Annotated in this window: 120 protein-coding genes, 1 other RNA gene, 1 pseudogene and 1 other annotated feature (2 of these 123 only partly in view); of the genes and pseudogenes, 104 read left to right on the plus strand and 18 right to left on the minus strand. The window is 33.7% G+C overall.

The features are described from left to right. The 3 genes in view from dnaX to recR are tightly spaced (at most 17 nt apart) and all read left to right on the plus strand, a layout consistent with a single transcriptional unit that may run on beyond the window. On the plus strand, positions 1-1212 hold the 3' portion of the coding sequence (gene dnaX, locus LK443_RS04620; RefSeq protein ID WP_227932393.1) for a DNA polymerase III subunit gamma/tau. It extends 507 nt beyond the left edge of the window; 1212 of the gene's 1719 nt are visible here — the last part of the coding sequence; its start codon lies beyond the left edge, outside the window; it ends in the stop codon at positions 1210-1212. A gap of 12 nt (positions 1213-1224) precedes the next feature. Further along, the gene (locus LK443_RS04625; protein WP_006703354.1) at positions 1225-1542 is read left to right on the plus strand and encodes a YbaB/EbfC family nucleoid-associated protein; all 318 of its coding nucleotides are present in this window, start codon (positions 1225-1227) and stop codon (positions 1540-1542) included. A 17-nt stretch (positions 1543-1559) separates the two neighbouring features. After that, on the plus strand, positions 1560-2156 hold the full coding sequence (recR, locus tag LK443_RS04630; RefSeq protein ID WP_006703355.1) for a recombination mediator RecR: 597 nt from the start codon (positions 1560-1562) through the stop codon (positions 2154-2156). Between the two features lie 170 nt (positions 2157-2326). Here the strand turns inward: recR and LK443_RS04635 are convergent, their stop codons facing one another. Continuing rightward, positions 2327-3646 carry an ISL3 family transposase gene (locus tag LK443_RS04635; RefSeq protein ID WP_227932394.1) on the minus strand — a complete coding sequence of 440 codons (1320 nt, stop codon included), beginning with the start codon at positions 3644-3646 and terminating at the stop codon, positions 2327-2329. Between the two features lie 408 nt (positions 3647-4054). Continuing rightward, positions 4055-4807, minus strand: a complete 753-nt coding sequence (locus LK443_RS04640; RefSeq protein ID WP_227932395.1) for a DeoR/GlpR family DNA-binding transcription regulator — start codon at positions 4805-4807, stop codon at positions 4055-4057. Between the two features lie 326 nt (positions 4808-5133). Between LK443_RS04640 and LK443_RS04645 the strand changes: the two genes are divergently transcribed. The 14 genes from LK443_RS04645 (at position 5134) to LK443_RS04710 (ending at position 19104) form a co-directional block, all read left to right on the plus strand. Continuing rightward, positions 5134-6900: an L-fucose isomerase gene (locus tag LK443_RS04645; protein WP_227932396.1), complete on the plus strand. Its 1767-nt coding sequence runs from the start codon at positions 5134-5136 to the stop codon at positions 6898-6900. A 14-nt stretch (positions 6901-6914) separates the two neighbouring features. After that, on the plus strand, positions 6915-7211 hold the full coding sequence (locus tag LK443_RS04650; protein WP_227932397.1) for a PTS sugar transporter subunit IIB: 297 nt from the start codon (positions 6915-6917) through the stop codon (positions 7209-7211). Positions 7212-7215: 4 nt separating this feature from the next. Continuing rightward, on the plus strand, positions 7216-7587 hold the full coding sequence (locus LK443_RS04655) for a PTS lactose/cellobiose transporter subunit IIA (protein ID WP_227932398.1): 372 nt from the start codon (positions 7216-7218) through the stop codon (positions 7585-7587). Further along, positions 7580-9076, plus strand: a complete 1497-nt coding sequence (locus LK443_RS04660; RefSeq protein WP_227932399.1) for a sugar ABC transporter ATP-binding protein — start codon at positions 7580-7582, stop codon at positions 9074-9076. Before LK443_RS04655 ends, LK443_RS04660 begins: the two co-directional genes overlap by 8 nt. A gap of 18 nt (positions 9077-9094) precedes the next feature. Continuing rightward, entirely contained in the window at positions 9095-10078 is a 984-nt protein-coding gene (locus tag LK443_RS04665; RefSeq protein ID WP_227932400.1) for an ABC transporter permease, read from the plus strand. 73 nt (positions 10079-10151) lie between these two features. Further along, positions 10152-11231 carry an ABC transporter substrate-binding protein gene (locus LK443_RS04670; RefSeq protein WP_227932401.1) on the plus strand — a complete coding sequence of 360 codons (1080 nt, stop codon included), beginning with the start codon at positions 10152-10154 and terminating at the stop codon, positions 11229-11231. Positions 11232-11257: 26 nt separating this feature from the next. Further along, positions 11258-12748, plus strand: a complete 1491-nt coding sequence (locus tag LK443_RS04675; protein ID WP_227932402.1) for a rhamnulokinase — start codon at positions 11258-11260, stop codon at positions 12746-12748. After that, positions 12742-13164 carry an RbsD/FucU family protein gene (locus LK443_RS04680; protein ID WP_227932403.1) on the plus strand — a complete coding sequence of 141 codons (423 nt, stop codon included), beginning with the start codon at positions 12742-12744 and terminating at the stop codon, positions 13162-13164. The genes LK443_RS04675 and LK443_RS04680 overlap by 7 nt, the downstream gene beginning before the upstream one ends. 50 nt (positions 13165-13214) lie before the next feature. Then, positions 13215-14366, plus strand: a complete 1152-nt coding sequence (locus LK443_RS04685; RefSeq protein WP_227932404.1) for an iron-containing alcohol dehydrogenase — start codon at positions 13215-13217, stop codon at positions 14364-14366. A gap of 146 nt (positions 14367-14512) precedes the next feature. After that, a complete protein-coding gene (gene agaF / locus LK443_RS04690) occupies positions 14513-14950 on the plus strand; it encodes a PTS galactosamine/N-acetylgalactosamine transporter subunit IIA (protein ID WP_227932405.1) in 438 nt (145 codons plus the stop codon). Positions 14951-15207: 257 nt separating this feature from the next. Continuing rightward, positions 15208-16038 (plus strand): 5-dehydro-4-deoxy-D-glucuronate isomerase, encoded by an 831-nt coding sequence (gene kduI, locus LK443_RS04695; RefSeq protein ID WP_227932406.1) that lies wholly within the window; start codon positions 15208-15210, stop codon positions 16036-16038. 13 nt (positions 16039-16051) lie between these two features. Then, the gene (locus tag LK443_RS04700; protein WP_227932407.1) at positions 16052-16849 is read left to right on the plus strand and encodes a gluconate 5-dehydrogenase; all 798 of its coding nucleotides are present in this window, start codon (positions 16052-16054) and stop codon (positions 16847-16849) included. Positions 16850-16960: 111 nt separating this feature from the next. Next, positions 16961-17665 carry a GntR family transcriptional regulator gene (locus tag LK443_RS04705; protein ID WP_227932408.1) on the plus strand — a complete coding sequence of 235 codons (705 nt, stop codon included), beginning with the start codon at positions 16961-16963 and terminating at the stop codon, positions 17663-17665. Positions 17666-17740: 75 nt separating this feature from the next. Next, positions 17741-19104, plus strand: a protein-coding gene (locus LK443_RS04710) for an IS3 family transposase (protein WP_227931110.1) whose coding sequence is annotated in 2 segments (ribosomal slippage) — positions 17741-18182 and positions 18182-19104 — 1365 coding nt in all. Because the reading frame shifts where the segments join, the coding sequence is not laid out codon by codon here. Positions 19105-19291: 187 nt separating this feature from the next. Here the strand turns inward: LK443_RS04710 and cysK are convergent. Further along, positions 19292-20218 carry a cysteine synthase A gene (cysK, locus tag LK443_RS04715; RefSeq protein WP_227932409.1) on the minus strand — a complete coding sequence of 309 codons (927 nt, stop codon included), beginning with the start codon at positions 20216-20218 and terminating at the stop codon, positions 19292-19294. A 122-nt stretch (positions 20219-20340) separates the two neighbouring features. Between cysK and LK443_RS04720 the strand changes: the two genes are divergently transcribed. Continuing rightward, positions 20341-21354: a serine hydrolase domain-containing protein gene (locus LK443_RS04720; RefSeq protein WP_227932410.1), complete on the plus strand. Its 1014-nt coding sequence runs from the start codon at positions 20341-20343 to the stop codon at positions 21352-21354. A gap of 271 nt (positions 21355-21625) precedes the next feature. Next, complete coding sequence (locus LK443_RS04725) at positions 21626-22534, plus strand: tetratricopeptide repeat protein (protein ID WP_227932411.1); 909 nt, start codon at positions 21626-21628, stop codon at positions 22532-22534. 141 nt (positions 22535-22675) lie between these two features. On the opposite strand, the gene LK443_RS04730 is transcribed toward LK443_RS04725, so the two are convergent. Further along, the gene (locus tag LK443_RS04730) at positions 22676-23062 is read right to left on the minus strand and encodes a hypothetical protein (RefSeq protein WP_227932412.1); all 387 of its coding nucleotides are present in this window, start codon (positions 23060-23062) and stop codon (positions 22676-22678) included. A 199-nt stretch (positions 23063-23261) separates the two neighbouring features. Between LK443_RS04730 and LK443_RS04735 the strand changes: the two genes are divergently transcribed. From LK443_RS04735 to LK443_RS04770, 8 genes and pseudogenes are all read left to right on the plus strand, one after another. Further along, positions 23262-23465: a CPCC family cysteine-rich protein gene (locus LK443_RS04735; RefSeq protein WP_227932413.1), complete on the plus strand. Its 204-nt coding sequence runs from the start codon at positions 23262-23264 to the stop codon at positions 23463-23465. Between the two features lie 108 nt (positions 23466-23573). After that, positions 23574-23870 carry a rhodanese-like domain-containing protein gene (locus LK443_RS04740; RefSeq protein WP_227932414.1) on the plus strand — a complete coding sequence of 99 codons (297 nt, stop codon included), beginning with the start codon at positions 23574-23576 and terminating at the stop codon, positions 23868-23870. 120 nt (positions 23871-23990) lie between these two features. Continuing rightward, on the plus strand, positions 23991-24647 hold the full coding sequence (tmk, locus tag LK443_RS04745; protein ID WP_227932415.1) for a dTMP kinase: 657 nt from the start codon (positions 23991-23993) through the stop codon (positions 24645-24647). 1 nt (position 24648) lies between these two features. Then, positions 24649-24978 (plus strand): cyclic-di-AMP receptor, encoded by a 330-nt coding sequence (locus tag LK443_RS04750; RefSeq protein WP_227930835.1) that lies wholly within the window; start codon positions 24649-24651, stop codon positions 24976-24978. Between the two features lie 7 nt (positions 24979-24985). Next, complete coding sequence (holB, locus tag LK443_RS04755) at positions 24986-25936, plus strand: DNA polymerase III subunit delta' (protein WP_227930836.1); 951 nt, start codon at positions 24986-24988, stop codon at positions 25934-25936. Positions 25937-25954: 18 nt separating this feature from the next. Next, complete coding sequence (locus LK443_RS04760; RefSeq protein WP_227930837.1) at positions 25955-26311, plus strand: initiation control protein YabA; 357 nt, start codon at positions 25955-25957, stop codon at positions 26309-26311. Between the two features lie 140 nt (positions 26312-26451). Beyond that, a pseudogene (locus LK443_RS04765) lies at positions 26452-26586 on the plus strand (formylglycine-generating enzyme family protein); the annotation flags it as partial. Beyond that, entirely contained in the window at positions 26567-27346 is a 780-nt protein-coding gene (locus LK443_RS04770) for a sulfite exporter TauE/SafE family protein (RefSeq protein WP_227930838.1), read from the plus strand. The pseudogene LK443_RS04765 and the gene LK443_RS04770, both read left to right, overlap by 20 nt. A 221-nt stretch (positions 27347-27567) precedes the next feature. On the opposite strand, the gene rsmI is transcribed toward LK443_RS04770, so the two are convergent. Genes rsmI through LK443_RS04785 form a run of 3 tightly spaced genes read right to left on the minus strand, consistent with a single transcriptional unit; the run spans position 27568 to position 29514 of the window. Further along, positions 27568-28455 (minus strand): 16S rRNA (cytidine(1402)-2'-O)-methyltransferase, encoded by an 888-nt coding sequence (gene rsmI / locus LK443_RS04775; protein WP_227930839.1) that lies wholly within the window; start codon positions 28453-28455, stop codon positions 27568-27570. After that, positions 28452-28763 carry a GIY-YIG nuclease family protein gene (locus tag LK443_RS04780; protein WP_227930840.1) on the minus strand — a complete coding sequence of 104 codons (312 nt, stop codon included), beginning with the start codon at positions 28761-28763 and terminating at the stop codon, positions 28452-28454. Before LK443_RS04780 ends, rsmI begins: the two co-directional genes overlap by 4 nt. A gap of 4 nt (positions 28764-28767) precedes the next feature. Beyond that, entirely contained in the window at positions 28768-29514 is a 747-nt protein-coding gene (locus LK443_RS04785; RefSeq protein ID WP_227930841.1) for a tRNA1(Val) (adenine(37)-N6)-methyltransferase, read from the minus strand. Positions 29515-29683: 169 nt separating this feature from the next. On the opposite strand from LK443_RS04785, the gene LK443_RS04790 reads away from it, so the two are divergent. From LK443_RS04790 to ssrA, 16 genes are all read left to right on the plus strand, one after another. Continuing rightward, positions 29684-31159, plus strand: coding sequence for a DUF4097 family beta strand repeat-containing protein (locus tag LK443_RS04790; RefSeq protein WP_227930842.1), 1476 nt, complete (start codon positions 29684-29686; stop codon positions 31157-31159). Between the two features lie 27 nt (positions 31160-31186). Then, the gene (locus LK443_RS04795; protein ID WP_227930843.1) at positions 31187-31468 is read left to right on the plus strand and encodes a PspC domain-containing protein; all 282 of its coding nucleotides are present in this window, start codon (positions 31187-31189) and stop codon (positions 31466-31468) included. Positions 31469-31472: 4 nt separating this feature from the next. Next, a complete protein-coding gene (locus LK443_RS04800; protein WP_227930844.1) occupies positions 31473-31820 on the plus strand; it encodes a phage holin family protein in 348 nt (115 codons plus the stop codon). Between the two features lie 179 nt (positions 31821-31999). Then, entirely contained in the window at positions 32000-32932 is a 933-nt protein-coding gene (hprK, locus tag LK443_RS04805; RefSeq protein ID WP_227930845.1) for an HPr(Ser) kinase/phosphatase, read from the plus strand. 11 nt (positions 32933-32943) lie between these two features. Further along, complete coding sequence (gene lgt, locus LK443_RS04810; protein WP_227930846.1) at positions 32944-33792, plus strand: prolipoprotein diacylglyceryl transferase; 849 nt, start codon at positions 32944-32946, stop codon at positions 33790-33792. Positions 33793-33804: 12 nt separating this feature from the next. Beyond that, positions 33805-34848, plus strand: coding sequence for an NAD(P)H-dependent glycerol-3-phosphate dehydrogenase (locus LK443_RS04815; protein ID WP_227930847.1), 1044 nt, complete (start codon positions 33805-33807; stop codon positions 34846-34848). Next, positions 34845-35765, plus strand: a complete 921-nt coding sequence (gene galU, locus LK443_RS04820; protein WP_227930848.1) for a UTP--glucose-1-phosphate uridylyltransferase GalU — start codon at positions 34845-34847, stop codon at positions 35763-35765. Before LK443_RS04815 ends, galU begins: the two co-directional genes overlap by 4 nt. A 99-nt stretch (positions 35766-35864) precedes the next feature. After that, positions 35865-36809 carry a thioredoxin-disulfide reductase gene (gene trxB / locus LK443_RS04825; RefSeq protein WP_227930849.1) on the plus strand — a complete coding sequence of 315 codons (945 nt, stop codon included), beginning with the start codon at positions 35865-35867 and terminating at the stop codon, positions 36807-36809. 393 nt (positions 36810-37202) lie between these two features. After that, positions 37203-37355 (plus strand): 50S ribosomal protein L33, encoded by a 153-nt coding sequence (gene rpmG, locus LK443_RS04830; protein ID WP_005607156.1) that lies wholly within the window; start codon positions 37203-37205, stop codon positions 37353-37355. Between the two features lie 294 nt (positions 37356-37649). After that, positions 37650-39044 (plus strand): MATE family efflux transporter, encoded by a 1395-nt coding sequence (locus tag LK443_RS04835; protein ID WP_227930850.1) that lies wholly within the window; start codon positions 37650-37652, stop codon positions 39042-39044. 3 nt (positions 39045-39047) lie between these two features. Then, positions 39048-40760, plus strand: coding sequence for an ABC transporter ATP-binding protein (locus LK443_RS04840; protein ID WP_227930851.1), 1713 nt, complete (start codon positions 39048-39050; stop codon positions 40758-40760). A 129-nt stretch (positions 40761-40889) separates the two neighbouring features. After that, positions 40890-42437, plus strand: a complete 1548-nt coding sequence (abc-f, locus tag LK443_RS04845; protein WP_227930852.1) for a ribosomal protection-like ABC-F family protein — start codon at positions 40890-40892, stop codon at positions 42435-42437. A gap of 65 nt (positions 42438-42502) precedes the next feature. Continuing rightward, positions 42503-43228, plus strand: coding sequence for a histidine phosphatase family protein (locus LK443_RS04850; protein WP_227930853.1), 726 nt, complete (start codon positions 42503-42505; stop codon positions 43226-43228). 105 nt (positions 43229-43333) lie between these two features. After that, on the plus strand, positions 43334-43747 hold the full coding sequence (locus LK443_RS04855) for an EamA family transporter (protein WP_227932453.1): 414 nt from the start codon (positions 43334-43336) through the stop codon (positions 43745-43747). Positions 43748-43827: 80 nt separating this feature from the next. Beyond that, the gene (locus tag LK443_RS09380) at positions 43828-43962 is read left to right on the plus strand and encodes a hypothetical protein (RefSeq protein WP_265416412.1); all 135 of its coding nucleotides are present in this window, start codon (positions 43828-43830) and stop codon (positions 43960-43962) included. 68 nt (positions 43963-44030) lie between these two features. Continuing rightward, positions 44031-44398, plus strand: a transfer-messenger RNA (tmRNA) gene (gene ssrA / locus LK443_RS04860). An 89-nt stretch (positions 44399-44487) separates the two neighbouring features. Here the strand turns inward: ssrA and LK443_RS04865 are convergent. Beyond that, positions 44488-45636, minus strand: coding sequence for a site-specific integrase (locus LK443_RS04865; RefSeq protein WP_227930854.1), 1149 nt, complete (start codon positions 45634-45636; stop codon positions 44488-44490). Between the two features lie 168 nt (positions 45637-45804). Continuing rightward, on the minus strand, positions 45805-46500 hold the full coding sequence (locus tag LK443_RS04870; RefSeq protein WP_227930855.1) for a helix-turn-helix domain-containing protein: 696 nt from the start codon (positions 46498-46500) through the stop codon (positions 45805-45807). Between the two features lie 121 nt (positions 46501-46621). Between LK443_RS04870 and LK443_RS04875 the strand changes: the two genes are divergently transcribed. The 9 genes from LK443_RS04875 to LK443_RS04915 all read left to right on the plus strand — a co-directional run bounded on the left by LK443_RS04875 (position 46622) and on the right by LK443_RS04915 (position 54342). Continuing rightward, positions 46622-46888 carry a helix-turn-helix transcriptional regulator gene (locus LK443_RS04875; RefSeq protein ID WP_227930856.1) on the plus strand — a complete coding sequence of 89 codons (267 nt, stop codon included), beginning with the start codon at positions 46622-46624 and terminating at the stop codon, positions 46886-46888. A 170-nt stretch (positions 46889-47058) separates the two neighbouring features. Next, on the plus strand, positions 47059-47223 hold the full coding sequence (locus tag LK443_RS04880; protein WP_227930857.1) for a hypothetical protein: 165 nt from the start codon (positions 47059-47061) through the stop codon (positions 47221-47223). 125 nt (positions 47224-47348) lie between these two features. Then, positions 47349-47621, plus strand: a complete 273-nt coding sequence (locus LK443_RS04885; RefSeq protein ID WP_227930858.1) for a helix-turn-helix domain-containing protein — start codon at positions 47349-47351, stop codon at positions 47619-47621. Between the two features lie 47 nt (positions 47622-47668). Further along, a complete protein-coding gene (locus LK443_RS04890; protein ID WP_227930859.1) occupies positions 47669-47866 on the plus strand; it encodes a hypothetical protein in 198 nt (65 codons plus the stop codon). A gap of 317 nt (positions 47867-48183) precedes the next feature. Next, positions 48184-48411 (plus strand): hypothetical protein, encoded by a 228-nt coding sequence (locus LK443_RS04895; RefSeq protein ID WP_227930860.1) that lies wholly within the window; start codon positions 48184-48186, stop codon positions 48409-48411. Further along, positions 48411-50924 carry a DNA primase family protein gene (locus tag LK443_RS04900; protein ID WP_227930861.1) on the plus strand — a complete coding sequence of 838 codons (2514 nt, stop codon included), beginning with the start codon at positions 48411-48413 and terminating at the stop codon, positions 50922-50924. Before LK443_RS04895 ends, LK443_RS04900 begins: the two co-directional genes overlap by 1 nt. A gap of 593 nt (positions 50925-51517) precedes the next feature. Further along, positions 51518-52102 (plus strand): hypothetical protein, encoded by a 585-nt coding sequence (locus LK443_RS04905; protein WP_227930862.1) that lies wholly within the window; start codon positions 51518-51520, stop codon positions 52100-52102. A 1608-nt stretch (positions 52103-53710) separates the two neighbouring features. After that, complete coding sequence (locus tag LK443_RS04910) at positions 53711-53872, plus strand: hypothetical protein (RefSeq protein ID WP_227930863.1); 162 nt, start codon at positions 53711-53713, stop codon at positions 53870-53872. A 287-nt stretch (positions 53873-54159) separates the two neighbouring features. Next, a complete protein-coding gene (locus tag LK443_RS04915) occupies positions 54160-54342 on the plus strand; it encodes a hypothetical protein (RefSeq protein WP_227930864.1) in 183 nt (60 codons plus the stop codon). Between the two features lie 234 nt (positions 54343-54576). Here the strand turns inward: LK443_RS04915 and LK443_RS04920 are convergent, their stop codons facing one another. From LK443_RS04920 to LK443_RS04930, 3 genes are all read right to left on the minus strand, one after another. Continuing rightward, a complete protein-coding gene (locus tag LK443_RS04920; protein WP_227930865.1) occupies positions 54577-54972 on the minus strand; it encodes an Abi family protein in 396 nt (131 codons plus the stop codon). 89 nt (positions 54973-55061) lie between these two features. Further along, positions 55062-55721, minus strand: a complete 660-nt coding sequence (locus LK443_RS04925; protein WP_227930866.1) for a type 1 glutamine amidotransferase — start codon at positions 55719-55721, stop codon at positions 55062-55064. After that, positions 55718-57061: a Mur ligase family protein gene (locus tag LK443_RS04930; RefSeq protein WP_227930867.1), complete on the minus strand. Its 1344-nt coding sequence runs from the start codon at positions 57059-57061 to the stop codon at positions 55718-55720. Before LK443_RS04930 ends, LK443_RS04925 begins: the two co-directional genes overlap by 4 nt. A 218-nt stretch (positions 57062-57279) precedes the next feature. Here LK443_RS04930 and LK443_RS04935 point away from each other — a divergent pair, with 218 nt between their 5' ends. The 25 genes from LK443_RS04935 (at position 57280) to LK443_RS05055 (ending at position 80595) form a co-directional block, all read left to right on the plus strand. After that, positions 57280-57858, plus strand: coding sequence for a thymidine kinase (locus LK443_RS04935; RefSeq protein WP_227930868.1), 579 nt, complete (start codon positions 57280-57282; stop codon positions 57856-57858). A 10-nt stretch (positions 57859-57868) separates the two neighbouring features. Next, complete coding sequence (gene prfA, locus LK443_RS04940; RefSeq protein ID WP_227930869.1) at positions 57869-58948, plus strand: peptide chain release factor 1; 1080 nt, start codon at positions 57869-57871, stop codon at positions 58946-58948. Next, positions 58935-59810: a peptide chain release factor N(5)-glutamine methyltransferase gene (prmC, locus tag LK443_RS04945; protein WP_227930870.1), complete on the plus strand. Its 876-nt coding sequence runs from the start codon at positions 58935-58937 to the stop codon at positions 59808-59810. Before prfA ends, prmC begins: the two co-directional genes overlap by 14 nt. A gap of 1 nt (position 59811) precedes the next feature. Continuing rightward, positions 59812-60837, plus strand: coding sequence for an L-threonylcarbamoyladenylate synthase (locus LK443_RS04950; RefSeq protein ID WP_227930871.1), 1026 nt, complete (start codon positions 59812-59814; stop codon positions 60835-60837). Positions 60838-60937: 100 nt separating this feature from the next. Then, positions 60938-62170, plus strand: coding sequence for a serine hydroxymethyltransferase (glyA, locus tag LK443_RS04955; RefSeq protein WP_227930872.1), 1233 nt, complete (start codon positions 60938-60940; stop codon positions 62168-62170). A gap of 156 nt (positions 62171-62326) precedes the next feature. After that, positions 62327-62962: a uracil phosphoribosyltransferase gene (upp, locus tag LK443_RS04960; RefSeq protein WP_227930873.1), complete on the plus strand. Its 636-nt coding sequence runs from the start codon at positions 62327-62329 to the stop codon at positions 62960-62962. Between the two features lie 130 nt (positions 62963-63092). Further along, positions 63093-63806 (plus strand): F0F1 ATP synthase subunit A, encoded by a 714-nt coding sequence (atpB, locus tag LK443_RS04965; RefSeq protein ID WP_227930874.1) that lies wholly within the window; start codon positions 63093-63095, stop codon positions 63804-63806. A gap of 25 nt (positions 63807-63831) precedes the next feature. Further along, positions 63832-64047, plus strand: a complete 216-nt coding sequence (gene atpE, locus LK443_RS04970; protein WP_006703461.1) for a F0F1 ATP synthase subunit C — start codon at positions 63832-63834, stop codon at positions 64045-64047. A 41-nt stretch (positions 64048-64088) separates the two neighbouring features. After that, the gene (gene atpF / locus LK443_RS04975; RefSeq protein ID WP_227930875.1) at positions 64089-64589 is read left to right on the plus strand and encodes a F0F1 ATP synthase subunit B; all 501 of its coding nucleotides are present in this window, start codon (positions 64089-64091) and stop codon (positions 64587-64589) included. Continuing rightward, positions 64589-65131 (plus strand): ATP synthase F1 subunit delta, encoded by a 543-nt coding sequence (atpH, locus tag LK443_RS04980; RefSeq protein WP_227930876.1) that lies wholly within the window; start codon positions 64589-64591, stop codon positions 65129-65131. Before atpF ends, atpH begins: the two co-directional genes overlap by 1 nt. A 4-nt stretch (positions 65132-65135) precedes the next feature. After that, on the plus strand, positions 65136-66650 hold the full coding sequence (atpA, locus tag LK443_RS04985; protein ID WP_227930877.1) for a F0F1 ATP synthase subunit alpha: 1515 nt from the start codon (positions 65136-65138) through the stop codon (positions 66648-66650). Between the two features lie 28 nt (positions 66651-66678). Beyond that, a complete protein-coding gene (locus LK443_RS04990; protein ID WP_227930878.1) occupies positions 66679-67611 on the plus strand; it encodes a F0F1 ATP synthase subunit gamma in 933 nt (310 codons plus the stop codon). A 20-nt stretch (positions 67612-67631) separates the two neighbouring features. Next, positions 67632-69056, plus strand: a complete 1425-nt coding sequence (gene atpD, locus LK443_RS04995) for a F0F1 ATP synthase subunit beta (RefSeq protein WP_227930879.1) — start codon at positions 67632-67634, stop codon at positions 69054-69056. Between the two features lie 2 nt (positions 69057-69058). Continuing rightward, entirely contained in the window at positions 69059-69493 is a 435-nt protein-coding gene (locus LK443_RS05000) for a F0F1 ATP synthase subunit epsilon (protein WP_227930880.1), read from the plus strand. Positions 69494-69643: 150 nt separating this feature from the next. Then, positions 69644-69913 carry a 30S ribosomal protein S14 gene (gene rpsN / locus LK443_RS05005; RefSeq protein WP_227930881.1) on the plus strand — a complete coding sequence of 90 codons (270 nt, stop codon included), beginning with the start codon at positions 69644-69646 and terminating at the stop codon, positions 69911-69913. Between the two features lie 27 nt (positions 69914-69940). Continuing rightward, entirely contained in the window at positions 69941-70051 is a 111-nt protein-coding gene (locus LK443_RS05010) for a putative metal homeostasis protein (protein WP_227930882.1), read from the plus strand. 13 nt (positions 70052-70064) lie between these two features. Further along, entirely contained in the window at positions 70065-71585 is a 1521-nt protein-coding gene (locus LK443_RS05015) for a zinc ABC transporter substrate-binding protein AdcA (protein WP_227930883.1), read from the plus strand. 153 nt (positions 71586-71738) lie between these two features. Further along, positions 71739-73892 (plus strand): anaerobic ribonucleoside-triphosphate reductase, encoded by a 2154-nt coding sequence (nrdD, locus tag LK443_RS05020; protein ID WP_227932454.1) that lies wholly within the window; start codon positions 71739-71741, stop codon positions 73890-73892. A gap of 11 nt (positions 73893-73903) precedes the next feature. Continuing rightward, positions 73904-74464, plus strand: coding sequence for an anaerobic ribonucleoside-triphosphate reductase activating protein (nrdG, locus tag LK443_RS05025; RefSeq protein WP_227930884.1), 561 nt, complete (start codon positions 73904-73906; stop codon positions 74462-74464). 78 nt (positions 74465-74542) lie between these two features. Continuing rightward, complete coding sequence (locus tag LK443_RS05030; protein WP_227930885.1) at positions 74543-75688, plus strand: MFS transporter; 1146 nt, start codon at positions 74543-74545, stop codon at positions 75686-75688. 155 nt (positions 75689-75843) lie between these two features. Then, positions 75844-76734 carry a ribosome small subunit-dependent GTPase A gene (rsgA, locus tag LK443_RS05035; protein WP_227930886.1) on the plus strand — a complete coding sequence of 297 codons (891 nt, stop codon included), beginning with the start codon at positions 75844-75846 and terminating at the stop codon, positions 76732-76734. Between the two features lie 22 nt (positions 76735-76756). After that, complete coding sequence (gene rpe, locus LK443_RS05040; RefSeq protein ID WP_227930887.1) at positions 76757-77401, plus strand: ribulose-phosphate 3-epimerase; 645 nt, start codon at positions 76757-76759, stop codon at positions 77399-77401. Positions 77402-77415: 14 nt separating this feature from the next. Further along, on the plus strand, positions 77416-78090 hold the full coding sequence (locus LK443_RS05045; RefSeq protein WP_227930888.1) for a thiamine diphosphokinase: 675 nt from the start codon (positions 77416-77418) through the stop codon (positions 78088-78090). A gap of 166 nt (positions 78091-78256) precedes the next feature. Next, complete coding sequence (locus LK443_RS05050; RefSeq protein ID WP_227930889.1) at positions 78257-78538, plus strand: DUF6110 family protein; 282 nt, start codon at positions 78257-78259, stop codon at positions 78536-78538. Continuing rightward, positions 78538-80595, plus strand: coding sequence for a heavy metal translocating P-type ATPase (locus LK443_RS05055; protein ID WP_227930890.1), 2058 nt, complete (start codon positions 78538-78540; stop codon positions 80593-80595). Before LK443_RS05050 ends, LK443_RS05055 begins: the two co-directional genes overlap by 1 nt. A gap of 46 nt (positions 80596-80641) precedes the next feature. Here the strand turns inward: LK443_RS05055 and rpmB are convergent, their stop codons facing one another. Beyond that, entirely contained in the window at positions 80642-80830 is a 189-nt protein-coding gene (gene rpmB / locus LK443_RS05060; protein ID WP_227930891.1) for a 50S ribosomal protein L28, read from the minus strand. A 263-nt stretch (positions 80831-81093) separates the two neighbouring features. Between rpmB and LK443_RS05065 the strand changes: the two genes are divergently transcribed. The 4 genes from LK443_RS05065 (at position 81094) to plsX (ending at position 86583) form a co-directional block, all read left to right on the plus strand. Next, complete coding sequence (locus tag LK443_RS05065) at positions 81094-81456, plus strand: Asp23/Gls24 family envelope stress response protein (protein ID WP_227930892.1); 363 nt, start codon at positions 81094-81096, stop codon at positions 81454-81456. Between the two features lie 34 nt (positions 81457-81490). Further along, complete coding sequence (locus LK443_RS05070; RefSeq protein WP_227930893.1) at positions 81491-83170, plus strand: DAK2 domain-containing protein; 1680 nt, start codon at positions 81491-81493, stop codon at positions 83168-83170. 367 nt (positions 83171-83537) lie between these two features. Continuing rightward, entirely contained in the window at positions 83538-85589 is a 2052-nt protein-coding gene (gene recG, locus LK443_RS05075; protein WP_227930894.1) for an ATP-dependent DNA helicase RecG, read from the plus strand. Further along, complete coding sequence (gene plsX / locus LK443_RS05080; protein ID WP_227930895.1) at positions 85582-86583, plus strand: phosphate acyltransferase PlsX; 1002 nt, start codon at positions 85582-85584, stop codon at positions 86581-86583. The genes recG and plsX overlap by 8 nt, the downstream gene beginning before the upstream one ends. 138 nt (positions 86584-86721) lie before the next feature. On the opposite strand, the gene LK443_RS05085 is transcribed toward plsX, so the two are convergent. Further along, on the minus strand, positions 86722-86916 hold the full coding sequence (locus LK443_RS05085; protein WP_227930896.1) for a hypothetical protein: 195 nt from the start codon (positions 86914-86916) through the stop codon (positions 86722-86724). A gap of 161 nt (positions 86917-87077) precedes the next feature. Then, entirely contained in the window at positions 87078-87359 is a 282-nt protein-coding gene (locus LK443_RS05090) for a hypothetical protein (protein WP_227930897.1), read from the minus strand. Positions 87360-87518: 159 nt separating this feature from the next. Here LK443_RS05090 and LK443_RS05095 point away from each other — a divergent pair, with 159 nt between their 5' ends. From LK443_RS05095 to LK443_RS05110, 4 genes are all read left to right on the plus strand, one after another. Beyond that, positions 87519-87788 (plus strand): co-chaperone GroES, encoded by a 270-nt coding sequence (locus LK443_RS05095; RefSeq protein ID WP_006703485.1) that lies wholly within the window; start codon positions 87519-87521, stop codon positions 87786-87788. 19 nt (positions 87789-87807) lie between these two features. Next, on the plus strand, positions 87808-89427 hold the full coding sequence (gene groL, locus LK443_RS05100) for a chaperonin GroEL (RefSeq protein ID WP_227930898.1): 1620 nt from the start codon (positions 87808-87810) through the stop codon (positions 89425-89427). A gap of 171 nt (positions 89428-89598) precedes the next feature. Beyond that, a complete protein-coding gene (locus tag LK443_RS05105; RefSeq protein WP_227930899.1) occupies positions 89599-90129 on the plus strand; it encodes an ECF transporter S component in 531 nt (176 codons plus the stop codon). A gap of 2 nt (positions 90130-90131) precedes the next feature. Next, positions 90132-90653, plus strand: coding sequence for a transcription repressor NadR (locus LK443_RS05110; RefSeq protein WP_227930900.1), 522 nt, complete (start codon positions 90132-90134; stop codon positions 90651-90653). A 90-nt stretch (positions 90654-90743) separates the two neighbouring features. Here the strand turns inward: LK443_RS05110 and LK443_RS05115 are convergent, their stop codons facing one another. After that, positions 90744-91448, minus strand: coding sequence for an SMI1/KNR4 family protein (locus tag LK443_RS05115; RefSeq protein WP_227930901.1), 705 nt, complete (start codon positions 91446-91448; stop codon positions 90744-90746). Between the two features lie 142 nt (positions 91449-91590). On the opposite strand from LK443_RS05115, the gene LK443_RS05120 reads away from it, so the two are divergent. The 16 genes from LK443_RS05120 to LK443_RS05200 all read left to right on the plus strand — a co-directional run bounded on the left by LK443_RS05120 (position 91591) and on the right by LK443_RS05200 (position 111210). Continuing rightward, the gene (locus LK443_RS05120) at positions 91591-92148 is read left to right on the plus strand and encodes a LemA family protein (RefSeq protein ID WP_227930902.1); all 558 of its coding nucleotides are present in this window, start codon (positions 91591-91593) and stop codon (positions 92146-92148) included. A gap of 21 nt (positions 92149-92169) precedes the next feature. Further along, a complete protein-coding gene (gene htpX, locus LK443_RS05125; protein ID WP_227930903.1) occupies positions 92170-93066 on the plus strand; it encodes a zinc metalloprotease HtpX in 897 nt (298 codons plus the stop codon). A 166-nt stretch (positions 93067-93232) separates the two neighbouring features. Beyond that, entirely contained in the window at positions 93233-93994 is a 762-nt protein-coding gene (locus LK443_RS05130; RefSeq protein ID WP_227930904.1) for a hypothetical protein, read from the plus strand. 85 nt (positions 93995-94079) lie between these two features. Further along, on the plus strand, positions 94080-95102 hold the full coding sequence (locus tag LK443_RS05135) for a lipoate--protein ligase (protein WP_227930905.1): 1023 nt from the start codon (positions 94080-94082) through the stop codon (positions 95100-95102). 119 nt (positions 95103-95221) lie between these two features. Continuing rightward, on the plus strand, positions 95222-95884 hold the full coding sequence (locus LK443_RS05140) for an adaptor protein MecA (RefSeq protein ID WP_227930906.1): 663 nt from the start codon (positions 95222-95224) through the stop codon (positions 95882-95884). Between the two features lie 137 nt (positions 95885-96021). Continuing rightward, a complete protein-coding gene (locus tag LK443_RS05145; protein ID WP_227930907.1) occupies positions 96022-96333 on the plus strand; it encodes a hypothetical protein in 312 nt (103 codons plus the stop codon). Positions 96334-96563: 230 nt separating this feature from the next. Next, positions 96564-96774 (plus strand) — a binding site (T-box leader). 61 nt (positions 96775-96835) lie between these two features. Further along, positions 96836-98527 (plus strand): arginine--tRNA ligase, encoded by a 1692-nt coding sequence (gene argS, locus LK443_RS05150; RefSeq protein ID WP_227930908.1) that lies wholly within the window; start codon positions 96836-96838, stop codon positions 98525-98527. 305 nt (positions 98528-98832) lie between these two features. After that, complete coding sequence (locus LK443_RS05155) at positions 98833-100749, plus strand: YSIRK-type signal peptide-containing protein (protein WP_227930909.1); 1917 nt, start codon at positions 98833-98835, stop codon at positions 100747-100749. Between the two features lie 322 nt (positions 100750-101071). Continuing rightward, entirely contained in the window at positions 101072-103111 is a 2040-nt protein-coding gene (locus LK443_RS09460; RefSeq protein ID WP_322563549.1) for a C69 family dipeptidase, read from the plus strand. 372 nt (positions 103112-103483) lie between these two features. Further along, complete coding sequence (locus LK443_RS05170) at positions 103484-104176, plus strand: cytochrome c biogenesis CcdA family protein (protein WP_227930910.1); 693 nt, start codon at positions 103484-103486, stop codon at positions 104174-104176. Positions 104177-104193: 17 nt separating this feature from the next. Then, the gene (locus tag LK443_RS05175) at positions 104194-104745 is read left to right on the plus strand and encodes a TlpA family protein disulfide reductase (protein WP_227930911.1); all 552 of its coding nucleotides are present in this window, start codon (positions 104194-104196) and stop codon (positions 104743-104745) included. Between the two features lie 357 nt (positions 104746-105102). Continuing rightward, complete coding sequence (msrB, locus tag LK443_RS05180; RefSeq protein WP_227930912.1) at positions 105103-106218, plus strand: peptide-methionine (R)-S-oxide reductase MsrB; 1116 nt, start codon at positions 105103-105105, stop codon at positions 106216-106218. 239 nt (positions 106219-106457) lie between these two features. After that, positions 106458-107192 (plus strand): response regulator transcription factor, encoded by a 735-nt coding sequence (locus tag LK443_RS05185; RefSeq protein ID WP_227930913.1) that lies wholly within the window; start codon positions 106458-106460, stop codon positions 107190-107192. After that, complete coding sequence (locus LK443_RS05190) at positions 107189-108877, plus strand: sensor histidine kinase (RefSeq protein ID WP_227930914.1); 1689 nt, start codon at positions 107189-107191, stop codon at positions 108875-108877. Before LK443_RS05185 ends, LK443_RS05190 begins: the two co-directional genes overlap by 4 nt. A gap of 155 nt (positions 108878-109032) precedes the next feature. Then, positions 109033-110286, plus strand: a complete 1254-nt coding sequence (locus tag LK443_RS05195; RefSeq protein ID WP_227930915.1) for an NAD(P)/FAD-dependent oxidoreductase — start codon at positions 109033-109035, stop codon at positions 110284-110286. A 156-nt stretch (positions 110287-110442) separates the two neighbouring features. After that, on the plus strand, positions 110443-111210 hold the full coding sequence (locus LK443_RS05200; RefSeq protein WP_227930916.1) for a hypothetical protein: 768 nt from the start codon (positions 110443-110445) through the stop codon (positions 111208-111210). A gap of 46 nt (positions 111211-111256) precedes the next feature. Here the strand turns inward: LK443_RS05200 and LK443_RS05205 are convergent, their stop codons facing one another. After that, positions 111257-111940: a M15 family metallopeptidase gene (locus LK443_RS05205; RefSeq protein WP_227930917.1), complete on the minus strand. Its 684-nt coding sequence runs from the start codon at positions 111938-111940 to the stop codon at positions 111257-111259. Between the two features lie 209 nt (positions 111941-112149). On the opposite strand from LK443_RS05205, the gene guaB reads away from it, so the two are divergent. Together guaB and LK443_RS05215 are read left to right on the plus strand one after the other, a co-directional pair. Further along, complete coding sequence (gene guaB, locus LK443_RS05210; RefSeq protein WP_227930918.1) at positions 112150-113628, plus strand: IMP dehydrogenase; 1479 nt, start codon at positions 112150-112152, stop codon at positions 113626-113628. Positions 113629-113882: 254 nt separating this feature from the next. Beyond that, positions 113883-114344, plus strand: a complete 462-nt coding sequence (locus LK443_RS05215; protein ID WP_227930919.1) for a Dps family protein — start codon at positions 113883-113885, stop codon at positions 114342-114344. 50 nt (positions 114345-114394) lie between these two features. Here LK443_RS05215 and LK443_RS05220 read toward each other — a convergent pair whose 3' ends face one another. Then, positions 114395-114820, minus strand: a complete 426-nt coding sequence (locus tag LK443_RS05220; RefSeq protein ID WP_227930920.1) for a hypothetical protein — start codon at positions 114818-114820, stop codon at positions 114395-114397. A gap of 118 nt (positions 114821-114938) precedes the next feature. On the opposite strand from LK443_RS05220, the gene LK443_RS05225 reads away from it, so the two are divergent. Then, on the plus strand, positions 114939-115343 hold the start of the coding sequence (locus tag LK443_RS05225; protein ID WP_227930921.1) for an MATE family efflux transporter. 942 nt of this gene lie beyond the right edge of the window; only the first 405 of its 1347 coding nucleotides appear in the window; its start codon is at positions 114939-114941; its stop codon lies beyond the right edge, outside the window.

The following is a 115343-nucleotide window of genomic DNA, read 5'->3' on the forward strand; positions in this document are numbered from 1 at the left end:
ACACAGCGATTTGATTTTAGAAGAATTACGAATGATGAAATTATTCAACGACTTCGTTATATTTTAGAACAAGAAGAGATTGCTTATGAAGAAGAGGCGCTAAGTGTCATTGCTCGTTGTGCTAATGGTGGAATGCGTGATGCGTTGAGTTTATTAGATCAAGTCATTTCATTTAGTGATGATAAAGTGAGTTTTGAACAAGCCATTCAAGTTTCTGGAAGTTTAACAGATGAATTAATGATTGAATTTGTTCGCCTATTGACTCAGCAACAAGCGCAAGCAGCTTTATTACAATTGCAAGACTTATTATTGCTAGGAAAAGAAGCATCTCGTTTAATTGAAGAATGGTTAGAATTTTCTAGAGATTTATTAGTAGCTAAACAAACCGGAGATATGATTGGTAGAAGTGAAGATTTTGTGGAGTTTGCAAAAGAGGTCGAAGAAGCCTTTTTATATCGCTTTATGGATGCTTTAAATCAAACGCAACAAGAAATGCGATTTACAACAAAACCAACCATTAGTTTAGAAGTCTTTACGATTAAAATGGCTCAACCAGTAGTAGCAGTAGTTCAGCAAGCAGCCCCAGCAAATCAGGAATATGTCTCACAATTGGAACAACGGTTGCAAAGTTTACAGCAACAGATGTCTCAATTATTACAAGGACAAGGAATAGTAGCTCCTAAAAAAGCATCAACCCCACAAGCAAAAGCAAGTACGTATAAGCCAAATATTGGTGAAGTTTACAAAGTACTAGATGCTGCAACTCGTAAAGATTTAATTTTTATTCGAGAATTGTGGGGAGATTTATTACAAATGCTTTCGATCACTCAAAGAGCACTATTGAAAGCAAGCGAACCTGTAGCGGCCAGTCCAAATGGCTTTGTCTTAAAATTTGATTATGAAATTTTGTGTCAAAGAGCACAGGAAAGTGTAGAACTTCATGAAGATATTGCTCGTCATTGTCAAACGTTAGCGCAATACCCAGGAAATTTTGTCAGCGCAACAGGAGAACAATGGGTACAAATACGACAAGATTATTTAAGAGATAAGAAAGAAAAGCAAGAAGCAGAAGGTGTGACTCATGCAACAGAAATGGAAGAGCAACCGACTGATGAAGAAGAAAAAAATGAAGTGGAACAATTAGTTCAAAATACAATTGATTTGTTTGGAGAAGAAATTGTTCATATATCAGAAGAAACAGAAAACAATTAAGGAGGAATCAACATGCGTGGAATGGGAAATATGCAAGGCATGATGAAACAAATGCAAAAATTACAAAAACAAATGGCACAAGCTCAAGAGGAGTTAAACCAAACAGAATATGTAGGAAGCTCTCAAAGTGACTTAGTACAAGTAACAGTGAATGGAAAACGTCAAGTACTTTCTGTATCAATTAAACCAGAAGCTGTGGATGGAGATGATGTTGAATTATTACAAGATTTAGTATTAATGGCAACAAATCGTGCGTTAGAACAAGCTGAAAAAGCAAATGAACAAACAATGGGACAATTTACTAGAGGATTAAATATCCCTGGATTTTAATGAGTTGAGGTGAGAGGATGCAATATCCAGAACCAATTGCTCGATTAATGGATAGTTATATGAAACTGCCTGGAATCGGTGCAAAAACAGCAGCTCGTCTTGCTTTTTTCAGCATGGAAATGCCGGAAGAAGAAGTGATGAATTTTGCCAATGCACTTATTAGTTGTAAACGAGATTTAACGATGTGTTCTGTTTGTGGAAATATTACGCAAGAAGATCCTTGTGAGATTTGCCAAGATGCTTCTAGAGATAGAACGAAAATATTAGTCGTTGAAGATAGTCGAGATGTGATGAGTTTAGAGAGAATGAAGGAATATAAAGGGTTGTACCATGTTCTTCATGGTGTTCTTTCCCCAATGGAAGGGACGGGGCCTGATGATATAAATGTTGCCTCTCTAATTCAGCGCCTTCAAGATCCTACTGTAGAAGAAGTGATTATTGCCACTAATGCAACTGCAGAAGGTGAAGCAACTGCGATGTATTTATCTCGTTTAATTAAACCAGCTGGTATTAAAGTGACGCGTTTAGCGCATGGACTAGCTGTTGGTAGTGATATTGAATATGCAGATGAAATGACCTTATTCAAAGCAATTGAAGGACGAAGAGAGCTGTAATGAAAAATTAAACAGAATAATGTTGCTAAGATAAGTGAGGATGGAAACTCGCATTTCCTCGGACATCTTCATAGTAACAACAATAGCTGTACCGAGCTTCAAAGAGGGCGCTGGGAATAAATTCCGGCTCTTTGTCAAATAGGGTTGATGAAACAATTTTAGTGAAGGAATTAAGCAGCGTCAGGTTGCTTAATTCCTTTTTTAGTTGTTGGAGTAAATAGTTTAGACATTAGTAGAATTCTATTTCTAAAATGAGTAAAACTGCTGTAGCCATATGCATTTCTTTTAAGTACTTTTATCTTGTTGTTAATCCCTTCAATAGGTCCATTTGAAAGTGTTGGATACTCACAAGAATTTTGTAAATACGGTAAAAATTTCTTAAATGTTTGGAGAACACGATTTAATCCATCAGACAGAAGTTTTGGTTGTACACTCATCAATTCTTCTTTGAAATCATTGAAATTTCGCTCTTTAAAAACTTCTCTTAATTGATGTACTGTTTCATATTCTGGTTTAAGTGAAGGTACTTCTTGTAATAAATAATCTACAATTCCTTGAGAATGCGTTAACCAATCGAATAATCTGTAATAGCTGTAGTGATAGGATTGAAGGTCATCTCGATTTTTTAAGATTAGTTTCCAGTAACGTTTTAATTTATTATAAAGACGTCTATCTTTAAAGCGTACTTGATTCATTTTTCTTGTTCTTGTCTTGTTTAATTCTCTATTTAAAGCTTGAATAATATGAAATGGATCAATAATAATTTTAGCCTTAGGGAATAAATGTTTAATCACTTTAATGTATGGAGCATACATATCAATCGAAATTGTTTTAACATTTAAACGTGTTTGTAGAGGAAACTGGTTGAAATAACGAACTAAATTCTTCATTTTTCTATCTTGAATAACATCAACAAGTTGATGAGTAATAGCGTCACAATAAGCAAAACTCATACTAGCTTCAGCGGAGGCTACAGACTTAAATTCATCCCAACACATATGTTCAGGTAACTCATTTAAAGGCTTAATTCTAAGAGATTCAGCAGTTTCATTGACAACTCTGCGAACAGTATGAACGGAAACATTCATTTCATTAGCAATATGAGATTCAGAAACTGTTTCGCAAGCTTTAACTTTAATTTCATTTTTTACATTTTTAGAAATAAAAGCATTAAGGTCTACGATACTAGTTGTATCAGCAGTAAAACTATGAGAGCATTCACGGCAGAAGAAACGCTGTTTTCTTAATTTAAGAAAAGCAGGCAATCCAGAAACCGGATTAAGCGTAATTCTAGAAGTACGAGTACCGTTTTTAACAATAGAAAAATCACGATTTACACAACTACAGTTAGGGCAAGCGTCTGGGCAATAGGTATAGGTAGCGAAGAAAAACAAGCTTTTTTTCTTCTTAAAATACCCTTCTTCTACATTATCTTCCCATTTTACATTTTTATCTTTGATTTGTAGCACAACTTCTTGTATAGTAGTCATAGGGTTTCATCTCCTCTTAAATAGTTTAGACGCTTTTAATATAAGGGATGAAGCCCTTTTTGTATACACTAAAATAGGGTTGGTGGATTTTCTCCATCAACCCTATAAATTATAGAACCTAAATTCCTGGCGCCCTCTAATTCATATCGGTTACTTTTCGCTATTGTTGTTAATAGAATCCGAGGAGGTTCTTTTTCAATCGTGCATTGTCAATTTGTGTTATTTTTTCTTTTATGAAACGGAAAGAGTGCATTTTTATGGGATGCGGAGCAAGGGATGGGACTTTGTGCTTGAATGGATATGAATGAGCTAGTATGGGAAGTTTTTTTGTAACTAAAAAGACTTTTTTTGCATTGAAAAGATCAAATACAAAAAAGGTCTAAGAGTTTTAGAACTATTTATGAAATGTTACCAAAGAATCTCGCATTGTTTATTAACTGTATCTTGGAATGATTCTACAGGTGCTTCGTTTGTAATAATATAATCAATCACATTATAATTGGCTAATTTAAAATAGTGACTTGTATTAAATTTTGATGAATCTGCTAATAACACCGTCAAATCTGAATTAGCGATCATTTGCTGTTTTAGTAGAGCTTGATTATGGTTTGCTTCATAGGCGCCAAATCGATCGAGTCCTCTACAACTCATGAAACAAATATCTGCATGAAAATTATTGATAAAATGGTTGGCAAAATCTCCCAGTGCCGAATTTGTCCCGTAATCAATGTGACCACCGCAGAAAAATAAAGTAATATTGTCATAATTATTCAGTTGCCGTGCGATTTCTAGTCCGTTTGTAATTACACGTAAATTTTGTAAATTTGCTAAATATGGAACGAGCATCGCAGCTGTTGATGAACTATCAATAAAAATCGATTGATTATCTGTTAAAAATGTTGAAGCTGTTTCAGCGATAAGTTTTTTTTCAGAAGTTTCTTCTTGCTTACGACTCTCGTAAGTGTATTCAACATTGTTTGTTGTAACTAGTCTTACTTCTCCATGAGTACGAATAATTTTTCCATCTTTTTCTAATTGAATTAAGTCTCTTCTTAAGGTCGAAGTAGAACAATACATTAGAGTTTCTAATTGTACCGTAGATATCATTTTTCTTTTCGATAAAATATCTAAAATTTTGGTCATCCTTTCGTAAGAAACCATATTACCCCTCCTGGTATAATACACTTTGAATAATTTTGAACACTTTTGAAGAAATTATAGCACAAATTTTGAAGAAATTCCAATAGCGCTTCCATGTGTTGTATCCGCTTTCTGATATTGGTATGATGAAATCAAGAAACAGATGGTACTATTATGACATTTGATGATCATACTTTCATCTTAACGCCAACAAGTATCAATAAAAACAAGAAGGGGGAAACATTTAAAACAAAAGTTTTAAAAGATAGGAAGTAAAAAAATAGTCAGGAGTTCAAAATATGGATTGAATGATACTGACAAAAGGTAAAACAAGGAGGAAGGAAAAAATGATACAACATCCACGTATCGGGATTCGTCCTACGATCGATGGCCGTCGTCAAGGGGTTCGCGAATCTTTAGAAGTACAAACAATGAATATGGCCAAAAGTGTAGCAGCTTTGCTAGAATCAACATTGAAATATCCAGACGGACAACCTGTTGAATGTGTGATTTCACCATCAACAATTGGACGTGTACCAGAAGCTGCAGCTTCACATGAATTGTTCAAAAAGTCAAACGTTTGTGCAACAATCACAGTAACTCCATGTTGGTGTTATGGTAGTGAAACAATGGATATGTCGCCAGATATTCCACATGCTATTTGGGGATTCAATGGAACAGAAAGACCAGGAGCTGTATATTTAGCAGCCGTTCTTGCTTCTCATGCTCAAAAAGGAATTCCAGCATTTGGTATTTATGGTAAAGATGTTCAAGAAGCATCTACAACAGAAATTCCAGAAGATGTAAGAGAAAAACTTTTACGTTATGCACGAGCAGCACTTGCTACAGGATTAATGAGAGACACAGCTTACTTATCAATGGGTAGTGTTTCAATGGGTATTGGTGGTTCAATCGTAAATCCTGATTTCTTCCAAGAATATTTAGGAATGCGTAATGAATCAGTGGATATGACAGAATTTACTCGTCGTATCGACCGTGGTATTTATGACCATGAAGAATTTGAACGAGCTCTAGCTTGGGTAAAAGAAAATATTAAAGAAGGTTTTGACCGTAACCGTGAAGATTTAGTATTAAGTCGTGAAGAAAAAGATAAACAATGGGAATTTGTTATCAAAATGTTCATGATTGGTCGTGACTTAATGATTGGTAACCCACGCTTAGCTGAACTTGGTTTCGAAGAAGAAGCTGTTGGTCACTATGCTTTAGTTGGTGGATTCCAAGGCCAACGCCAATGGACAGACCACTTTCCTAATGGGGACTTTATGGAAACATTCTTAAACACTCAATTTGACTGGAATGGTATCCGTCGTCCTTACATTTTCGCTACAGAAAATGATGCATTAAATGGTGTATCAATGTTATTTAACTACTTATTAACGAATACACCACAAATTTTTGCAGACGTTCGTACTTACTGGAGTCCAGATGCAGTTGAACGTGTAACAGGACATAAATTAGAAGGCCATGCTGAAAATGGATTCTTACACTTAATTAACTCAGGTTCTTGTACTTTAGATGGAACAGGTCAAGCTACTCGTGATGGAGAAGCTGTTATGAAACCATTCTGGGAATTAACACAAGATGAAGTAGATGCAATGCTTGAAAATACTGATTTCCCAGCAGCAAACAGAGAATACTTCCGTGGTGGCGGTTACTCAACTCGCTTCTTAACAAAAGGAAATATGCCTGTAACAATGGTTCGCTTAAACTTATTAAAAGGTGTAGGACCAGTATTACAAATCGCTGAAGGTTACACATTAGAGTTACCAGAAGATGTTCATCATACATTAGACAATCGTACAGATCCAGGTTGGCCAACAACATGGTTTGCTCCTCGCTTAACAGGAAAAGGCGCGTTCAAGTCTGTATATGATGTAATGAACAACTGGGGTGCTAACCACGGTGCAATCACTTATGGACATATTGGAGCAGATTTAATTACATTAGCTTCTATGCTACGTATTCCAGTAAATATGCACAATATAGATGAAAAAGATATTTTCAGACCGAAAAATTGGTCATTATTTGGAACAGAAGATTTAGAATCAGCTGATTACCGTGCTTGTCAATTATTAGGTCCAATTCATAAATAAAAGAGGTAACTAGAATGACAAAGACAATTATTTTAGCCTGCGTTGGCGGATTAACAACAAGTATGTTAGTAGAGAGAATTCATGAAGTAATTTATCGTGATAAATTAGATTATTCATTCTACTCTGTAGGGATTACAGGTGTTGATAATTTAAAAAATGTAGATGTTCTACTATTATCACCTCAATTAGCTTATCTTGAAGAAAAAGCTAAAGCTAATCTTGATATTCCAGTTGCAGTTATTTCAGAGGAAGATTTTGAAAATATGCGCGGAGAAGAAGTTCTTAAACAAGGTATTGATTTATTAGGATAAGCTTATGAATGATACTAAAAAAGCAGAAACAGGACGATTGATGCAACTCATAGTAAAAAGTAGTAAAGTGACAACTTTAGCAATGCAATCCATGAAGAGTGCTCTTGCAGGTGATATATCATCTGCAAGAGAGTTACTCGATGAAGCGAAAGTTAAAGGAGTAGAAGCTCACAATATTCAAACAGAAATGATTCAACTAGAGATTAAAGGAGAAGCAAGTACTCCAACATTACTAGCTGTACATGCACAAGATCATTTTATGAATAGTCACTTACTCGTTGAGATGGTTGGTATTATCGTTGAACAACAAGTGCAAATGAAAGCGCTCCAAGAGCGCGTTATCAAACTGGAACAGGTAGGTGAAACGCATGAGTAATCCAGTTATTCTTGAAATGAAGGGAATCGTAAAAAGCTTTGGACCAGTAAAAGCCTTAAAAGGTGTAGATTTCGACTTAAGAACTGGTGAAGTACACGCCCTAATGGGTGAAAATGGTGCAGGAAAATCCACATTAATGAAAGTTTTAACAGGAATTTATAAACCGAATGAAGGAACGATTCACTATAACGGAAAACAAGTGGAATATTCAAAACCAAAAGAAGCAATGGATGATGGTATTGTTATTGTTCACCAAGAATTAAATATGATGAATGATTTAACAGTAGCACAAAATATTTTCATTGGTCGTGAAGAAATTAGTCAAGGTTTATTTATTGATGATAATACTGCGAATAAAAAGGCAAAAGAATTATTCAACTTGTTAAAACTGGATATTAATCCACAAGAAAAAGTGGGTCATTTAACAGTTGGAAAACAACAAATGGTTGAAATTGCAAAAGCGTTATCGATGGATGCTAAAGTTATCGTATTCGATGAACCAACTGCAGCTTTAACAGAATCAGAAATCAATGAATTGTTCGCGATTATTGATGATTTACGTCAAAAAGGTGTAGGAATCACTTATATTTCTCACCGTATGGATGAAATTGCTCGTATTACTGACCGAGTAACAGTTATGCGTGATGGTGAATATGTCGGTACAGTAAATACAAAAGATACAACTAAAGATGAAATTATTGCGATGATGGTAGGACGTGCAATTTATGAAGATCCAAAAGCAGCATCAGCTGTGCCAGAAGATGCACCAGTAGTCTTAGAAGTAGAACATTTAAATGCAGGAAGCACTGTAAAAGATGTAAGTTTTGTATTAAGAAAAGGCGAAATCTTAGGCTTCTCTGGTTTAATGGGGGCAGGTCGTACAGAAGTAGCTCGTTTACTATTCGGTGCGGATAAAAAAGACAGCGGTACTATTAAGATTAACGGAAAAGAAGTGGATATTAAATCACCTCAAGATGCTATTCGTGAAGGTATTGGATATTTGTCTGAAGACCGCAAACGTTATGGATGTATTGTGGATATGACAATTGCTAATAATACAGTAATGACAAACTTAGATAAGTATGTACATGGGGGGTTAATTAATGATGCAGAAATTGTTACAGCAAGTGATAAATTTGTTAAATCATTAAGAACAAAAACACCATCCTCAAAACAATTAGTTCGTAATTTGTCAGGTGGTAATCAACAAAAAGTTGTTATCGCGAAATGGTTAGAACAAGATAGTGATATCTTAATCTTTGATGAACCAACTCGAGGAATTGACGTTGGGGCAAAAAGTGAGATTTATACATTAATGAACGAGCTAGTTGCTCAAGGAAAATCAATCATTATGATTTCTTCAGAATTAACAGAAATACTACGTATGAGTGACCGTATTGTTGTTATGTGTGAAGGTCGTAAAACAGGAGAACTTGACATTAGTCAAGCAACACAAGAACGTATCTTAGCTTTAGCTACAGATCGATAATTGAAGAGGGGTATAAATATGGAAGAGAAAAACTCCATCTGGACTAAACTAGTAAAAACAGTTGGGCTACAAAAATTAATCGCAATAATCGCATTGATTGTTATTTTTGGATTTTTTGCAATCTCAAGTGAATCATTCCGTTCATTTGATACAGCAGTTAGCATCTTAGATGCATCTTATTACATTGGGTTTTTAGCTATTGGGGTAACATTCGTTATTATCACTGGTGGGATTGACTTATCTATCGGTACTGTAATGATGTGTGCTGCTATTACTGGTGGTGTGCTCCATACAAAAATGGGTTGGCCTTTATGGTTAGCGCTTTTAGCAATTTTAGTGATTGGAGGTGTATTCGGATTATTCAACGGAGTATTAATTGCGAGATTTGGTTTGCCACCATTCATTGCAACACTTGGTACAATGATGATTTCACGTGGTTTAAGTTCAATCATTTCTAATGTACAAAGTATTACATTCCCATTACGTGGAACAGGTGAAGGTTGGTATAAAGACCTATTCAGAACGCAAGATAACTTCCCGACAGGGTTGATTGTACTGATTGTTGTAGCATTGTTAGCAGCAGTTGTATTAAATAAAACAAAAGTTGGGCGTTACATTTTCGCAATTGGTTCTAATAAAGAAGCTACAAGACTTTCTGGGGTTAATGTTATCAAATGGGAAGGTACAGCGTATGTTATTAGTGGATTATTAGCTGGTTTAGCTGGTATCGCATATGCGGCAACTTACTCAACAATTCTTCCTGGTACTGGTAACGGTATGGAACTTGACGCAATCGCAGGGGTAGTAGTCGGTGGTACTTCATTAGCCGGTGGTGTTGGTTCAGTAATTGGTACAATTATTGGGGTATTCATTATGTCAGTATTGAAAATTGGTTTACCATATATCGACTTACAACCACACTATCAATTATTCATCACAGGATTTGTAGTAATTGTAGCGGTTTACTCTGATATTTTAATCCGTCAAAACAAGAAAAAATAAGTGTTAAAAAGCATTGAGTGTTTCAAAATTTTAGTATACATCCAAAAAGGATAAATAAAAGGAGAGAAATCTTATGAAAAAATCATTGAAATTTGCAATTGCCACTTTTGCTTGTGCTTCTGCTATCTTAGCAGGCTGTTCATCAAAATCAGGTGGTGGATCAGCATCAGGTTCAAAAGGTGGAGATTTTAAAGTAGAAGTAATTGCGAAAGGTTTCCAACATGACTTTTGGAAAGCAGTTAACAAAGGTGCTTCAAAAGCAGCAGATGAATTAGGTGCTAAAATTACATTCGTAGGACCACAAAATGAAACAGCGATTGCTGAACAATTAGAACAATTAAACAACGCAATCAACAAAAATCCAAAAGCTATTGCATTAGCAGCTTTAGATACAGAAGCTGAATTAGATGCAATTAAACAAGCTCAAAGCAAAAATATTCCAATTATCGGGTTTGACTCAGGGGTACCTGGTGCACCAGAAGGAGCTATTAAAGCAACAGCTTCAACTGACAACCACGCTGCTGGGGGAAATGCTGCAGAAAACTTATTCAAATTATTAGAAAGCAAAGTTGGAGATAAAAAAGCTCGTATAGGGGTTGTTTCTCAAGAAGTAAACTCTCTATCAATCACTCAAAGAACAAGTGGTTTTATTGATAAAATGGTTGAATTATTAGAGAAAAAAGGTATTAAAACAGCTGTAGTTGGACATGACAAATTCAAAAACAATGTTTCAGAAGCAGATGCAAAAGTTGTCATTGAAGTTCGTGTTCCTGCACAAGTAGACGATGCTGCTGGTAAAACAGAAGCTTCAACTGTATTAGAAAAAGAAGATACTATTGCAATTTATGGTTCAAATGAATTTGCTGCAAAAGCAATCATCAACGCAAACGGTGGTTTCAAAGAATCTAAATTAGGCAAAGATAAAATCTTAGCTGTTGGTTTTGACTCAGGTGCTTTACAACAAGACGCTATCCGTAAAGGTATCTTTGTAGGTTCAGTTACTCAAGACCCAGTTCAAATTGGTTACCAAGCTGTTAAATTAGCAATTGCTTCAGCTAAAGGTGAAACAGTTAAAGACGTAGATACAGGTTCTAAATGGTATGATGCTTCAAACATCGACAAAGAAGATATCAAAGCATTATTATATGAATAAAATTTAAAGAATTTGGAGGAAAAAGCATGAGCTTAATGAAAGTGTTAGCTATTGATTTAGGAGCAAGTTCAGGTCGTGTCATGCAAGCCGTTTATAATGGCAGCTCCCTCCAGTTATCAGAGGTTCATCGGTTCAAAAATGAGCCGGTGAATCTTAACGATGGATTGTATTGGAATTTGTTACACCTATTTGGTGAAATCAAACAAGGAATTAAAAAAGCTTCAAATGATTCTATTCCGATTCGTTCCATTTCTGTTGATACATGGGGAGTGGACTATGCATACTTAGATCACAATGGAGATTTGCTCTATCAACCGCATTGCTACAGAGATAATCGAATGGGGCGTTATGAGGAATCGTTCTATCAATTAATTTCAAAAAATGAATTATTTAAGAAAACAGGAGTTCAACCTGCAACGTTTAATACAATCTTGCAAATTTATTCAGATTTACAAGAAAAACCACAGCTAAAAGAAGTCGTACAAAGAGTTTTGTTTATCCCAGATTTAATTAATTACTTATTAGCGGGTGTTCTTGCAAACGAATATACAATCGCAAGTACAAGTGGGTTACTCGATGTATTCACACAAGATTTTTCAGAAGAAATTTTTGAAAAACTTGGAATTCCAACTAAATGGTTCTCATCACCAGTTAAAAATGGGGTAGTATTAAGAGATTTATCACCAAGAATTGTTCAAAAATTAAAAGTTGAACCGTTTAAAGTAATTGCAGGAGCTGGACATGATACAGCGGCAGCAGTTTTAGCAATTCCTTATGAAAATGAAAAAGGTACTGTATTTATTTCATGTGGTACTTGGTCTTTAGTAGGAATTGAATCTGATAAACCGGTGATTACGGATGAAGCATTTGAATCAGGTCTAACAAATGAAGGATGCTTCGATGGTAAATACAGATTACTTCAAAATACAACTGGCATGTGGATTATCCAAGAATTACAACGTGACTGGAGAAGTCAAGGTGAAGAAGTAAGCTTTGCTGAAATGGTACAATTAGCTGAAAAAGTAACGGATAATCAAACATGGATTTATCCAAACAATCCAGTATTTGCTTCACCAGGAGATATGGAAAGTAAAATTAAAGAGTTTTGTAAAGTAACAGGACAAGCTGTTCCTCAAACAAAAGGACATATTGTACGAATTGTAATTGAAAGTTTAGCATTAACTTATTTAGAAACAATTGAACAATTAGAAAACTTAACAAAACAAGAAATGACAACCGTACAAATGGTAGGTGGAGGAATCCAAAATAAATTATTGTGTCAAATTACTGCTAGCTTCACAAATCGTCTTGTTATTACAGGACCCGTGGAAGCAAGTGCATTAGGAAATATCCTTTCTCAATTATTGACACTAGAAGTGATTCATTCACGTCAAGAAGCAAAAAATCTAATTAAAGCTTCAGAAGATGTGACTCGTTATGAGCCTCAACCTGTTGAAGGATTTACAAATATTCAACAAAAATTCAAACAAATTAAGAAAGGAATTTCATCATGTTAAAACAAATTCCTAAAATTTTGAGTCCTGATTTAGTGGCATATTTAATGGAAATGGGTCATGGTGATGAGCTGGTAATCGCGGATGCGAATTTTCCAGCTCACCGCATTGGACAACGTGTTGTTCGTATGGACGGACATGGAGTTCCGGTAGCGTTAGAAGCAATTCTAAAATTATTACCATTAGACACTTATAGTTCTTATCAAGCAGGACTAATGCAAGTAGTGCCAGGAGATACAACAGTTCCAGTAATTTGGGATGAGTATAAAAAAATATTAGAAGAAAGTCATCCAGGTGCAGCGATTAAAGAATTTGAACGTTTTGAGTTTTATGATCAAGCCGAGAAAGCTTATCTAGTCATTCAAACGGGAGAAAGTGCCTTGTATGGCAATATTATTCTTAAAAAAGGCGTTTTATAAACACTAAAAAATACAAAAATTAATGAAACAAATTTAAGGGGAGAAATATTATGTCAACATTTTATGTACCAGCAATTAACTTAATCGGAAGAGGAGTAGTAAGTGAAATTGGTTCTTATGTAAAAGATTTAGGTTACAACAAGGCTTTATTAGTAACGGATAAATTTATCGAATCAAGTGAAATTCTTCCTAAAGTTACAAAACCTTTAGATGAAGCAGAAATTGATTATGTTGTATTCTCTGATGTAGAACCTAACCCAACTTGTAAAAACGTAACAGATGGTGTTAGCGCATTAAAAGAAAACAACTGTGACTTCATTATTAGTTTAGGTGGTGGATCTCCACAAGATGCTGCAAGCTGTATTTCAGTTATCGCAACAAATGGCGGAAAACCTCAAGATTATGAAGGATTACACAAATCAGCTAAAAAAGGTTTACCAGTAGTAGCTATCAATACTACAGCAGGTACTTCAGCAGAAATTACAATTAACTACGTTATTACTGACGAAGAACGTAAAGTTAAAATGGTAATGGTTGATAAAAATAGTTTAGCATTAATCTCAGTTAATGACCCAGAATTAATGGTTTCTAAACCAGCTCCATTAACTGCAGCAACAGGTATGGATGCTTTAACTCACGCTGTTGAAGCATTAGTAACACCAGGTGCTTATGGAGTAACTAAAAAATTATCAATTGGTGCAATTGAATTAATTAAAGAATACTTACCACGTGCTGTAAAAGACGGTCACGATATCGAAGCTCGTGAAGGAATGGTAAATGCTATCTTCTTAGGTGGTATGTCATTCAATAACGCAGGTTTAGGTTATGTACACTCAATGGCTCACCAATTAGGTGCTGTATACAAATTACCACACGGTGTATGCTGTGCAATGTTATTACCAGTTATTGAACGTGAAAATGCAAAACGTGTTCCAGCAGCATTCCGCGATGTAGCAAAAGCTTTAGGATTAGATCCAGCAGGTAAAACAGATGAAGAATGTGCGGCTTATGCAATTAAAGAAATTGAAACATTATCTGAAACAGTAGGTATTCCTAAAAAATTAACTGAATTAGGAATTGAAGAAAAAGATTTTGATTTCGAATATCTATCAAACAATGCATTAATTGATGCTTGTGCACCTGGTAACCCATTCATGCCAACATTAGAAGAAACAATTGCTTTCTATAAAGAATTATTCTAATGCATTGAAAATTTCAAATTGTAATGCCCCTTTTAAAGGGGCATTTTTTTAGTGCAAAGAAAAATTTGAAAACGTTTGAATTTCTACTTGTATTTTATTAAAACCTAGACTAGTATATAAGTATAATAGATTAAGGAGGCAATAGTATGATTGGATTAATTTTAACAGGACATGGGGAGTATGCAGTTGGTGTAGCTCATGCATTAGAAATGATTGCAGGGAAGCAAGAGGCATTTAAAGTAGTTCCATTTCGTGAAAGTGAACCGATGGAAACATTAGAACAAAATATGCGAACTGCAATAGAAGAATTACAAGAAACAACAGATGGAATTGTGGTTTATGCAGATTTATTAGGAGGAAGTCCTTTTAAAGCAGCTATGATGGCTTCAGTAGCGTTCGAAAATGTTGAAGTAGTAGTAGGGACTAATTTACCAATGTTAATTGAAATTGCAATGTTCCGTGAATTTGCGAGTGACGCAAAAGCGGTAGTAACACAAAGCTTAAGTGCTGGTAAAGAAGGAATTCAACATGTAGTATTACCAACAAAAGAAGAAAAAATTGAGAATGATGAGGAAGGAATTTAATTCTGATAAGTAGATAAACAATTTTAAAAATAAAGTAGTAATAATACCTATGTAAACATTTGAATGTGGTTATAATTTGTCTAATTATTTCTGGTTTACGAAGGTAATATTTTTTAAACTTAAAACTTAACGTGTTAACACTTTAATTTTTTCTTGAAACATAATTTATTTAGTGTTAGACTATATTAGAGAGCGTTACCAAAATCGGAATAGTTTTGGATGACAAATTGCTTTTATAAAAAATAAGGAGGATAACAATGGAAACAAGATATACACATAGTCCAGAGGATATCAGACATTATTCTACAGAACAATTGAGAAAGGAATTTTTAGTAGAAAAAGTTTTTGAACCAAATAAAGTGAAGTTAACATATACTCATAATGATCGTATGATTTTTGGTGGTATAATGCCGTTAGAAGAAAAATTAAGTATAGAATTATCTACTGAATTAGGGGGAGAGTATTTTCTTCAAAGACGTGAGATGGGTGTTATTAATATTGGAGGACCTGGTATTATAGAAATTGATGGAGTTTCTGAAAATATGGTAAAACAAGATGGATATTATATTGGAAAAGAAACAAAAGATATTACTTTTTCAAGTGTATCTTCAGAAAATCCAGCTAAATTTTATATTGTTTCAGTTCCGGCACATCATAAATACCCAAATAAAAAATTGAGTATTGAAAAGATTATTCCACTTTGTACGGGGGATTCCAGTACATTAAATCAAAGAAAGATTTATCAATATGTTCATCCTAATCAATGTGAAAGTTGTCAACTACAATTAGGATATACTGTACTTGAGCCAGGTAGTTCATGGAATACAATGCCATGCCATACACATGAACGTAGAATGGAAACATATCTTTATTTTGATATGGAACCTGATACAAGAGTGTTTCATTTTATGGGTACTCCACAAGAAACAAAACATTTAGTAATTGGGAACGAAGAGGCTTGTATTTCACCTAGTTGGTCAATTCACTCAGGAGTTGGTACTTCAAACTATACATTCATTTGGGGAATGGCGGGAGAAAATATTACCTATACGGATATGGATATGGTACCTATGCAAGAACTAAAATAGTGAGGTGTTAGATATGACAAATGAATTATTTTCATTAAAAGGGAAAGTTGCACTGGTAACTGGTGCAGTATATGGAATTGGATTTGCAATTGCAGAAGCCTTAGCAAGTGCAGGCGCAACTATAGTGTTTAATGACAGAAATAAAAGTGGCGTTGAAAAAGGTTTAGCTAACTATGCTGAAAAGGGAATCAAAGCATATGGATATGTTTGTGATGTTACTGATGAACCTGGCGTTCAAGAGATGGTTAGAAAAATCGAATCAGAAGTAGGTGTAATTGATATACTAGTTAATAATGCTGGTATTATCAAACGTATTCCAATGCATGAAATGTCAGCTGAGGATTTCCGACAAGTTATTGATGTAGATTTAAATGCTCCGTTTATTATGGCTAAAGCAGTGATTCCATCAATGATTCAAAATGGGGGAGGTAAGATTATCAATATCTGTTCGATGATGAGTGAGTTGGGACGTGAAACGGTTTCTGCGTATGCTGCTGCAAAAGGTGGGTTGAAGATGTTAACTCGTAATATTGCATCAGAATATGGTAGTTACAATATACAATGTAATGGGATTGGACCAGGATATATTGCAACACCTCAAACAGCCCCTCTTCGCGAAATTCAACCAGATGGAGAAAGACATCCATTTGATAAATTCATTATTGCAAAAACTCCGGCTGAACGATGGGGAGAAGCAGAGGATTTAAAAGGACCTGCAATCTTTTTAGCAAGTCATGCTAGCGATTTTGTAAATGGTCATATTTTGTATGTGGATGGTGGTATTTTAGCGTATATTGGAAAACAACCTTAATAATTCGATAAAAAACGAATTTCACAAGAACACCTCTTCGTAGTGTGGAGAGGTGTTTCGTTTTGTTTACTTCATAACATAAATTTGTTATGATTATCGTATCATAAAAAGATGGAAGTGTTAGTATTGTTGCCAAAATATGAAATTATAAAGCAAGATATTCTTAGGGAAATAGATGAAGGAAAATTCAAGCCGGGATCTAAGATTTATTCCGAAGGTGACTTAAAACGCATTTATAATGTTAGTAATACAACGGTTGTTAAAGCGTTAAACGATTTAGTAGCTGAAGGTTTCTTGATTCGTAAGCAAGGAGAAGGGACTTTTGTTCGTAAAAATATGTTACATCGGAAAGTAAGTTTTACTGAAAAATTAAAAAAGGTTTTGAATCCTAAGAAAAATTCTGAAAAATTTTGTACAGATATTCGTATTTGTAATGATTTAGATATTCGTACGAAATTTGATACTAGTGATCGCTTATACGAAATTATTCAAAAAGCGATGATTGATGAAATAATGTGGAAGATTCAAAAACGTTATGTACAAGCTTCAAATTTAAATGAAGCTTCCGTTAAAAGGATTGCACAAGGTGGAAGTGTTTCTAAGGAGCTTGCTCTAGAGAAAAATCTGGTAAATATGCCGATAACGATGACGATTGAATTTAAGGATATAGATGGTAGTGAAGCGGAGGAGCTTCAATCACGTTATGTTGTTCTCGTTAAAAAAACAATTTATTCAAGTTCAACGAAAGAACTCATTGAATATTCTGAAAGCTATATTCATCCAAGTTATTATGAAATAGAAATTACAGCTGAATAGATTAAAAAACTCTCAAAAATTGTACTGCACCCCAAAAGTTAGACATGAAAAATCTAACTTTTGGGGTGTTTTTTAATGAAATTAACTTATGAAGATAAAATAGAAATTTATCAACTAAGAAAACAAGGTGAAAGTTTAAAGAATCTTTCAAAGAAATACGATATTGCCGATTCTAATATTAAATACTTAGTTCGATTGATTGATCAATATGGAATAGAAATTGTTAAAAAAGAAAAAAATCGTTACTATTCACCAAAACTAAAGCAGGAAATAATGAATAAAGTTCTTTTAGAAGGTCGTTCACAAACAAGTGTGGCTATTGATTATGCACTTCCTAATCGTTCCCTACTTTCAAATTGGCTAGCACAATATAAGAAAAATGGGTATACTATTGTTGAGAAAACAAGAGGGAGACCAAATTCAATGGGACGTAAGCCAAAGAAAAAATTAGAAGAAATGACAGAATTAGAACATCTTGAATTAGAAAATCTATACTTAAAGGCGGAAATTGCTGTTCTAAAAAAGTTGAGGGAACTACGATTGAAGGAGGAAAAAGAGAAAGAAGAAAAACTGAAATTGTTCAAGAATTAATCAATGAATTTCCATTGGATATTCTTCTTAAAGTAATTAATTTAGCTCGTTCAACGTACTATTACCATTTAAAACAAATGAACCAACCGGATAAGGATCAACAGCTTAAAGATGAAATACAAGATATTTTTACAGAACATAAGGAAAACTATGGTTACCGTAGAATTCATTTAGAATTAAGAAATCGTGGCTTTAAAGTGAATCATAAGAAGGTACAACGCTTAATGAAAGCACTTGGTTTAATTGCCCGTATTCGTCGTAAACGCAAATATTATTCATACCAAGGAGATGTTGGAAAGAAATCAGATAATCTGATTCAACGTGATTTTGAAGGATCTAAACCAATGGAAAAATGTTACACAGATGTAACGGAGTTTGCCATTCCAAGTAGTGAACAGAAACTATATTTATCACCAGTCTTAGATGGATTTAACAGTGAAATTATTGCGTTCAATCTTTCTCGTTCACCTAACTTACATCAACTAAAGGCAATGTTAAACGAGGCATTTACAGATGAAAAATACAAAAATACTATTCTCCACAGTGACCAAGGTTGGCAATACCAGCATGATTCTTATCATCGATTTTTAGAAAGTAAAGATATAAAGCCGTCTATGTCACGTAAGGGGAACAGTGCAGATAATGGTATGATGGAATCTTTCTTTGGTATTTTGAAATCAGAAATGTTTTATGGATTTGAAAAAGAATTTAAGTCTCTTGAGGAATTAGAGAAAGCTATTATCGATTATATTGATTATTACAACAACAAACGTATAAAAATTAAACTGGATGGACTAAGTCCTGTAAATTACAGAATAACTCATTCAAACTCTGCTCGTATTGCTTAACTAGTAAATCTAATTGAAAGTTTAATAATATTTCCAAGAAAAAACGCGCCAAAAATTTTGGCGCGAACCCCCTAGGGGGTTATTCATACATTTTGTTTTATTAATCAAAAAGAGACGACTTAAGTCGTCTCAAAAAAGTCTAACTTTTTGGGGTCACTTCAGTGACAGGAGTTTTTGATTGTAAACATTATTCTTGATTGAAAATACCTGTTGATAGGTGACGTTCACCAGTATCTGGTAGAAGTGCAACAACAGTTTGACCTTTACCAAGTCTTTTAGCGACACGTAATGCAGCAGCAACTGCAGCACCCGATGAAATTCCTGTTAGAATTCCTTCGGTAGTAGCTAATTTCTTAGCTGTTTCAATGGCTAATTCACTTGTAATTAATTCGAAATCATCGATAATGTCTTTGTCTAAGATAGTTGGTAAGAATCCAGCGGAAATTCCTTGAATACGGTGTTTTCCTTTTTGTCCTTTTGAGATAAATGGAGCTTCTTCAGGTTCTACACCAATTATTTGAACTGCAGCATTTTTTTCTTTTAAGGCACGACCAACACCTGTAATAGTACCACCTGTTCCGATTCCGGCAACAAATGCGTCTGGTGTTTCACCATCAAAGGCTTGAATAATTTCTTGACCAGTTGTTTGATAGTGAATGCTTGGGTTAGCTGGGTTATCAAATTGTTTTGCCCAGAAATAACCAGGTTGTTGTGCTAATTCTTCTGCCTTTTGAACTGCAGCACCGAAACCTTCAGCAGCAGGTGTTAATAGTACTTCTGTACCATAGGCTGCCATTAATTGACGACGTTCGATAGACATTGAGTCCGGCATAATTGTAATCACTTTGTAGCCTTTAGCTGCTCCAACTAGGGATAAGCCGACACCAGTATTTCCAGAAGTTGCTTCGATAATGGTATCTCCTGGTTTTAGCTGACCTTCTTTTTCAGCAGTTTCAATAATATTAAGTGCGATACGGTCTTTTACAGAACCACCAGCGTTAAAAGCTTCCACTTTTACGTAAATATCTGCACTATCTGCATCTGTTAAACGATTTAGTTTAACAAGGGGTGTATGACCGATTAATTCGGTAATACGGTTTACTCTTTTTGACATAAGAATACCTCCAAAATATTTAATTGGGCAACTTTGAAGGGCTGCTTAAGGGGTATTTTAGACCTGTATTTTGACAAAAACAAGAGTTTTGCTTGAAAAAATTAAAAGAAAGGGGCGTTTTTATGAAAAAACATCCGAAAACGATAGGAAAGATTCGAGAATTCATGGAAAAGGGTATTTATCCAGGATTTAGTGTTGCTTTTATTGAAGGCGAAGAAGTAGAAAAGATAGTTGCAGGTACTCTTACAAAAGATTCGGACAGTAAACTGGTCGAAGATGGAATGTTTTATGACCTTGCGTCTGTTACAAAAGCATTTGTAACAAGTACTTTACTCGTGCAAATGGTAGAAAAGAAGGAAATGAATTTGGATGCACCTATCATTAAATGGTTCCCAAATGCTGATGAAAGAGTTACGCTTCGTCATTTAATGACTCATACTTCAGGGCTGTGGGGATATATTGAAAATCGTAATGAATTAGCACCGGAGGAGTTAATTGAAGCTTTATCGACATTACCAGTAACGGAAACTTTTCACCATACGGTAAAATATACAGATACAGGATTTGTGTTGGCAGGAATTATTTTGGAAAAAGAATTTGGGAAACCGATAGCAGATTTATTTGACGAAAGAATTGCACGTCCATTGAATCTCACAGCAACTTATGGACCACTGACTAGGGAATGTTGCGTGCCAACAGCTTTTGAAGAAAGACGTGGAAGATTATTGCAAGGAGAAGTACATGATCCAAAAGCGAGTATTTTACAAAGAAGATGTGGCAGTGCGGGACTGTTCGCAACATTGGATGATTGTATTACATTAGTGCAATTATATTTACATGATGGAAAGTTGGGAGACTTTGAATATTGTAGTGCAGAGATGATGCAAAGTTTACTGAGGGACTGGACACCTACAAGACAAGCAGGACGTTCTCTTGGATGGGATATGGATCAAGTGGGGGAACAAACCTGGTTAAGACATACTGGGTTTACAGGGACAACGGTGATGATGAATTTAACAAGAAAACAAGCGATGATAATGTTGACGAATCGTATCTATCAGTATGAAGATACGCCGTCTTATAATCGATTACGAGAAGAATTGATTCTGCTTTACGAACAGGAAAGCGATGCATAAAATGACTTCTTGATATGGTAGCAATGGACGTCAGCAGACTCGCTGTAGTGACCACACAAACTTTTTAATGAAATCTTCATTGTAATGTTTAATAAATCGTTCAATTTCATTTTTAAATTCCCGAATGTGTGCATTATTATAGCAGCATTTGTAGAGTTCCTCGATTATTTTGGGGGAGATTGTTTTTGATACGATTGGTGATTGGACGATTACGTGTATTTTGCTGATTTTTTTTGCTATAATTCAAATAGACAATTAAAGGAGGCACACTATGTCATTTGAAACAGAAAAAATTATAACATTACTATATAAATTCTTGGATGAACATGGAGATGAATTTCAAGATGAAGAGCAAGCCATTGCTGCTTTTCAGATGAAATATAATCTGAACATAGCGATGGGAGGAGAATTTATTGATGATACAGATGAAGATTTATTGTGGGATTTACTAGAAGAATTGCATTATGCAAGACTAGGATCTCCAAAACGTAAAAAGATTGCGAAACAAATTTTGGAAATAGAACCAGACAATATCGAAGCTAAGCAAGCTTTGTTTAGCTATCTACCTCGACCTGAAGAACTATACGAATTAGAAAAACTAGAAAGAGAAGAAGTTAAAAAGTTAGATTCAGAAGAGATGGGATGGGAGTATATCGAAAATCGTCCGTATCTTCGTTTAAAAGCTGATTTAGCAGGTAAATATGTTAGAAATGCTTTCTTCACAAAAGCAGAAAAGCAATATAAAGAATTGCTAGAAATGAATCCGAACGATTCACTTGGCGCTCGTTTTGAATTGATGAATGTGTATGCACACTTAGAAAAATACGATGAAGCAAAATCGTTTTTAGACGAATATGAAAAGGAATATCGATTGAATGATTTACTTTTAGTGCCAATGATTTTGGTTGCTCTTAAAGTTGGTGAAAACGAAGTAGCTGAGGATTATTATAGAAAACTATTAAAAGAAAATTCTGATGTAACGAAATTTTTACGTTTGCTAAAGAAGGAGGGAGCAGAAGGCGTAGAAATGATAGCAGATGAGCCAAACGATGGATATTATAGACCAAATAGTTTGGAGAGTTTAGTGTTATGCTTTGGTCGATTAGCTAAAACAATTGACTTAAATTATTTTGCTGAATGGTTAATAGTGACAAAGAAAACCTTAACGAAGAAGAAATAGTAATTGAAATGAAGAGGAGTTAGTTTCTAAATTTGAACTAATTCCTCTTCATTCGTTTCATTTAAAAATCAAATATTTAATAAGAAAAAAAGTAAGTATACCCAAAATAAAAATGATTAGTTTTTTCATCTGTAACATCTCCTAATGGCAACCAAATTGGGAATGAATAGGGTTTAAAGAACATCCATAATCACTTAAGTGAACTTCGCTAGCGTTAGGATGTTCAGATATATATTGCCATGATCTTGCAACCCATTCTCCGCCACTATGTCCGGTAGCATAAATTAATGTACCGTCAGCAATCCATCCTACCAATATTCTAGAAGTTATCGCTTCACGATTTTCAACTAGTTCTTGTTCTTTTAAAAGTACAATGTCGCCGTTACTATAAATGATAGAATTACTGTTTTTGTCGTAGGTTGAGCTTAACTCTACACTTTTAGCTTGAATTGTGGTTTGCTTAAAAAGTGCATTAATTGAATTGAATAGTACTAGCAGAATTGAACATCTAATAATAAATTTTTTCATTTCTTTCTCCCCCTTAATTTTATAATTGACGAATGAATATAACTAAACTACAGCCACCTTTCCTTATTTTTCTATTTTACCTATATTTTATCCTTAATTTTTCTTTAAAAACAGTCTTATTTTTAATATTTTTTCTGATATAATAGTAATTAAGGGCTTTCATTTTTAGAAGTAAGATGTGATGAAGAGGAGTATTACAATGGAAAATTCAGAAAAAACATGGGAAATTGATGGGTATCTATGGCTTCATTACCCAGTATGCGGACATGGAGTGATGGACTATGATTTTTGTGATGTATGTCATTGGCAGAATATGGGAATTATAAATATTGATGGTGGACCAAATAAAATGACACTAGCAGAGGCAAAAGAAGCATATGCTAAAGGGATACCGATTCGTTAAGTTGCACCTAGAATTTATCTAGGTGTTTTTTATAAGACTCAAAAGTAGGACAAGTATATGTAATATGTTAAAATCAAAGAAAATAGATGATCGAAAGGAGTTAGAAAAATGAAAAATATTACAGCAGCAGAATTTCAAGTAGTTAAACAATTAGAGGAAGTCGTTTTAATGGATGTTCGTGAAAAAGATGAATATCAATCTGGACATATTCCAGGAGCAGATCATTTTCCATTAAGTGAATTAGGCACAACTTATACTCAGTTAGATAAAAATCAACCTTATTATGTTGTTTGCCAAGTAGGTGGACGTTCAGGTAGAGCGTGCGAATTTTTGGAAGCGCAAGGTTTTGATGTGATTAATGTTACGGGTGGAATGAATGAGTGGCAAGGTGAAGTTGCTAAGTAGGGTAGCTTTTCTATGTAGCAGTTGATTCTCAGATTTTCGATTGAATGTTGAATTTTGAATTTAAGTTCATTGGAAAATGTGATAAAATGAAATAGAATTTGCGAAACTAGGAGGAGTATTGTGCCGGGATTATTTATTACGATGGAAGGCCCAGATGGATCAGGAAAAACAACTGTCATTGAAAAGCTTATTCCATTATTAGAAGAACGAACAAATGTGACCATTACTTCTACTCGAGAACCTGGAGGAAGTCGAATTGCAGAGGATATTCGACAAATTATTTTAGATGTTCAAAATGTAGAAATGGATGTTCGAACAGAAGCGATTTTATACGCAGCTGCGAGGAGACAACATTTAACGGATCGAATTTTACCGAATTTAAAAAAAGGTGGCATTGTATTTTGCGACCGATTTGTAGACAGTTCATTAGTTTACCAAGGGGTAGCTCGTGGTATTGGTGTCGAAGAGGTGTATCAATTAAATCAATTTGCAACAACGGGAAAAACACCAGATGTGACATTGTATTTAGATGTTCCAGCTGAAATTGGATTAGAAAGAATTCATTTAGCAAAAGGGAATCGTCAATTTGACCGCTTAGATCAAGAAGGATTACAATTCCACAAAATGGTTCGTCAAGGATATTTAGATATTATTCCAACAGATCCTGAACGGTTTATCCAAATTGATGCAACAAAAACAGTGGATGAAGTTGTTCAAGAATGTTTAACAGCTTTAGTAGACCGTTATCCAGAATATTTTACGAATGGAGAGAGATAATATGAAATTAATTATTGCGATTGTACAAGACAAAGATAGTCATTTATTAAGCGATGAATTTGCAAATGCAAATATTCGTGCCACTCGTTTATCTACAACAGGTGGATTTTTACGAGCAGGAAACACAACATTCTTAGTAGGGATTGAAGAAGAACGTGTGGAGGAAGTTTTATCGATTATTCGTGAAAACTGTGAATCAAGAGAACAATTAACAACTCCGCCAGTGCATTTAGATACAACGTTAGAAGCTGGAATGTCGATGCCCGTTCCAATTCGTGTAGGTGGTGCAACAGTATTTGTTGTTCCAGTAGATGCTTTCTATCGTTTCTAATATGAAGATGTTGAAGCAATCTTTTATTCATGCGGTTCAAAAAAAACGTTTAGGTCATGCGTATTTATTTGAAGGAATGCAAGGCGTTGGAAAAAGAGAGTTAGCACTCTTTCTTGCGAAATTAGTGTTTTGCCAAGAACGAGCTACTCATGAAGAACCTTGTTCCCAATGTGATTATTGCCGAAGAATTGATGAGGGAAATTTCCCTGATGTTATGGAGATTACTCCTGATGGGCAATCGTTAAAAGTGGATCAAATACGAGAGTTAAAACAACAACTATCCAAAACAGCGATGGAAGGGCATATGAAAGTGTGTATCATTCATGATGTGGATACCTTAACAACTGGTGCAGCCAATAGCCTGTTAAAATTTTTAGAAGAGCCGGAGTCTTCGATATTATTTTTATTATTAACAAGCCGACTCAGTAAGGTACTACCAACGATTCAATCTCGTTGTCAAATTGTTCATTTTGCTACTCCCGTTATGGAAATGTTGACGACTCAATTAGAAGAAGCAGGAGTAATTCCTTCTGTCTCTCGCTTATTAGTAACACTGACGAGTGATTTGGATGAAGCATTGGAATTAGCCAATAGTGAATCATTTCAACAATTACGTCAAGATAGTTGGCAATGGTTTACACGAGTGTTTCAAAATCGATCTATGGCATTTGTAACGATTCAGTCGCAAATGATGCCGTTACTAACTTCAAAAGCAGAAGGACAACGATTTTTAGAATTGTTATCCATTTATGTGAGAGATTCTCTTTATACGGCAATCGGTGCGAAAGAGCAATTGATTCAAAAAGACAAAGCAGCTACCTTGCAAACTATTGCAAATCAGTTGACGGTGCAAAAATGGATTGAATTTCATGAGAAGACAAGTAAAGTGTTAGAAAAAGTTCAAGCAAATGTTGGAATACAAGCTGCCCTGGAACAATGGGTATTAATGATTCCTTAGCAAGGAAGGAGAGATGGTATGACGAATCGTCAATTATATGACCGAGTAGAACAATTAAAAAGACAAGTTCATCAACAGTTACAATTGTTAGAAGAAATTAGTCAAGAATTACAAGTGGTCATTGAAGAAAATCATAATTTAACGATGGAAAATCTTCACTTAAAAGAACGATTAGATACCATCGACGAAACAGTTCCAACGGATCAATCTAATGAGCAGGTGGAACAAAAGAAAAAACGCAGTCAGTCATTAATTAATTTGGAAAATATTTATGATCAAGGATTCCATATTTGTAATTTTTATTATGGGAAACGTCGCGATAACGATGAAAACTGCATGTTTTGTACCGAAATTTTATTTAGTGAAAAGCAATAAATGTTAGAATAACAGACAAAAAAACACTTTTCTATTAGTAGCAAGGACGCCAGCAGCCAGCTTACGCTGTCTCATGGCTAAACTTCGAGCCTAGGTACTGCTACGTGAAAAGTTTTTTTAGTCTGTTATTCTGATTTTCTTTATGTCATTGTTCTTATTGTAATCGATATCGAGTAGCAGCTAGAAATAGCGACTTTGTAATGTCTACAACAAGTCATATGGGATTTCGTTGTGTCTGTTTTGAGGAGGAATCATATGTACGTAGCAATATATAGCATCATCGTCTGGATTGCGACCTTTATTGGTGCAATAACGGGATTAGGTGGAGGAATTATTATTAAACCGGCTTTTGATTTTGTTGGGTTAGATCAAGCAGCGATGATTAGTGTGTATTCGACAATTGCGGTATTTTCTATGTGTATTGTTTCGCTCTATAAAAGATGGGATGATGTAAAAAATAGTCAGCGAAAAATTGCATTAGGTCTTTCGATAGGTTCGATTGTAGGGGGATTATCTGGAGAACAAATTTTTCAGATGGCTTTACAAGTTTGGGGAAATCGATTGGTGAGTTTATCTCAATCGATTTTATTAGTTATCATTCTGGTGGGGATTATTGTGTATGCCTTTTTCCAAGAAAAAATTGCGACTCATTCCTTAAACCAATTATTTGGGATTATGGTTTTAGGTTGGGGTGTAGGTTTAGTATCTGTTTTCCTTGGAATTGGGGGAGGTCCATTGAATATTGTGCTGTTATTATATTTCTTTTCGATGAAATCAAAAGAAGCAGCATTTTATTCGATTCAAATGATTTTCTTCGCGCAGATTATGAAAATGGGTTCGATTGTGACGCATCTGCATCAGATTGAATGGAATGGGTTGTTAGTAATTTTGATGATTGTTTTTGCATTTTTAGGGGGATATTTTGGAACAAAAATTCAAAAGAAATTAACCCACCAACAAGTACTAATATGTTATCATTTACTGATGATATTATTATTATTTATCAATTTGTATAATGTGTATCAACGGTTGTGAATACAAATAAAAAAGTATTTAAGGTTACAAAATAAAAATTCTGTAATGATAGATATGGATTCGGAAATAGCGGAATTTTTCCTGTTTTTATGTAAAAGATGAATAAGAATCATAAAAACGAGAACAGACTTCCTTTAGTAGCAAAAATATCCATGAGACAGCATTAGATGGCTGCTGGCGACTTTGCAACTAAAGGAAGTCTGTTCTCAATTTATTTACGTCTATTCTTGGTGAATCAACTTATAAACGTCTTGTTTTTTTAGTTGGTTTTGTTTTGCGACCCATTTAATGGCATCTTTTTGAGAAAGTTGTTGGTGTTCCATTGCCCATTGGACTTGTTCTTCTAAACTTAAATGTTCGCAAGAATCAGCCTCTTCCGTTGCAATGCTAGTTGTTACCTCTTCCGGACGAGTTGTACCAATTAAAATACAACATTCGCCTTTTAATTCTTCTTCTCCACATAGTGTTTTCAATTCTACAGCAGTTCCACGAATAAATTCTTCATGCTTTTTCGTTAATTCTCGACATAAAACGACTTCTTTTTCTTCACCATAAACTTGAGCAATAAGATTAAAGCAATCGTCTAATCGATAAGGAGATTCATATAAAATCACTGTTTCACTATGACTCGATAAAGCTGTTAACTCAGCCACTCGATTTTTTTTCTTTCTAGGAAGAAATCCATAAAAATAAAATGGTTGAGGAACTAATCCTGATGCAATGAGTGCAGTAATTGCAGCATTAGCTCCAGGTAATGGAATAACCGTAATTCCTTCTTGAATGCAAGCTTGAACAAGTTCAAATCCTGGATCACTAATCGAAGGCGTTCCAGCATCACTGACTTGAGCAATATTTTTCCCTTCTTTTAACCATTCGATAACACTGGGAATCCGTTCCTGTGTGTTATGTTCATGGAAACTTTTTTGTGGAGTTTGGATTTCAAAATGATTTAATAATTTCTGAGTATGTCTTGTGTCTTCCGCAAGAATAAAATCGACTTCTTGTAATGTTTTAATGGAACGAAAAGTCATATCATCTAAATTTCCAATGGGAGTAGGGATTAAGTATAGTTTTCCATAAGGGGATTCTTCAAAACTTTTTTGTTTCATGACAGTTCCTCCTGTTGTAATAATTGAATGATAGGCTTGGCTGTTTTTCTTATGTTTACACCTTGCCTTGTTAGATAGTTTATTTTTTGGCTACGTGTTTGTTGTTTAAAAGCATATTCTGCTTTCAGTGCTTCGGATTTTGTAGCATATTCCTTAGCATATAATAGAGTAATAGGACGTCTTGTTTTTGTATATTTAGCTCCTGTTCCATTATTATGAGTCATAATTCTTTTTTCTACGTTTGTCGTATATCCTGTATAAAAAGTGTTATCCTTACATAAGGCAACATAGATAAAATGTGTTCCCATTTCATTAACCCCATAATACTTCTTTTAATTTGTCTGTGTATTGATTATTTTCATCAAAAATAGTAATAGGTGGTAAAATTCGAACGCCACCCGGTTGTCCATCTTTTATCAATTCAATAAGGACAATATTACTTTCTTTTCCTTTTTTTGGATGAATGAACTGAATCCGTTTTGGCTCTAGTCGATAGTGTCTTGCTATTGTGAAAATATCCGTGAGACGATCTGGTCGATGAACGATAAAGGCTTTTCCTTTCATCTTTAGTAAGCCGGATATATTTTGTAGCAATTCTTCTAATGGTAAATGAATTTCATGACGAGCAATCGTGAAAGCTTCTTTTTGATTGACGAGAGCTTGTTCTTGTAATTTAAAATAAGGAGGATTACACGTAATGTAATCGATGGAATCTTTTTTTAATATCGTTGTAATTTCTCGAACATCTGCTTGGAGTATTTCTACTTTTTCTTCTAATTGATTGAGTTGAATCGTTCGATTCGCCATATCGCATAACGCTTCTTGTAATTCAACACCCAGAATTTTATTGTTTGTTTTAGCGCTGAGTAAAAAGCTAACGACACCATTTCCTGTACATAAATCTACAATCGTTGCTTTTCTTTGACGTGGAATAGTGGCGAAATCACTTAATAATACTGCATCAATTGAAAAAGAGAACACTTCCGAACTTTGGATAATATTCATATTTTCTCGTTCTAATCTATCTAGTCTTTCATGTGGTTTTAACTCAATCGTCATAAAGTCTCCTTACATTCACTCAATATAGTAGGTTTATTTTAGCATAGAAGAGAAAACTCTGCACAAAAATATATTTTTAAGAATCAAACTTAAGACCTATGACATTAAAAAAGGAAAAAGGCATAATAGATTTGTAAATGATATTAGTAAACAAATGGAGGGATCCGATATGAATGAAAAAGAACGTATTTTAGATTTAGTAAAAAAAGGAGTCATTAGCTCTCAAGAAGCAATTTCCTTATTAGAAGAGCTAGGAAAAAATCAAGGAGAAGGTTCGAAGGTGAGTGAGCAAGAAAAAAAAGATGCATCTACTTATCAAAAAGAAGATGAAAAACGATTCGATACAGTTTTAGACAGTCTTGCTTCTGTTGTCACAAATTTTTCAAGTGAATTTGATGAAGAATTTGAAACATTAAACCAAGTGACTCAACAAGTGAAACAAAAAGAAGAACGAATCGAAGAACTTCATACAGCAAAAGTTCTTGATAAACTAACCGTAGAACAAGAAATGGAATTACAAAGACTGAATGAAGAATTAGAAGTTTTACGTTCTCAACAAAGAAGTTTAGAAGAAGAGAAAAAAGCAGTACAAGATGAAATGAAACGATTGAAAAAAGAAGAATTCGATGAAAAATTAAAAAAAGCCAAACAAAAAATCGAAGAAACAGATTGGCAACAAACAACAAGTGATTCTCTATCACAGTTAGGCGGAATTATTGGACGATTTGCAGGACAATTTGCTAAGGCCGCTGCTGAGACAGCTCGTAATGTCAGTGATACGATTAAAGATCATCCAAGTTTTTCAACGATGTCTCCATTTTTCTATAAAACAACTCATTCTTATGCCTTTGAAGAAGAGTTTGGAGAAATTGGCATTGTTGAAATCAAAGTGGCAAATGGGGATATTAAAATGAAAACTGCTCCTCAATCGACCGTAACGATTGAAGGAGAATTTCGATTAAATGAAGAATTTGAAACACAAGAAGAAATTGAAAACTATATAAATGAGCGAATGAATGTTAGTCTAGAGAACGATACGTTTAAATTCTTTATTCCAAGTAAAAAAGTTTATGCAGATGTTACATTTGTTTTTCCAGAAAAAGAGTATGATTATGTCAGTGTTAAAGGGTTGAATAGTGGGATTCGAATGAAAGATTTCACAGGAAAAGATTTTTATGCAGAATCACAAAATGGAGAAGTTTCTGTAAAAAATGTGAGTGGAACGATGTTAGAACTGACAAGTAAAAACGGAACGATTAAACAATTGGATGGACAATTCAAAGATTCCATTTTAGATGGGACAAATGGGAATATTATTTTTGATGCAGAAGCAGAAAGTGTTACACTGAAAACAGTCAATGGCTCTATTAAAGTAAAAAAAGTCTCACCAAATGCCAAACAAGTGATGGCTAAAACGGTTAATGGAAGTGTACAATTAGATGTACCAGAATCATTAGAAGTAGAAGCAACTTTAAGTACATCACTAGGAAAATTACATTATGATGATGCACAATATGAAGTCATTAAACATGAAAAAACAGTGACAAGTCATTCAGTTGTTTTAAGAAGACAAAAAGAAACGGTTCCTGTTAGAATTACAGGAAAAACAACGACTGGAAGTGTTACGTTAAATTCGGTACAATAGAGGTAAATGAGTAAAGAGGAGAAGAGTATGAAAAGAAAAAGATTAATGCGTTCAAAAGATAATCGCATATTAGCAGGGGTTATTGGTGGAGTTGCAGAATATTTAGACGTTGATGCAAGTATTTTAAGAGTCATTTTTGTATTTTTAACATGGTCAGGAATGCCAATCTTATTATATATTTTACTAGCGATTATTATTCCATCAGAAAAAAGACCAAGAAATCAAAACTATTATTATGATTCTTACAATCGACCAAGAAAAGAAGCTCGAAAAGTAGAAGAAGACGATTCGGATTGGAGTGACTTCTAAGGGAATGTTTTTAAGGAAAATCGCTATTAATACAGTTGGATTTATGGTCATTGCAGCACTGCTTCCTGAATTCGTTGTCACTAATTGGGGATCAGCTTTGTTTGCGGCAATTGTTTTATCGATTTTAAATGTTGTCGCAAGACCAATTTTAATGATTGCCTTTATTCCATTAATTGCGGCAAGTTTTGGTTTCTTCATGTTCATCATTAATGCATTAATACTTTGGTTAATGATGGGAATTGTTCCAGGGATTCACGTCACATCATTTTGGATGTTAATCGTTGTCAGTGTGTTATTAAATGTTTTTAGAAAATTTGTTGAAAATTTCTTCAAGGAAGAAGAATATTATTAGAATTAAAAATGGCTTTTCATGGGTAGTAATAAACAGCTACTATGGAGGGTCATTTTTTGTTTCAGTCATCTAATGTCAGGAAAGTATTAGAGAATCTATTAATTTTTGGTATAGAATTTACCCGAGAAGTCTAAAAATGTGGTATGATAGACTAGAATAAGTAGAAAATGAGGGATGATATGAAATCAATCGTAACCATAGAAAAACTTGCTGAAAAACTGCATTTAAAACCATTGCATGGATTAGAATATTTAGACCGAGAAATTACCACAAGTGAAATTTCAAGACCGGGACTAGAGTTAGCAGGATATTTTAATTTTTACCCAGCAGAAAGAATTCAATTGTTCGGTAGAACTGAATTATCTTTTGCTGAGCAATTATCACCACAAATAAGATTAGAAACAATGCGCAGGCTATGTACTCAAGAAACTCCCTGTTTTGTAGTTTCACGGAAATTATTACCACCAGAAGAATTAGTTCAAGCAGCAGAGGAAGCAAAAATTCCAATTTTACAAGCAAGCTCAAGAACGACTCATGTATCGAGTAGTGTAACGAATTATTTGGAAAGTCGATTAGCAGAACGGATGTCTATGCATGGCGTATTAGTAGACGTGTATGGAATGGGGATGCTTATTACTGGTGAAAGTGGTGTCGGTAAATCTGAAACAGCCTTAGAATTAGTTCAAAAGGGACACCGTTTAGTAGCTGACGACCGTGTAGAATTATACCAACATGATGAATTAACCCTTGTAGGGGAAGCACCTGAAATTTTAAATAATTTAATTGAAATTCGTGGGATTGGAATTGTCGATGTGATGACATTATTTGGTGCAGGAGCTATTTTGGATTCAAAACAAGTAGATTTATTAGTTCATTTAGAAAACTGGACACCAGATAAACAATATGACCGTTTAGGAAGAGCCGTTGAAACGACTGAAGTGATGGGAGTAAGCATTCCAAAAATGATAATTCCTGTGAAAACAGGTCGAAATGTTTCGATTATTTTAGAAGTTGCTGCGATGAACTTCCGTGCGAAAAAAATGGGATTTGATGCTACAAAAACATTTTCAGAACGTTTAAATCAGTTAATCGTTGAAAATAGTCAACGTTAGGAGGATGACGGATGAATGAATTTTTACTTCAAACGATTAATCCTATAGCGATTGAAATTGGTGGTTTGCAAGTTCGTTGGTATGGCATCATTATTGCTTCTGCCATTTATATTGCAGCTACTCTAGCAGATAGAGAAGCAACTAAAAAAGGATTTCGTAAAGATTTTGTAGTTGATTTAGTATTTTGGGCCATTCCATTAGCCTTTTTAGGAGCAAGATTTTATTATGTTTTGTTTGAATGGAAACATTATATTGCTAACCCAATCGATATTATTAAAATTTGGGAAGGCGGTATCGCCATTTATGGTGGATTAATTGGTGGAGCTTTAACAACGTATTGGTTTTGTAAGAAGGAAGAAGTTTCCTTTACTTTGTTACTAGATATTTTAGCGCCGGTTGTCTTATTAGCGCAGTCAATTGGACGTTGGGGAAATTTCACGAATCAGGAAGCTCATGGAGCAGAAGTTACGAGACAATTTCTAGAAAATCTTCATTTACCAAGTTTTATTATTGAGCAAATGAATATTAATGGTGTTTATTATCATCCGACTTTTTTATATGAATCTTTATGGTCAGCTTTAGGAGTTATTTTATTAGTCATTTTAAGAAAGAAAACTCCTATTAAAGTTGGGGAAATTGCAGCGACTTATCTGATTTGGTATGGATGTGGTCGTTTTGTAATTGAAGGAATGCGTACAGATAGTTTATGGCTATTTGGAGTGATTCGTATTTCTCAAGCATTATCTTTAGTCTTAGTGATTGGGGCAATTGTTTGGGTATGGATGCAACGAAAACATCATCCACAGAGACCTACTTATGTATCTGTGGATGATCCAAAGTCATCGGATTTATGGATTTAAAGGAGTCAGTTTATGAGACAAAAAATTACAATTTTAGGAGCAGGTTCTTGGGGAACAGCATTAGCTATGGTTTTACAAGATAATGGTCATGAAGTGTGTTTATGGGGCAATCATGCTTCTCAAATTGAAGAAATCAATACAAAGCATATGAATCATCAATATCTACCTGAAGTGGTTCTAAACGATGAAATTTATGCAACGACTGATTTAGCAAAAGCTCTATCAGGTGCAAATGCTGTTCTTTTTGTTCTTCCAACAAAAGTAATTCGATTAGTAGCAAAACAAGTGGCACCTTTATTAGAAGGGAATCCTGTCATTATTCATGCTAGTAAAGGATTAGAACAAGAAAGTTATTTGAGAATTTCTGAAATTTTAAAACAAGAATTACCAAAAGAAAAGTATGAAGATATTGTAGTTCTTTCTGGGCCAAGTCATGCGGAAGAAGTTGCTAAAAAGGATTTAACAACGATAACAGCTGCGTGCGAGGAATTATCTTCTGCAAAAGTTGTCCAACAATTATTTAGTAATTCTTATTTCAGAATCTATACAAACACGGATGTTATTGGTGTGGAATTAGGAGCAGCGTTGAAAAACGTTATTGCAGTAGGTGCGGGTGCTTTACATGGTTTAGGCTATGGCGATAATGCTAAGGCTGCTTTAATGACTCGTGGATTAGCAGAGATTAGTCGTTTAGGAATTGCGTTTGGAGCAGATCCTTTAACATTTATTGGATTAAGCGGAGTGGGTGATTTAATTGTAACTTGTACAAGTGTTCACTCGAGAAACTGGCGTGCAGGGGATCAATTAGGTCAAGGAAAATCATTAGAAGATGTCCTAGAAAATATGGGCATGGTTGTTGAAGGTGTTCAAACGTGTAAAGCAGCTTATGAATTAGCCCAGGAAAAAGGAATTGAAATGCCAATAACAAATGCTGTGTACAATATTTTATACAATGGGAAGAATATTAAAGCAGAAGTTTTACAATTGATGGAAAGAGAAAAAAAATCAGAAGTGTCTTTAAAATCACATCAAGAACAAATGGAGGGGTTACAATGAAAAAAGTAAAAAAAGCAGTTATTCCAGCGGCAGGATTAGGAACACGATTATTGCCTGCAACAAAAGCGATGGCAAAGGAAATGTTGCCAATCGTTGATAAACCAACGATTCAGTATATTGTAGAAGAAGCATTAGCTTCAGGAATCGAAGAAATTTTAATTGTTACGGGTAAAAGTAAACGTCCGATTGAAGACCATTTTGACTCTAATATTGAATTAGAATCGAATTTGGAAACAAAAGGAAAAACAGAGTTGCTAGAATTAGTCCAAGAAACAACAGGAATGAAATTATACTTTGTTCGTCAATCTTATCCTAAAGGACTTGGAGATGCGGTATTACAAGCAAAAGCCTTTGTTGGTGGAGAACCATTTATTGTAATGCTTGGGGATGATATTGTTAAAGCAGAAGTGCCATTAACCAGACAATTAATTGAAGGATATGAAAAAACTCATGCTTCAAATCTTGCGGTAATGGAAATTCCAATGGAAGATACAAATAAGTATGGAATTATTGAACCAGAAAGTAAAGTAGCTGATGATTTGTATAATGTTCGTCATTTTGTAGAAAAACCAAAACCAGAAGATGCACCAAGTAATTTAGCCATTATTGGTCGTTACTTATTAACTCCTGAAATTTTTGATATTTTAGAAAAACAAGAACCAGGAGCAGGTGGAGAAATTCAATTAACAGATGCGATTGATACATTAAACCAAACACAACGTGTATTTGCGAAGAAATTTGAAGGGACAAGATATGATGTTGGGAATAAACTAGGTTATATGACTACAAGTATCGAGTTCGGATTAGAGCATCCGGAAATTAAAGATGAACTAAAAGATTATATTATTGATTTAGCACATCGTTTAGAAGGGAAATCTTCAAGCAATAAAGTTGTTGAATCAACTGAAAAAGAATAAAATAGAATAGACATTAAAAGACTGAACAAACAAAAATTGCAAAGGGCAGTAGTTTTTGTTCAGTCTTCTTTTATAACTAAAGATAAAGGAGATGCAACCATGGAAGAAAGAACAATTTATGATGTGATCATTATCGGTTCAGGTCCTGGAGGAATGACAGCAGCATTGTATGCTTCACGTGCAAACTTAAAAACATTAATTTTAGAAAAAGGAGTTCCTGGAGGAGAGTTATTAAATACTTCTGATGTAGAAAATTATCCAGGATTTTCCAATATTAGTGGACCAGATTTAGCGGAAAATATGTATAAAGGGGCAATGCAATTTGGTGCAGAATATGCTTATGGCAATGTAAGTGGTATTGAAGTGGATGGAGATTTACGTATTGTCCATGCTGGTAAAAAATATTATGCCGCTTATGCAGTAGTCATTGCGACGGGTTCTTATCACCGTAAATTAGAAGTGCCTGGTGAAGAGGAATATGCTGGAAGAGGTGTTTCTTATTGTGCCGTTTGTGACGGAGCATTCTTCAAAGGTAGTGATTTATTAGTGATTGGTGGAGGAGATTCTGCCGTTGAAGAAGGGACGTATTTAACACAATTTGCGAATAAAGTCACGATTGTTCATCGTCGAGATGCGTTACGTGCGCAAAAGATTTTACAAGATCGTGCATTTGCAAATGAAAAAATGGAAATTTCATGGAATAAAGTAGTAGAAGAAATTTCAGGGGATGGGCAAAAAGTGACTCATGTTACACTAAGAGATACTCAAAATCAGGAACTTTCTCAAGTAGAAGCTGCAGGAGTATTCATTTATGTTGGGTTATTACCGTTGACAGAGCCATTTAAAGATTTGGGGATTACAAATGAAGAAGGCTGGATTGTCACAAATGAAAAAATGGAAACAAGCATTCCTGGTATTTATGCAGTAGGAGATGTGCGTCAAAAACATTTAAGACAAATTACAACAGCTGTTGGTGATGGTGGAATTGCTGGAAATGAAACATATCACTATGTAGAAAGTATTAAGGAAAAATTGGCGGAATAAGCGGTGAGAGTTAGGAAAGAAATTTGTATGGTTGAGACATGAGCTAGTTAAATTTGGGCAGGAATACTAAACATACATTCTTTTAAGTTTATTCTAAATTTTACTGATATTGTTATTAGAAGAAAGTACGCCTATATTTGGGTAAAACTAAATATAGGCGTACTTTTTAGTATTTCATAAAACTGTATTGTTCCGTTAACGGAAGGGATTCGTTTGTATGATAATGATTTACTATCAAAATGATATCTAAGACGAAACTTTACGGGAATGATTAAATTTTTGGAATTTGTAGTAGAGCCATTGACAAGTGTTTAGGATTTTGTTATTATAAACAGGCAAATCGTAAAAAATCGATGAGTTATTGAATCTATTTGGAAATGAGAGGTGTCATTCATGCGTATCAACATTTTATTAGAATGTGCTGAAACAGGTGAACGTTTATACTTAACAAGCAAAAACAAACGTAACAACCCAGAACGTTTAGAATTAAAAAAATATTCTCCAAAATTACGTAAACACGTTGTTTTCAAAGAAACTAAAAAGTAATTTCGAGAAAAGTAATTGGAAGGTCAAGCGAAGCTTGGCCTTTTTTTTGTAGAGAGCGAGAAATGGATTTTTCTGAGGTAGCAAAGGACGCAAGCAGCCTCGCAAAAGCGAGTCTCATTGCTAAACTTCGAGCCTAAGGTCTCGAAGTTTCCTAACATTAGTAGCCATTCCGATGGTTACTAATGCTCTTGCTACGGCGAAAAATCCATTTTTCATCCATATCTATATTTCATAGAATGACCATAACACTACCTTAATAGTTTAAAATCTTGTATACTGTTAAAGGTGATTAAAATGGAGAAACAGAATAAAAAAAATTTTATAACGAGTGGAAATATTAATCGAGTCATTTTAACGATTGCCACTCCTTTAATGATTAATAATTTAATTCGAACTTTATATAATTTAACGGATGGATTGTATGTAGCTCAATTGTCTGCTGAAGATTTTGCGGCGACTGCGTTTATTTGGCCGTTAAATTTTTTATTTATCTCAATTGGATTGGGAATTAGTGTTGGAGCTACGGCTCTCATTGCGCAATATTTTGGAGCAAATGATTTAAAATTAGCGAAGAAATACACTTGGAATGCGATGGCACTAACGTTTGTTTTTGGCTTTATCTTATCAACGATTGGCTATATTTTTGCTGGTCAATTTGTGGAATGGATGGGAGCTAGTGGCGTCTTTTATGAAAAGTCCACTTCGTATTTAAAAATTAATTTTATAGGCTTGTTTTTTGATTTTGCCTATTTTGGATATCAGGCTTTACTGAATGCGCAAGGTAGAACGAGAGTGATAACAGTGGTTAGTACAATATCTTCTATCACAAATGTCCTAGTAGATCCGATATTTATTTTTGCAACCATTCCTTTTACTCAAATACCTGGTTTAAATGCAGGGATTGAAGGAGCTGCTTGGTCAACGGTAATTGCGAAAATTTTATTATTGATTTTAGCGATTATGGCTACTAGAAGAGAATCCATTATTCATGTTCCATTGTATGAAGTGGATTATGATACATCTGTTATTCGTAAGATTTTACAAGTAGCATGGCCTTCTGCATTTGGATATGGGGGAGCTGCATTTGGTTTTACTGTATTAAATGGATTAATTCAGTCATATGGGACTTCTGTTCTTGCAGCGTATTCTATGATCAATCGTATTTCAGATATTTTAACACAACCGCAAATGGGAATTGGATCTGCTTTAACTGCCATCATTGGGCAAAATATGGGGGCGGGCTTGTTTGATCGAGCTCATGCGATTTTCAAACGTGCGTTGATTTGGGTGTTACTCATTTCTGCACTTGGAAGTGTCGCGATTTTTATGTGGCAAGATACTTTACTTCATATTTTTATTAAAGATGTATCTGATACAATTCTTTGGAATAGTGCAGTTGAATATTTACATTACACAGCATTCATTATTTTTTTTATGGGGATGTTTTCTGCGTATAGTGGATTTTTCCAAGGGTGTAGTGCAACAAAATATTCAATGAATATGTCGATTGGTCGTTTATGGATTGTTCGTTTGCCAATTATTTGGATATTGGGGAGCTTAACAGAATTAGGCGCTACAGGTATTTGGATTGCAATGTTACTTTCGAATGCTTTAACTGTTTTATATGGACATTTAGTTTATAAATGGAAAGACTGGAGTAGCATGCATTATGCAAAAGGAGAGAGTTAGTAGATGTTGAAAGAATTTATTAAATATTATAAACCGTATCGAAATTTATTTTTATTAGATTTTACTTGTGCAGTGATAGTGGCAATTTTAGAATTAGCCTTTCCTGTAATGGTTCATCGTGTCATTGATGAAGTGTTACCACAACAAAATGTTGGAATTATCCTAGTAGTAGGATTTAGTTTAGTGGCTCTATATGCGACGTCTACGATGTTAAATTATATTGTCGTAGCTTTCGGGCATTTATTAGGAATTAATATTGAAACGGATATGAGAAGAAATTTATTTGCTCATATTCAAAAACAATCTTTTTCATTTTTTGATAATATGAAAATTGGTGAATTATTAAGCCGTTTATCGAGTGATTTATTTGATATTAGTGAGTTAGCGCATCATGGGCCAGAAGAATTATTTATTGCTATTATGACGTTAATTGGTTCGTTTGTATTGATGTATCAAGTTCAACCGACGTTAGCTTTATGGACAGTTGTATTTGTTCCCTTCTTAGCGGTTGCTTTAGCGGTTTTCAATCGAAAGATGTCAGCAATCAATCGTCAAATTTATAAAGGATTAGCTCACTATTCTGCTGGTTTGGAAAATGTTTTAAGCGGCATGCGAGTGGTAAAAGCTTTTGCTAATGAAGAACATGAACAGCAATTGTTTGAAGGGTTAATTCAAGAATATCGTACCAATAAAATTCAGTTTTATAAAACAATGGGTTCAAGTAGTTCGTTTAATTATTTATTAATGCGTAGTATTAATTTATTTACGTTAATGCTTGGTTCGTATTTTACCGTTACAGGCAAACTTACTGCTGGAGAATTAGTTGGTTATATTTTACTAGCAAATGTATTTGTTCGACCTATTGATAAAATGAATTCGATGATTGAATTGTATCCAAAGGGAGTTGCCGGATTCCGTCGTTATCAAGAATTAATGGCTATCGAACCGGATATTCAAGATCGACCGGATGCAATTGAAGCGCATCATTTTGAAGGAAATATTTCTTATCGTAATGTCACCTTTGGATATGAAGAAAATAAAGCTGTCTTGGAACATGTTTCAATGGATGTGAAGAAGGGAGAAACCGTTGCATTTGTAGGTCCTTCTGGTGTAGGGAAAACAACATTGGTGAATTTATTACCTCGTTTTTATGAATTACAAGAGGGAGAAATTTTAATTGATGGGCAAGATATTCGAAACTTTACAATGCAATCGTTAAGACGTCAAATTGGAGTTGTTCAACAAGATGTATTTTTATTTAATGGAACAATTCGTGAAAATGTACTTTATGGACGATTAGATGCAACAGATGAAGAAGTAGAAGAAGCGATTGAGCGTTCTAAATTAAGAGAAGTCGTCGATGATTTAGAGTTCGGATTGGACACTCAAATCGGAGAACGTGGAGTCAAACTCTCAGGTGGACAAAAACAACGCTTATCAATCGCCCGTATTTTCTTGAAAAATCCTTCGATTTTAATTTTAGATGAAGCGACAAGTGCATTAGATACGCAAACGGAGAAATTTATCCAACAATCCTTTGATGAACTCGCAAAAGGAAGAACGACTTTTATTATTGCGCACCGATTAGCAACCATTCAACATGCAGACCGCATTATTGTAGTAACAGAAGATGGATTAGCAGAAGATGGTACGCATGAGGAATTATTGAAGAAAAATGGTATTTACGCTGATTTGTATCATGCGCAATTTGCGTAACATGATTGAAAAAGTACTTTGCTAAGACGGCAAAGTATTTTTTATTTTATCATAATTTTCCACCTATACTTTGATATTCCTCTTACAAATATGATACAATGACCCAGAGAAATTTGAAGGAGAAAATCAATGAGTATTTTAAATGTAGAAAAATTAACCCACGGTTTTGGGGAACGTGCCATTTTTAATGATGTCAGTTTTCGTTTATTAAAAGGGGAACATATTGGATTAGTCGGAGCTAACGGTGAAGGTAAATCAACTTTTATGAATATTGTAACAGGTAAACTTCAACCAGATGAAGGGAAAATTGAATGGTCTAAAAATGTGAAAGTTGGTTATTTAGATCAACATACCGTTTTAGAAAAAGGAATGACTGTTCGAGAAGTATTACGTAAAGCGTTTGATGATTTATTTGTGGCAGAAGCTCGTATGAATGAATTATATATGGCAATGGGCGATGCAGATGAAGCTTCTATGAATGCAATGTTAGAAGAAGTTGGAGAAATTCAAGAGCGTCTAGACAGTCATGATTTTTATATTTTAGATGCAAAAATCGATGAAGTGGCTCGTGCTTTGGGCGTTGTAGCATTTGGGATGGATAGTGATGTGAGTGAATTAAGTGGTGGACAACGTACGAAAATTTTACTTGCAAAATTATTATTAGAAAAACCAGATATTTTATTATTAGACGAACCAACGAACTATTTAGATGTAGAACATATTGAATGGTTAAAACGTTATTTACAAGAGTACGAAAATGCATTTATTTTAATTTCACATGATATTCCATTTTTAAACAGTGTTGTCAACTTAATTTACCATATGGATAATCAAGAATTAAGTCGTTATGTAGGAGACTATGATCAATTCCAAGAAGTGTATGCGATGAAGAAATCTCAATTAGAAGCGGCTTATAATCGTCAACAAAAAGAGATTGCAGATTTGAAAGATTTTGTGAATCGAAATAAAGCTCGTGTAGCTACTCGTAATATGGCAATGTCACGTCAGAAGAAATTAGATAAAATGGAAGTGATTGAGCTAGCAGGTGAAAAACCAAAACCTAAATTTGAGTTCAAAACTTCTCGTGCGCCGGGTCGTTATATTTTCCAAACAGAAGGATTAGTCATTGGATATGACCGTGCTTTAACGGGTTCATTGAATTTAGAAATGGAACGTGGACAAAAGATTGCGATTGTCGGAGCAAATGGTATCGGGAAAACCACTTTATTAAAGAGTTTATTAGGTATTATTAAGCCGTTAGAAGGAAAAGTTGTTCGAGGAGACTATATTGATTTAGGATATTTTGAACAAGAAACTCCTCAAGGAAATCGTAAAACAGCATTGGAAGAAATTTGGGATACATTCCCATCAATGACTCAACCAGAAGTTCGTGCGGCATTAGCTCGTTGTGGCTTAACAAGTAAACATATTGAAAGCCAAGTTCAAGTACTAAGCGGGGGAGAACAAGCAAAAGTTCGTTTCTGTAAATTAATGAATGATGAATCAAATGTATTAGTGTTAGACGAACCAACCAACCATTTAGATGTAGATGCAAAAGATGAATTGAAACGTGCCTTAAAAGAATATAAGGGTAGTATTTTAATGGTTTGCCACGAACCGGAATTTTATGAAGGTCTAGCAACCGATATTTGGGATTTTTCAAAACTTTCATCTTAAATATATGATTTTTTAAGAAAAATTGAGTACAATGGTAGTAGCAAATGATTTGAGGAGGAAACATAATGGCAGATAAAGGCGTTACATTATATTTCATGAGACATGGTGAGACAGTTTTTAATCGATACAATAAAATTCAAGGATGGGCAGATACACCATTAACAAAAGAAGGAAGATTAGATGCAATTCGTTCTGGATTAGGAATGAGAGATATTCCATTTCATGCAGTTTATACAAGTGATTTAAGAAGAACGATTGAAACAGCTCAATTAGTATTAAGAGATCACCCTTTAAGAGAACAATTAACAATTCAAATGATGCCAGAATTCCGTGAAGTTTGTTTTGGAAGTTTAGAAGGGCAAAATTCAACAGAAGTTTGGAAGGATTTGTATAAGACATTACAACGTACATTTAATCAAAATGATGGTAGAAATGTTATCGAAGAGATGAATCAAATTAAAGCAATGGATCCAGATCATATTGGAGAAAACTTTATGGAATTTTGGACTCGTGTCGAACAAGGGTTGATTAAACTTATCGATAAACATCGTGATACGAATCAGCATATTTTAATTGTGAGTCATGGAATGACGATTCGTAATATTTTACATGAATTAATTCCTGATTTTAAATTATCAGATATGATTGATAATTCTTCGTTAAATATTGTGGAATATTCAAATGGACAATATCATTTGAAAGCATTAAATCAAACAAGTCATTTTGCATTGAGAAAAGAAGCGGTAGAGCGTGAATTCTCATTATTACCAATGACATTATTTGAAAAATAAACAAGAAAAATGACTTTTCTAAAAGTAGTTAGGAATACCTGGAAATGTAGGACATTACTATTTGGAAAAGTCATTTCTATTTTGTAGAAGAAAGAAGGGATGAATATGTGGATGGTATTTGCCTTGTTATCGGCGTTTTTTGCAGCATTAACGTCAATTTTAGCGAAGATTGGAATTAATGGAGTGAATTCTAATTTGGCAACAGCAGTTCGAACAGTAGTGGTTGTTGCAATGTCATGGTTGATGGTATTTGTAACGAATCAACAATCTGGATTAAGTGAGATTAGTAAGAAGAGCTGGATTTTTTTAATCTTATCAGGATTAGCAACAGGAGCATCTTGGTTATGTTATTATCGAGCATTGCAATTAGGAAGTGTAGCAGAAGTAGCAGCGATTGATAAATTAAGTATTGTGATTACAGTATTTCTAGCAGTTATCTTTTTACAAGATACGCTAACGATTAAAACGTTGATTGGCTGTGGATTGATTACTGCAGGAACTGTTTTGATGGTATGGTAGTGTAGAAATTTGCTGTTTAGAAAGGGAGTATTCCTGTGAATCAATTTTTAAATGTAATCATGGGAATTTTTTCGCTAATAATGATGGTTGATTTTGTAGTAGTCGTGTATAAGGGGTTTCGAGCAGAAGATATTCGTGTGCCACTTTGGATTTTAGTTATTTCATTTGTAGGAGTTATCATTATTAATGAATTACTGTTTGTTTTTTTAAGATAAATTCATGATAGAGTGAATAGTTATCATTTGCGTGAAGGTTAAATTTTTGTTAGTATAAAAGAATATACGGGGTCGTTACGGATTCGACAGGTATAGGTTGAGCTTTCAATGCATTTCGTAGGTTACGGCTACGTAAAAACGTTACAGTTAAATATAACTGACAAACAACAAACAAACACTTTAGCTTTCGCAGCTTAATACCTGCAAGCTAAGATCTGTCCGGCATCGCCCATGTGCTCGGGTCCAGGTCTCATTATTAGTGGGATACGGTTCACTTTTCCGTCTGTCTAAGTGAAACAGAGATGATCAGGCTAGCTTAAGATGACGCTTGTTTATCAGCTAATCGGTAGCGAAACTTTAAATGGATAAACTATGAATGTAGATTTGATTGTGTCGATATATTTGGACGCGGGTTCGACTCCCGCCGGCTCCATTTTTTACGATGAATAAGGCTTAGAAACGTTGATTTTTCAATATTTCTAAGCCTTTGTTTTTTTAAAAAATCCAATGTCTTTAGAAATGTCTTTAGATGCCCATATAATTGGCAAATTTTTTAGCCGTTTTGTCCTTGTTTTTTTGCGTTACGTGAGTGTAAATATTTACTGTAGTTTGAATATCTGAATGCCCTAGCCGTTCTTTGACTATTTCCATAGTTACACCACTTTCAAATAGTAAACTAGCGTGTGTGTGTCTAAAACCGTGAATGTGTATCATTTTAAAATTATGACGACTACAAACGCTTTTTAATACAGCCCTAGGTTTACTTAAGGAATACATCTTATTCTTATCAAGCTTACAAAAAAGTAATTGGTTAGAGTTTAATGAATTATAACCAAAGACTAACAACTTCTTAGCTTGTTCTATTTTCCATTTTTTAAGCAATTGCAGTGTATTATCATCTAAACTAATTGTTCTATAGCTTTCTAGTGTTTTAGGTGTTTGTATTTTTTGCTTATAATTTTCGCCTGTGGCGATTGTTTTATTGATAGTTAGTGTTTGATTGGTAAAGTCAATATCTTTCCATGTAAGAGCTAAACATTCCCCTTTTCTAATACCTGTAAATGCAAGTAAGCGAAAGAATGAAATCCATTCAAGGCTAGTATCTTGCTCAAGATAGTTAAAAAATTCTAACAACTCCTCTTTAGTGTAATATTTTAAATTGTCATCTTTCTGTTCTTGAACCTTCTTAGGCATAATGAATTTATCTTTAGGATTAGCATATATATATCCCATTCTATAAGCATGATTAAAAACAGCAAAAGTGTAATTTATCATCTTTTTGTAGTTTTTAAAGCTTGAGTGCCATTCATTAGCTGTTTTTTGTAATAAAGCCGTACTGATTAAGTTTATTCTATAGTGACTAAAGATAGGCAATATATGCAGTTTAAACATGGTCATTGTTTTAAATAAGGTGCTTTCTTTAACCCCTTGCTTATATATTTCTAACCATTCCTCATATACATCTTGATATTTCAAAGTTTTAGAGTTTTTGATATACGAATTATCGTTTAGTGCTTGAATGGCAATACTTAAGTATAGCTTAGCCTCTTTCTTAGTTTCAAACCCTCTTTTCTCAATATTGACTTGTTTACCCGTGATAGGGTCTGTTCCTAGATAACCTTTCACTTTAAAAAATGTACCTTTAGTTGTTGTATATGTTGTAATCTTTGCCATTTGTATTTCACCTTTCATTACCACCCCCATGGTAAAAAGGAAAAAGGTGTGTATTTTTGGATTTTCCCTCGATAAATAAGTGTTAAATCATTTAAATGTATAAAAATAACTTCAAATAAAAAAGCAAAATTTGTTGTTTTAAATGAAGTACACAAGGTTATTAGTTGATTAATCTTCTTCACAATTTTTAGTGATTTCTTCTAGAGTTTCTTCTAAAACTAAAAGATACATTTTAGTAGATAGCGTGAATTTTTCATAAGCAAGTTTACTAGAATTATCTATAAAACAATTTTCCCCCTCAATAATTTTGAAAAATTTTTTCTTGATTTTTTCTTCCTTTTCTTTAATGTATAAAATTAAGTTTTTTATAATTACAGTATCAGAAAAGCTATTTGTATCCAAAAACATTTGGATAGCAATTATAAACACATCTTCACCTATGACTTCGAAAGTTTTTTTTTCATCAAAATTTAAATCACAAGCAAAATCAGAAAAAATCTCAAAAATTTTTTCTTTTTCTTGTTCTAAATATTCAAAATAATCTTCTTCTAAATCTTTAAATCTGTCATTAGAACGTAAAAAGTTATAGAATTTTGTACGTTCTTTTTTGATGTTTTTTTCCCAATAAATATTAAAATAATATCTACAACTATCGTTATTAAGAAGTTCTTCTACAGTTGTCTTACCAATCTTAGCAATATTTGAAAGTTTCTTCATATTGGGTTTGTTTCTTCCGTTTTCCCAATTACTTAAAGCGGAAACATTTGAACCTATAATCTTAGCAAATTCTTTCTGATTCATTTCAAGAGATATTCTAATTGTTTTTATTTTATTGCCAATTAAAACATCTTCCATTTTTTTCATACAATCACTCCTTTGAGGTAAATAATAACAAAAAATACAGAAAATTACAACTTTATTGTTGACGTTCCACAATAAACGTTTTATTATAGAATTACAGAAAAATACAGAAAGGAGCGTTCGTATGATTTTAGCATCAATGTACAGAAGAATGACCGGGAAAAGTCAAAAGTATTTTGCTAGTAAACTAGGTATTTCAGTTAATTCCTACGCAAATAAAGAGAAAGGAAAAACTCAGTTTACTCAAAAAGAAATGGAATTATTCTATCTTGAAATAAAAAAGTTTAATCAGGATATTTCAATAGTAGATATTTTTTTAAACAATAACTACAGAAAAATACAGAAATCAACTATATTTATTGGAGGTGTTTATTTGAAGGATAAAAAATAACAAAACAAGAAAAACAATTATTACGATTATTGAAGGTTGGAAGAAAGAACATCAAAACAACAAAGAAACTATTAAACGAGATGCAAATTCCTAACACTCAAAATGGAGAACGACATTTCAGAGAGTTGATTAGAAGTTTAAGGGTTAATCATAAAGTACCTATTTTAAGTATGAGAGAACATAGAACCAATGGTTACTTCATTGCAGAAAGTACGGATGAAATATTGAATTTTACAACATCTATTAAATCTCAACTTGAAGAAGGAAACCGTATGTTGAGTGCATTAATAACTAATGACCTCGAGAAATGGAAAGACTTATTAAAAGGAGCGTGAAAAAGAATGGGTGTAGCATTTATGCAAAATATGGAACTAATTCTAACCGTGGGCATATCGTTTGTAGTCGGTATTGCTTACGGTGTGTGGTTGGCAAATGATATTAGAAAAGGAGATGGAGAAATATGTTAACGCTAGAATTACCTAAAGAATTCTCAATAGAATTACATTCAATGCTAAAGGCAGTATATAAAGCTGCTGTAGCAGAGGGCAGACAGGAAGCAAGCCTTACAAAAGATTATTTAACGTCTAGAGAGGTAAACGAGGTATACGTTTCTGTATCTGCTCCTACTTTGAAGCAGTGGGAAAATTTAGGCTTACCAGTGTATCAAGTACAAGGTAAACAATACTATAAGAAATCAGATATTGATACGTTCTTACAACAATACAAAAAATAAAAAAATAAACCACCCCTATGGTAAAAGAGAAAAAGGAGTAAATAAACATGAAAATACCACGTTATGCCAAGATTGTAGAAACAGATGAATTATATATCGTTGCTACACTATTAAAGGATTGTACGGTAGAAAAAGCACTACAAATAGTCCAAAACAACAGACAGATGCCGTCTGATAAGCTATTAGAAGTGCAAATCAAAGAGATTGATAATAAGGTGTGTATTATCGAAACTTTTAGTAAATAAAAAAAGGCACTAGTCAAAAACTAGCACCTAGGCAAAAATTACATATATATAACTCAAATCAATATACTTTATTATAGCATTAGTTGATGAGTTATTCAATGTATTTTGCCTAATCTTAAATAGAAAAGGAGAGGGTGATAACCATAAACAATGAATACAAAAAACTACTAAAAATGCTATCAAAGCTAGCTAAAATTGAAACAAAAAACAGTACTCAAAAAGTAAGTAATGTAGTAACGTTGCTAACTAAAATACAATCTATAAACTTAAACAAGTTAGATATATTAGAAAGGCATCATAGAATGAAAGAGAAAGATATGATGCATAGGAAACAGTACTATAAACACTTAGCAATACAAGAAGAGTTAACGCAACAAATATTAGAATATGCACCACTACCACTAGTGGCTAGTTGGATTGAAAGCTACTTAGACTACAGCAGATACGAGGAACGTTATGCCCTAGAAAATGGACTAAATGCCCTATTTAAAGAAATACAGCTTCATTTAACCCTTTCAGATGCTACAAGAAAGGGGGGATACTAATGCCAATTTATATTGAAAAAGGCTGGTTTAATACAAAAATTCATGTAGAGAAAACAGAACTTAGCCCTATTGATTGGTTAAAGAACTATACCGCCAATAGAGTGCCTAAAGGTGCAATCATTTTAAACGGTGATATTAAACGAATGAAAGAAAAATACCCGTATGCTAATGATAAAATAGCTGAATATTATGCAAAAATGGAAGGTATAAAAAACAATCAGTATTACTTTATGACTGGGTATATAGAAAAAGATGAAGAAAAACAATTAAAACGTAATACAGATAGCATCATAAGAAGGAGCGTTATTACATTAGATTATGATGATAAGGACACGCCTTCACTAGATGAGTTGATACGCATCATAAAAGAGAAAAAGCCTAATGTTGAGTGTTACATATACCCAACTATTAAGTATACAGACGAGTTTCCACGTTGGCGTGTAGTATTTGAACCAGATAGACCACTATTAGAATACGAATACAAGCAAGTTGCTACAGACTTAGCCAAAACAATAGGGCTTGAATATGATAAAAGTGTTATAAACGATTGGCAAAAGTTTGCAGGGTTACCAGTAGTTACTTCTAAAAATTCCCATATTGAACCAGTATACATTGAGGGAGAAAAGCTAAAAACTCCTGATATCAAGGATATGAAGCCACCAATTAAGCAAACAGAGAAAATTACAGGAGAATACGCCTCTAAATTCAATGATAATGGTAATATACCGCATGATGATGCAATTGAAATCATGGAACATTATGTAGAAGTAAATGAAGCTGAATTAATGGATTATGATAAAGCATTGACAGATATGTTTGTTATTGCTAAAGCTATTAGTACTGATGAGATTGATTATGACACTGGGAAAGAATGTGTTGAAATCCTTGCTTTAGGGAATACAGACTGGATACATGGTACACAAAATAAGATAGGGAATTTAAGTAAACTCCATTTAATGCTACACCGTGGTATTTATAAAAATCCATGGAGCTTTTACTATTGGTTTAAAGTTAGAACCGATAGACAACTTAAGCCGTCTGAAACGTCTGAAGAAATAATAAAACGTATACGTGAAGATAGTGAACAATGGAAAATAGAACATGCAGAAATGAAAAGAGATGGAACGTTAAAAAAGCCTCGTCTACCAGTACGAGTTGCAGCAGATATTACGAAACGCCATTGTGATATGGGTAGGTTAGGTAGTTATGATGCTGATACGCGTCATTTAGGCATTTATAATCCCGATACAGGTATATATGATAGTAGTGATTATTATAGAAAAACACTTTTTAGAGCGGGTGAACGTTCTTTAACAAGAAATGAATGTAAAGAAGTATTAGATTTATTGTTAAATGAAGCTGAAAATAAGGAAAGAACGCTAGATTATAATTACATTATTTTTAAGAATGGAATTTATAATATAGACACTAAACAATTAGAACCATTTAGCCCTAATTATGTTTTTGAAAGTACAATTGGAGTGAATTATAATCCTGACGCTGTTGAACCTGTATTCCCTGATGGTTGGACTTTTAGTAAATGGATGGATATTTCTATGGGTGGAGATGAAGAAAAGAAAGAGCTTTTGTGGCAATTAATAGCCAGTACAATCCATACCAACAAGCCAAGTGGTCACGTTGCATTTCTATTCAGTAGGGTAGGGTCAAGTGGTAAAAGTACATTGCAACTACTACTAAAAAACTTAGTAAGTAAAGAAAGAAGTGTTGCTTTACGATTGAAAGATATTGAAAACCGTTTTGATATCTCGAGAGCAGTCGGGAAAGCACTAGTTATTGGTGATGATAATTCACCTAAAGATTATAACGCTGATAGTGCAAATCTAAAGAGTATGGTGACTGGTGAACCGTTAAAAGTTGAAGCTAAAGGAGAAAACGCACAAACTCATCATTTCAATTGTCAAGTAGTGCAATCAATGAATGGGTTACCTAACTTTGGTGATGTGACAGATGGACTTATTAGACGGTTACGTATTATTGAATTTAAAAAAGTTTTTAAAGGTAAAGAAAACAATCCAAACGTAAAAGAAAAATACATTAATGACCCGCGCTTATTAGAATGGATAGCTAAAGAGGCTTTGGAACATTTAGTATTAAGTGGGGAATGGATACAAACAGAGGAACACAAGCAATATGTTCAAGAAATCATCTCAGATAGTGACCCTGTTGCACGTTATTTCGAGGAACGTATACCACAATTTACAAGCACCCGTTTACCTATAAAATTCTTGTATGCAGATTTTAAAGCTGTGTATTTACTAGAAAATAATAGAAATACTAAAATCTCTCAACGTACATTTACTAAACAGCTTAAGCCATATATGGAAGCTAAAGGTTGGAAGTATGATAGAAATAATAAAAAGCCTTTAGAAGCATTTCATAAAGCAGATTGGCAATTATATGTAGATAAGGTAAAGGAATGGGATATAACCTATAATTACGAAAAAGAAAGCATTGCTTATCAACCTATGTTTGTTAAAGAAAACGATATTTAAAAGCCAACCAACCAACAAACCAACATTGAACCAACATTCCTTTAGTACAATGTTGGTCGAGTTATCGTTGATATGACAATGTTTTCAGTCGAAAACCAACAAACCAACATTATTTTCAACTTCTGGAAGAAAAAAATAAAAAAAAAACTTTAAGAGATAGAACATAAATAAATTTTAAAAATGAAATAATTATATAGGAAGTGGGTTTTTATGTTGGTTTGTTGGTCAATGCTTAGAAACGTTGATATGACAATGTTTTTCTGACCAACATTGCTAGGCATAATGTTGGTTTAATGTTGGTTTTTACGTAGTAATGTTGGTTTCGATAGGAATATTAAAGCTAATTCAATCAAAAACAAAGGGACGGTAAACAAAAACCGTCCTTTTTGCTGTATAAAAGGTGTATAACTATCATAAAGTTGTAGTATGTAGTAGAATATAGATGAGGGATGAAGGAACGAGAAATAGAAGATGCTGTATATATATTATGAAGATTGAATTAGAAGGACGAGAAGGACAGGTATTAATCTGTAAGCACTGTATGCAAAGGAGACCCTCAAAAAATTCAATCATTATAAAGGAGTAATAAATATATGCAACAACAAATAATTGCTTCTGCTAGCTCAACATTAGATTATGCTATCTATGGAGCAGTAGTACAGGCAAAATATTCTAGAATAAACAAACCAGTTTATACCACTAAAGAGTATGAAGATGGTATTGTTGATATTATCGTTGATGGTTACCAACTTGAAGAACCATGGTACGACAAGTATTATAACAGCCCGTATATAGATAAGGTTATAGTAACCAGCCGTGATGGTGCTATACTTAAGATTAAAGACTGTACTCTAGCAGTACAAGGTTACGTAATCCTAGATAATACAATAGATTGTGACACTATAGAAACAAGATATACTGTTAAATTATTATCTGAACCATTGCAAGGTATGAAGCTAATGCAATCCAATATCAAAGAAGAAGATTTATCAGGTGTAATACATGCATATTGGGCAATTCAAAAGATAGAAGATGACTTAAAGAATTTAAACGATACTGAAAATTATGAAGTAGTCGAGTTTGAAGGTGAATATATAACTCAATATCACCTAGTAGAAAAAACGTACCTAAAAGGTATAGTTAGAGCCTTTAAATCAGAACAATCAAGAGAGGGTTAACTCCCTCTTTTTTTGTACTCAAAAACAAAAAACAAGATGCTGAATGGGGTTGCTTAAAGAAGAAAGTAAACAGGAAAAGATGATGCTAGAATGGGCAAAAAAACGTGTGCTACAAGCTTGTGGCATCATATAATGTATTTATTCATTTCTAATCAATAAGGCTCAAATAGAGCAGAAAATAAGCTAATATGAACGAGTTAGAAAGTTATAAAGCTTTGCTGTCAGAAGCTAACTGACTGGTGCTATTCAATCGTCCTAGCTATCTATGATGCAAGCTTAGTAAGATAAAAGGTAAGAGGGAAAACATTATGGATAACAAAGGGCAGACCACAAAGGCAAGCTAGCTAGTGTGTAGGCAAAGAGTGTTAGAAATGGAATATTAAAGCGTGAGATGATGCATATAGAACAGCATCTGAATGTAGTTTGAATATAGAATATAATCTAATAAGCACAACTTTGCTGACAATCAACGTGTGAAAAGCACTGGAAGAACAAGAGGACTTTAAGAGAAAGAAGAAGATGAATAAACTTGCTGTGTGTTCTATTGAGTAAGAAGGAACAAAAGATGATGCTAGCGAGCAAGGAAGAAGATGCTAAAAGAGTTAAACAATCAACTAAACAAACAATCTTTCAAGAGTAAATGATATAATCATTAAGCAAGAGGACACTAATACAAGCCAAATAAACCTACTAGATGAAGGGATAGGGGGACAGTATAGGCATACCCCATAGGGAAATCACGAAAGGAAAAGGGTACAAAAGACCGCGCCCCCCATTTGTGTATACAAACTCCCCTTAATTTTTAGGCATACCTAATAATAAGCAAATAAAAAACACCTTACAAAGCAAGGTGCTATTTTTTCATCTTAACCATAGGGGTGTTATTTTTTTCTTAATAAATATCTTTAGAAATGTCTTTAGAGAACTCTTTAGATAAAATGGAATAAAATGCATAAAATCCGATGTTACAAAAGTCTAAAACGTTGATTTTAAGGCTTTTTCAATTAAATCTTAAATTGTAGAAGTTGCCCCGCCGGCTCCATTTTTTACGATGAATAAGGCTTAGAAACGTTGATTTTTCAATATTTCTAAGCCTTTGTTAATTTTTTGAAATAGTAAAAAAAAGGATTTATATCAATTTTAGTAGCAATCATTCTAAATGAGGAACCTTGTACAATACTTAATTAAATTTCAATACGATCAGATAGAGTTAAATGATTGTGTTTCATATTTCTGTCTCATCATTTGTCCCATACTTAATTTTACCGTAAAATGTAGTCTCATACTAACTTCTAGTTTTGATATTTAACTAGAAGTTACTTTGAAACTTTACGAAAAATAAGTGGTTTGTAGTAAAAGATGGTCTGATACTCATAAAAGTAGTATAATTCATACGAAAAAATAGATAATATATCAATTAGTATTAAAGTAAGAGGTACAGTTAGAGTTAAACAAGGAAGTACGATAACTAATGTTATTGATCGAAAAGATGTGAGAAGACAAATAGATGATATTCGTAGACTTACTACACAATTTAGGGCTAGAATTACATTGGTATTAGCATCCAGAAGTTGGGGAAGTAGAATTTAAAGTTAAGAGGTTTTTACAATGAAAGTAGTATATTTAGGGCCTTCAGAACCACATACTCTTGATAACGGAAAGGAATATGAAGTGATTTCTGAGGAATATGGATGGTATAGAATAATAGATAAATCAGGAGAAGATTATCTATATCCTAAAGAAGAATTTAAAATTGTAGAAGATATGTAATTTTTTAACAACTAGATGTTAAAAAACAGAAAGGACTAATGAATGGCAAGAAAGAAATATGGAAATCAATTTCCTACTCAAGAAGTCATTCTACCTTATTAGGCACTTAACAATCGTTAGGTACTTTTTTATGCTTAATAAATAAAAAATACGAAACTAAAAATTAGAATTTATGTGATAGAAGTTGTAGGTATTGTTGTTTTGGATGATAATAGTAAATTTTTGGAAAAGCAGAAGTGCATAAGTCAATATTCTGAAGTATAATTTGAGTTGAGAAGGTGGTTTGAATGAAAGTTAAATATAAAGGTGAATCAACATCGTATGGATTAGAAAATGATAAAATCTATGAAGTAATATCCATCGAAAAAATTTTTTACAGAATTATTGATAAATCAAATGAAGATTTTTTATATTCTCCAGATTATTTTGAAATAGTGGAGAAAGCACCGATTCCTTTAATAATTAAATAAATAGCTCAAAAGAAATATAGATTTATCTGAACTTCTTTATACATTTGAAAGAGATTTTATAATATTATTTATTTTACTAAGTGTTCTTTTGTATATAAAAAGGACACATAAAGAAAGCATTGGCTGCAGAGATAAGAATATTGAAAAACAATCACTTCTGCTGTCTCCAGATGCAGATACATTTTTATAAATAGGAACAATAAATGGGATGCTATCCCTTGTTTTAAAATCCCATTATTTATGATTATGAGCACAACAATTTCTCAAATCATTTATACAATGCAATACTATATCTACAGTATTAGCATCTAACTTTGTATAAGTTGAATCTTTTGTATTATTATACATATATTCATATAAACGTTTTGCTACATCGTTACGTACTTTAGCGTCAGAATGAATATACATATATTTCACAGTACCTAAATCCAATTCGTTTATAATAACCCATAAAGGAACAGTTTTATATTGATTGATGTGATGTTTAATGGAGTTATCATTTTTTGAATTTTTCATTTTCATAATTATTTGAGAAATAGAAGATAATGTTCGATGTATTTCTAGAGTGCTTTCTGAATTATACGATTCAGTTTTTAGATAATCATATTTATTTGGATATCTCTCTATCAAAAAAACGGTTTTTATACCGCTTTTATTTACCTGAAACCAACAAAAAGAAGCAAAGAAATATACTCAAACATTTCTTTGCTTCTTTATTCTTAATGTTGTTTCTTTAATTGTCGTTGTGCGGCTAATTCAATCATACGATCAGCGAGGTGTTGGTTTCGAACGAGCAGTGGTCCATGGAAGTATGAGCAGAAGACATTTCTGTAATGCACACCTTCTGTTTTATCTTCGTCATTATTTCCATTTCCGCTAGTGACGGTACCTAATGGTTTAAGTCCTTTGCAGAGATAGGTTCTTCCGATGTGGTTTTCGTAACCAACATATGTTTCTCCTGTTTCTTCATCGTAAATTGTAATATCTCCGATAAATCGGTGGTCAAATTGACCATTTGTATAGCAATCAATGGCTCCAATTCCATCTAATTTTTCACCGGCCGCATTGATGTAGTAACGTCCTAATAATTGGAAGCCACCGCAAATTCCTAAAAAAACGCCATCGTCTTCGATGAAGTGAATTAAGTCGTTTTTTTTAGATTGTAAGTCTTTGGCAACGATGGTTTGTTCATAGTCTTGTCCACCACCGAACATGACGATGTCAAAGTCTTCAGGATTAAATGGGTCTCCTAAACTAATCAATGTCGTTTCGACCTCATAGCCTAGCTTTTTGGCGCGATATTGGAGCATTAGTAGATTCCCATTATCTCCATAAGTATTCATTAAATTTCCGTATAAATGACAAATTCTGATTTTCATGAAGTCATTCCCTCTTTCAAGTAACCGTGTTTCGCTAAGTCTTTACGGAGTTGTAATAATGCCGTATACGTTGCTAAAATATTAATTTTTTTCGTTGGTACTGATTTTAATTTTTCAATTAAGGCATCATTGTTTTCTGTTTTTGTGAGAGTTGTAAATCCTGCAACTTCCATTCGAGTTTCTAAGTCATCAACTCGAAGTCCGCCAATGTATGTTTTTTTTGGAGTAAGTTTTGCGAGTTCTTCAAATTCACCATCCCAGATCCAACTAATATCTTGTCCATCTGCATAATTATCGTTTAATAAGACAGCCAGTGAAAAATCTTCTTTTTCATAGCCAAGTAGTTGGATAATTTGGTTAAATCCTACTGGATTTTTAATTAAATTAATCATGACTTCTTTGTCTTCAAATGTAAAGGTTTCTTGACGACCGAAGACTCTTTGCGCTTGTCCAAATCCTGCTTGGATTTCTTCAGGAGTTAAGCCAAAAAATCTAGCAGCAGCATAGGCACTTAGTGCATTATAAATATTATAAAGTCCTCCAATTGGAAGTGAAAAATCAAATCCATCAATTTTGAAAGAAGATTTTGTCAGAGATAATTCTGTTAATTCTGTGACCGCATAGTCTAATTCAGGGCGTTTGAAATCTCCGTTTGGGCAGTAGTATTTTCCTAAATTACTATATGTAATAAAATGATATTGTAAAATGGAATGGCAATGTGGACATAAAATACCGTCCGTATTGTAGTGTGCTTGATAGTGACCATCTTCTGCATGATCAAATCCAAAATACAGTCTTGGATTTGGAAGAGTATCACTATTGAAAATTGGTGCATCTCCATTTGATAGAATAGTAGCCTCAGGAGCAAAGCTTGCACCGTCTAACATATATTGGTAAGTTGTATAAATTTCGCCGAAACGATCCATTTGATCACGGAAAATATTTGTAAATACGAATAATTTTGGTTGAATAAATGGTGTAATATGTTTAATCGTTGCTTCGTCTACTTCTAATACAGCAATATTTTTTTCACCTTTAACAGGTGTATGATTTAAAAAAGTAGAAACAATTCCTTGTGTTAAATTTGCTCCTGTTGGATTTGTTAAAATATTGGGGTATTTTTGTTTTAATAATTGAACGATTAAAGAAGTCGTTAATGTCTTTCCATTTGTCCCACTAACAATAATGACTTCATAATGGTCTGATAAATGTTTTAAAATATGTGGATCAATAGCATGAGCTACTTTTCCTGGGAAGCTACTTCCACCATTTGTAAAAGTTTGAAGTGCCCAGCGAGTTAATTTCCCCGCTTCAATAGCAAATTTGGTACGTATATTCACGAAACGTGCATCCTTTCAAAAAATATTCGTCTTTATTGTAGCATAAAATGACTGAAAAGGAATACAATTCGCTTGTTTTCTAATTAAGAAATGAATAAGAATTTGTTTGGAATTATATGAAAAAGTTCATAGTGCTTTTTTATAGTTTTTCGTTGCACAACTTTCGATATTATCGTAAGATGTTAAGGGAATATGAAAAGTGTCAGGAGGTTAAAATTGTGGCACAATTATTTTTTAAATACGGTGCAATGAATAGTGGAAAGTCGATTGAAATTTTAAAAGTTGCTCATAATTATGAAGAACAAAATAAATCTGTATTATTATTTACCAGTGCAATCGATGATCGTGATGAAGTAGGATATGTTTCTAGTCGTATTGGAATTCGAAGACAAGCGATTCCGATTTATGATGCAACAGATATTATTTCCATTGTAAAAGAACAAGAGGTAAAACCTGCTTGTATTTTAATTGATGAGTCTCAATTTTTAAGTAGAGAACATATTTTAGATTTAGCACATATAGTAGATATTTTGGATATTCCAGTAATGGCTTTTGGCTTAAAAAATGATTTCCAAAATGAATTATTTACCGGCTCTAAATATTTATTATTATATGCTGATAAAATTGAGGAAATTAAAACGATTTGCTGGTACTGCCATAAAAAGGCAAGTATGAATATGCGTGTTGTAGATGGAAAACCTGTTTATACAGGTGAACAAATTCAAATTGGTGGGAATGAATCGTATTATCCCGTATGCCGTTATCATTATTCACACCCAGGTAAAGAAAGATCTTAAGGAGGAAATTATGTTTGATCAATTAGATAGTTTTATTATTCGCTATGATGAGTTATCTGAGTTATTAAGTGACCCAGATGTTATTAGCGACACAAAACGTTTCATGGAATTAACAAAAGAAGAGTCTAATTTGCGTCCGAAAGTTGAAACTTTTAAACGTTATCAGCAAGTAGTGGAAGAAATTGGCGATACAGAAGAAATGTTAGGAGAAGGCTTAGATAGTGAAATGGCTGAAATGGCTAAAGAAGAATTAGCTTCTCTTAAAAAAGAAAAAGTAGAATTAGAAGAAAAAATTAAATTCTTATTATTACCAGAAGATCCAAATGATGGTAAAAACATTATTATGGAAATTCGTGGGGCTGCTGGTGGAGATGAAGCAGCATTATTTGCGGGAGATTTATTATCCATGTACCAAAAATATGCTGAGTCACAAGGTTGGCGTGTAGAAGTGATGGATGCTAACATTACAGGTATCGGTGGATATAAAGAAGTTATTTTAATGATTACAGGGGATAATGTATTCTCAAAATTAAAATATGAATCAGGAGCTCATCGTGTGCAACGTGTTCCTTCAACAGAATCACAAGGGCGTGTTCATACATCAACTGCAACAGTTGTAGTGATGCCTGAAGCTGAAGAAGTAGAGATTGAATTAGAAGATAAAGATATTCGTGTAGATATTTATCATGCTTCTGGTGCGGGTGGACAACACGTTAATAAAACAGCTTCTGCCGTTCGCTTAACTCACTTACCAACAGGTATTGTCGTAGCCATGCAAGATGAACGTTCTCAATTAAAAAATAGAGAGAAAGCGATGAAAGTATTACGTGCTCGTGTCTACGATAAAATCTCTCAAGAAGCTCAATCAGAATATGATGCAAATAGAAAATCTGCCGTTGGTACAGGGGATCGTTCAGAACGTATTCGTACATACAATTTCCCTCAAAACCGTGTGACAGATCACCGAATTGGATTAACGTTACAAAAATTAGACCAAGTTCTTGCAGGAAAAATTGATGAAATTGTCGATGCATTAATTTTATACGATCACACTGAAAAATTGGAGCAATTAAATAATGGAAATAACTAATCCAACGAATCAGGAAGTCCTAGTTAGGGCTTCTTGTTTTTTACAAGAAAGACAACCTTCTTTTTCGAAAGAAGATTGTGAATGGTATGCTCGCCAATTAAGCTTATATTTGAATCAGTGGACGATGACAGAGTTACTCATTCATTTGAATCAGCCTGCAGTAATTGGATTATGGGGAAAGATGGAACCACTACTCATTCGTTTATCAAATTTTGAACCATTGCAATATATTACAAAGCAAGCTGAGTTTTATGGACGAGAATTTATTGTGAGCCCTGACACTTTAATTCCAAGACCTGAGACAGAAGAATTAGTTGAAAAAATTATTGTCTTTTTAACTGAACATTCTAGTGGAAAAGTGTTAGAAATTGGAGTAGGGACAGGTTGTATCATTCATACATTAGCTTTAGAATGTCCTGGATTTTCTTATCAAGGTGTGGATATTTCAGAAGGAGCGCTTGAAGTTGCTAAGAAAAATCAAGAGAAATATCAGATAGAAAATGTTTCTTTATATCGAAGCGATGTATTTCAAGAAGTTTCTCCTCAAAAATTTGTATGTATGATTAGTAATCCTCCTTATATTGATGTTTTAGAGAAAAATGTGATGGATGAATCGGTTTTACGCTTTGAACCAGAAGTAGCTCTTTTTGCAGAAGATAAGGGGTTAGCGATTTACCGTAATATTGCAGAACATTTAGAAACTTATTTATTAGAGGAAGGTCAAGCCTTTTTTGAAATTGGATTCCAGCAAGGAAAAGTTGTTCAGCAATTATTTAAACAGTATTGTCCAAATCGAAAAGTGAGTATTCATAAAGATTTATCAGGAAATGACCGAATGATTATTGTAGGAAGGAGGAGGTAACATGAAAACAAAAATTTTTCATCAAGAAACATTAGACAAAGCAGCTTTTTTATTGAAAGAAGGAGAAGTTGTCGCTTTTCCAACAGAAACGGTGTATGGATTAGGAGCGATTGCAACAAGCCAAGAGGCGGTCTTAAAAGTATTTGAAGCAAAGGGCAGACCAAGTGATAATCCATTAATTGTTCATGTTCATTCTGTAGACCAAGTCATGGATACCGTTGAAGAATTTCCAGAAAGTGCAAAATTATTAGCGAAACATTTCTGGCCAGGGCCATTAACGATGATTTTAAAAGCGAAACCTGGTATTTATGCACCTGCATTATCAGCTGGACTACCTACTGTATCATTTAGAATGCCAAATCATGAGTTGACATTATCATTAATTGAACAAGTTGGAGTTCCATTAGTGGGTCCAAGCGCCAATCAATCGACAAAACCAAGTCCGACAAGAGTTCAACATGTGACGGAAGATATGGATGGAAGAATTGCGGGTATCGTAGATGGTGGAGATACAAGTGTAGGCGTTGAATCTACAGTAATTGATTTAACAAATGAAGAAGGTCCCGTTATTCTACGACCTGGAGTCATTACAAAAGAAGAAATTGAACCAATTATCGGGCCATTAGTGGAATATATGAAAACAACAACGGGGGAAAAAGTAATTCCTAAATCTCCAGGGATGAAATATCGTCACTATGCTCCAACTACCCCTGTCGTTGTGGTGGAAGGTTCTTTAGAGTTTTGGCATCAATTGATTGAAGAATATCAAGCAAAAGGTGAAAAAGTTGCAGTTATGGCATCGGATGATATTTTAGATGCAGTGAGTTCAACTGTAAATGAGTCTTATTCATTAGGCAAAAAAGATTCAGTTGCAGATATGAATCATCATTTATTTCATGCATTGCGCTCGTTAGATCATACCGATGCGACTATTATTTTAGCGCAAGCAAGTGTCAAAAAGGGCGCGGGATTAGCGTATATGAATCGCTTAGAAAAAGCGTCTAGTAGTACTAAAAAAGAAAGATAGAATAATGTTCTAGTATAGTGGAACACAAAAGTTACTAATTTTGATGATACTGTTAAACTATGTTAGAATAATTCTATAGAAGAAAAAAGGAGTGAAGCCAATGACACAATTTAAAGAAGACATACTTGTGTTTGAAGCGATTGAAAAAGAAGCTTTGCGTCAAAAGCATGGCATTGAATTAATTGCTTCAGAAAACTTCGTTTCACCTGCTGTATTAAGAGCGCAAGGTAGCATTTTAACAAATAAATATGCTGAAGGTTACCCGAATCGTCGTTACTATGGCGGATGTGAATATGTCGATGTAATTGAACAATTAGCAATCGACCGTGTAAAAGAATTATTTGGAGCGGAATATGCCAATGTTCAACCCCATTCTGGTTCTCAAGCGAATATGGCGGCTTATCGAGCGCTTGTTTCAAAAGGAGATAAAATTTTAGGAATGGATTTAAGTCATGGTGGACATTTAACTCATGGAATGGGAGTTAACTTCTCTGGTCAAGATTATGATTTTATTGCGTATGGATTGAATCCAGAAACAGAAATGATTGATTATGATGCCTTAGAAGAAATTGCTAAAACAGAACGTCCAAAACTAATTGTTGCAGGAGCTTCTGCTTATCCAAGAGAAATTGATTTCAAACGTATTAGTGAAATTGCCAAAAGTATTGATGCTTATTTCATGGTAGATATGGCGCATATTGCAGGATTAGTGGCAAAAGGAGCTCACCAAAATCCAGTACCGTATGCAGATGTTGTCACTTCAACAACGCATAAAACATTACGCGGACCAAGAGGTGGTTTAATTTTAACGAAACAAGAATTTGCGAAAAAAATTAATAGTGCTATCTTCCCAGGTATTCAAGGGGGACCATTAGAACATGTAATTGCAGCAAAAGCAGTTGCGTTCCATGAAGCACTTCAACCGGCTTTTGGAGAGTATATCAAACATGTCGTTGAAAATGCAAAAGCAATGGCGGAAGTCTTTAATGAAAGTGGAATCCGTCCAATTTCTGGGGGAACAGATAATCATTTATTATTACTAGATATTACTTCTACTGGCTTGAACGGGAAAGAAGCTCAAGAATTATTAGATAGTGTAGGAATTACAGTGAATAAAAATTCCATTCCATTTGATCCACTGCCACCAATGAAAACAAGTGGTATTCGTGTAGGAACAGCAGCTATTACTACTCGTGGCTTTAATAAAGAAGCAGCGAAGAAAGTGGCAAAATTAATTGTAGAAACACTAGCTCATGCAACTGATGAAGGGAAGTTAGACGAAGTTCGTCAATCTGTACAAGAGTTGACAAAACAATTTCCGTTATATGAATAACACAATGTAATCAGTCACATTAATTATGAAAACACTATTTTCTTAATGAAATTTTAAGGAAAAAAAGAGTTTTTTCCTATTTATATACTAGTATTTTGATTGTTTTTTTTGTAGAATAACAGATAGTGAAAATATATTGTGGAAGGGGCAAGCAAGATGGGTAATTTTCATGTGTTAGATCATCCGTTAATCCAACATAAATTAACGATGATTCGACAAAAAGATTGTGGAACAAAAGTCTTTCGTGAGGTTGTAAATGAAATTTCAATGTTGATGGCATATGAAGTTTCAAGAGATTTACCATTAGAGGATGTGGAGATTGAAACACCTTTAGTGAAAACAACACTGAAAACTTTAGCTGGGAAAAAAGTTGCCATTATTCCTATTTTACGTGCTGGTTTAGGAATGGTTGACGGAATTTTAGAATTAATTCCAGCTGCCAAAATTGGACATGTCGGAATGTATCGTGATCATGATACATTACAACCTGTTGAGTATTTCGTTAAATTGCCTTCAGATATTTCTGAAAGACAATTATTTGTAGTTGACCCAATGTTAGCTACAGGGGGATCGGCAGTGGCTGCGATTGATGCGTTATTAAAACGTGGAGCGCATCCGCGATCGATTAAGTTTTGTTGTCTTGTAGCAGCGCCAGAAGGAGTAAAAGTTCTTCAAGAAGCGCATCCGGAAATCGATATTTATGCTGCGGCATTAGATGAGCGATTAGACGAAAATGGCTATATCCTTCCGGGATTGGGCGATGCTGGTGATCGCCTATTTGGAACCAAATAAATAAAATCATAGTCACGCTTTTGCGTCTGACTATTGCCATGAAATCTGACAATAATCACCGTTTAAGCAATGCATGCGATAGGTGAAAATTGTCAGTTTTTTATTTGGAATAAATAAGGGAGTATGAGTTATGGAAGCTTTACCAAAAACGATAGAATTTTTTGGTTTGTCTTTTTCAGTTCCAATCTTACTTTCTTGTCTTGTAACATTATTAGTGGTAACAATTTTTTCAATTGTATCTGCAAGAAATGTTTCTATGAAACCAGGAAAGATGCAAAATGTTTTTGAATCTCTGATGGACTTCACAAAAGGGATTGTAAACAGTGCAGTAGATGAAGAAACGGGCAAGTCATATTACTTATATGTATTTTCACTCTTCTCATTTATTTTAATCGCCAATATGGTCGGTTTGGTCATTTATTTCCATTATGGAGAACATAGTTATTTTGCTTCTCCAACGGCAAGTCCGGTTGTGTGTTTGGCGTTATCATTGATGACGACATTAATTGCACACTATTCCGGTGTTCAAAAAATGGGATTTAAAGGCTATATTAAAAACTCTTATTTGAGTCCAATGTCTTTAATGTTACCGATTAAATTAATTGAAGAGTTTACAAATACAATTACACTTGCATTCCGTCTTTACGGAAATATTTATGCAGGTGAAGTATTGTTAGGATTAATTGTGATGTTCTCATCCAGTTTCGGAATCTTAACATATATTTTTGCAATTCCATTAGGAATTGTTTGGCAAGGATTTTCCGTAGTTATCGGAGCTATTCAAGCCTATGTATTTTGTACATTAACAATGGTGTACATTGCACATAAAGTAGAACATGAATAATTTTTAAGAAATGAGGAATTAACTTATGACAGAATTAGCAGCAGCAATCGCAGTAGCAGGGGCAGCTTTAGCAGCCGCTTTTGGTAACCAAGCAGTTATCGTAAAAACAATTGAATCAATGACACGCCAACCAGAAATGAGCAATGAATTACGTTCAACAATGTTCGTTGGGGTAGCCTTAATCGAAGCGATGCCAATTTTTGCGGTATTAATCGCTTTAATCCTAGTTTTCATCAAATAATCAGTTTGTTCGATAAATTTGTTGAAAAGGAGGGATGATGGATGTTTCAGTATATGTTAGTAGGTAGCACTGTTCTGGGAGATACACTTATTGTCTTAATTTCAATTATCTTATTACTATTTTTAGTTAAGTATTTCGCTTGGGATAAAATTGAAGTGATGTTAGAAGCTCGTCGTCAAAAAATCAGTAAAGATTTAGATGAAGCTGAAAAGAAACGTAAAGCAGCTGAAGAGATTCAAGCAAATGCAAAAGAAATTATTCATAATGCAGAAGTGAAAGGTCAAGATATTTTAAACTCGACTAGAGAAGCAGCTTCAAAAATGCAAGATGAAATGATTAAAGAAGGACGAGATGTTGTATCTAGAATGAAACTAGATGGACAACGTGAAGTGGATTCCATGAAACAACGTGCTTTGGCGCAAATGCAAGATCAAATTGTAGATTTATCTGTTCAACTTGCAAGCCAAATTTTAAATAAAGAATTGACTGAGCAGACACATCAAGATGTGATTGAATCCTTTATTGAAGGGTTGGAAAGCTGATGGTGAAATTTCATAAAGAAGTAGTCAAAGAAGCCAGTCATTTTTATGGTCAAGTCAAGTATGACGGGACTTTAAAAACAGTTACAGCAGAATTACAAGAAGTATTAGACGGAATTCAAAATACTGCACGCTTTCGTCAATTAATGCATTTAGAACAAGTTTCCGTTGAAGAAAAAATGGCATTATTACAAGAAGCTGTTTCGAATTTATCAAGGAGTACACAAGATTATTTAAAATCTTATTTACACCCTGATAAATCTGCTTATCTAATTGAAGCAATTGAAGCTTTTCTTGATATTTATTCAGCGAATCGACTTGAAATGATTTCAGCAGTTCCACTAACAGAAGAACAAATCAATCGTATTGCAGAAGCTTTTCAAAAGAAAACAAGAAAAGAGTATGATTCATTCGTCAATACAGTTGATCCAAGCGTAATCGGTGGAGTGAAATTAAAGACAAAAGAATATTTATTAGACGGAACATTATTATATAAACTTGAACAGTTTAAGAAGAAAATTAGTCAAACAGGATTGAAGGGGTGAGACAATGGATACGGAATTCGGTAATATCACAGCAGGAATCCGCAACCAAATTAATTCCTTTGAAGCGGAACAACACATTGAAGAAATTGGTGAAGTTTCATTTATTGGGGACGGAATTGCTCGTGTCATCGGTCTTACCAATGTCATGGCTGGTGAATTAGTGGAATTTGCAAATGGTACTTATGGTATGGCACAAAATCTAGAGAAAAATGATGTGGGTGTTATTATCTTTGGTACTTACGAAAATATCCATGAAGGAGAATCAGTGCGTCGTACAGGTCGTATTTTAGACGTTCCTGTAGGAGATGCTTTGATTGGGCGTGTTGTGGATGCTCTGGGTCGTCCTATTGATGGTTTAGGAGCGCTTGAAACAACAAAACGTCGTCCAGTAGAAAATGAAGCACCTGGTGTAATGCAACGTAAAAGTGTTCACCAATCATTAGCTACTGGATTAAAAGTCATCGATGCATTAGTTCCAATTGGTAAAGGCCAACAGGAATTAATTATCGGAGATAGAAAAACAGGTAAAACAAGTATTGCAATTGATGCAATTTTGAACCAAAAAGGTAAAGATACTTTATGTATTTATGTTGCAATTGGACAAAAAGAATCTACTGTAAAAGCTTTAGTAGAAACGTTAAAACGTTATGGAGCAATGGATTATACAACAGTTGTATCTGCTAGTGCTTCACAACCAGCTCCAATGCTTTATATTGCTCCTTATGCAGGAACTGCAATGGGAGAAGAATTTATGTATAACGGAAAAGATGTTTTAATTGTTTATGATGATTTATCAAAACAAGCAGCAGCTTACCGAGAAATTTCATTATTACTTCGTCGTCCTCCAGGTCGTGAAGCGTATCCAGGGGATGTATTCTATTTACACTCTCGTTTATTAGAACGTTCAGCGAAGTTAAATGATGAATTAGGTGGCGGTTCATTAACGGCCTTACCAATTATTGAAACTCAAGCGGGAGACATTTCTGCTTATATTCCTACTAACGTAATTTCTATTACAGATGGTCAAATCTTCTTAGAAAGTGATTTATTCTATTCAGGTGTTCGTCCAGGTTTATCTGCCGGATTATCTGTATCACGTGTAGGGGGATCTGCGCAAATTAAAGCGATGAAAAAAGTTTCAGGTACATTACGTATCGACTTAGCAAGTTACCGTGAATTAGAAGCCTTCACACAATTTGGTTCTGATTTAGATGCGGCAACTCAACAAAAATTAAATCGTGGTAAGAGAACCGTAGAGGTTTTAAAACAAGATGTTCATAGACCATTACCAATTGAATATCAAGTATCAATTTTATTTGCATTAACAAATGGAATCTTAGATTCTATTCCAATTGAAAGATTGAAAGATTTCGAAAAAGCATTGTATCATCATTTAGAAAATGAACATGCTGATATTTTAGCAAGTATTCGTGATGAAGAAAAAATTCCAGATGAAGAAGCTTTTTATCAAGCAATTGATAAGTTTAAACAAATTCATTTATACGAACGCTCAAAATAATACGAACTAGAAAGAAGAGGTGAATTGTATGGCGTCTTCATTAAACGACTTGAAGAAGCGAATTATTTCAACGAAAAAAACAAGTCAAATTACAAGTGCTATGCAAATGGTTTCTGCTTCAAAGCTAGCTAAGTCTGAACAAGCCGTTCGTCGTTATCAGGATTATGCTGAAAAAATTCGTGAAGTTGTAACGCATTTATTATATGCTGAACAAAAATATGATATTGAAGAAACTGATGAAGAAATTGATTCAAATAAAGAGGAATCATTTATTGATTACCACGATTTATTAATCGAAAGACCTGTGAAAAAAACAGGTTATCTAGTCATTTCATCAGACCAAGGTCTAGCGGGAAGTTACAATTCTTCGATTTTCCAAGCAACATGCGAAATGTTGCAAATGGATCATGATTCAAAAGATGAGTATGTGATTTTAACAATTGGTGGAGCTGCAAGTCGCTTCTTTAAAAAGATGGGCATTGATGTTCGTTTAGAAATTAATGATGTCAGTGATATTCCATCATTTGAAGAAGTACGTAAAATTGTAAGTAGTGCGGTACAAATGTTTAGACAAGGTGAATTTGATGAATTTTATGTTTGTTATAATCACCATGTGAATGCATTATTATCCAATTATCGTGTTGAAAAAATGTTACCGATTATTGACTTAGATGAAGATGAAGCGAAAGAATATGAGTTAGATTATATTTTTGAGCCAAATAAAGAAATTATTATGGAAACATTATTGCCTCAATATGCAGAATCTCTTATTTATGGGGCGGTTATCGATGCAAAAGCTGCTGAGCATGCTTCACGTATGACAGCTATGAGAAGTGCAACGGATAATGCAAGAGATTTAATAAGTGATTTGACACAAGATTTAAACCAACGTCGTCAAGCACAAATTACGCAAGAAATAACTGAAATCGTTGGCGGAGCAGCAGCTCTAGAAGAACAGTAAGAGTGAAAGGAGGAAATTTTTTGAGAACTGGAGAAATTTTACAAGTTGTTGGACCAGTTGTGGACGTTGTATTTCCTTTAGAAGAAGGCGTGCCTGATATTCACAATGCCCTACATGTTGTGAAAGAAAATAGTGAAGGGCATAAAAAAACAATTACGCTTGAAACAGCTGTTGAATTAGGGGATGGTGCTGTACGTACAATTGCCATGGAATCAACTGATGGTCTTCAACGAGGTATGAAAGTTATTGATTTAGGACGTACAATTAGTGTTCCAGTTGGAACAGAAACTTTAGGACGTGTATTTAATGTATTAGGAGATACAATTGATTTAGGGGAGAAATTTCCTGAAGATTTTAGACGTGATGAAATTCATAAACCAGCTCCTAAATTTGAACAATTAAGTAGTCAATACGAAATTTTACAAACAGGTATTAAAGTTATTGACTTATTAGCGCCTTACTTAAAAGGTGGTAAAATTGGATTATTTGGAGGTGCCGGAGTAGGTAAGACGGTATTAATCCAAGAATTAATTCATAATATTGCAGAAGAATTAGGTGGTATTTCTGTATTTACGGGTGTTGGAGAACGTACTCGTGAAGGGAATGACCTTTACCATGAAATGAAGGATTCAGGTGTATCTGCTAAAACTGCCATGGTATTTGGACAAATGAACGAACCACCAGGAGCTCGTATGCGTGTTGCGTTAACAGGATTAACGATTGCTGAACATTTCCGTGATGAGCAAAAACAAGATGTATTATTATTCATTGATAATATTTACCGTTTCACTCAAGCAGGTTCAGAAGTATCTGCCCTTTTAGGTCGTATGCCTTCAGCTGTAGGGTATCAACCAACATTAGCAACTGAAATGGGACAATTACAAGAACGTATTAGTTCAACAAAAGATGGATCTATTACATCGATTCAAGCTATTTACGTTCCTGCCGATGACTACACTGACCCAGCGCCAGCTACAACATTTGCCCATTTAGATGCTACAACGAACTTAGAGCGTCGTTTAACTGAGCAAGGGATTTACCCAGCGGTGGATCCATTAGCTTCAACTTCAAGTGCTTTAACTCCCGACATTGTAGGAGAAGAACACTACGAAGTAGCAATGAAAGTTCAACAAATGTTACAACGTTATCGTGAATTACAAGATATTATCGCTATTTTAGGAATTGATGAATTATCTGATAGTGAAAAAATTATTGTAAACCGTGCAAGAAGAATTCAATTCTTCTTATCTCAAAATTTCCACGTTGCAGAAGCATTTACAGGTCAGCCAGGTTCATATGTTCCTATTAAAGATACAGTACGTGGCTTTAAAGGAATTATTGATGGAGAATATGATGATATTCCGGAAGACTTATTCCGTAATGTTGGACCGATTGAAGATGTACTTAAAAAAGCACAAGCGGCAGGTTACCGAGGAGGTAATTAATCATGCTTGAAAATCGAGAACTTTTAGTCGTCGTAACAACTCCAGAAGGCAAAGTTTATAATCACCGTTCTTATTCGGTTAGTGCAGAAGCCATTGATGGAGGAATTACGATTCTTCCAAATCATGCACCAATTATGTTACCATTGAAAATTGGTGAATTACGAGTAAAACGTTTCTTAGAAGATTCTCCTACTGATTATATTGCGATTGGTGGAGGAATAATGGAAGTGCGTGATAATGTCGTAACGGTTATTGCGAACGTTGCAGAACGTGCACGTGATATTGACGTGAGTCGTGCGGAACAAGCGCGTGATAAAGCAGAAGCGATTATTCATAATAAAGAGTGCTCTAAGAGTGAAGTAGAACGTGCGAAAATTGCATTGAACAAAGCGATTAACCGTATAGGTGTTTCAAAACATCGTCGATTAAAACAATAATGAAAATGAAAACTGTTGGTTCGCCAGCAGTTTTTTCATTTTCTTTAAAAAAACAGAAAATACTTATTGCAAAACAAAAAAAGAACTGCTATAATCATAAAACGTAAACGTTACGATTTAAGAAAAGTTAAAATGAAAAGAGGAGAACACATGGCTAAAAAGTCAAAAATTGCGAAGCACCAAAAACAATTAGCATTAGTAGAAAAATATGCACAACTTAGATATGAATTAAAACAAGCAGGAGATTATGAAGCACTTCGTAAATTACCGATTAATTCAAATCCAAATCGTGTGAAAAATAGAGATATGGTTGATGGTCGACCAAGAGCTTATATGAGAAAATTTGGAATCTCAAGAATTAAATTCCGTGATTTAGCTCATAAAGGATTAATCCCAGGTGTTGTAAAAGCAAGCTGGTAATACAAAGTCAGTAATGGAGGAAAAGAAATGAAACAAGATTTAGCAACAGCATATAGACAAATGAAAAGTCCAAATATTAAAACTCGTAAACGTGCATTAAAATTAATTCATGAAGCGAAACGTGGGAAGAAAAAATAAGAGGAGTAAGGTCATGAAAGTTAGCAAAAAAATTGTAGCAGTGTTAGGAGCGGCATTTTTATTAGGAGCTTGTTCTCAACCAACTTCTACATCTTCAAAAAAAGAAGGTAAATTAAATATTATGACAACTTTTTATCCAATTTATGATTTCACTAGAAATATTGTTGGAGATGAAGGAGAAGTTTCTTTATTAATTGGAGCTGGAACTGAACCGCATGAATACGATCCAACTGCAAAAGATATTGCAAAAATCTCACAATCAGATGCTTTAGTGTATGATAATGAAAATATGGAAACTTGGGTTCCAACTGTGATGAAAAGTTTAACAGATTCAAAAGTAAAAGAAATTAAAGCAACAAAAGATTTAGTATTATTGCCAGGTGGGGAAGAAGAACATGATCACGATCATGCTGGAGAAGATCATCATCACGAATACGACCCACATGTTTGGTTATCTCCTTATCGTGCTAAATTATTAGTACAAAAAATTACGGATCAATTAAGTGAAGCATTCCCAGCAAAAGCTTCTGCTTTTAAAACAAATGCCCAAGCTTATTTAGAAAAATTAACAGAATTAGATAATGAATACACAACTGCTTTAAAAGATGCGAAACAAAAGAATTTCGTAACACAACATACAGCATTTAAGTATTTAGCCTTAGATTATGGTTTAAATCAAGTGGGAATTGCTGGTATTTCACCAGAAGCTGAGCCTTCACCAGCTCGTTTAGCTGAATTGACAAAATATATTAAAGAAAATGATATTCGTTATATTTATTTTGAAGAAAATGCATCAGAAAAAATTGCGAAAACTCTAGCAACAGAAACAGGAGTAGCGTTAGAGGTGTTAAATCCATTAGAATCTTTAACGAAAGAAGAAATGGATAAGGGTGATAATTATATTTCAGTCATGAAAGAAAATTTAGCAGCTTTACTAAAAACAACGACAGTTGAAGGTAAAGATATTAAACCAGAACATGAAGAAAATACGAAAACTGTAGCAAAAGGATATTTTGAAGATAAAGATATTAAAGATCGCACATTAAGCGATTATGCTGGGGAGTGGCAATCTGTATATCCTTATTTAGTAGATGGTACATTCAATCAAATATTTGATTATAAAGCAAAACAATCAAAATCTATGAGTGCTACTGAGTATAAAGAGTATTATACAAAAGGCTATAAAACAACTGTTAAGCAAATGAAGATAACGGATAAGACAATGGAATTCATTGATGAAAATGGTCAAAGTCATCAATCTGAATATCAATATGTAGGCTATAAAGTGTTGAACTATAAAAAAGGAAACAGAGGCGTGCGTTATTTATTTGAAGCGGTAAATCCTGAATCGGGTGCTCCAAAATATGTTCAATTTAGCGATCATAATATTGCACCAGTGAAAACAGCTCACTATCATATCTTTACAGGTAATGAAAGCCAAGAAAAATTATTAGAAGAAATGGATAACTGGCCAACTTATTATCCAGCAACATTAACAGGTTTTGAAATTGCTCAAGAAATGTTAGTTCATTAAGATCATAAACTTCTATAGAGACAAGAGTTTCTATAGAAGTTTTTTTGTGCAATTAAACTATATATAGTTTTAAAAATGGTTGAAAAGCACAACATGTAGGTGTATGATAGTGTAGGTGATAAAAGTGTAAAGGAGGAGTGAGAGTTGAGTGTAATGCTTGTAAAGAAAAGAGATGAAAGAGTAGAGAAGTTTAATCTCCAAAAAATCTTTCGTGGAATAGAAAAAGCAGAAAAAAGTTTGTACGCGGAACTTTCAAAAAAACGTAAAGAAGTGCTAGATGAAGTTACGAGAAAGATTTTATTAAAAATAGAAAGTTTAGCGATAGAAAAAATTAAATCAGAAGAAATAGAAGCTGTTGTTTTAGATTGTTTGAAACAAGAAGGAGAAACGGTATTAGCAAATCAATTTCTTGCCGCTCGAATTCAATGGAATAAAAAACGAGAAAAAGAAATGGATGTTACTCAAAGGTTAACTAAATTAAGCCAAAGAGATGCGAGTATTATTCATGAAAATGCCAATAAAGATAGTGAAGTTTTTAATACACAACGAGATTTGATGGCAGGAACAGTAGGGAAAGTTTTCGGATTGAAAATGCTCCCTCCGCATGTTGCGAATGCCCATTTAAAAGGAGATATTCATTATCATGACTTAGATTATCATCCTTATTTACCAATGACGAATTGTAGTTTAATTGATTTTAAGGAAATGTTTGAACATGGCTTTAAAATTGGAAATGCAGATGTCGAAAGTCCAAAATCGATACAAACAGCTACTGCTCAAATGGCACAAATTATTGCGAATGTTGCTTCGAGCCAATATGGAGGATGTTCTGCGAATCGTATTGATGAAGTATTAGCTCCATATGCAAAGCTAAATTATGAAAAACATTTACAAGATGCTAAAAAATGGGTGGATGGAGAGAAAAAACAAGAAGCGTATGCATTAGAGAAAACAAAAAAAGATATTTATGATGCCATGCAATCGTTAGAGTATGAAATTAATACACTCTATACTTCTCAAGGGCAAACTCCATTTACAACACTAGGATTTGGATTAGGGACGTCATTATTTGAACGAGAAATTCAAAAAGCGATTTTAAAAGTAAGAATTAAAGGGATTGGAAAAGAACAAAGAACGGCTATTTTCCCTAAATTAATTTTTACGTTAAAACGTGGTGTGAATTTAGAACAAAATGATCCGAATTATGATATTAAAACATTAGCTTTAGAATGTTCAACTAAAAGAATGTATCCAGACGTTTTAAATTATGAACAAATTGTTAGAATTACGGGGAGTTTTAAAGTTCCGATGGGATGCCGTTCATTTTTACAAGGTTGGAAAAATGAAAAAGGCGAAGATGTTTCGGATGGAAGAATGAATTTAGGTGTCGTGACATTGAACATTCCAAGAATCGCATTAGAATCAGATGGTGATAAAGAGCAATTTTGGAGCATTTTAGAAGAAAAATTACAAATTTGTAAAGATGCTTTAGTGTATCGGGTAGAACGCTGCAAAGAAGCAAAATCAGCGAATGCGCCGATTTTATATCGCTATGGTTCATTTGGCAAACGATTGATGAATGATGAAGCGGTAGATGAAGTATTTAAACATCGTCGTGCAACAGTATCGCTTGGATATATTGGCTTATATGAAACGGCTACGGTCTTTTTTGGAAATTGTTGGGAAACAAATCCAGAAGCAAAAGACTTTACCTTAAATATTTTGAAACGATTAAGCGAGAAAACAAAGGAATGGTCGGATGAATATGACTATCATTTTAGTGTTTATGCAACACCAAGTGAAAGTTTAACGGATCGTTTTTGTAGATTAGATTATGAAAAATTTGGAGATGTAGCTGATATTACAAATAAGGAATATTATACGAATAGCTTCCATTATGATGTGAGAAAATCACCAACTCCATTTGAAAAAATTGATTTTGAAAAAGATTATCCAGTTTATTCCTCAGGAGGATTTATTCATTATTGCGAATATCCTGTTATGAAACAAAATCCAAAAGGGCTTGAAGCGGTATGGGATTATGCGTATGAAAGAGTGGGCTATCTTGGGACGAATACACCGATTGATCGTTGTTATGAATGTGGTTATGAAGGGGAGTTTGAACCAACTGCTAAAGGATTTGAATGTCCAATGTGTAAAAATAGAAATCCTAAAACTTGTGATGTCGTTAAACGAACTTGCGGTTACTTAGGAAATCCACAAGCTCGCCCAATGGTTCACGGAAGGCATCAAGAAATTAAATCACGGGTGAAACATCTCTCCAATGAACGAAATTTAATCAATTAGGAGGATTTGGTATGAAGTTTCCAAAACCGGGGGAGTGGACAAGTGAACAATATTCTAAAGGAAAAATTGCTAGTTATAAGCCTTATAATTTTGTAGATGGGGAAGGTGTGCGTTGTTCCTTATATGTGAGCGGTTGTTTGTTTGCTTGTGAAGGTTGTTATAATGTCAAAGCACAAAATTTTAATACGGGAATTTTTTATACAGAAGAATTAGAAGAACAAATCATTCAAGATATTGGCGCTAGTTATTGCCAGGGATTAACGTTGTTAGGTGGAGAACCTTTCTTAAATACTCAAGTATGCCTGTCCTTAGTTCGTAAACTACGAAGTGTTTATGGGCGGTCTAAAGATATTTGGTCATGGACAGGCTATACTTGGGAAGAGTTACAGTTAGAAACACCCGATAAAAAAGCATTGTTACAAGAACTCGATATTTTAGTAGATGGACGATTTGATATTAAAAAAAGAGATTTAACCTTGCAATTTAGAGGGAGTTCAAATCAAAGAATCATTGATGTACAAAAGTCTTTACAGGATGGGCAAGTTGTTTTATGGGATGGATTAAGAGAATAAGCGAATTTTACCAGTACTTGACGATTCTTAGCATCATTCAGTAAAATAGATACTCAGTGATTTTTAAGGAGTGTATGTATGAAGTTATCAACGATTTCAAAATTCTCATTAGTGAGTATTTCGACATTATTAATGTCTCATTTAGCCATTTCCCCTGTCTTACCTAAATTATATGACTATTACCATGGGATGAATCCAGAGCTAGGATTGGCTTCTGTGGAAAGTTTAGCAACGATTCCAGCAATGATGATTACGATTTTTGTGTTAATGAGTAATCTTGTCATGAATAAAATCGGGAAAAAGAATACGGTATTATTAGGGATTAGTTTGATCATCATTTTTGGACCATTACCAGTATTTTTAACGAATTTTAAATTAGTGATGATGAGTCGAATGTTATTAGGGGCAGGGATTGGATTATTTAATTCTTTATCCATTAGTTTGATGAGTGACTTTTTTGAATCCGATGAAAAAGCCACAATGATTGGAATGAGAACAGCTTTCTTAAATATCGGGAAAGCATTGACGACATTTTTATCGGGTTATTTATTACTATTTGGAGAACGTGCGGTATTCTTAACCTACCTAATTGCGATTCCGATTTTCCTATTATTTTATCATTCTGTTCCAAATACTCCAGTAGAACAACGTGTTAAGAAAAAAGGTAACATTCGTTTAGCGACTGTTGTGTTAACACTGCTTACTTTTTTAGTAGGGGTGAGTTATATGGGATTAACGATAAAAATTCCATCTCTTATTTTGACGTATTACCAATTAGAAGTAGCTCTTTCTCGTAATTTATTAACGATTTTAGCGCTCAGTGGAACAATTGCTGGTATTATTTTTGGACTGTTATTGAAGAAAGTTGGAGATTTAACCTTACCGATGATGCTACTTAGTATGGCGGTTGGTAGTTTAATCTTTATTTTCTTTAAACATATCGTTCTTTATTATGTGGCGAGTGTTTTAATAGGGGTAAGTTTTGTAGGTACAATGTCTTATATTTTCTATTTTATTTCGAGAATTTTTGACAAAGAGGAGATTCATTTAACGACGAGTATTGTGTTAGTTGGGGGAAATATTGGGGTGATTTTGACGCCTGTTATAATGACAAAATTTCCTGAATGGATGAATTGGAATCCGTTTATTGCGCCATTTTATATGACGAGTGCCTTTATGGGCATCGTTGCAATGATTAGCGGATGGTATGTATTAAAAAAATAGAAAGAGAGTTTATTATAGTAGTATGAGCCTTGCTGTGAAAGTCTCATACTACTATGGGGACTCTTTTTCTTTTTGATGATGTTGAGGGAAAAGCATAGCAATTCCTTTGAAAAATCTTTATAATATAACTGATAACAAAAAACAAAGGAGCAATTATGCCTCAAGGAAAAATTATTCGAGCCTTAAGTGGCTTTTATTATATCGAGTCCTCACATCAAGTTTACCAAACTCGAGCACGTGGAGTTTTTAGAAAAAGAGGGCAGTCTCCATTAGTGGGAGATATTGTGGATTTTACAAGTGATACTTTGGAAGAAGGAGTATTAGAGAAAATTCATCCTAGGAAAAATGCTTTGATTCGTCCACCTATATCAAATGTAGATATTGGTGTAGTCGTGATGTCTGCTGTAGAACCGGATTTTTCAACGCATTTAGTGGATCGATTTTTAGTGTATTTAGAAGGACTGGAAATTCAACCCGTATTATTAATTACGAAGGTAGATTTATTAACTGAAGAACAATTTCAACACTTAGAAGCAGTGAAGAAGAAATACCAAGAAGTAGGATATGAAGTATGGTATTCTTCAGAAGTTAAAGAGCACCAAAGTGAATTTCTAGCTTCCTATAAAGGGAAACTAGTTGTTTTTTTAGGGCAATCTGGGGTTGGAAAGTCAACAATGTTGAATCAATTAATTCCTCAATTAAATCAAGAAACTGGAGAAATTTCTAGCGCACTAGGCCGAGGGAAACATACGACTAGACAAGTTTCTTTACATGAAGTAGAAGAAGTTTGGATAGCAGATACCCCGGGATTTAGTACGGTAGATTTTATTGCTGTGGAAAAAGAAGACCTTCCGCATTTATTTCCTGAATTTGAAGAATACTCTACTCAGTGTAAATTTAGAGAGTGTTCTCATCAACATGAGCCTCAATGTGCCGTGATAGAAGCTGTACAAGAGGGGAAGATTTGGCAAGAAAGATACGACCATTATCAAGATTTCTATGAAGAAATTAGCCAAAGAAAACCAATTTATCAAAGAAAAAAATAATGAGTATAAAGGAGTCAAAACCATGAAAGTAGCACCTTCAATTTTAAGTGCAAATTTTGCAACATTAGGAGAAGACGTTAAGAAAGTAGAACAATTAGGAGCAGACTGGATTCATATTGATGCAATGGACGGTCAATTTGTTCCTAACTTAACACTTGGACCAAATATCGTAGAAGGGCTTCGTCCAATTACAACCTTAACATTGGATTGTCATTTAATGGTTCAAGAACCTGAGCGTTTTGTAAAGGAATTTGCTAAAGCGGGGGCGGACTATATTTCTGTTCATATTGAAGCAACAAATCATATCCATCGTACTTTACAATTGATTAAATCTGAAGGAGTAAAAGCTGGAATTGTGATTAATCCAGGAACTCCAGTTAGTGCGATTAGTGCTGTATTAGGAATGGTTGACTTAGTATTAGTGATGACTGTTAATCCTGGATTTGGTGGACAAGCATTTATTCCAGAAACATTAGATAAAGTAAGAGAATTAGTAGAATTACGTAAAGAACACGGCTATCAATACTTAATTGAAGTAGATGGTGGTGTGAATGGTCAAACAGCTAAATTATGTCGTGAGGCAGGGGTAGACGTTGCAGTAGCAGGTTCATATGTTTACTATGCAGACGATATTAAAAAGGCAATTGATTCTATTAAAGAAGCTTAAAAGAGGAAATGGGTATGGAAATAATCGTAGTCATTGGGGGACCATTAGATAAAGGAGCTATAAGACGATGGTTAAATCAGAAGCTTCAGCAAAAGGATAATCAAGAATTTCAATTTATTGGAGTAGATGGTGGTTGTTTAAAATTAATGGAGGAAGAGTTGCCGATTGATTTAGCAATTGGAGATTTCGATTCGATTTCATTAGAGGATAAAGCAGTATTAAAAAATTATGCTTCAAAAATGATTGAATTTCCTTCTGAAAAAGATTTTACCGACTTTGAAGAAGCGTTGATGTGGGTTGCTAAGTCATATCCTCAAAAAAAAGTTCATGTATTAGGTGCTTTTGGTGGGAGAGTGGATCATGTCATTAGTTGTTTATGGACCATGTTTCGGCCAGAATTACAAGCATTAATTCCGTATCTTTCGTTAGAAGATGAATGGAATCATATTTCTTTCTTAACCCCAGGAGATTATGTCATTCATAAAATGGCGAATATGAACTATTTATCGTTTATTTCAACAGGGCCTGTACAACAATTAACGTTGAAACAGGTAAAATATCCTTTGAATCATCAAGACTATGATTTTCCAATCGCATTGATTAGTAATGAGTTTATCGAAGACAAAATGGAAATTTCGTTCAAGTCTGGTGGAATTATTGTGGGACAAACAAGAGATTCTTGGAGATGATTCAGAATTAATTCTATATTAAAAGAATAAAACTTATATCACGCTTTTGTTTTCTTCACAAAATAGAAGTGTGATTCTTTTTTTGAGTTGAATTTTTTATGGAATGAGATATACTATATATGAGTCTGCCAAAGACTCAAAAAAGTATATATCGGAGGTCTTTTATATGTTAAGAGAAGTATTAGAATTAGGAAAAGTCGTTAAAAAAACAAGCGCTTTTGTAAGTGGTGTTGTAGTAGGTTCATTAGGACTTAAAGTTTTAGCCAACAAAGATACTAAACACGTGGTTGCTAAAGCAGTAGCAAAATCTTATAAATTAAAAGACGGATTAGATGCAACAGTTTCTCAATTGAAACAACATGCAGATGATGTATTAGCTGAAGCAAATGAGTTATATGTTGAAGAAAAAGCCGCTAACTTAGCAACAGTAGAAACAAGTGAACAATAATGAAAGTTACCATTAAAGCTCAATCAAAAAATAGAGTGCGTTTGGAAGTGCCTTTTAGATGTACAGCTGCTGTTCAGTTGTATTTAGAAGAGGAAAAAAGACTATTTCCAGAGATTACGCAAATGATTTGTTATAAAGATGAAAAGCATATGGCATTTACTTTTGAAACAGGACAAGAATCAAGTGTGTATCGTTTTCTAGATCATTTAGAGGTGTCTACATTAAATGATAAACAAAGAGATTTTACAGTTGATGCCCAAGTGACACCTGTTGATATTGTCGCTTCTCATATTTACCGAAAAATGGCAGCAAATGTATTGATTCCTCAACCATTAAAAATTTTCTGGTTATTATGGAAAATGAAGAAATTTGGAAAAGCTGCATTTGAATCTGTTTTAGAAAAGAAATTATCCATGAGTATTTTGGATTTTGTAGCGATTGTAACCTCGATTGCAATGGGAGACCGTAAAACAGCCGATACGATTATGTTCTTATTAAATCTCGGAGATGATTTAGATGAATGGTCTCAAAAAAAATCCGTTGAAGATTTAGAGAAAAATCTAAAAAATAATATTTATGAATTATGGATTGAAAAAGAGGGAGAACGATTTAAAAAATTAAGTCATCAAGTAGAAGTGGGCGATGTATTTGTTGCTACTGAAGGACAAGAGATTTATTTTGATGGAACAGTTGTATCTGGTCGTGGATTTTTAAATGAAAGTTCATTAACCGGAGAAGCCTTCCCAGTATCTAAAAAAATTGGAGATACTGTTTTTGCTAATACGGTGGTAGAACAAGGTGAATTATTAGTAAAAGTTACGAATGCTGAACAAAATTCACGTTTACAACAAATTGTTCAATTAATGAAAACAAGTGAATTACATCAATCGAAACAACAAAAACAATTATTAGAAAAAGCAGATGGCTTGGTGAAATATAATTTCATTGGAATGGCAGTGACATATTTATTAACTAGATCCGTTCAAAAAGCATTAACGTTCTTATTAGTGGATTATTCATGTGCCTTAAAATTATCTTCCCCTGTGACTTACCTAACAGCTATTAAAGTAGCTTCTACAAGGGGAATCGTTGTAAAAGGTTCTAGTTCACTAGATGAATATCCAATGATCGACACCTATGTGTTTGATAAGACTGGAACTTTAACAACAGGAGTTCCAAAAATTCAAAAGATTTTACCTTATCGTGGCTATTCAGAGGAAGAAGTATTACGAATTGCAGCCTGTTTAGAAGAGCATATTTATCATCCAATTGCCAGTGCCGTTGTTCAAAAAGCAGAAGATGATGGAGTAGAACATGAAGAAATGCATGGTAAATTAACACATGTTGCTTCCAAAGGAATTTTATCTTCGATTGATGGTGAAAAAGTTGTTATTGGAAGTTTAGAATTGTTGAAAGAACATCAAGTAGAAATTTCTGAAGAACAAACTAAGATTATAGAAGAGTATATTCAATGGTATCATCTATTGTATTTAGGATATAAAGGAAAATTAATTGCGATTTTCTTAATTGATACACCATTGCGTCCGGAAACGATTGAAGTTCTGCAATCGTTAAAAGAACGAGGAAAGAATATTATTTTATTAACCGGGGACACGAAGAAACGAACAGAATCCATTTGTTCGCTTATTCAATTTGACGAAGTATATACTGAAGTGAAACCAGAACAGAAACACCAAGTGATTCAAGATTTACAAGATAAAGGACACCGTGTCTTTATGATTGGCGACGGTTTAAATGATTCAGCCGCTTTATCTAAAGCAAATGTTGGGGTAGTAATGGCAAGTTCATCCGATATTGCAAAACAGGCTAGTGATGTTGTATTTTTAGAAGAAACTTTATCTGGAATTCTTGTTTTAGATGATATTTCTGCACAATTGCAAAAACAATTAGGAAGAAACTTGAATACGACTGTATGGGTGAATACTTCTCTAATGGGATTAGGATTGTTTAATTTATTAACTCCTAGTACATTAGCTGTGTTCCATAATTTGACAACAACTGTCATTATTGGAAAGAGTTTTACTTATATTAAATAGTAAAAGAAAAAGACTGGACAATATCCAGTCTTTTTATTTGTGTCAATTAAACGCGTTCTACTTTACCTGATTTTAATGCACGAGTTGAAACCCATACTTTTTTAGGCTTTCCATCGATTAAAACGCGAACTTTTTGTAAGTTTGGTTTCCAAGTACGACGGTTAGCGTTCATAGCGTGAGAACGATTGTTACCTGTTTCAGAACGACGTCCAGTGAAATAACATACTTTAGCCATGGTCATTCTCCTCCTTTAATTTAAATCATTAATCAGCTGATATAATTTTAAAACTAAATCATATACTTAAATAATTTATCATAGTTGACGATAGAATGCAAGCTAGAGTCCAAGATAAAGTATAAATTTTTGTTAAATTGATTTTGGAGCGCATTTTCACACATAAAAGGTTAGGTAAAATCAATCTTTTATGATAAAATAATAGAGAATCATCGAACAGTCTGTAAAAAATAGATTGTACGAATTTTAAGGAGGTTACAAAAATGACAGTCAAAATTCAAACAGAACAAGGGTTAATTGAATTAAGCAATGAAGTTATTGCAACTGTAGTTGGCGGTGCAGCAACAGATAACTATGGAGTTGTTGGAATGGCCAGCCGTAATCATATTCGTGATAATTTAAATGAAATTTTGAAAAAAGAAAATTATTCTCGTGGTGTAGTCATTCGTCAAGAAGAAGAAGGCGTAGCTGTTGATGTATACATTATCGTAGGTTACGGAACTAAAATTTCTGCAATTTGTCGCAATGTTCAAGAACAAGTGAAATATAATTTAGAAACGATGTTAGGATTTTCTGCGAACACTGTTAATGTTTATGTTCAAGGAGTAAAAATCATTGAAGCGTAAGCTTTGATGGTGTGTCAGGAGGATATAAGAATCAATGGTAACAAAAAATATTATTACGGCTCAAGATTTTCGAGCAATGGTAGAAATTGGTGAAGCACGTTTAAGTGAAAATGCTGAATTTGTCAATTCATTGAATGTATTTCCGGTTCCAGATGGAGATACAGGTACAAATATGAGCCTTTCATTTAAGTCAGGCGCAGAGCGTGTGGCAAATTCTTCTGCTCAAACAGTAGGAGAGTTAGCACAAGACTTAGCAAAAGGTTTATTAATGGGTGCTCGTGGAAATTCAGGAGTTATTTTATCGCAATTATTCCGTGGTTTTTCAAAAGCAGTTGAAGGAAAAGATGAATTAACAGGAGAAGATTTAGCAGAAGCATTTACAAAAGGGGTTGAAACAGCTTATAAAGCCGTTATGAAACCTGTTGAAGGAACAATCTTAACAGTTGCCCGTGAATCTGCTAAAAGAGGTGTTCGTAAATTAGAACGTTCGAATGATATTATTGAAGTGATGGGTTCTGTATTACGTGGTGCTCAAAAATCATTAGATAAAACTCCAGATTTATTACCTGTATTAAAAGAAGTTGGTGTAGTTGACTCAGGTGGTCAAGGTTTAGTATTTATTTATAACGGATTTTATGAAGCTTTAACAGGGGAAGCTACTCCAGTTCAAGCATTATCAACGAATAAAATTGATTTAAGTTCAGTTGCCCATCATGAAAGTGGCATTGATTATGAACATGCTTCTACAGCTGATATTCAATTCGGTTATTGTACTGAAATTATGGTACGTATCGGTGAAGGGGAAACAGTTGTCGATACATTCGACTATGATACATTCCGTAATTACTTAAATGAATTAGGGGATTCTCTATTAGTTGTAGCGGATGATGAAATTATTAAAGTTCACGTTCATACAGAGCGTCCTGGTGAAGTCATGAATTATGGTCAACGCTTTGGTTCATTAATGAAAGTAAAAGTTGACAATATGCGTATGCAACATGAGGAAGTTTTAAAAACAGACTATACTGATAAAGTAAAAGCAGCTGCTCCAAAAGCTGAGTATGGAATTGTTGCTGTAGCTGCAGGTGAAGGAATTCATGAATTATTCAAGAGCATGGGTGTGACAACGATTATTAATGGTGGTCAAACAATGAACCCAAGTACAGAAGATATTTTAGCAGCAGTAAAAGAAGCTCATGCTGAAAAAGTTATTGTTTTACCAAATAATAAAAATATTTTAATGGCTGCAAACCAAGCTGCTGAAGTAAGTGAAGATGCAGAAGTAGTAGTTGTAGCAAGTAGAACAATTTCTGAAGGCTTGTCTTCATTATTAGCGTTTAATCCACAAGCTAGTCTTGAAGAAAATCAAAAAGCAATGACAGATCAATTGTCATTAGTGACAAGCGGTCAAATTACAAATGCCGTGCGTGATACTTCAATCGATGGAGTAGATATTAAAGAACAGGACTTCATGGGTATTGTAAATGGTAAAATTTTAATTAATGTACCAGATCGTAAACAAGCGACAATTGATACAATTGCGAAAATGGTGAATGATGAATCTGAAATTTTAACCATTTTAGTTGGGGAAGATGTAGAAGTATCTGAAGCAGAAGAAATTGTTTCTTATGTTGAAGAACATTTCCCAGATATTGAAGTAGAATTACATGAAGGTTTACAACCTGTATATGCATATTTATTAGCAGTAGAATAGAATATTAGAAAGACTGGATGGAAAACGTCCAGTCTTTTTTTGATGATAGAAACAGTAGTAGCAATAGCCAGTAGTCTCGCTTGCGAGGCTACTGGCTATTGCTACTATGAAATTTCTGTAATTCTAAACGAAAGAATCGTAAAAATAGACAAGAAAATTTATAGTAGCATTAGTAATATGAACCATTTCGGTTCATATTACAGGAAACTTTGAGACCCTAGGCTCAAAGTTTAGGCATGAAACCGAAGGTTTGCTGCCGTCCTTTTGCTACAATAAAATTTCTTGTCTATTTTCCTTTTAACAACAGTTGACAGTATGTCTTTTCCTATCTAAACTATAAAAGAATAGAATGTTTGGAGGTGAAGAAATGGATAAAACAATATTTCAATCAGTAAGATTTTTATCGGGTGTAGGACCTAAACGAATGGGACCATTACATGACTTAGGCATTGATACCATTTATGACTTATTAACACATTTTCCATTTCGATACGAAGACCTTCAAGTAAGAGATGTTTCAACTATTATGGATCAAGAAAAAGTGACATTAGCAGGAATTATTGTAACAGAACCAGTTGTTCATTATTATGGATTTAAGAAAAACCGAATTTCCTGTCGAATGGCGATTGGAGAACAAGTCATCCAAGTGTCCTTTTTTAACCAACCCTATTTAAAAAATAAATTAATCCAACATCAAGAATGTATTATTTTTGGGAAATGGGATGCCAAACGCTCCACTTTAATGGGGATGAAAATCATTTCAACTAAAGAAGATATGGGGAAAACGTCCAATTTTGAAGCGGTATACCGAACAAATAAATCCATTCGACAAAGTACATTGTTGAAATTGATTCAAACAGCTTTACCGTTGTATAAAGAAAATATTCCAAATCCATTACCTGCTTCCATTCAGAAAAAAAGACAATTATTATCACATCCAGAAGCTGTGGAAGGGATGCATTTTCCAAAAGATGAACGTCATTCAAAACAATCTAGACAGCAATTAGTATATCAAGAATTATTTTGTTACCAGTTAAAACTACAAAGCTTAAAAAAGAAGAGACATCATTCAAAACAAGGACAAAGTATTTTATATGAAAATACTGCATTAAAGGCATTTATTCAAACTTTACCTTTTACACTAACTGAAGGACAAAAGAAAGTTGTCAATGAAATTTGCTATGACTTAAGAGCTCCGTATGAAATGAGTCGATTATTACAAGGAGACGTAGGAAGCGGGAAAACGGTTGTTGGCACAATTGCAATGGTAGCGACTGCTTTAACAGGAAAACAGGCTTGCTTAATGGTTCCAACAGAATTATTAGCAGACCAACATTATGAAACTATTTGTACCTTAACAAAAGAGACAGAAATAAAAGTTGGAAAACTTACTGGAACAACAACTTTAAAAGAAAGACGGCAGTTATTAGAGCAATTAGAAAATGGAGAACTTCAACTGTTAGTGGGGACGCATGCCTTATTCCAGGAAGATGTCATTTATCACGATTTAGCTTTTATTGTTATTGATGAACAGCATCGTTTTGGAGTGAAGCAAAGAGCACAATTAGCTCAAAAAGGAATAGGAGTAAATGTGTTGCAAATGACAGCAACTCCAATTCCAAGAACACTAGCCATTACGACTTTTGGAGAAATGGATACATCCATCTTAAAAGAAGCTCCTAAAGGACGACAACCGATTCAAACATTTTGGGTCAAAGAACAAGAGTTGGAAAAAGTCTACGATTATGTTGAAAAACAAGTTCAAGCTGGCAGACAAGCTTATGTCATCTCTCCTTTAATTGAAGAAAGTGAAAATTTAGATGTTCAAAATGCTACTGAAATTTATGAAATGATTTCTAAACGATTTGAAAATCGTTTGTCAGTAGGATTATTACATGGACGTTTAAAAAGTGATGAAAAAGAAAGTGTTATGACTGCTTTCCAAAAGAACGATGTACAAGTACTAGTTTCTACAACCGTTATTGAAGTCGGAGTTGACGTGCCAAATGCTACTGTCATGGTCATATTAGATGCAGATCGATTTGGATTAGCTCAATTACATCAGTTAAGAGGACGAGTAGGACGTGGAGAACATGCATCGACGTGTATTTTGATTGCATCACCTAAAACAGAGCAAGGAAAACAAAGAATGCAAATTATGTGTGAATCGACAGATGGATTTTATCTGAGTCAGAAAGACTTAGAATTACGTGGTTCAGGTGACGTTTTTGGATTACGACAATCAGGGATTCCAGAGTTTAAAGTGGCTGACATTGTACAAGATTATGATATACTAGAACAAGCAAGAGAAGATGCTATTACATTTGTTATCGAAGAAGAAGACAGTGTAGCTTATAAAGAAATACAAGAATTTATTGAACAAACAAGTCGTGAAACGGAGGAAGTTATAAATGGTTAGAATTGCCATTGATGCGATGGGTGGAGACAATGCTCCTAAAGAAATTGTAGCAGGTGCTATTCAAGCTGCAAAAGAATATCCAGAAAATGAATTTCAATTATATGGAGATCAAGAAAGTATTCAAGCGGTGATGACAGAAACACTGCCGAATATTAGAATTATTCATTGTAGTGAAAAAGTAACGAGTGAAGATGAACCTGTTAAGGCTGTTCGTCGTAAAAAAGATGCTTCTATGGTAGTTGCAGCTCAAGCCGTGAAAGATGGCGAAGCAGATGCTCTATTTTCAGCAGGAAATACTGGTGGATTATTAGCAAGTGGTTTATTAATTGTTGGTCGTATTAAAGGAATTGATCGTCCAGGTTTAATGCCAGTTTTACCCGTTGTTGGAAAGGAAAATCGTCAATTTATTTTAATGGATGTTGGTGCAAATGCTCAATGTAAAGTACAAAATTTAGAACAATTTGCAGTCTTAGGTTCTTATTATGCAAAATATGTATTAAATATTGAAAATCCAACAGTTGGTTTATTAAATAATGGTACTGAAGAAGGGAAAGGGAATGATTTAGTCAAAAGTGTTTATCCACTTCTTCAAGAAAATTCATCGATTCATTTTGTTGGAAATGTTGAAGCAAGAGAAATTTTAAATGGAATTGCAGATGTTGTTGTAACAGATGGTTTTACAGGGAATGCTGTTTTAAAAACGATTGAAGGTACTGCTTTAACAATGATGAGTTTATTGAAGGAGAATATTTTAAGTCAGGGTATTACAGGTAAACTGGGGGCTTTATTATTAAAGGATACTTTCCGTTCATTGAAAAATACTTTGGATTATTCGCAATTTGGTGGGGCTGTTTTATTTGGATTGAAAGCTCCTGTAGTGAAGGCGCATGGTTCTTCTAGTGCAAGTAGTGTTTATTTTGCGATGAAGCAAATTGATACGATTGTTCGAAGTGGCGTGGTGAAAGATTTGTTCGATTATTTTGAGGAGAACTAGAGATAGACTTTGCTATATAGGAATAGACGACGCCAGCAAACAGCTTTGTTGTTTCATGCCTTATCTACTATGCAAAGTTTTTCCTAAGTAATATAAAAAGTGACGTGCTATTGATGCAGACGTCACTTTTTTTGTTGATTATTTAAAAATTATTGGAGATGTTAATAGAATTGAAATAATCCATAACAATGCAAAAGTCCATAAACAAAAATGAATAATAGACTGATACGATTTTTTCTTTTGTGGAACATACCCTTTTTTCTTTGAACGTAAACTATACAGGAAAAAGTCAAAATTTCCAGATTGAATGACTAATAGAGTTAAGCCAATCATTAAAAAAGGGAAACTTAGTAGTGTTAAAGAATTTCCAATATAAACAAAATCTAACATAGATTTATTCGTTAAGCTTGCGTAAAGCATAACAAGAATGATAAGGATACAAGTAGTTTCTAGTGAATAGATTAAGAGTTTTTTATTCAAGTTGGTAACCTCTCTTATTCTTTTGATGAGTTATCATCATCATCATCTTCTAATTCATAAAGATGGGCACTTTTTTCTAATAAATTTACTGTTTCATTAATAAATTTTCTCATAGCAAGATAAGATTGTACCATTCGAATTGCATTTGAAATACTAAATGTGGCAAAAACACAACAAAAGATGGTTGCAAATTCCCAACCACGAATGGGAAGAAGTAGTACTGCTAAAAAAATAAAGAAACTAGCAATTAAAATTTCTAAAATACAATGTACAAAAAACTGTCGTTTGCTAATCATAAAAAAGTCCTCCCCATCATTATTCCTTAAAAAAATCTTACAAGATTGCAGCATATTTTTCAAGTGATTTTTCTTGATTTTTTTTGACCAAATGAGTACTATAGTAATGTGGTTAGCACTTGAGTGCAAAGAGTGCTAAAAAATTAAGGAGGAATGAATATGTTAAAACCGTTAAAAGATCGTGTTGTTATTCAAATGGTAGAACAAGAAGAAAAAACAGCGGGAGGATTATTTTTACCAACTGCTGCACAAGAAAAATTACAATTTGCGACAGTATTAGCTGTGAGTGAATTTACAGAAGAAAAAGATCGTCAAGTTCAAGTAGGAGACCGTGTTGTCTTTGAAAAATATACAGGAACTGAAGTGAAATTAGATGGTCAAGAATATATTATTGTAAAAGAACAAGATATTATTGCAATTGTACAATAAGAAAGCGAGGAACTGAAAAATGGTAAAAGATATTAAGTTTTCGGAAGATGCAAGAGCATCGATGCTACGTGGAGTAGATATTTTAGCAAATACAGTAAAAGTAACTTTAGGGCCTAAAGGTCGTAATGTTGTATTAGAAAAAGCATTTGGTTCTCCATTAATCACAAATGATGGGGTAACAATTGCAAAAGAAATTGAATTAGAAGATCATTTTGAAAATATGGGTGCAAAATTAGTCGCAGAAGTAGCATCTAAAACAAATGATATTGCCGGAGATGGAACAACAACTGCAACAGTTTTAACGCAAGCAATCGTTCGTGAAGGTTTAAAAAATGTAACTGCAGGGGCAAATCCAGTAGGCATTCGTCGTGGAATTGAATTAGCGACACGTGCTGCTGTAGAAGAATTACACAAAATTTCTCGTCCTGTAGAATCAAAAGAAGCAATTGCGCAAGTAGCGGCTATTTCTTCAGGATCTCAAGAAGTCGGTAGTTTAATTGCAGAAGCAATGGAAAAAGTAGGCAACGATGGTGTTATTACAATTGAAGAATCAAAAGGTATTGAAACGGAATTAGATGTTGTAGAAGGAATGCAATTTGATCGTGGTTACTTATCTCAATATATGGTAACAGATAATGATAAAATGGTGGCTCATCTAGACAATCCATTTATTTTAATTACAGATAAAAAAGTTTCTAATATTCAAGAAATTATTCCATTATTAGAACAAATCGTTCAACAAGGTCGTGCATTATTAATTATTGCGGACGATGTAGATGGAGAAGCATTGCCAACATTAGTTTTAAATAAATTACGTGGAACATTTAATGTAGTTGCTGTTAAAGCTCCAGGATTTGGTGACCGCCGTAAAGCGATGTTAGAAGATATTGCTGTATTAACAGGAGCTCAAGTTATTACAGAAGATTTAGGCTTAGAATTAAAAGATGCTACATTAGCACAATTAGGTACAGCTGGAAAAGTAGTTGTTTCTAAAGATAATACAACAATTGTTGAAGGTGCAGGTTCAAAAGAATTAATTGCGAATCGTGTAGCTTTAATTCGTTCTCAAGCACAAGATACAACAAGTGATTTTGATCGTGAAAAATTACAAGAACGTTTAGCAAAATTATCAGGTGGAGTAGCTGTTATTAAAGTAGGTGCTGCAACTGAAACAGAATTGAAAGAGAAAAAATTACGTATTGAAGATGCTTTAAATGCCACACGTGCTGCTGTTGAAGAAGGAATCGTTTCTGGTGGTGGAACTGCACTAGTGAATGTTCAAAAAACAGTAGATGCTTTAGAATTAGAAGGTGATGAAGCAACTGGAGCGAAAATTGTTTCTCGTTCATTAGAAGAACCACTTCGTCAAATTGCAACAAATGCTGGATTAGAAGGTTCTGTAATTGTGGCTCATTTGAAGAATCAAGAGTTAGGAATTGGATATAATGCAGCAAGTGATGAATGGGTAAATATGATTGAAGCAGGAATTGTAGATCCTACTAAAGTAACTCGTTCTGCTTTACAAAATGCAGCATCTGTATCTGCTTTATTATTAACAACAGAAGCAGTTGTTGCAGATAAACCAATCCCCGCTGCACCAGCAATGCCTGGAATGGATCCAGGAATGGGTATGATGTAATCGGATAAAACTTTAAACTAGACTTCTCAGAAGTAGCTATGGACGCAAGCTGCAGCGAGAAGTCTTTTTCCTTTTTTCATAATAAAAATTCTCTTAAATTCATAAAATAGTATTGAATTCTGTAAAGTCATGGTATACACTACTGTATATACAGAAAAGGAGTTTTTTAAAATGAAGAAAAATAGATTTTTAACGTTAACAGCCTTACTAACAGCAATTGCGATTGTAGTTCCGATTATAATGCCATTCAAAATTGTCATTCCACCGGCATCCTATACTTTAGGAAGTCACGTAGCTATATTTATTGCGATGTTTCTTTCTCCTTGGATGACGGTATTTGTTGTATTAGGTTCAACACTTGGATTTTTATTAGCGGGTTTTCCATTTATTATTGTATTACGAGCTTTTTCTCATATTTTATTTGGGACATTAGGGGCGCTTTATTTTAGAAAATTCCCGAATATTTTAGAAAATAAAAAATCTTCCTGGTTATTTAATATTGTTTTAGCAATTATCCATGCGATAGGTGAAGTTTTTGTATGTTTTGTCTTTTATAGTGTGACAGGACAAGATCTTCAAAAATTATTGTATGTCTTATTTGTCTTAGTGGGAGTTGGTACGATGATTCATAGTATGGTAGACTATGTAATAGCGATTGGTATTTATCGTTCTTTACAGAAAATTCATAAGAGAGAGGGTTAATAGTGACCATTACACGTAGAAAGCAATTATTGACTTTATTAAAAGAATCTTCATCAGCGATTAACGGACAGCAATTAGCGGACCATTTTCATGTGACAAGACAAATTATTGTTCAGGATATTGCAATTTTGCGTGCAGATGGGGAAGAAATTATTTCGACGAATCGAGGATATATTCATTCTGCTTCTAAGCAACCGCAACAAATGCATCGTTTGTTTAAAGTGAAACATACGATTGATGATATTGAAGAAGAGTTAGTTGCTATTGTGGATAATGGTGGAAGAGTTAAAACGGTATTAGTGGATCATCCTGTTTATGGGGAAATTCAAACATTATTGAAAATGACTTGTCGTAGAGATATTGTTCATTTTATGAAGCAAGTAGAGGAAACGGAATTTCGTCCATTGTCTGAGATTACGGATGGGGTTCATTATCATTTAGTGGAAGCTGATACGAAGCAAGATTTAGATGAAATTGAACGAGCTTTGAGAAAGTTGGGGTTTTTAATCGAGGACTCTTTATAAAGTACGTATAGACTTTCTGGTATAGTAGTAGCAATGAGTATCGCTACTACTATACCAGAAAGTCTTGTTCTTTGTCTATCCATTATTCGTTTAATTCTGTTGAATCAATTTGTATGCTGGAGAGTTTTCTAATTCTTGTTTTCGGTATTCCAATAAAAAATCGAGTGCTTCTTGTGCAATGGAAGAAATTGGGGGATTTTGTTCTAAGCCTTTCGCAAGCCAGTAAATATAACTGTTAAAATCTTCTTCCTCTTCAATTTCTAACAGTATTTGAAAATTATCAGGATGAAATAACCCTAATTGTTGTCTGCGAGTATGAAGGCTTACCCAATGACGATGGTCGAATGTTACTAGTTCAGTATGAGGTTTTAGAGAATCGATTAAGTCCTCAAAGGAAGAAGCAATCGTTAGCCATTGATCCATTTCTACATCTATGAGACGAATGGTAGGTTCTTTTCTTTTTTCAAGATAATCAAAACAATAGTAAACAGATTCATCTTTAAAAAATGGAATAAAGTAATTAGGCAACCCCGTTTCTTCAGGTAAAAAATAGTTATCCAATAAACTCATCCAATTTCCCTGTTCTAATCCTGCAATGCCATTTAATAGAGTATAGTCTAATCCAAAACGAGTAGATTCGATTGTATCAATCTTTGATTGAAGAAAATAACCCGCACCTTCCTGTTGAATCCATTGTAAATAACTTTCAGGCAAGTCTCCAATAGTCCATTGATGATGGATAGGTGTAGCAGGATTTAATTGTACTTTTGTAAACGCTTGTTGAATGAGTGACATGTTTTCCTCCAAAAATTAGGTCTAAAGTATGAGGTATTTTTGTATAAATATGATAAAATGATTTCAATCAATCGATAAAAGGTTACAAAACCGATTCAATTTGTTACAATTAACTGTATAAAATATAAAGGAGTGTGTCAATATGACATTATGGATTATTTTAGGAATTATTGCAGTAATCATTATCTGGGGAGTATCTGCATATAATGGCTTAGTAAAATTAAAAAACTGGGTAGGCGAAGCTGCTGCTCAAATTGATGTTCAATTAGGAAGAAGAAATGACTTAATTCCAAATTTAGTAGAAACTGTTAAAGGTTATGCTAAACATGAACAAGAAACACTTTCTCAAGTAATTGCAATGAGAAATCAATTAACAAATATGGGAAGTAATGCTTCTGTTCAAGAAAAAATGGATGTTTCAAATCAATTAAGTGGAACATTGAAAACAATTTTTGCGCTATCAGAAAGCTATCCTGATTTAAAAGCAAATACAAACTTTATTAAACTACAAGAAGAATTAACAAATACAGAAAATAAAATTGCTTATTCTCGTCAATTATATAATTCAAGCGTGGCACAATATAACATTAAAATTCAAACGATTCCAAATAATATTATTGCAAATATTGGTGGATTTACAAAAGAAGCAATGTTAGAAATTCCAACAGAAGCACGTGAAGTGCCAAAAGTTCAATTTTAAAATTGAGCGTAGGTGAAGAAGATGATGTATGAACAAATTGCTGCCAATAAAAGAAAAACTTGGGTGGTAGTAGGATTCTATCTTATATTATTTTTACTGGTAGGTATTGCTTTAGGATACACACTAATAGATAATGCTGTTGCAGGAATGGTTATTGCATTAGTGGCAGGTGGGCTATATACCATGATGATGATGAGTCAATCAACAGATGTTGTGATGCGATTAAATCATGCTCGTGAAGTGACAGAATATCATGAAGCACCGCAATTATGGCATATTGTAGAAGATATGGCGATGATTGCAAAAGTTCCAAGACCAAGAATATTTGTGATTCAAGATGACTCTCCGAATGCATTTGCAACAGGTAGTTCGCCTGAAAAAGCTGCAGTTGCTGTAACAACAGGTTTATTACAACGTTTGAATCGTGAGGAATTAGAAGGAGTTTTAGCTCATGAATTTGCTCATATTCGAAATTATGATGTAAGGTTGCAAACTATTGCAATTGCGCTTGGCGCAGTCATTGCTATTTTAGTGCAATTTGGAAGTCGAATGATGTTTTGGGGAAGAACTTCTAGACGGTCAAAAGATGATGAAAATGGACTAGCAGCGATTATGATGGTGATTTCCATTTTTGCAATGATATTAGGACCATTGATGTCTACTATTTTACAATTAGCAATTTCAAGAAATCGTGAATATTTAGCAGATGCTACAGCGGTAGAATTTACACGTAATCCTCAAGGGTTGATTTCAGCACTGGAAAAAATTTCTGAAGCCCCAGCGATGGAAGAAGCAGATCCTCAAAGTGCAACATTATATATTGCTAATCCTTTTAAAAAAGGAAATGAAGAAAAAGATTCTTGGTTTGCTACACATCCAGCAACAAGTAATCGCATTAAACGTTTGAGAGAAATGTAAGAATAAAAGACAATTGAAGTTTTATAGGGAAGGCTTCGATTGTCTTTATTTCATTTTCGTTACAAAGAAAAAGCTTTCACATAGAATTTGTAATGAAATAAATATACATTGTAATGCCTATTTCCCCTATAATAGAAATGAGGAATAAGATTAAGGGAGGAGTTTTGTGATGCAATCCATTTATGTACATTTAGATTCGATTTCGAACCATGTATTAAGTAGCGCGATTAAATTTCAACCAGTAGTATTGTCACAAAATGAAGTTCCAAAAAATATTTTATTATTAAAGGGACGTTCTCCATTAGCCATTTATGATGATTATACTGGGTTTTACTATATTAAAGATTCTAAAAAAATCGTAGCATTTTTAGAAGAAGTTCAAACTAGTACAACAGAATATAATTGGATTGATTTTGAGTCGTTAGAATTTTTACATCAATTAACGCCTCAAGAAATCGCAGATTTATTATATATTTCTCATGCAAATACGCATTTACATTCTCCATTTTTTTATAAATTACAAAATAATTTTATCTTTTTAAATTTAGGTCAAGAATTTACAAAAGTGTATTATCGTAAAATGGATGATTTCTATCAACAATTAGGTGCTCAACTGACAAATAAAATGAGTGAAGAAATGACTCATTTGAGTAGACGGTTGTTTTTCAACCAAAAGAAAAATGCCGAAGATTTACCTGTAGAGTTATTAAAAGAATTAGTGACATATTTTAAAGTTGGTATGGTATTTTCAACGGAAAGAATTAAAAAAGAGTTATTAGAATATACGATTCCGCTATATGTAGCAGAAGATCGTTATCATGTGATGGCAAATGTGTATATTAAGGAAAATTTATTTGGGCAACTGACTTATCATGAAGAACAAGGTTGGTCATTAGAAATTTATAAACGAAAAACAGAAATTTTATAGAACGTTCTTGAAAGAAGTGGCTTACTTTCTTTAAGAACGTTTTTTTGTTAAAATACTAATAGTAGATTAGAAAAGAGGTTAGGTTATGTATTATGTAAAAAATCAACGGAATGGGAAAGAAATCTATGATGCCACAACAAATTTGGCAATCGAATATTTTTTATTAAATGAGAAAAAATTAGATGAGCCGATTTTGTTATTTTATGTCAATGAAAATGCGATTATTATTGGGAAAAATCAAAATACTTATGAAGAAGTCAATCAAGATGGGGTTGATTCATTAAAAGTTCAAGTGGTTCGTCGTTTTTCAGGTGGGGGAGCTGTTTATCATGATATGGGAAATATTTGTTTCTGCTTTATTACAGAAGATGATGGAGATAGTTTCCGTGATTTTGGTAAATTTACACAACCTGTCATTCGTGCGTTACATAAAATGGGGGCAACTGGCGCTGAACTTCAAGGGAGAAATGATTTACTCATCGATGGAAAGAAATTCTCAGGGAATGCGATGTATTCAAATAACGGTCGTTTAACGGCTCATGGAACCTTGATGCTGGATGTGGACGTGACGATTTTACCGCAATTATTACGTCCAAAAGCGGATAAAATTGCATCAAAAGGAATTAAATCAGTTCGTTCACGTGTTACAAATATTAAGCCTTATTTGGCAGAAGAATTCCAAGATTTAGATATTTTACAATTTAGAGAAGTGTTATTGAAAAATATTTTCGAAGTGGAAGATACTTCATTGATTAAAGAATATGTTTTGACAGATGAAGACTGGGAAAAAATTGAAGTATTGAGAAAGACATACTTTAATAATCCTGATTGGAACTATGGAAAAAATCCAAAATTTGCGTTAACACAATCAAAACGTACAACAGCAGGACAAGTTGAATTCCACTTAAATGTTGAACAAAATCATATTAAAGAGATTAAAATTAATGGAGATTTCTTCGGTCTTGGAGAAATTAGTGATGTAGAAGAAAAATTAACAGGAGTAGAATACCAAAGAGATGCAGTTTCAACAGTATTCGAATCGATTGATATTCGTAAATATTTTGGAAATGTGACTGCTGAAGAATTAGTAGAGTTATTATTGAGTTAATACGAATGATAGAAAAGGGGTTATTACTTTACATTCTATGAAAATTCGTTACAATAATACTATTCTGTAAAAAAAATAATGAATGAATTTTTAAACGTAATGTAAGTGAGGTGAATATTATGGAAATGGAACGCATTAATGATGATACTATTTTAGTAAGAATTGAAAATGAAGATTTACAAGAACGTGGCACTTCTGTTCCAGAGTTGTTAGCCAATCCTATAGAAATAGAAGAATTTTTCCATAGTATTTTAGTTGAGATGGATGTCATTGATCAATTTGAAGATTCTGAAGGTATGAGTTTCCAAGTGATGCCAAATCCAGAAGGTATTGAATTATATGTTACAAAGTATGTTGAAAAAAAAGATACTGAACCAGATAGCGAACGTTTCGTTCGAAATTTAGTCGATACGATTCAACATTCTTTAGGACAGCGAATGGGGAAATCGAAAAAGGAGAAAAAAGTAGAGACGCCGGTTGAAAAAGAAAAAACATTGGAGCCGTTGGATTGTACAGTCTTTTTTGACTCATTTGAGGATTTTGTCCAATTAGCAAAAATGTATCCATATAATGTTCAAAAATCATCTTTATATCGATATAGTAACTATTATTTTCTACATGTATACCAAGATGTTTTTGGAGGAGAAGATTTCACTGCGGATTTAGCACTTTTAAGAGAATTCGGTGAATTTTCTAGAGTGTCTTGGGAAGTTATACAAGAATATGGAGAAGTAATGATAAAAGAAAAAGCGATTGAAACAGCTAAAAAATATTTTAAATAATGTAAATAGTGGAAGTGAGCAAAAACAATTTCTGTCATTTGCTGACTCCACTTTTTTATAAAAGAGTTAAAAATTAGATTCTTTTGAATGAAGGAATTACAATGAAAATAGCATTGAGTAAAGAAAAGAGGATGACAATGGATATTAAAGATTTTACAGAACATGAACAAAAACAAATTAAGGCGGGATTAACGACTTCTGTTATTACGGATAAAGAAGCGGCGAAAAAGCTACTTGAATTAGTGCCTAGCGAATGGATTAAGAAAATTCCATTTTTAGTGAGAGCTCATGCAACAACAAGAACAGTAGCGAGAGTTGCAAAACAGTACCCAGAACTTTATGCAGTAGCCAAACAAGAAGGGCCTTTACCTGAAAAGGAAAGAGAAGAATTAAGAGAAATTATGACAAATATTTTTGTAGAAAAAATGAATAAGCATAAAATTAAATAATCAGTATAGTGCTTCTTAAAGGGAAGACGGTTAAAAATGAACCAGCTATATTCATCCTTGCCAGGAAAGAATTATCAAGAAAAGGGCAAATATCAACACTTAATTATAAACAAACAATGGACTTTGCTTGACATTACTATGCAAAGTCTTTTTGTGTTACATGATATAAAGTTTCTTGTAAAATTACTAGACAAATATTCTATCGCTTGTTATAATCATCCTATAAACAATAAACATTTATGAAGAAGAGAGTAGTTTACGGATATCTGTTTTAGCGAGCTGGGGTGGTGGAAGCCAGTCATGATGAAGTAAATGAACCGCACTTTGGAAATGATTATTCGAACGTAGTAGAGTAATCCGGTCGCTTACCGTTAAAAAAGTTTAAAGTGGTTTAAGATTTTAAACAATAAGAGTGGTACCACGGGTTATCTCGTCTCTAGTCAAGGTTGCTTGATTAGGGGCTTTTTTATTTATCATCTATAACAAAAGAAGGAGTGTCAAAATGGATTATAAAAAGATAGTTGCAGAACAAATTCATAAAACAATTAGTGAACATTTATCGTTTGAAGAAATTTATAAAATGATTGAAGTTCCAAAATATGCAGAACAAGGAGATTTAGCTTTCCCAGCATTCTCACTTGCAAAAGTATTACGTAAAGCGCCTCAAGCAATTGCACAAGAAATCGTTGAAGCAGTTGCTGATGAACATATTAGCCAAGCAGTAGCAATGGGACCTTATGCAAACTTCTTCCTATCAAAAGGTAAATTTGCAGATGAAACATTACACACTGTTTTAGAACAAAGAGAAGAATATGGTAACTTTGACTTCGGTCAAGGACGCAATGTTGTAGTGGATATGTCAAGTCCAAATATTGCGAAACCAATGTCAATGGGGCACTTACGTTCAACAGTTATTGGGAATGCCATTGTAAACTTAGAGAAAAAAGTTGGTTATAACCCAATTAAAGTGAATCACCTAGGAGACTGGGGAACACAATTCGGTAAATTAATCGTTGCTTATAAAAAATGGGGAACAAAAGAAGCCGTTGAACAAGATCCAATCGCAGAATTATTACGTTTATATGTAAAATTCCATGATGAAGCAGAAAGTGACAGTTCATTAGAAGATGAAGGTCGTGCATGGTTCAAGAAATTAGAAGATGGCGATGCAGAAGCAGAAGAACTATGGAATTGGTTCAAATCTGAATCATTAAAAGAATTCAATCGTGTGTATGACATTTTAGGAATTACATTTGATTCTTATAATGGTGAAGCTTTCTATAATGATAAAATGGATCCAATTGTTGAATATTTAGAAAATAATGGGATTACAACAGTCGACCGTGGAGCAACAGTTGTTCACTTAGATAAATATGACTTACCACCTGCATTAATCAAAAAATCAGATGGTGCTACATTATACATTACACGTGACTTAGCGGCAGCACATTACCGTAAAGAAACTTATGATTTTGCGAAAAACATTTACGTTGTAGGGAATGAACAAGCAAACCACTTCAGACAATTAAAAGCTGTTTTAAATGAAATGGGTCGTGATTGGCAAGAAAACATGATTCACGTTGGCTTTGGTTTAATTACATTAGGTGGTAAAAAATTATCAACACGTAAAGGTAAAATTGTCTTATTAGAAGAAGTTTTACGTGAAGCTGAAGAATTAGCCTTAAAACAAATTGAAGCTAAAAATCCAAACTTACCTAATAAAGAACAAGTTGCAAAACAAGTTGGGGTAGGTGCGGTAATCTTCCACGATTTGAAAAATGATCGTACAAACAACTTTGACTTCAACTTGGAAGAAGTTGTTCAATTTGAAGGAGAAACTGGACCTTATGTTCAATATACTCGTGCTCGTGCAATGAGTATTTTAAGAAAAGCAGGAGTTTCAGTTGATTTAACTCAAGCATTATCATTAGAAGATGACTATGCATGGGAAGTATTAAAACAAATTGAAAATTATCCAAATATTGTGAAATATGCAGAAAGCAAATTTGAACCTTCTGTGATTTCTAAATATGTGATTTCTCTAGCGCAAGCCTTCAATAAATACTATGCAAACAGCCGTATCTTACAAGAAGATGAAGGACTAAATGCTCGTTTAGCATTAGTGGAAGCAACAGCTGTTATCTTAAAACAAGGTCTTGCAATTTTAGGAGTAGAATCACCAGACGAAATGTAGCCATCCTATCTCTCACTTGTTTACCTGGCAAGTGAGAGTTTTTTGGTTGCTTGGAAAATTTATAGAATAATTGATGGGAATACCATTTCAATTGAAAATGTTTGCTATTCATAGAATGATAAGAGGAGGACGAAAAGTAAAAATAGATATAAAGGAATGATAAAAACGGTAATTGAGAATTAATTTTGTTGACAATTAGAAATGATATCAGTAAAATAAATTATGCTAACAACATTGTGAATATAATAATAGATATAAAAACACAAGTTTTAAGCAAAATAATATATAAAAATTAGGAGAATGGTATGAGACAAAAAGAAAGCCTACGAGCAAAACTAGTGAAACGTTATTTACGATTTGGTATTCGTAAATTTACGATTGGGGTAGCAAGTGTTGCAATTGCTTCAGGATTAATGATGATTGGGAGTCACCAAATTCAAGCTGAAGAAACAGCTCCAACAAGCACAACTGTAAACAAAGAACAAGCTGCTGTTTCTGAAAAACCAGATGATTCAACAACTAAAACAACTGTAACGATTAAATTTGTATCTGAGGGGAAAGAAATAAAAGGACATACAATTATTGAAACAGGAATGGAAGGACAGCCTATTCCAGAAGGTAATGTTCAAACTCATATAGATGTTATAAAAAATATGGGATACACATTAGTTAACAATCCATTTTTAACTTCAGATGAAACTAAGCCTAAATTTGATAAAAATGATAAAGAAATCGTAATTACTTTTAAATCAATGCATGCAACTGTTAAACCGATTTATGCTTTGCAAGGTGAAATAGTTAGTAAAGATGCTGTAAAAGATGCAGTTACTACAAAAATCAATACTAAAAAAGAAGTGGTAACTATCCCTTCAACTATTGAAGCAGGGAATGATTCTCTGAAAGCTAAAGTTATCGTTACATATGGTTCAGGTGATTTTACGAGAGATGAAGTGGTTGAAGTTCCTGTTAAAGTATTACCAAGAAAAAGTGTAACGTCAGGTATAACCGTTCTAAAAGGGATAGAAAATAATGTATTAATCACTAAAGTGCGAGAACACGTTACAAAAGAGTTGCAAACTTTAAAGAATTTACCAAGTGAAGTAACAGTTACCATTAAAAATGATGCTTATGCAACTCCGAAAACGAATGAGAATAAAGAGACTGAAATGGATGTAACTATTCAATATAAAAATGAAAGCAAAGTTCTTAAAGAAATAACAGTCGAAGTTCCGATTAAAGTTGTAAGTTCAACTGTAAAATCATTTCCAGTTTTAGAAGGAACTAAAATCCCTGCGAAGACAGTTGAAAATAGTGTGGTTCCTGGAAAAGGAGGAAAAGTAGAACCTCTTGATGAAAGTGCTATTCCAGATACAACAGGACAAACAAAAGTTGAAGTTCCTGTCACAGTTAAGTATGGAACAGATCAAGAACATCCTGATTTAGTAGAAAAGGTAACTGTTTCTATTATTGTTGTTGCTAAACCAAAACCTATTACTGTAGAAGAAGGAACAACGATTACTAACGAACTAGTGGAAAAACAAATCACTCTTCCAAAAAACTCTAAAATTACGAAGATTGGTTCTATTCCAGATACAAAAACAGCTGGTAATAAAGGTAATATTCCTGTAACAATTGAATTGGAAGATGGACAAACCCTTACACTACATGTACCGGTAACTGTAACATCTAAAGCTGAAAACGGTGGAAATCATTCGAATCAAGGAGAACACTCGAATAATAATGTTATTCCACCAAAACCATCAGAAACTAAACCAACAGAAACCAATCAAACAGGTTGGAATTTTGTAAATGGAAAATGGTATTATAAGAAAGATGGAAAAAATATCACTAAAAAATGGGAAAAAATTAATGGAAAATGGTACTTCTTTACCCCATCAGGAGATATTAAAAATAATGGTTGGGAATTTGTGAATGGTAAGTGGTATTATTTAGAACAATCAGGAGCCATGAAAGCTTCCCAATGGTTTAAATCAAGTGGAAAGTGGTACTATGTGAATCATTCAGGAGTAATGGAAATTGGTTGGTTACAAGTTAATGGAAAATGGTATTACTTAGAGCAATCAGGAGCCATGAAAGCTTCTCAGTGGTTTAAATTAAATGAAAAATGGTATTACGTGAATGATTCAGGTGAATTATTAGTGAATACAACAACTCCAGACGGTTATAAAGTAAATGAAAATGGAGAATGGATCAATGAATAGTTGATGCTATTCATGAATAAATGAAAGACTTTTTGAAGTAGCAAAGGATATAGTTTGTTATGACAAAAAGTCTTTTTTTATACTCTTTTTTTGAGTTTACACAAAATATTGTACACTCTCAGTTAGTAATAGAATAGAAAAGAGATTTGTGATACGTTATAAGTCTATTAAATTCATTAGAAAATGGGAAGAATTATTGTAAGCGTAAACATTTAGTTGTATAATTATTGTGATGAAATACACGGGGAGGAAGTGACTAGAAGAGTGTATGAAGTTTGAATGATTCATATAAATACATAGGCTTACAAAAGGAGAGATAAGGATGGATAAAAGAATTACAAAACTATTATTGTCAAGCGTCATTATTGGTACAGTATTATCATTACAATCTGTAGAGGCATGTTCAGGATTTATTATCGGGAAAGGCTTAACAAAAGATGGTTCTACTTTATATGGACGTACGGAAGATTATCCATATAAACATGGAAACGGAAAAGTTGCTAAACAACATACACATAACAAAAACTTCATTGTAAATCCTGCAAAAGATTATGAAGAAGGAGCTATGTTTGAAGATATATCAACTGGATTTACATATCCTCATTTACGTCATGAATTCAAATATACATCTGTATCAGATGATTCAAGAGATACAGATGAAGGTATCTTTGATGAACATGGCTTCAATGAATATGGTGTGTCTTTAACAGCAACAATATCAGCTACACCTAGAAAAGATGTCCTTGCAGTAGATCCACTTGTCGAAAATGGACTTGCAGAAGCAGGAATGACAACATTAATTTTACCTCGTGTAAAAACAGCTCGTGAAGGGATAGAACTTTTAGCAAAAGTCATTGATGAAAAGGGATCTGCCGAAGGAAATAATATCATGATTGCGGATAAAGATGAATTATGGTATATCGAAATTTATTCTGGTCATCAATATGTAGCGTATAAATATCCAGATGATAAATTCTCGATTATGCCAAATACTTATTTCCTTGGCACCGTGGATTTGACAGATACAAAGAATGTCATTGCTTCTAAAGGAATTATTGAAACAGCTAAAAAAGCTGGCTCTTATAAAGAAGTGAATGGAAAATTCCATTTAGCAGCAAGTTATGCGCCTAAATTAGATGAACGTAATCGTTCAAGACAATATGCCGGCATTAAATTATTAAATCCTCAATCATCAGTAACTTATCAAGATGAATATTATGAATTTTTACAAGACACTCCACGTAGAGATTATACGGTAGCAGATGCCGTTAAAATTCAAAGAAATCGTTTTGAAACATTATCTGAAGGATTTATTCCAGATGATGAAGTACCAGGATATGATTTTTATAATGACTATACTCCAAAAGATAATGTGAAGGCATTACCAGAAGCGGAACGTGCAAAATATAAATATGCACCAGGGAATGAAAATGTAGTAGATCCACATATTTATCAAATTCAAAATGATTTACCAAGTGAACTAGGGGGTACTATGTGGTTAGGGTTAAGCCGTTCACGTAATACTCCATATGTACCATACTTTGGACATATTAAAGATACGTTTAAATCTTATCAAGTAAGAGGTGGAGATTACAATCCAGATTCATGGTATTGGGTTGCAGACCATATTGATAAGATGGTAACAGAACATAAAGATTTATTTGGAAAAACGATTAAATCAAATTGGGAAGAATTAGAAGAAGTTTTATTCAATTATCAAACAAAACTAATCAACCAATATCGTAATCAGTCAAATGATTATGTTCGAGCAACAGCGGATAGTTATACTGCAAAATCAATGAAAGTAGCTGAAACAGTCTTTAAGATTATGAAGGCTACTGAAGCAAAAATGGAAAAAGCGATTGAAAATAAAACTCCATTAACTGGAAACTTTGTTGATATTTCTAGCTTAAAAGAAGTAACAGCTGATACAAGACTTACAGTGAGTGGTTGGGTCCAAGAAAACAACCAATGGGTTATGTATAGAGGAGGCGAAAAAGTAACTGGATGGTTCAATCAAGATGGAACTTGGTATTACTTAGACCAAAATGGCTATATGCAAAAATGGTGGATTAAAGATAAAGGTAAATGGTACTTCTTAAATGGTTCAGGAGCTATGGAAACTGGATGGTTGCTAGATCATGATAAATGGTACTTTTTAAATGGTTCAGGAGCTATGGAAACTGGATGGTTGCTAAATCATGATAAATGGTACTATTTAGAATCTTCAGGCGCTATGAAAGCTTCACAATGGTTTGAAGTTGATGGCAAATGGTATTATGTTAACGATTCAGGAGAATTGTTAGTAAATACTACAACTCCAGATGGTTATAAAGTAAATGCTAATGGAGAATGGGTATAATCGTATTTAAGTAAGATTTTGAATGGAAAGAAATTGGGCGTTTATTCGTTCAATTTCTTTTTTTGTCAGAACGTACTAGTTCGTGAAAGCGATATTTTATGACTATTAACTTATTGTAAACTAACAAGAGAGAAATGAGTTTTTTCATAAAAAAATTAGTATCTTTAATTTTATCTATTTTGGTCGTAGTAACTTGCGTTAACGGGTGAAAAAGTTTTTGAAGCTTAAGATAGATGGAAAGATGAAGTAGAGATTCTACTTCATTTTTTATTAGTATCATATTAAATTCATGTATTTGTGTAGGGGATTCTATGTTTTCTTTGAACACAAATGATTATAATGAATTCAAACATTACAAGAAGAGGTGTATAGATGGATATTTTATTATGGGGAAGCATTTTTGCTGCGGGATTATTGTCTTTTTTCTCGCCATGTGTGCTCCCGCTGTTTCCAGTTTATTTTGGAGTATTAATGAGTGAAAGAGGAAATCGCAGTATTAAAATTGGAAAGTTTGAAATAGCGATATTACCTGTTGTTCGAACATTTTTATTTGTAGCAGGAATCTCTACTATTTTCTTTGCATTAGGATTTGCTGCCAGTTTATTAGGTCAATTATTGTATAATCCGTATTTCCATTTAGTATTAGGTACTATTATTGTTTTACTTGGCTTACATCAAATGGAAGTATTTCAATTAACGACTTTACAAAAACAAAAAACAGTGCAATTTGAAACAAAAAAAGAACATTCATTGTGGAGTAGTTATTTATTAGGCTTGAGCTTCAGCTTTGGATGGACACCATGTGTAGGGCCTGTATTAAGTTCAGTGTTAACATTAGTAGCGACTCAGCAAGCAAGTATTTTTTATGGGATGTTTTTATTAGGAATGTATATTTTAGGATTATCGATTCCATTTTTAGCATTATCGATTGCTTCAACTGTTGCAATGAAAGCCTTCAATCTAGCAAAGAAACAATTATTCTTACTAAAGAAAATTGGAGGAGCTATTATTATTGCAATGGGTGTTTGGATTATTACCCAACAATTACAAGTATTATTTTTATAAGGATAGGAGAATGAAACATGAAATGGAAATATGTATGTATTGGAGCTAGTTTATTATTAGGAGCTTGTCAGCCAATGGGAAATCAACAAACAAATGCAACGAAACCTTCTACTGAAGTAGCTTCAAAAGATAAAAAAGAAAATAGTGGTTCTAAAAAAGTAGTGGAAGCTTCGTTTAAAACTTTTGATGGAAAAACGGTCAATTTATCAGATTATAAAGGGAAAAAAGTGTACATTAAAGTTTGGGCATCTTGGTGTCCAAATTGTTTAGCAGGATTGCCAGAATTGGATTCTTTAGCAGCGAATCATTCAGATGATACAGTCATTTTAAGTGTAGTAGCTCCTGGAGTGAATCATGAGAAAAAAGCTGAAGATTTTAAAGAATGGTTTTCAGGATTAGAGTATAAAAATTTACCAGTATTAATGGCAGAAAATTCAGATTTCTTTAAACAAGTGGGAGTCGTTGGATATCCAACATCTGTTTTTATTAATCAAAATGGAGAATTAGTGCAAGTTCATCCGGGACATTTACGAAATGAGGATATACAGAAGTATCTTGATAAGATGTAGAATGTTTTTTATGAATAAGACTTTAGCTGTTGTAGCAGAGGACGGCAGCAGTCTTGCTTTGCAAGTCTCATGTTAATACTACAACGATAAGTTTATTTTTGTCTTAGTTAGAATCGTCCAAGTGAATAAAGAGAAAATACTGATTATAGTAACAAGCCCAATAGTAACCATGGAATGGTTACTATTGGAAGGAAAATTCGAGACCGTGGCTCGAATTTTAGGTATGAGACTTGCAACAGCAAGGCTGCTACCGTCCTTTGTTACTATACCTAAAAGTATTTTCTCCTTATATTTAGTAGAATGCATGAAAAATAAAGAGATTCAAAATATCTCGATAAAATGTAAGGAGTGGGTATAATGGATAAAAAAATATTAATTGGAGTCGTAGCGTTGGTGGTATTACTGATTGCTTCTTATTACGCTATTCATCTTTCACCATCAACAGTTCAATCGAATGGAAATTCAATTGAGAAAAAAGTTAGTTCGATTATTAACCACCAAAAGGTTAACAAATCAGAAAATACGGGGGAAAAAGAGTTGAAGGAAATCTATTTAGCTGGTGGCTGTTTCTGGGGCCTAGAAGAATATTTCTCAAGAATTAATGGAGTAGAAGATGCAGTTAGTGGGTATGCAAATGGAAAAGTAGAAACAACAAACTACCAATTAATCCATGATACAGACCATGCAGAAACAGTTAAAATTACGTATGATGCAAAAAACGTATCGCTTAGAGAAATTTTATTATATTACTTTAGAGTGATTGATCCATTATCAGTGAATAAACAAGGAAATGATGTAGGTCGTCAATATCGAACAGGAATTTATTATCAAAATGATGATGATAAAGAAATTGTTGAACAAGTAATAGCAGAAAAAGAAGAACAACTAGGGAAGAAGGTAGCCATTGAACGAGAAAATCTTAGAAACTTCGTTGTTGCAGAAGATTACCATCAAGATTATTTAAAAAAACATCCAAATGGCTATTGTCATATTGATGTGAATAAAGCAAATGATCCAGTGATTGATCCTAGTCTATTCCCATTACCAGATGATGAAACGTTGAAAAAGATTCTTACAAAAGAACAATATGCGGTTACGAGAGAAAACCGAACAGAAATGGCTTTTTCTAATCAGTATTGGGACAATCATGAAGCAGGGATTTATGTAGATGTAGCAACTGGTGAACCACTTTTCTCTTCAAAAGATAAGTTTGATTCTGGTTGTGGTTGGCCAAGTTTTACAAAGCCTATTTCTTCAGAAGTGGTGACTTATAAGGAAGATACAAGTTTTAATATGAAGCGAATTGAAGTTCGTAGTCGTATTGCGGATTCTCATTTAGGGCATGTATTTGATGATGGTCCTCAAGACAAAGGTGGATTACGTTTCTGTATTAATAGCGCAGCTATTCGTTTTATTCCGCTAGCAGATATGGAAGAGAAAGGCTATGGATTTTTAAAGGATTTTGTTAAATAAGACTTTAGCTATAGTAGCAGAGGACACAAGCAGCCTTTCCTTGCAAGTCTCATTAGACTAATACTACAATGGCAAGTCTTTTCGGGGTGTGGATCATATAGATGAGAGGACGTAGTGAATAAGACTTTAGTTGTTGTAGTAGAGGACGGTTTTCCGTCCTTTGTTACTATATAGAGGAGTATTTTTTGTATTTACGTTTTCAAACTCTAAGGAGTATAATTGAAGAAGGAGGGATGAGTATGTATTCATTATTAATTGTCGAAGATGAATCTCTTGTTAGAAGAGGACTCACTTCACTTATCGATTACAAACAATTAAGGATTTCTGATGTACGAGAAGCAGAAAATGGTAAACAAGCTTGGGAAATGATTCAACAACACCAACCAGACATCTTACTTACCGATATCAATATGCCACAAATGGACGGCATTACATTAGCTCAACAAGTCAAATTACACTATCCACGTATTCATATCGTATTTCTAACAGGATATGATTACGTCGATTATTTACTATCTGCATTAAAATTAGGAGCAGATGATTATTTACTCAAACCGATTTCAAAAAAAGAAATTGAAGCATTTTTTGTTACAGTCGTTGGTAAATTAGAAAAAGAACGAAAAGAAAACCAAATTTATCAAGTAGAAATCATTTCAGAAGAAACAGAAATCGAAAAACTCATTCATAGCCAATTAGATAATCCTGACCTTTCTCTTGTAAAAGTTGCAGAACAATTAGGTTTTACTCCTAATTATGTCAGTGTCTTAATTAAGAAAAAATTAGGAATGACGTTTCAAGATTATGTCATTACTCAACGAATGAATAAAGCAAAAGTATTACTATTATCTACATCCATGAAAATTTATGAAGTAGCTTTAGCGGTAGGAATGGAAGATGTGAATTATTTTTCAGTTCGATTTAAACAAATTGTCGGAGTGACACCGAAACAATTTCAAAAAGGAGTAGAATCATGAAGAAAAACTCCTTATTCATTACATTAACAACTTATTTATTAGGAATGCTATTTTTGATTTTAATTCTTGTTGGAAGTGTCTTTTATTGGAAAAGTAGTGAATTGTTTAAAGAGAATGTGTCTGGACAAACGACGGCTAGAATTGATACAAGTGCTCGATATATTGAACAGTATGTCTCTCAATTAAAATTTACAGTTAATGCTATTGCTAATGAAGGAGAAGTTGTTCAGTTTGCGCAAGAAGATGAAAATCACTTGCAAACAAGTATTCGAAATTGGTTAGAAGCTTTTATGAAAAGTAATGAACACTTTGTTTCGATAACAATTGTGACAAAGGATGGAAGAGTTGTTTCTAGTGATCCGAATCTTCAATCTGCTAATTCGAATGAATTAATGATGCAAGAATGGTATCAACAAGCGATTGATTTGTCACATAATCCAGTTTTGTTACCAAGTCGTTTTCAAAATGAAAAATATGTATTATCTATTAGCCAAGAAATTTTGTCAGTGGCAAAGGAAAGTTTAGGAGTCGTTCGCTTTGATGTTGATTCTCACGCTCTTGAAAATTATATTAAAGAACTTTCTCTTGGAAATGAAGGATACGCCTTTGTCATTAATACAGAGGGAAAAATCATTTATCATCCAGATAATGAAGTCTTTCAATCTGTCGATAAGCAAATGTCTGCAGAAGATATTGCAAAAAGTCCAATGGATTCGATGCTAGGGAAAAATTTTTTTGTACATAAAACTTCTATTGACAATTGTAATTGGGTATTAGTAGGGGTTAGTACATTTTCACAATGGGAACAATTATCGAAGCAATTATTCATCATTGTTTTTAGTATTGCAATTTTAAGTTTTATTGCCTGTTCGATTGGAATGGTTGTTATTTTGAAACATCATTTATCACCTATTCAACACTTAGAAGAGACAATGCAGGAAGTTGAAAATGGTCAAACTGATTTACGAGCTATTCCGAATGGAGCTAGTGAATTTCAACAATTAGCTCATCATTTTAATCATATGCTAAATCATTTAGAGCAATTAATGATGGAAGCTAGGAAGCAAGAACAATTGGCAAGAGTATATGAATTAAAAGCATTATCGAGTCAGATTAATCCACATTTTCTATATAATACATTAGATACTATTATTTGGATGGCGGAGTTTCAAGATACAAGTCGAGTGGTTTCGATTACAAAAGCACTTGCGACGTATTTTAGATTAGCTCTAAATGGTGGAGAAGATTTAATTACACTTACAAAAGAAGTGGATCATGTGCGACAATACTTATTTATTCAGCAACAAAGATATGAAGAGAAATTATTTTATGAAATTCAAGTAGATGAAAATGTTCCAGATATATTGTTACCTAAATTAGTACTTCAACCGTTAGTGGAAAATGCAATTTATCATGGGATTAAGGAAATTAATCGACCGGGGAGAATACAGTTGATGGTTCAGTATCATTTTCCTTATATTAGAATTATGATTGAAGATAATGGAGTAGGATTAAAGAAACAAGGGCTTTTCAATAAAACTTTAGGTGGAGTTGGTATTCAAAATGTACAAGAAAGATTAGCGTTATATTTTGGAAAAGAGTTTAAAATGGAATTTGATTCAGTAGAAAATTCTTATACAAAAGTTTGTCTAACGATTCCTGTTTCTTTAGAATCGCACAAGTAAAAATACTTTTCATAGTAGGTATGAGACTTGCAAGGCTGCTACCGTCTTTTGTTATTATAACAAAAAGTAGTTTCTCTTTATTCACCTTATAGTTTGACGGTCTAGTATCATTTCCCTTATAGTAAAATTACGAATAAAGATACAAAGGAGAAATTATGAAAGTCATTGTAGTAGGTGGAGGAACGAGCGGACTAATGGCAAGCGTTAGTGCAGCATTAGCAGGTGCAGAAGTAATTCTACTAGATAAAAATCCAAGCTTAGGACGAAAATTACTCTTAACAGGTGGAACACGTTGCAATGTAACAAATATCCGCTCAAGAGATGAAATTATTAAACACATTCCAGGAAATGGACGCTTCTTACATAGTGCCTTTTCCCAATTTGATAATCAAGACATTATCGAATTTTTCCAAACCCGAGGAGTCCAATTAAAAGAAGAAGACCATGGAAGAATGTTTCCAGTATCTGATTCTGCTAAAACTATTTTGAATACATTTATCGAAGAAATAAAACAATTAGGCATTCAAGTAAGAACAAATGTAAAAGTTAAAGCGATTCGACTAGAAGAAGGACAGTTTTCAGCAGTGGAATTAGATAACGGAGAAAGAATCGAAGCTGATGCAGTTATTTTAGCACTTGGTGGGAAATCCTATCCGAAAACAGGGTCGACTGGAGATGGATACGGAATTGCACGAAGTGCAGGACATACAATCACCCCATTATTTGCTACAGAAGTCCCTTTAACAAGTAATGAAACTTTCATTAAAGAAGGGGTATTACGAGCTCTTTCTTTAAGAAATGTTGCGCTAAGTGTATTGAATCAAAAAGGAAAAGCTGTCGTGACGCATCAAATGGATATGATTTTCACTCATTTTGGCATCAGTGGGCCAGCAGTATTACGTTGCTCAAGCTTTGTTCATCAAGTCCAACAAAAAGACAATGTCTCAGAAGTTACGATGTCACTAAATATACAACCTGATTTAACAAAACAGGAGTTAGCAGAAAAATGGCAAGAGTGGAAAGAAAATAGTCCGCAAAAAACAGTGAAGACGCCGTTAAAAGAATGGATGCCTGAACGATATGCAGAATTTTTACTCCAACAAATTGGACTTTCTTCTCAAAAAGTCATCGGTAAAATGACCGAAAAAGAAGTGCAACAATTACTAAATGCAATTCAAGATTTTAGATTTACAGTCAATGGAAGTTTACCGATTGAAAAAGGATTTGTAACGGGTGGAGGAGTTCAACTGAAAGAAGTGAATCCCAAGACTTTAGAATCAAAAATCACTCAAGGGGTGTATTTCTGTGGAGAATTATTAGATATTCATGGTTACACTGGAGGTTATAATATTACAGCAGCGTTTGTAACAGGATATGTTGCAGGATTGCATGCTGCACAAGGTTGGTAAAAAATGAAAAGAGCATAGTTTCATCATAAAATCTTCATAATTAGAGACTATACTTTAGTCATTCCCAAAGAATAATATTTACCTCCCAAAAGTAAATAAACTCTATCCTTTTTTCTCCGGCAAAAAATTGCCGGAGTTTTTTGATTTTTGTAACGAATGAAGCAAACTTATGTTATAATGGCAACGAAACTGTTAAATGAATCGAGGTGTATCTCTTTTTCTATGGTAAAACTAGGGGAAAGAATTGTAGAAAAAGGAATTCGGTTATTACCATTAATGGACTTATCTCAAGTGGATACAAGTCTAGAAAGACCAATTCCAGAAGCAACATCTAAATTAGAAATTATTGTTCATGCAATGGAAATCGGCATGGGTGTGTTAGGACATGTAGATATTTGTATTGAAGGCTATGTATATTCTTATGGAAATTATGATGAATTAGCTTGTATTTTAAATGGAGCTAGAGGAGAAGGTGTATTGTTAAAAGCACCAAGAGAAGATTATTTTAAATTTTGTAAGAGACACTACCAAAAAACATTATATATTTATAGTTTAGAAGTGACTGATGAACAAGTACAATTAATTAAAAATCGTTTGGAAAAAGTATTAAAGGAATCGTTCACTTGGTCTCCGCCAGATGATATTTGTTCATTTAATCCGGTCAGTGAAAAGTTAGAAGAGATGTATGCGTATAATATGGTACAATGCATGCCGGTAACTTTTTATAAATTTAGAAAAACTCAATTTAAATTGTATACAATGTGGAGAAATAATTGTTTACTATTTGTAGATTATTTAGTTTCCGTATTAAAAATAAAACCTCTTCGTGCAAGAATGACAACTTTTCCAAGTTTATACCAAGAACGATTGGAATTATTAAAAGAAAAACAACATTCTATTGTGACTGACTGTCAGATTTATTAATGCTTTGAAAAAGCCGCTAATCAAGTGATTAACGGCTTTTTTAGTATCAATCAGCGTAATTGCCGCCTTCTACACCAAAATATTCTTCAAGTGTTTGTTTTGAAGTGTAGATTTTCTCTGCGATATCTCCCACATATCTTAAATGCCATGCTTCTGCTTGATAACCCGTAATGGCTTCTTTTCCTTCTTGAAATCTTACGATAAAGCCATATTCATGAGCATGACTATGCAACCATTCAATGGCTTTCTCATCTTGAGGATTGTCTCCTAATAATCCACCAGCTCCATTTAAAATATCAAAAGCAAGCCCTGTTTGATGTTCGCTATATCCTGGACGAGCAGAATAAGTATCTGCTGCTTCTTTACCATCTTTGTTCACATAATTTTGATAAAGTTGAGTTTGGTATTCATAGGAACGGAATCCACTATATTGATTACTAACGTTAAAACCTAACTCTTGCATTTTTTGAATAAGCTCTCTCACTTTTTCTCCTGCATTTGAATTTTCTCCTGGATTATAGTCAGCAGGAAGTTTGTGTTTTTTGTTAACGACCATTTGAATGCCTAATGATAGATCTGCCTCTCCATTACTTTGTTTGGTTGCTGCAGTAGTATGTTCAGTTGTAGCAGGCGTTTGAGTAGTCTCTGCTTTGTTTTCTGTTGTTGTAGTAGAGTGACAAGCTGTAAAAAATGCTAGACTTGCTGCCATATAAATAAATTTTTTCATCATTATCCCCCTTTATTCATAGTATTTATTGTAGCACAGATATCGAAATGAAAACATGTTAGAATGAAAAAATTAAAAATGAATATTTTTGTTAAGAAATACGAAATAATGTTCATAAATTAACCGTTTTCTAATGGAAAACTACTTGCATTTTATTCTATTCATGGTATAGTAGCTATTAAAAAAATTACAGATTATAGGAGGTCTCCATTATGTCTATGTGGGAAACGAAGTTTCAAAAAGAAGGTTATACATTTGATGATGTACTTTTAATTCCAGCAGAAAGTCATGTACTACCAAATGATGTAGATTTACAAGTACAACTTGCAAAGAATTTATTGTTAAAAATTCCATTGATGAGTGCGAGTATGGATACTGTTACAGATTCAACAATGGCGATTGCAATTGCTCGTCAAGGTGGTTTAGGAGTTATTCATAAAAATATGTCGATTGAAGCGCAAGCTGAAGAAGTTCATAAAGTGAAACGTTCTGAAAGTGGCGTTATTTTTAATCCATTTTTCTTAACTCCAAAACATTCTGTACAAGAAGCTGAAAAATTAATGGCGAAATATCGTATTAGTGGTGTACCAATTGTGGAATCATTTGATAATCAAAAACTAGTCGGTATTTTAACGAATCGTGATTTACGTTTTATTACAGACTATTCTATTGAAATTGAAGATGTGATGACGAAGGAACCATTAATTACAGCACCAGTGGGAACTTCTTTAAAGGAAGCAGAAAGTATTTTACAAAGACATAAGATTGAAAAACTTCCATTAGTAGATGAAAAAGGAAATTTATCAGGATTAATTACCATTAAAGATATTGAGAAAGTTATCGAATTCCCAAATTCGGCAAAGGATAAACACGGACGATTATTAGTAGCCGCAGCAGTTGGTATTACTTCTGATACTTTTGAACGTGCGAAGGCATTATTAGAAGCTGGGGTAGATGCGATTGTCATTGATACAGCACATGGACATAGTGCAGGAGTTATCCGTAAAATTAAAGAAATCCGTGAAACATTTCCAGATGCAACATTAATTGCAGGAAATGTTGCAACAGCTGAAGGTACTCGTGCTTTATTTGAAGTAGGAGTGGATGTTGTAAAAGTAGGGATTGGACCAGGTTCCATTTGTACGACACGTGTGGTAGCAGGAGTTGGTGTACCTCAAGTAACTGCCATCTATGATGCAGCGACTGTTGCAAGAGAATATGGGAAAGCGATTATTGCAGATGGTGGTATTAAATATTCAGGAGATATTGTTAAAGCAATTGCTGCTGGTGGTCATGTCGTTATGTTAGGTAGTTTATTAGCAGGGACTGATGAGTCTCCAGGTGAATTTGAGATTTATCAAGGACGTCGTTTTAAAACGTATCGTGGAATGGGTAGTTTAGCAGCGATGGAAAATGGTTCGAGTGATCGTTATTTCCAATCGAAAAATGAAGCAAATAAGCGTGTTCCTGAGGGGATTGAAGGGCGTGTAGCTTATAAAGGTGCTGCTAGTGATATTATTTATCAGATGATTGGTGGTTTGCGTTCAGGAATGGGTTATGTTGGGGCGCATAATTTAGAGGAGCTTCGTGAAAATACTCAATTTATTCGTATGAGTGGAGCTGGATTAAGAGAGAGCCATCCGCATGATGTACAAATTACCAAAGAAGCGCCTAATTATTCTGCCCAGTAAGAGTTATAAATTGGACTTTTCTGATATAGCGAAGGACGCAAGAAGCCTCGCGGTTGCGAGTCTCATTGCTAAAACTCGAGCCTAAGGTCTCGAGTTTTTTCCTGTACTAGAAGCCAGTGTGGCTTCTAGTACTAACGCTACGGCGAAAAGTCCATTTATTTCTTTATGATTTAAAAATTATAAAAATAATGAGCATTCTAGTTTAGAATAATTCTATTCTATGGTATACTATATTCATAAAGGGGGAATGACAAATGTCAAAAGAAAAAACAAAATTAGTATTAAATCAATTAGTAGCTGACTTAAGCCAACAAGCAGCAATGATTCACCAAGTACACTGGTATATGCGTGGACGTGGATTTTTAACATTACACCCTGCAATGGATAAATTGATGGATGAAATCAACGCTCAATTAGATGAAGTATCAGAACGCTTAATCACTATTGGGGGAGCTCCTTATTCAACATTACGTGAATTTGCAGATAACACTAAAATTCAAGATATTCCTGCATCATATGAACGTTCAATTGACGAATGGGTAAGACATTTATTAGTAGGATATGAATATTTGAGAGGTTTATACCAAGAAGGTTTAGAAACTGCTGGAGAAGAAGGCGATGATGTATCACAAGATATCTGCATCGGCTTCAAAGGTGATATTGAAAAATTAATCTGGATGCTACGTGCACACTTAAACGAAGCACCTGGAATCTAATTCGTTCAAACAAAAAAGGATGATTATTTCATCCTTTTTTGTTTCGAATACTATTTTAATCTTATATAATGTGTAGATTTTCCGCTACCTTCTCTTTTAATGTCTCTTTCTGAAATTAGTTTTCTTAAAACTAATTCAATAGAACTTACACTAAGTATTGGGCAAAGTTCACGGACATCTTCTTTTGTAAATCGCCCTAATTTTTGATAAGTTGCTTTTCTAACCATTTCTAATGCAGGAATTTTTTCTTCTACTAATTCTCTCAATCTTGTACTAGTTGTAACAATGCCTTCAATCTCATTAGAGACTTCTGTACTTTGGATTTGTGCAATTTCAATGAATCGATTTAGTTCTTCAAGTCTTTGTTTTAAGAATAGTTCTTGCTTGCCTTGATATTTATAAATGGCTGAAACTAATCTTAAGATTTTAGAATCCCAAAGATAGTTTTTGATTTCATTATCATTAAAATTTCTCATACTTTTCCCCTTCAAATGGTTTAGTGATACAACCATTTGAAAGAAATTCATCAAAAGTATAGAATAGTGAAAGAGAAAAAATTTAGAAAAAATGAATACATTATAAAAGGAGGATGAGATGAATTCAAAAGCGTTTTATCAACAAATGTTTGCGATTGCAATTCCTGTTGCATTGCAAAGTTTACTAACTTCATTTTTGAACACATTAGATACAATGATGATTTCCTCTCTTGGAGATGCAAGCATTGCTGGTGTTGGATTAGCAAACCAAGTGTTTTTCTTATTTACATTGATTTGTTTTGGAATTAATACAGGATCCTCAGTTTTATTCGCACAATATTGGGGTGTAAGGGATGTTCCTCAAGTTCGGAAAATTAATCAGGCAAGTTTAATGTTGTCTACAGCTATTTCTGTGGCATTTATGCTTGTTGCAATGGTTTTCCCTTATGGGATTTTAGAATTATTTACCCATGATGCAGCAGTTGTTCAAGCTGGTGGGGACTATTTACGTGTTGCTGCCTTA

The sequence above is a fragment of the Granulicatella elegans genome, from assembly GCF_020735385.1.
GTDB classification, from domain to species: Bacteria; Bacillota; Bacilli; order Lactobacillales; family Aerococcaceae; genus Granulicatella; species Granulicatella elegans_B.

Bases quoted from the DNA above. Each gene is read 5' to 3' on its own strand.
- LK443_RS04625 (WP_006703354.1), top strand. From the start codon at position 1,225: ATGCGTGGAATGGGAAATATGCAAGGCATGATGAAACAAATGCAAAAA.
- recR (WP_006703355.1), top strand. From the start codon at position 1,560: ATGCAATATCCAGAACCAATTGCTCGATTAATGGATAGTTATATGAAA.
- LK443_RS04635 (WP_227932394.1), bottom strand. From the start codon at position 3,646: ATGACTACTATACAAGAAGTTGTGCTACAAATCAAAGATAAAAATGTA.
- LK443_RS04640 (WP_227932395.1), bottom strand. From the start codon at position 4,807: ATGGTTTCTTACGAAAGGATGACCAAAATTTTAGATATTTTATCGAAA.
- LK443_RS04645 (WP_227932396.1), top strand. From the start codon at position 5,134: ATGATACAACATCCACGTATCGGGATTCGTCCTACGATCGATGGCCGT.
- LK443_RS04650 (WP_227932397.1), top strand. From the start codon at position 6,915: ATGACAAAGACAATTATTTTAGCCTGCGTTGGCGGATTAACAACAAGT.
- LK443_RS04655 (WP_227932398.1), top strand. From the start codon at position 7,216: ATGAATGATACTAAAAAAGCAGAAACAGGACGATTGATGCAACTCATA.
- LK443_RS04660 (WP_227932399.1), top strand. From the start codon at position 7,580: ATGAGTAATCCAGTTATTCTTGAAATGAAGGGAATCGTAAAAAGCTTT.
- LK443_RS04665 (WP_227932400.1), top strand. From the start codon at position 9,095: ATGGAAGAGAAAAACTCCATCTGGACTAAACTAGTAAAAACAGTTGGG.
- LK443_RS04670 (WP_227932401.1), top strand. From the start codon at position 10,152: ATGAAAAAATCATTGAAATTTGCAATTGCCACTTTTGCTTGTGCTTCT.
- LK443_RS04675 (WP_227932402.1), top strand. From the start codon at position 11,258: ATGAGCTTAATGAAAGTGTTAGCTATTGATTTAGGAGCAAGTTCAGGT.
- LK443_RS04680 (WP_227932403.1), top strand. From the start codon at position 12,742: ATGTTAAAACAAATTCCTAAAATTTTGAGTCCTGATTTAGTGGCATAT.
- LK443_RS04685 (WP_227932404.1), top strand. From the start codon at position 13,215: ATGTCAACATTTTATGTACCAGCAATTAACTTAATCGGAAGAGGAGTA.
- agaF (WP_227932405.1), top strand. From the start codon at position 14,513: ATGATTGGATTAATTTTAACAGGACATGGGGAGTATGCAGTTGGTGTA.
- kduI (WP_227932406.1), top strand. From the start codon at position 15,208: ATGGAAACAAGATATACACATAGTCCAGAGGATATCAGACATTATTCT.
- LK443_RS04700 (WP_227932407.1), top strand. From the start codon at position 16,052: ATGACAAATGAATTATTTTCATTAAAAGGGAAAGTTGCACTGGTAACT.
- LK443_RS04705 (WP_227932408.1), top strand. From the start codon at position 16,961: ATGGAAGTGTTAGTATTGTTGCCAAAATATGAAATTATAAAGCAAGAT.
- cysK (WP_227932409.1), bottom strand. From the start codon at position 20,218: ATGTCAAAAAGAGTAAACCGTATTACCGAATTAATCGGTCATACACCC.
- LK443_RS04720 (WP_227932410.1), top strand. From the start codon at position 20,341: ATGAAAAAACATCCGAAAACGATAGGAAAGATTCGAGAATTCATGGAA.
- LK443_RS04725 (WP_227932411.1), top strand. From the start codon at position 21,626: ATGTCATTTGAAACAGAAAAAATTATAACATTACTATATAAATTCTTG.
- LK443_RS04730 (WP_227932412.1), bottom strand. From the start codon at position 23,062: ATGAAAAAATTTATTATTAGATGTTCAATTCTGCTAGTACTATTCAAT.
- LK443_RS04735 (WP_227932413.1), top strand. From the start codon at position 23,262: ATGGAAAATTCAGAAAAAACATGGGAAATTGATGGGTATCTATGGCTT.
- LK443_RS04740 (WP_227932414.1), top strand. From the start codon at position 23,574: ATGAAAAATATTACAGCAGCAGAATTTCAAGTAGTTAAACAATTAGAG.
- LK443_RS04750 (WP_227930835.1), top strand. From the start codon at position 24,649: ATGAAATTAATTATTGCGATTGTACAAGACAAAGATAGTCATTTATTA.
- holB (WP_227930836.1), top strand. From the start codon at position 24,986: ATGTTGAAGCAATCTTTTATTCATGCGGTTCAAAAAAAACGTTTAGGT.
- LK443_RS04760 (WP_227930837.1), top strand. From the start codon at position 25,955: ATGACGAATCGTCAATTATATGACCGAGTAGAACAATTAAAAAGACAA.
- LK443_RS04770 (WP_227930838.1), top strand. From the start codon at position 26,567: ATGTACGTAGCAATATATAGCATCATCGTCTGGATTGCGACCTTTATT.
- rsmI (WP_227930839.1), bottom strand. From the start codon at position 28,455: ATGAAACAAAAAAGTTTTGAAGAATCCCCTTATGGAAAACTATACTTA.
- LK443_RS04780 (WP_227930840.1), bottom strand. From the start codon at position 28,763: ATGGGAACACATTTTATCTATGTTGCCTTATGTAAGGATAACACTTTT.
- LK443_RS04785 (WP_227930841.1), bottom strand. From the start codon at position 29,514: ATGACGATTGAGTTAAAACCACATGAAAGACTAGATAGATTAGAACGA.
- LK443_RS04790 (WP_227930842.1), top strand. From the start codon at position 29,684: ATGAATGAAAAAGAACGTATTTTAGATTTAGTAAAAAAAGGAGTCATT.
- LK443_RS04795 (WP_227930843.1), top strand. From the start codon at position 31,187: ATGAAAAGAAAAAGATTAATGCGTTCAAAAGATAATCGCATATTAGCA.
- LK443_RS04800 (WP_227930844.1), top strand. From the start codon at position 31,473: ATGTTTTTAAGGAAAATCGCTATTAATACAGTTGGATTTATGGTCATT.
- hprK (WP_227930845.1), top strand. From the start codon at position 32,000: ATGAAATCAATCGTAACCATAGAAAAACTTGCTGAAAAACTGCATTTA.
- lgt (WP_227930846.1), top strand. From the start codon at position 32,944: ATGAATGAATTTTTACTTCAAACGATTAATCCTATAGCGATTGAAATT.
- LK443_RS04815 (WP_227930847.1), top strand. From the start codon at position 33,805: ATGAGACAAAAAATTACAATTTTAGGAGCAGGTTCTTGGGGAACAGCA.
- galU (WP_227930848.1), top strand. From the start codon at position 34,845: ATGAAAAAAGTAAAAAAAGCAGTTATTCCAGCGGCAGGATTAGGAACA.
- trxB (WP_227930849.1), top strand. From the start codon at position 35,865: ATGGAAGAAAGAACAATTTATGATGTGATCATTATCGGTTCAGGTCCT.
- rpmG (WP_005607156.1), top strand. From the start codon at position 37,203: ATGCGTATCAACATTTTATTAGAATGTGCTGAAACAGGTGAACGTTTA.
- LK443_RS04835 (WP_227930850.1), top strand. From the start codon at position 37,650: ATGGAGAAACAGAATAAAAAAAATTTTATAACGAGTGGAAATATTAAT.
- LK443_RS04840 (WP_227930851.1), top strand. From the start codon at position 39,048: ATGTTGAAAGAATTTATTAAATATTATAAACCGTATCGAAATTTATTT.
- abc-f (WP_227930852.1), top strand. From the start codon at position 40,890: ATGAGTATTTTAAATGTAGAAAAATTAACCCACGGTTTTGGGGAACGT.
- LK443_RS04850 (WP_227930853.1), top strand. From the start codon at position 42,503: ATGGCAGATAAAGGCGTTACATTATATTTCATGAGACATGGTGAGACA.
- LK443_RS04855 (WP_227932453.1), top strand. From the start codon at position 43,334: ATGTGGATGGTATTTGCCTTGTTATCGGCGTTTTTTGCAGCATTAACG.
- LK443_RS09380 (WP_265416412.1), top strand. From the start codon at position 43,828: ATGATGGTTGATTTTGTAGTAGTCGTGTATAAGGGGTTTCGAGCAGAA.
- LK443_RS04865 (WP_227930854.1), bottom strand. From the start codon at position 45,636: ATGGCAAAGATTACAACATATACAACAACTAAAGGTACATTTTTTAAA.
- LK443_RS04870 (WP_227930855.1), bottom strand. From the start codon at position 46,500: ATGAAAAAAATGGAAGATGTTTTAATTGGCAATAAAATAAAAACAATT.
- LK443_RS04875 (WP_227930856.1), top strand. From the start codon at position 46,622: ATGATTTTAGCATCAATGTACAGAAGAATGACCGGGAAAAGTCAAAAG.
- LK443_RS04880 (WP_227930857.1), top strand. From the start codon at position 47,059: ATGAGAGAACATAGAACCAATGGTTACTTCATTGCAGAAAGTACGGAT.
- LK443_RS04885 (WP_227930858.1), top strand. From the start codon at position 47,349: ATGTTAACGCTAGAATTACCTAAAGAATTCTCAATAGAATTACATTCA.
- LK443_RS04890 (WP_227930859.1), top strand. From the start codon at position 47,669: ATGAAAATACCACGTTATGCCAAGATTGTAGAAACAGATGAATTATAT.
- LK443_RS04895 (WP_227930860.1), top strand. From the start codon at position 48,184: ATGATGCATAGGAAACAGTACTATAAACACTTAGCAATACAAGAAGAG.
- LK443_RS04900 (WP_227930861.1), top strand. From the start codon at position 48,411: ATGCCAATTTATATTGAAAAAGGCTGGTTTAATACAAAAATTCATGTA.
- LK443_RS04905 (WP_227930862.1), top strand. From the start codon at position 51,518: ATGCAACAACAAATAATTGCTTCTGCTAGCTCAACATTAGATTATGCT.
- LK443_RS04910 (WP_227930863.1), top strand. From the start codon at position 53,711: ATGAAAGTAGTATATTTAGGGCCTTCAGAACCACATACTCTTGATAAC.
- LK443_RS04915 (WP_227930864.1), top strand. From the start codon at position 54,160: ATGAAAGTTAAATATAAAGGTGAATCAACATCGTATGGATTAGAAAAT.
- LK443_RS04925 (WP_227930866.1), bottom strand. From the start codon at position 55,721: ATGAAAATCAGAATTTGTCATTTATACGGAAATTTAATGAATACTTAT.
- prfA (WP_227930869.1), top strand. From the start codon at position 57,869: ATGTTTGATCAATTAGATAGTTTTATTATTCGCTATGATGAGTTATCT.
- prmC (WP_227930870.1), top strand. From the start codon at position 58,935: ATGGAAATAACTAATCCAACGAATCAGGAAGTCCTAGTTAGGGCTTCT.
- LK443_RS04950 (WP_227930871.1), top strand. From the start codon at position 59,812: ATGAAAACAAAAATTTTTCATCAAGAAACATTAGACAAAGCAGCTTTT.
- glyA (WP_227930872.1), top strand. From the start codon at position 60,938: ATGACACAATTTAAAGAAGACATACTTGTGTTTGAAGCGATTGAAAAA.
- upp (WP_227930873.1), top strand. From the start codon at position 62,327: ATGGGTAATTTTCATGTGTTAGATCATCCGTTAATCCAACATAAATTA.
- atpB (WP_227930874.1), top strand. From the start codon at position 63,093: ATGGAAGCTTTACCAAAAACGATAGAATTTTTTGGTTTGTCTTTTTCA.
- atpE (WP_006703461.1), top strand. From the start codon at position 63,832: ATGACAGAATTAGCAGCAGCAATCGCAGTAGCAGGGGCAGCTTTAGCA.
- atpF (WP_227930875.1), top strand. From the start codon at position 64,089: ATGTTTCAGTATATGTTAGTAGGTAGCACTGTTCTGGGAGATACACTT.
- atpH (WP_227930876.1), top strand. From the start codon at position 64,589: ATGGTGAAATTTCATAAAGAAGTAGTCAAAGAAGCCAGTCATTTTTAT.
- atpA (WP_227930877.1), top strand. From the start codon at position 65,136: ATGGATACGGAATTCGGTAATATCACAGCAGGAATCCGCAACCAAATT.
- LK443_RS04990 (WP_227930878.1), top strand. From the start codon at position 66,679: ATGGCGTCTTCATTAAACGACTTGAAGAAGCGAATTATTTCAACGAAA.
- LK443_RS05000 (WP_227930880.1), top strand. From the start codon at position 69,059: ATGCTTGAAAATCGAGAACTTTTAGTCGTCGTAACAACTCCAGAAGGC.
- rpsN (WP_227930881.1), top strand. From the start codon at position 69,644: ATGGCTAAAAAGTCAAAAATTGCGAAGCACCAAAAACAATTAGCATTA.
- LK443_RS05010 (WP_227930882.1), top strand. From the start codon at position 69,941: ATGAAACAAGATTTAGCAACAGCATATAGACAAATGAAAAGTCCAAAT.
- LK443_RS05015 (WP_227930883.1), top strand. From the start codon at position 70,065: ATGAAAGTTAGCAAAAAAATTGTAGCAGTGTTAGGAGCGGCATTTTTA.
- nrdD (WP_227932454.1), top strand. From the start codon at position 71,739: ATGCTTGTAAAGAAAAGAGATGAAAGAGTAGAGAAGTTTAATCTCCAA.
- nrdG (WP_227930884.1), top strand. From the start codon at position 73,904: ATGAAGTTTCCAAAACCGGGGGAGTGGACAAGTGAACAATATTCTAAA.
- LK443_RS05030 (WP_227930885.1), top strand. From the start codon at position 74,543: ATGAAGTTATCAACGATTTCAAAATTCTCATTAGTGAGTATTTCGACA.
- rsgA (WP_227930886.1), top strand. From the start codon at position 75,844: ATGCCTCAAGGAAAAATTATTCGAGCCTTAAGTGGCTTTTATTATATC.
- rpe (WP_227930887.1), top strand. From the start codon at position 76,757: ATGAAAGTAGCACCTTCAATTTTAAGTGCAAATTTTGCAACATTAGGA.
- LK443_RS05045 (WP_227930888.1), top strand. From the start codon at position 77,416: ATGGAAATAATCGTAGTCATTGGGGGACCATTAGATAAAGGAGCTATA.
- LK443_RS05050 (WP_227930889.1), top strand. From the start codon at position 78,257: ATGTTAAGAGAAGTATTAGAATTAGGAAAAGTCGTTAAAAAAACAAGC.
- LK443_RS05055 (WP_227930890.1), top strand. From the start codon at position 78,538: ATGAAAGTTACCATTAAAGCTCAATCAAAAAATAGAGTGCGTTTGGAA.
- rpmB (WP_227930891.1), bottom strand. From the start codon at position 80,830: ATGGCTAAAGTATGTTATTTCACTGGACGTCGTTCTGAAACAGGTAAC.
- LK443_RS05065 (WP_227930892.1), top strand. From the start codon at position 81,094: ATGACAGTCAAAATTCAAACAGAACAAGGGTTAATTGAATTAAGCAAT.
- LK443_RS05070 (WP_227930893.1), top strand. From the start codon at position 81,491: ATGGTAACAAAAAATATTATTACGGCTCAAGATTTTCGAGCAATGGTA.
- recG (WP_227930894.1), top strand. From the start codon at position 83,538: ATGGATAAAACAATATTTCAATCAGTAAGATTTTTATCGGGTGTAGGA.
- plsX (WP_227930895.1), top strand. From the start codon at position 85,582: ATGGTTAGAATTGCCATTGATGCGATGGGTGGAGACAATGCTCCTAAA.
- LK443_RS05085 (WP_227930896.1), bottom strand. From the start codon at position 86,916: ATGATTGGCTTAACTCTATTAGTCATTCAATCTGGAAATTTTGACTTT.
- LK443_RS05090 (WP_227930897.1), bottom strand. From the start codon at position 87,359: ATGATTAGCAAACGACAGTTTTTTGTACATTGTATTTTAGAAATTTTA.
- LK443_RS05095 (WP_006703485.1), top strand. From the start codon at position 87,519: ATGTTAAAACCGTTAAAAGATCGTGTTGTTATTCAAATGGTAGAACAA.
- groL (WP_227930898.1), top strand. From the start codon at position 87,808: ATGGTAAAAGATATTAAGTTTTCGGAAGATGCAAGAGCATCGATGCTA.
- LK443_RS05105 (WP_227930899.1), top strand. From the start codon at position 89,599: ATGAAGAAAAATAGATTTTTAACGTTAACAGCCTTACTAACAGCAATT.
- LK443_RS05115 (WP_227930901.1), bottom strand. From the start codon at position 91,448: ATGTCACTCATTCAACAAGCGTTTACAAAAGTACAATTAAATCCTGCT.
- LK443_RS05120 (WP_227930902.1), top strand. From the start codon at position 91,591: ATGACATTATGGATTATTTTAGGAATTATTGCAGTAATCATTATCTGG.
- htpX (WP_227930903.1), top strand. From the start codon at position 92,170: ATGATGTATGAACAAATTGCTGCCAATAAAAGAAAAACTTGGGTGGTA.
- LK443_RS05135 (WP_227930905.1), top strand. From the start codon at position 94,080: ATGTATTATGTAAAAAATCAACGGAATGGGAAAGAAATCTATGATGCC.
- LK443_RS05140 (WP_227930906.1), top strand. From the start codon at position 95,222: ATGGAAATGGAACGCATTAATGATGATACTATTTTAGTAAGAATTGAA.
- LK443_RS05145 (WP_227930907.1), top strand. From the start codon at position 96,022: ATGGATATTAAAGATTTTACAGAACATGAACAAAAACAAATTAAGGCG.
- argS (WP_227930908.1), top strand. From the start codon at position 96,836: ATGGATTATAAAAAGATAGTTGCAGAACAAATTCATAAAACAATTAGT.
- LK443_RS05155 (WP_227930909.1), top strand. From the start codon at position 98,833: ATGAGACAAAAAGAAAGCCTACGAGCAAAACTAGTGAAACGTTATTTA.
- LK443_RS09460 (WP_322563549.1), top strand. From the start codon at position 101,072: ATGGATAAAAGAATTACAAAACTATTATTGTCAAGCGTCATTATTGGT.
- LK443_RS05170 (WP_227930910.1), top strand. From the start codon at position 103,484: ATGGATATTTTATTATGGGGAAGCATTTTTGCTGCGGGATTATTGTCT.
- LK443_RS05175 (WP_227930911.1), top strand. From the start codon at position 104,194: ATGAAATGGAAATATGTATGTATTGGAGCTAGTTTATTATTAGGAGCT.
- msrB (WP_227930912.1), top strand. From the start codon at position 105,103: ATGGATAAAAAAATATTAATTGGAGTCGTAGCGTTGGTGGTATTACTG.
- LK443_RS05185 (WP_227930913.1), top strand. From the start codon at position 106,458: ATGTATTCATTATTAATTGTCGAAGATGAATCTCTTGTTAGAAGAGGA.
- LK443_RS05190 (WP_227930914.1), top strand. From the start codon at position 107,189: ATGAAGAAAAACTCCTTATTCATTACATTAACAACTTATTTATTAGGA.
- LK443_RS05195 (WP_227930915.1), top strand. From the start codon at position 109,033: ATGAAAGTCATTGTAGTAGGTGGAGGAACGAGCGGACTAATGGCAAGC.
- LK443_RS05200 (WP_227930916.1), top strand. From the start codon at position 110,443: ATGAAGCAAACTTATGTTATAATGGCAACGAAACTGTTAAATGAATCG.
- LK443_RS05205 (WP_227930917.1), bottom strand. From the start codon at position 111,940: ATGATGAAAAAATTTATTTATATGGCAGCAAGTCTAGCATTTTTTACA.
- guaB (WP_227930918.1), top strand. From the start codon at position 112,150: ATGTCTATGTGGGAAACGAAGTTTCAAAAAGAAGGTTATACATTTGAT.
- LK443_RS05215 (WP_227930919.1), top strand. From the start codon at position 113,883: ATGTCAAAAGAAAAAACAAAATTAGTATTAAATCAATTAGTAGCTGAC.
- LK443_RS05220 (WP_227930920.1), bottom strand. From the start codon at position 114,820: ATGAGAAATTTTAATGATAATGAAATCAAAAACTATCTTTGGGATTCT.